Source organism: Sinorhizobium sp. (assembly GCF_059070375.1).
In genome coordinates this window covers 478,698-592,176 of sequence record NZ_JCACWC010000003.1, presented here as the reverse complement: position 1 = coordinate 592,176, position 113,479 = coordinate 478,698, and the positions used below count along the sequence as shown (strand labels likewise).

The following is a 113,479-nucleotide window of genomic DNA, read 5'->3' as shown; positions in this document are numbered from 1 at the left end:
AGCCGGTGATAAGACCGAGGGAGACCACGGCACCGGCACGCAGAAGCAGCCGTCTGCGGGCGACAAAGATCTGGTCGTGCATGCTTACCGTCGATAGCTGAAGAGACGCAGAATGATGAAGAGCGGAATGACGACGACCGCGCCGAGAAGCAGGTAGTCGCCCACCCGTCCGAGAGCCGCGAATCCGGTCCGCCAGAGATCGAGGAGGAAGTTTCGGATACCGTAATAGATATCTGCCGGATACCAGTCGAAGACCGTCATCACGAAGCCGACCAGGATCGACACTACCAGCAGCTTGACGAGCACGCGTAGCGGCGAGTCCCCCAAGAATTTATTTATTCCGTCCGACATCAGCGAGAACTTCTCCTGTTTCCCTTCACATAAGCCGCCATTCCCAAGCGTGCAAGGCATGACGGCCCGAGGTGCCGCTTTCAGAATCCGCTTGTATTTTACCTTTTGCGGCGTCAGAAGCGTCCATCGCAACCAAGCCGCATCTCCATGACCTTCAACCAGCTCTCCTCCGGCGACCTGATCGCCGACCGCCGCGCCGACTACGCGAAGATGCTTGCGGAAGCGGGCGATGCGCCAGGTGCGGCGGAACTCATGGCCCAGGCGCTGGAGCTTGCCCCGGAATGGGCGGCCGGTTGGTTCCGGCTGGCGGACTATGAAGAGAAATCGGGCCGAATAGAGGCAGCCGTCGACGCGCTGCGCAATACGCTTCGGCTCAATCCGGAAGACATATTCGGCGCCAGCCTCAAGCTCGCTTTGCTCGGCGCTACCGAGACGCCCGAACAGCCGCCGAGTGTTTACGTCGAGCGCCTTTTCGACGACTATGCCGAGCGCTTCGACCACGCGCTCGTCGAAAAGCTCGGCTACAGCGTCCCGGAGAAACTTGCGGCCCTGATCGACCGGGTGAACGGCGTCGGGCGTTTTCGCCACGTCACCGATCTCGGCTGCGGCACCGGGCTCTTCGGCGAACGTATCCGCGATCGCGCCGATTTCCTCGAGGGTTTCGATCTTTCCGCCAATATGCTCGCCAAGGCCGAAGCGAAGGGTGTCTATGACCGCCTCGCCCAGGCGGACCTTTCATTGGCTCCGGAGGATTCGGGCGTGTTCGGCGGGCTGGAACAGCGGCGTGCCGACCTTGTCAGCGCGGCGGACGTTCTGATGTATCTCGGCAATCTCGAAGGTGTCTTCGTCATCGCCGACCGCCTGCTCGCACCGGGCGGGCTCTTCGCGTTTTCCGCCGAGGATGCAGGCGGGGCCGACGGCTTCGTGCTGCGTCCGTCGCTGCGCTACGCGCATCCGGAAACCTATATCGCCTCCCTCTGCAAAGAGAGCGGTCTATCCATGATCGCGACCGAGCGCACGATCATCCGCAGGGATGCCGGCGAGCCCGTCGCCGGGATATTATTCCTCGCGCGCAAGCCGTCTTGATGCAGCTCCCCGACGCGTGCGGCGAAAATAGGTCAGCATTGCTTACATATTTTGCTTGAATTTTTTTGTGCGCTGCAGCAATGGTGATGTCGTCGCGATCTGAGGGTCAGCCATGGCACAGGCAAGCAGCGTTTTCGGTCTCTGGAATACAAGTCCCACACGGCACACGCCCGTGGAGGACGTTCAAGGCGTCTTTTCCGGCAGCCTCGTCGCCGCCCTCGGTCTCTACTTCCTGGCGAGCGCCGGACTTCTGACCGGCAGCACCGCCGGGGTCGCCTTTCTTTTGCATTACGCCACGGGCGTGAACTTCGGTCTCACCTTCTTCCTGCTCAATCTGCCGTTCTTCTACCTGTCGCTGAAGCGGCTCGGTCCGGCCTTCACGCTCAAGACCTTCATTGCCATCGCGCTCACCTCGTTCCTGACCGACATGCAATCGCGTCTTTTCGAGATCGGGCAGATTCACCCGGGCTGGGCCGCTCTCATCGGCGGCCTACTCCTCGGATACGGTCTCCTGGCGCTCTACCGCCACCGCGCGAGCCTCGGCGGCGTGGGCATATTGGGCATCTACCTGCAGGAGCGCTTCGGCATTCGCGCCGGTCTCGTGCAACTCGCGATCGACATGATCGTTCTGGCGGCAGCATTCTTCGTGACGACGCCGACGGTCGTCATCTGGTCGGTGCTCGGCGCGGTCGTCCTCAACCTTTTCGTGGCGATCAACCACCGCGCCGACCGCTACATCGCGCTGTAACAGCCCTATCGCTTCCGGGATTGCGTAGTCTCAAGTGGTCAGAGAGCGTGGTGCGGACCGAAACCCGCACACACTTTCCCCATCCCACTCTAAGCCGCCACGGCCGGCTCGTCGATCGGGGGCAAGGCGCGGAAGCCGACGCACAGCCGGTTCCACACGTTGATGGCGCCGATCGCGACGGTGATCTTGGTCATTTCCTCCTCGTTGAAATGTGCCTTGAGCGCCTCATAGGCGTCGTCGGGCGCGCGTGTCTCGGCCACATTGGTCAGCGCCTCGGTCCAGCCGAGGACCGCCCGTTCGCGCTCGTCGAAATGTGGCGATTCGCGCCAGACACAGACGAGGTTGATCCATTGCTGGCTGAGGCCGCTGTGGCGCGCCTCCTTGGTGTGCATGTCCACGCAATAGGCGCAGCCATTGATCTGCGATGCGCGTAGCTTGATCAGGTGGATAAGGCGGGGCTCGATTCCGGAGCCTTTGACATAGCTGTCGAGCGCGGCGACCGCCTTGTAGGCGTCCGGAGCGGCTTTCGCAAAATTCAGACGTGACTGCATGATCTTCTCCTGTTTGGCTGATTGGATGGTGGTTCACATCAGGCGGCGCTGCCCGATTTCCGTTCATGAAGGGCGAGAAAGCCGTTCGTTCGCGCCGCGATCGCCCCGTCGCGGTCGATAGCTTTCAGGTCGGCCATGATACCGGCGATGGTCACGCGCCGGAGTTCGGCGCGATAGGCCTGCTCGGCCCTGAGCATCGCGACATTGATCGTGCACGGCGCGGCCGGCTTGCAGGAATAGGGATTGGGGCCGCGAAGGCGGATTTCGTTGCAGCGAAAGGCGGGCTCCGCCCCCTCCACCGCGAGGACGATATCGAGCAGGGTGATCTTCTCGGGCGCGCGCGCAAGCCGGTAGCCGCCCTTCGGCCCCGGCAAGGCTTCGAGCAGTCCGGCCCCCGACATCGCCTGCAGATGCTTCAGCAGGTAACTGGTCGAGACGCCGTGGAACTCGGCGAGCGCTGCGGCCGACAGGGTACTGCCGGGCTGAAGACAGCTCAGCATCGTGACGCTGTGAATGGCCTGTTCGACGCCGTCGCCGAGTTTCATCTGCATCTCCTATCATAGATAAAATTTATCCATGATTCTCGCTCCGAGTCAATCCTTGCAGCAGCACGAAGATGCCGGCTTCTCTTTTGCCGCGTTTGATCTACCTTTGTTCTGCGTGGACAGGATCGATTCTCCGTCGCCGGAAGGCGACGCCCTGACGTTGCCTTCACCCTTTCTCCGGTGGTTCGCCGAAAAGGGTTGGCGTCCGCGCGCCCATCAGCTCGAACTTCTCTCACGGGCCGAGGCGGGCGAGAGCACGCTTCTGATCGCGCCGACCGGAGCCGGCAAAACGCTTGCCGGCTTTCTGCCCTCCCTCGTCGACATCACCAGGCGCGGCAGGATCCCGCCCGGCGCGGCCTTCACCGGCATTCACACGCTCTACATCTCGCCGCTCAAGGCGCTTGCCGTCGATATCGAGCGCAACCTCATGAAACCGGTCGGCGAGATGGGGCTGCCGGTGAGCATCGAAAACCGCACCGGCGACACGCCGCAGGGCAAGCGGCAGAGGCAGAAGCTCAACCCGCCCGACATACTGCTCACAACGCCGGAGCAGCTCGCGCTGCTTCTGGCCAATGGCGAGGCGGAGCGCTTCTTCAAGGACCTGCGCTATGTGGTGCTGGACGAGTTGCATTCGCTGGTGATGTCGAAGCGCGGCCATCTCCTCTCGCTCGGCCTCGCGCGGCTGCGCCGCCTGGCGCCCCGTCTCCAGACGACGGGTCTTTCGGCTACGGTCGCCGATCCGATGGATCTGCAGCGCTGGCTGGTCGCTCAATCTCTCGCCAAGGAGAACCATGCGGGACTGATCACCGTTTCCGGGGGCGCAAAGCCCGAGATCTCCATCCTGCGGACCGAGAACCAGGTGCCTTGGGCCGGGCATTCGGCGCGCTATGCAATCCCGGATGTCTACGCTGCCATCAAGAAACACCGGACGACGCTGCTCTTCGTCAATACCCGCAGCCAGGCCGAGATGCTGTTCCAGGAACTCTGGAAAATCAACGACGACAATCTGCCGATCGCTCTGCACCACGGCTCTCTCGATGTCGCCCAGCGCCGCAGGGTCGAGGCGGCAATGGCCGAAAACCGCCTGCGCGCCGTCGTCGCCACGTCGACCCTCGATCTCGGCATCGACTGGGGCGACGTCGATCTTGTCGTCCATGTGGGGGCGCCGAAGGGAGCAAGCCGGCTTGCGCAGCGCATCGGCCGCGCCAACCACCGCATGGACGAACCGAGCCGCGCAATTCTGGTTCCGGCCAACCGTTTCGAAGTTATGGAGTGCCAGGCGGCGCTCGACGCCAATTACGTCGGCGCTCAGGACACGCCGTCGATCGGCAGGGGTGCTCTCGACGTGCTGGCGCAGCACATCCTCGGCATGGCCTGCGCGCAGCCTTTCGATGCGCTTGAACTCTATGAAGAGGTGATCAGCGCTGCGCCGTATGCCCGGCTTCCCTGGGAAACCTTCGAGCGCGCCGTCGATCTTGTCGCGACCGGCGGCTACGCGCTTCGCACCTATGAGCGCTATGCCCGCATCCGCAAGACGAAGGACGGGCTCTGGCGGGTCTCCAACCCGATGGTTGCTCAGCAATACCGCCTCAATGTCGGGACGATCGTCGAGTCGCCGATGTTGAACATCCGCATGGTCAAGCGCAATCAGCGCGGTTCGCTTGGCCGCGGCGGCATGTCGCTCGGCAAAGTCGAGGAATTGTTCCTCGAAATGCTTTCCCCGGGCGACACCTTCGTCTTTTCCGGCAAGGTGCTGCGCTTCGAAGGCATCCGCGAGAACGAGTGCCTGGCCTCGCAGGCCTTTTCTTTCGATCCCAAGGTGCCGAGCTATGCCGGCGGCAAGTTTCCGCTCTCCACCTATCTCGCAGCACAGGTGCGAAAGATGCTCGCCGATCCGGCCCGCCGCGCAGGTCTGCCCGACCAGGTCAGGGACTGGCTGGCGCTGCAGGGCGACGTGTCGATGCTTCCGCGCGACGACGAACTCCTGATCGAGACCTTCCCGCGAGGCAGCCGGCACTACATGGTCATCTACGCCTTCGAAGGCAGGCTTGCCCACCAGACGCTCGGCATGCTCCTTACCCGCCGTCTCGACCGTGCCGGCCTGAAGCCGCTCGGCTTCGTGGCGACCGACTATTCGCTCGCCATCTGGGCGCTCGACGACATGGGCGCGGCGTTCCGGGCGCGGGCGCCGTCGCTCGGGCAGCTCTTCGACGAGGATATGCTGGGCGACGATCTGGAGGCGTGGCTGAACGAATCCTTCCTCCTGAAACGTACCTTCCGCAATTGCGCGGTCATTGCCGGGCTCATCGAGCAGCGCCACCCCGGCAGGGAGAAGACCGGGCGGCAGATCACCGTTTCCGCCGATCTCATTTATGACGTATTGCGCGCGCACGAGCCGGATCACATTCTCCTAGAGGCGACGCGCAACGATGCGGCCACGGGACTTTTGGACATCGGCCGCCTCGGCTCCATGCTCAAGCGGATCAAGGGCCATATCACCCATCGCAGGCTCGATCAGATCTCGCCGCTTGCCATCCCGGTAATGCTGGAGATCGGACGGGAATCGGTGCATGGAGAAGCGCAGGACTTCCTGCTCACGGAAGCGGCCGACGACCTGATCAACGAGGCGATGAGCGGCCACGGTACGGATGGATGAGAGAATTATGAGAGAGCGAAAATCCTCCCCAGGCCCCCAACCCCTCCGCGGCGCCCCTCATCCGCCTGCCGGCGCCTTCTCCCCGCAGGCGGGGAGAAGGGACCCGCGGCAAGTGCCGCCGCTACCGTTTTCACCGGTATCGTGGGGCACGTCCCCTCTCCCCGCGTGCGGGGAGAGGGTTAGGGTGAGGGGCAAGCCGGAGGAAAGGAGCCTTTTTCGCCCACACACAAGAACACCGCAATGACCATGCATCGGCTCATCTACGCGACATCACCTGCCGTCAGCCCATCCCTGCACGCGCGCACGTCCATCAATGGAATCGCCGCGATCTGCGATCCGCTCGGCGGCCTCTACTTTCCCGAAAGCCGCACCCTCGTCGTATCCGACCTGCATCTCGAAAAAGGCTCCGCCTTTGCGCGGCGCGGCATGATGCTGCCTCCCTACGATACGCTTGCGACGCTCAGGATATTGGAGGCGGTCATCGCCCGCCACGACCCCGCGACCGTCATCAGTCTTGGCGATAATTTCCACGACCGGAAGGGATCGGCTGCAATGCCGGAAACCTTCCGCCAGATGATCGCGGGCATGGCCTGCGGCCGCGAATGGATCTGGATCAACGGCAATCATGATCCGGACGGCGCACAGGGGCTTCCCGGCGCCTCCATGGACGAGCTCCGCCACGCGGGCCTGGTTTTCCGGCACGAGCCTTCGAGACGCGACGGCATCGGCGAGATCGCCGGCCACCTGCATCCTTCGGCGACCGTGAGGCGACGGGAAAGATCGGTGAGGCGCGCCTGCTTCGCGACCGACGGCAAGCGCCTCGTCATGCCTGCTTTCGGGGTCACGACGGGAGGTCTCGACCTCAGGCACCGTGAGATGAGCGGCCTTTTCGAGCGGCAGCAGCTCGTCGCCCATATGCTTGGCCGCGACCGAATCTATTCGGTGCGCTTCGCCAACCTTCTCGGCTGAGGTTAGAGCACTTCCAGGAAAAGTGTGTAACGGTTTTCCGTCCGGAAGTGCGTAGTTTCACGGCTCTAGAACGCATTGAACGTCAGCGTCGTCAGCGAGCGGGATATGCCCGGAACGCTGGCGATATTGTCGTTGATGAACTTTCCGATATCCTGGCCTTCCTCGACATAGACCTTCAGTAGCAGATCATAGTCGCCGCTGGTCGAATACATCTCCGAGACGATCTCCCTGCGATAGATCTCGTCGGCCACCTCATAGGTCTTGCCGGGGGCGCATTGCAGTTGCACGAAAATCGGTTTCATGGGGCTTCCTCAAGTTTCGCATCGCTTGCCGCCGATGCCCGTGCTTCCTTAAACCGCCATAACGCAAAATGGAACGCCAACTCGGTTTGCCGGCTCCCTCACTCCTTGCGAAAGAGCAGGCTGGCACCCCAGCCGGTGACGACGGCGAGGGTTACGGCCAGAAGGCCGTAGATCAGCGGCTGGTCGTGCGCGGCGCGGGTAATCGCCTGTTCGAGGCCGGTCTTCACCACCCTGAGCGGAAGAGCCTTGGCGGCGACGAAGACGCCGTCGCGGAAGAGATAGGCGCGTACGACATGGATGCCGTTCGGGACATTGGTCGGCAGCCGCACCGAAGCCTTGAACAGGCTCGAACTGATGAACTGCACCCCGCCCGGATCGCGCTGATAGACGCCGCTCGTCTCGCGAATCGTCCGGAAGGCGTTGCGGAACTCGCCGAGCGTGCTGCCGTCGCCGACGAAGCCGAGCGGCACCAGCCGCATATGGTCGACGCCGATGCCCATATTGGCGATGTCGCGCCGCGGCGCGATCGTCTCGATGGCGCGGGTACTCGAAAGCGAGTAGGCCTCCGGCACGAGCTCGAAGGTCATCGACTGGGTATTGACCCAGATACCGAATACCCGCTCCTTCTTTCGCACCGTGGCGTTGTCCTTCGGCCCTTCCAGCACGACGATGATATTGTACTTGCCCTGCGCCAGGAGGCTGGCGTCGAAACCATCGATGGCGCCGAAGATCGTCAGGTCGGCGCCCCGGAAATCGGACGTGATGGCAATCTCTTCCGTCGAAATGCCGATCTCGAGCTTCTCGGTGAAGTTGGTGACCTGGCGCTCCAGAACCTGCGCTGCGGCCGGGGTGGCGACGGCGAGGACCAGGGCGACGATCGGGTGAAGGAGAAGCGAGCGCATCAGAAACCGGCCCCCGCGGATACGACCGAGTAAATGTCCTTCGGCGGGATGACGAGCTCGACGGCCAGGCGGATGCCGACGGCGAGAACGAGCAGCGCCAGCAGTGCCCTGAGCTGCTCGCCGCGCAGCCGCTGGCCGACGCGCACGCCATATTGCGCCCCGATGACGCCCGCGATCATCAGCACGAAGGCCAGCACGATGTCGACGGTGTAGTTGGTCGAGGCCTGGACGATCACCGTATAGGCGGAGACGAAGACGATCTGGAAGAGCGATGTGCCCACGACGACGCTGGTCGGAATGCGCAACAGATAGATCATGGCCGGCACCATGATGAAGCCGCCGCCGACGCCCATCACCGAGGTCAGCACGCCGATGGAAAAGCCGAGCGTCGCCACAGGGATGACACTCAGATAGATCTTCGACTTCTTGAAGCGCATCTTCAGCGGCAGGCCGTGGATCCAATTGTGCTGCCCGGGCCGTCTGAGCTGCGCCGGCTGGTTCTTCGCTGCCTTGCGCATTGCGCCGATGCTCTCCCACAGCATCAGCGCGCCGACCGAGCCGAGAAGCACCACATAAAGCAGCGAGATCACCAGATCGAGCTGGCCGACGCTCCTGAGCAGCGAGAACAGCCAGACGCCGACGGTCGCGCCCACAAGGCCGCCGCACAAGAGCACCGTGCCGAGCTTGATATCGATGGTGCCGCGGCGGAAATGGGCGATCGCCCCTGATATCGACGAGGCGACCACCTGGTTGGCGCCGGTCGCCACCGCCACGACTGGCGGAATATTGTAGAAGATCAGAAGCGGCGTGATCAGAAATCCGCCGCCGACGCCGAACATGCCGGACAGAAAACCGACGGCCGCGCCCATGCCGAGAATGACGAAGATGTTCACCGACAACTCAGCAATGGGCAGATAGACCGTCACGGCCGAACCTCGATATGCCAGCGGCCCGCATTGCGGGCGGAAATTGCTCCTCCACAATTCCTAACCGCAAACAATTGAGGAATTGTGCAATGTTTCACTATTCTCAAGCCTCACGCGCTCGAAGAGGCGCACGGCGCTGTCCTTCGAAGTGGTACATGATTAACCACGGACGGGGGGTATATGGGTGGACCGTTCGCGCCCCCGAGGGAGAAACGGGCGACACTTTCTCTCATGCGCTCCCGGACCAGAGCTGTCAACCTTTTCAGGCACATGCGCGGCCCCGCAGGCACGCCTGCGACCTTGTGGCACCACGTCATGCGCGGTACGGCCGAAACGGTTCAGCTGTTCCGCTTCAGAAGCTCCCGGACCAGCCCATCGGTGATCTCACCCGTCGGCTCCTGGCCGACCGAATTCTGAAAGGCCTTGATGGCGGCAATCGTCTTCTGGCCTACCTGGCCGTCCGGCTTGCCGGCATCGAAGCCGTTATTGTTGAGGATCGCCTGGATGTTGCGAACGGCTCTGGTCATATCGACGGTGGCCGTCTTGGTCGGCGGACCGACCCAGGCATCCGGGACCTCCACCGTGTTTGCTTCGGCGTCGAGAGGCTGAGCCTTCCAGGCGTCGACTTTTGCCTTGGCACTGGAAAGCTCCTCGGGCTTCAGCGCCTTGGCGATCTCGTCGCGCTTTTCTGCCGCGTCCTTGTCGCCGTCACGGGCCGCGATAGCGAACCATTTATAGGATTCTTCCAGATTGCGGGCCACACCGTCGCCCCGCGCATAGAGGACGGCGAGGTTGAACTGACTGTCGCGAACGCCGAGACCGGCGGCTTTCTCGAACCATTTGGCCGCTTCGGCGAGATCCGGCCCGCCGTCCCGGCCGCCGGCGAGCATGACGGCGAGATTGTGGATCGCACTGGCGTTGCCGGCTGCAGCCGCCTTGAGATAGAGCGCCTTGGCCTTTGCTGCGTCGCGCTGAACGCCCGCGCCCTTCTCATAAAGGTTGGCGAGCCGGTACGCGGCCGGTACCACGCCGGCGTCGGCGGCGCGCTGATACCACTTGACGGCTTCCGCCCGATCTTCCTCGACCCCCCGCCCTTCCGTGAAGCGGGCGCCTATTTCATAGAAGGCGAGAGGGTCGCCGCCCTTAGCCGCGGTTACGAGCGCGGGCGGTCCGAAGCCCTCCGGCAGAACGATCTCGCTCATCCTGGCCGGCTCAGCGGCTAAACTTCCTGAAGGCGGCTGCAAGGTCGAGGCGGGTCCAGGCGTTCGTGCCTCCGCCGGCCGCATCAAGGCCGCCTGGCCGTCGCCAGCGCCATCAACGGCCTTGTCAACCTTGCCGGCTTCGGCAGCGGTTGGCTGCTTTGGCGGCTGCTTTGCCGCTATCGGCGGCGCATCCGTCTTCTCCATGCCAGCGGGAGCCCTCGGCTCTTCTCCAGCCTTCGCGGTAGCTGCCGTTTGGGCGAGGCGCTCGACGGCGGCCTTCGGCTCCGCAACCTCTGCCTTGCGCTCGATCGCTGCAACCGGCGGAGCGCTCGGGGCCTCCTTGCCTTTCAGCACCGTGCTGACGAGCGGATAGGACATGATCGCGAGCAGCACGGCACCGACTGCGATCAGGATCGGACGGCGGTGGCGGGCGAGCGCGCCGCCGACGGCGGATGGTGCCTTACTTTCCTTGACGCGATTGAGCGTATCGGATTCCTCGACGGCCAGCTGCGCCGCGCGCCGCGCGGCGGCGATGAAGTCCGCCTTTTCGCCGTCGTTCGCCTCCTGCGCGCCACGGGCCATCTGACCGGCACGGACACGTTCGAGTATCTTCTTGACGTCCGGCACGCCGGAGCCCGGCTCGAGGAGCTGATTGGCGTCCTCGGGAGCGAGCATTTCGGAGGGGTCGATCGAGGGGGTGGGCTCGACCATCTGCCGCGCCTGGATCGGCATTCCCTCGTTCTGCCTCGGCGCGAAGCGCCGAGTCAGACCGGCAAGCAGGCTCGTCTTCGCCACACGGGCCTCCACCTTGATCTCGCCGTCTTCGACCATTGCGACTTCGGCGGCATCATTCGCCTCAGCTGCAGCCGGCACCGGTGCGTGGATGGAGGTTTCGCTTGCGGCCGCGAACGCCTGTGGCGCGCGTTCCACGTCCTTGTCGCTTTCCGCCATCGTCGAAGTGCCCGCGGCTTCGACGGGCGCAGCCTTGGGCATCGGACCATGAGAAGCCAGGGGCTCCCGCTCTTCAAGCCGCTCCAGTTTCTCGGCGATATGGACGAGCGTTTCATGCAGCGCCTCGAAGGTGCGTGCCGTCCGTTCGTCGCTCGAACGGCTGAGCTCCTCCAATGTACGCAGATCCTCGGCGAGCGCCGAGATCGCCGCCATGTCGGTACTCGCCGCCATCTGCGGTGCGGTGTTTCTGGAATATGCCTCCATCACGGCTTCCGCAGCCTGCCGAGCAGCTTCGATGATGTATTCGTCGCTGGTGGCGAGATAGTCTTCCAGCGTGTTCATGCGGCTCTCGAATTCCGCAGGCACGCCTGCCGTCTCACCGTGGGACTGGCTGATCAGAGTCGAGAGATTTCCGATCTGAGCTTCGAGATTGCGCAGCGCCTGCCGGTCGTCGAACGGCGCGGCATGCGTCTCCTCCAGGCGCTGGGCGATACCTGCCAAGCGATCCTCGAGGCGATCGAACCGCGGGTCCGCCGTAGGCTCGACATTTCGCGCGAGCCCATCGATACGGCGGGCGAGATCGTCGAGCCGTTCGGCCAGGGCATCGGTGACGCTGTCGCCCGAGAGGGCTTCGATCTTCCGGGAAATGTCGGCAAGACGATCCGTAAGATCCGGCTCCGCACCTTGCCGATTGTGCTCCAGCACCGCGGAAAGCTGGTCCAGGCGCTCTTCCAATCTGGCCGCCGCCTTCTCGCCGGCAAGGTCCTCTACGCGAGCTGCCAGCGCCTCGATCCGCGCGCCGAGGCCGGAATCGGCGGGATTGGAGAGGGTGCCGATCTGCCGGGACAGATCGCCGAGCCTGTTCTCCAGACGATCGACGAACGAACCGTCGGTGCCGGCCACATTACCGCTGCCTGCGGCGATCGCCCGGCCGATCTCATCGAGCCGCTTGCCGAGGTCGGCGAATTGCGGCGCCAGGCGCCTCTCGTCCGGCTGGATCTGGCGCCCGAGCATCTCGATCGCCTGGGCGACCGCGACGAGCTTGCTTTCCAGCACCTCGATCCCGGTGCCCCTGTCCAGGGAATTGATCTGCGCCTTGATCTCGTCGAGCCGGTAGGCGAGCGCCACCAGCTCATCGTCGCGGTTCTGGTCGAAGGCGTTCAGCCGATCCTCGACGCCGGTCCATCGGTTTTCCATGCGGCGCATGCTGTCTTCGCGCGCGAGGCCTTCGAGCATGGACCTCAGGTCATCGAATTCGATCCTGAGCGCATCGGCCTCGGCGGGCGAAGCCTGCCGGCCAAGTTCCTTGATGCCGGCCGAAAGCCGCTCGATATCGTGTCGCACGTCCTCGGCGAATTGGCGGTCCTGGGCGGCTTCGGCCTTGATGCCGCGGATTTCCGAACGCAGCGCATGCATCTCGCGCGACAGGCCGTCATCGAGATCGCGCTTCAGCTCATGCCGCAGACCGACCAGCGCCTCGGCGATATCCGCTGCAGCCGAAGAGCGTCCCGATGGCGCGGCTGCTGCCTGAGAGGGCTGGTAGCGTGGCTCTGCCGCGAGGCGGGTGGGAGCGAGGCGATCGGGGTCGCTCGGCGCAGCGCGTTCGCGCAGCGGCGACCGCTCGCGCGCCGCATTGAGCGCCCGCTGGCGGTCGATGATTTCGGAGACCGCTTCGCTTGGGGCCGGACGCGGCCGCTCGGGCTGCCGCGTCTCGCGGCTGACGCTGCTCATGAGCCCCTCGATGCGCGCTTCGAGCCCTTCGATGGTGCGGTTCAGGGCATCGAGCGACGGCCGGTCGCCATAGGACGGGCTGCCCATGCGCTGAGAAGTGGATCGCGATCCGTTCATTGCCTCTTCGCCCCTGTGTCGCTTTGGCCCTATAAATTCGACCGTCATCGAAGCCACCGAAGGAGCCCGGGCTTCCCCGGCTTTCGCTCCGATTTCGGCGGCACCGCCGATGTGGGCAAAACCGCAACAATGCAAAGACGGGACCGGTTGCAGCTTTGACCATCTCAAAGCGCACAATTCATTAAACGTGGTAAATAAGCCGTTAACCGATCCGATTTTTAACGATTATTGTCGCCCGCTACGCCGCCGCCCCCCGTCATATGGCATGTGGAGCGGCGCACCGCAGGAGCGAAACTTTCGCCTTGCGGGAACTTTTGACGTTTACGCAAACGTCAAAATTCGATAGCATCCGTCCAAGTCGCACACCGCCACCGGTGCGCGCTCGACACAGTGGGAAGCGGGTCTGCCGTGCGGCGCGGCCCGAAAGGACATCAAGGCGAGGAAAAGCATGCCCATCTACAAGGCTCCGGTCGACGATACCCTGTTCATCCTCAACGACGTGCTCGGCATCGAGCGCTACCACAATCTCCCGGGCTTTGCGGATGCGACGCCGGACATGACGGCCGCGGTCCTCGGCGAGGCCGCAAAGCTCGCGGAAGAGGTCCTCTTCCCGATCAATCTTTCCGGCGACCGGGAGGGCTGCAAGCGGCACGAGGACGGCTCCGTCACCGTGCCCAAGGGCTTCAAGGAAGCCTATGACCTTTATCGCGAAGGCGGCTGGCTTGGTCTTGCCGCCCCGGAGGAATTCGGCGGCCAGGGCCTGCCCTACACGCTCCACACCGCCGTCGGCGAATTCATGTCCGCGGCCAACATGTCGCTTATGATGTATCCGGGCCTGACGCAGGGGGCGATCGCGGCGATCCTGGTGCACGGTTCCGAAGACCAGAAGCGGACCTATCTGCCCAAAATGGTCGACGGCACCTGGACCGGCACGATGAACCTGACGGAGCCCCATTGCGGCACCGACCTCGGCCTGCTGCGCACCAAGGCCGTGCCGAACCGCGACGGCTCCTACAGGATCTCCGGCCAGAAGATCTTCATCTCCGCCGGCGAGCACGACATGGCGGAAAATGTCGTCCACCTGGTGCTGGCGCGCATCGAGGGTGCGCCCGACGGTGTAAAGGGCATCTCGCTCTTTATCGTGCCGAAATTCAAGCTCGACGCCAGCGGCGAGCCGAGCGAACGCAACGGCGTTTCCTGCGGCGCGATCGAACACAAGATGGGCATCCACGGCAACGCGACCTGCGTCATGAATTATGACGGGGCGACCGGCTATCTGATCGGCACGGAGAACAAGGGCCTCAGCGCCATGTTCGTGATGATGAACGAGGCCAGGCTTGCCGTCGGCATGCAGGGGCTTTCGATTGCCGAAGTCGCTTATCAGAATGCTGCGAGCTACGCGCGCGAGCGCATCCAGGGCCGCTCCCTGTCCGGCCCCAAGGCGCCGGACAAGAAGGCCGATCCGATCATCGTCCATCCGGACATCCGCCGCACGCTGATGACGATCAAGGCCTTCAACGAAGGCGGCCGCGCCTTCACGCTCTGGACGGCGCTGAAGTCGGACATCGCCCATCGTTCGGACAGCGAAGAGGAGCGCCAGGCGGCGGACGACATCCTCAGCCTGATGACGCCGATCCTCAAGGGCGTGCTGACGGACAAGGGCTTCGATCACGCGGTGATGGCGCAGCAGGTATTCGGCGGCCACGGCTATATCGAAGAGCACGGCATGAGCCAGTATGTGCGCGATGCCCGCATCGCCATGATCTACGAGGGTGCCAACGGCATCCAGGCGCTCGACCTGGTCGGCCGCAAGCTCGCGATGAACGGCGGCCGCGCCGTCATGGCTCTGTTCAAGGAGATCGGCGACTTCTGCGAGGAGAACCGCGGCGACGAAAAGCTCTCCGGCTACACCAAGGCCCTTAAGAAAGGGCTGAACGACCTGCAGGCCGCGACCATGTGGTTCATGCAGAACGCCATGGCCAAACCCGACAATGCCGGAGCCGGCTCCACCGACTATATGCATCTCTTCGGCCTCGTCGTCCTCGGCTATATGTGGGCGCGGATGGCCAAAACGGCGGAGGAGAAGCTTGCCGCTGGCGAAACGCAGCGCGCGGACTATCTCAAGAATAAGCTGATCACGGCGAGGTTCTTCATGGAGCGCATTCTGCCTGAAACGGCGCTGCGCAAGATCCGCATCGAAACGGGCGCCGACACGATGATGGCGCTGGACGCGGCCGCGTTCTGATTTCAGACTGGAGCCGGATCGAAAGCGAGAAGCGGTGTTCCGCCCGAATCCCGCTCGATTGATAATGGGCGGCCCGAGGAAACGCCGCCGAAAGGGAGATCAAGAGATGACGAAAGTCTTCGTTTACGACCACGTGCGCACACCGCGCGGCCGTGGCAAGAAGGACGGCGCGCTGCACGAGGTGCCCTCCGTCCGGCTCGCCGCCAAGGTGCTTGAGGCCGTGCGCGATCGCAACGGGCTCGACACTTCGACGGTCGACGACGTCATTATGGGTTGCGTCGACCCCGTCATGGATGCGGGTGCGGTCATCCCGAAAGCCGCAGCCTTCGAGGCGGGTTATTCGACGCGTGCGCCCGGCATGCAGATCTCCCGCTTCTGCGCCTCCGGCCTCGACGCGGTCAATTTCGGCGCCGCGAAGATCGCCCAAGGAGCGGACGATATCGTGATCGCCGGCGGCGTGGAGTCGATGTCCCGCGTCGGCCTCGGCATGTCGGGCGGCGCCTGGTTCATGGACCCCTCGGTCAACCTGCCCGCCTACTTCATGCCGCAGGGCGTTTCCGCCGACCTGATCGCCACGAAATACGGTTTCTCGCGCGACGACGTCGACGCCTATGCGGTGGAAAGCCAGAAGCGCGCCGCCAATGCATGGGAGAAGGGCTATTTCAAGAACTCGGTCGTCCCGGTCAAGGACCAGAACGGCCTGGTCATCCTCGACCGCGACGAGCATATGCGCCCCGGCACCGACATGCAGGCACTGGCCTCGCTGAACCCCTCCTTCCAGATGCCCGGCGAGATGGGCGGCTTCGAGGCCGTCGGCATCCAGGCGCATCCGGAGATCGAGCGCATCAACTACGTCCACCACGCCGGCAATTCCTCCGGCATCGTCGATGGCGCCGCGGCCGTGCTCATCGGCTCCAAGGCCGGCGGCGAAGCCATGGGGCTCAAACCCCGCGCCCGCATCCGCGCCTTCGCCAATATCGGCTCCGACCCGGCCCTGATGCTGACCGGGCCGGTCGACGTCACCGAGAAGCTCCTCAAGCGGGCGGACATGAAGCTCTCCGACATCGATCTTTTCGAGCTCAATGAGGCCTTCGCGGCCGTCGTGCTGCGCTACTGCCAGGCTTTCGACATCCCGCACGACAAGATCAACGTCAATGGCGGCGCGATCGCCATGGGCCATCCGCTCGGCGCGACCGGGGCGATGATCCTCGGCACCGTGCTCGACGAGCTGGAGCGCCGCGACCTCAACACGGCGCTGGTGACGCTCTGCATCGGCGCCGGCATGGGCACCGCCACGATCATCGAACGCGTCTGATCCGATCCCGGGAGAGAGAATATGTCTTACACGAACTTCAAGATCGAAACCGACGCCGACGGCATTGCGCTGGTCACCTGGGACATGCCCGACAAGTCGATGAACGTCTTCACCGAAGAGGTGATGAAGGAACTCGACGCCATCATCGATCAGACGACGGCGGATCCTGCCGTCAAGGGCGTCGTCGTCACCTCCGGCAAATCCTCCTTCTCCGGCGGCGCCGACCTTTCGATGATCAAGTCGATGTTCACTTTCCAGGCGGAGGAGAAGAAGAAGGACCCGGACAACGCGGCCCGGAGACTCTTCGACCTCGTCGGCCGGATGACGGGTCTCTTCCGCAAGCTCGAAACCTCGGGCAAGCCCTGGGTCTCGGCCATCAACGGCACCTGCATGGGCGGCGCCTTCGAGATGTCGCTCGCCTGCCACGGCCGTATCGCCTCCAATGCGAAATCGGTGAAGATCGCGCTTCCCGAGGTCAAGGTCGGCATTTTCCCGGGTGCCGGCGGCACCCAGCGCGTTCCACGGCTGACCAATACGCAGGACGCGTTGCAGATGATGACGACCGGCTCCTCGCTGACGCCGGTGCGAGCAAAGGCCATGGGGCTCGTTCACGAGGTGGTCGACCCGGACAAACTGATCGAGGCCGCCAAGGCGATGATCAAGAACGGCCTGAAGCCGGTGCAGCCCTGGGACGAGAAGGGCTTCAAGCTCCCGGGCGGCGGCATCTGGACGCCCGCCTCCGCGCAGCTCTGGCCGGCCGCCTCCGGCATCCTGCGCCGCGAGACCTATGGCAATTACCCCGGCGCGATCGCGATCCTGAAATGCGTCTACGAGGGGCTGCAGGTTCCCTTCGATACGGCCTTGAAGATCGAGCAGCGCTATTTCACCGAAATCCTGCAGACGACCGAAGCTTTTTCGATGATTCGGTCGCTGTTCGTCTCGATGCAGGAACTCGGCAAGGGCGCGCGCCGGCCGGCCGGCGTACCGAAGACCGAGCTCAAGAAAATCGGCGTCGTCGGCGCCGGTTTCATGGGCGCCTCGATCGCCTATGTAACCGCGGCAGGCGGCATCCCCGTCACCCTCATCGACCGCGACATGGAAGCTGCCGAAAAGGGCAGGACGCATTCGGAAGGCTTGGTCAAGGACGCGATCGGCAAGGGACGCTTGACCAAAGAGGAAGGCGAAGCGCTGCTTTCGCGCATCACACCTTCGGCGGACTACGGCGATCTCAAGGATGCCGGCCTCGTCATCGAGGCGGTCTTCGAGGACCGGCAGGTCAAGAAGGACGTGATCGAGAAGGTCGAAGCGGTGATCGCCGAGGACGCGATCTTCGCCTCCAACACCTCGACGCTGCCGATCACCGGCCTCGCCAGGAATTCCAAACGGCCGGACCGGTTCATCGGCATCCATTTCTTCTCGCCGGTCGAGAAAATGATGCTGACGGAGGTGATCCTCGGCAAGGAGACCGGAGACCGCGCGCTCGCGGCCGCGCTCGACTATGTCGCGGCGATCAGGAAGACGCCGATCGTCGTCAACGACACGCGCGGCTTCTATGTCAATCGCTGCGTCTTCCGCTACATCCACGAAGCCTATGACATGCTGATCGAGGGCGTACCGCCGGCGATGATCGAGAACGCCGCCAAGATGGCCGGCATGCCGGTCGGACCGCTGTCGCTCAACGACGAGGTGGCGATAGACCTCAGCCAGAAGATCCTGAAGGCGGCCGTCGCCGATCTCGGCGAGAAGGCCGTCGATCCCCGACACATGGCGCTGATCGACAAGATGGTGGACGAGCTCGACCGGCGCGGCCGAAAGAACGGCAAGGGCTTCTACGAGTATCCGGCAAAGCCGGCCAGGAAATATCTCTGGCCGGGTCTGAAGGAGCTCTATCCGCAGAAGGATGCCGGCGAGATCGAGGTCGGCGTGCTCAAGCAGCGCCTGCTGGTGACGATCGCACTCGAAGCCGCGCGCACGATCGAGGAAGGCATCGTCACAGATCCGCGCGAAGCCGATGTCGGCTCGATCCTCGGCTTCGGCTTTGCACCCTACACCGGCGGCACGATCTCCTACATCGACGGCATGGGCGCGAGAGCCTTCGTCGAGCTCTGCGAAAAGCTCGCCGCAGACCATGGCGACCACTTCCGGCCGACGCCGCTTCTGAAGGAGATGGCCGAAAAGGGCGAGACCTTCTACGGGCGCTTCGATCCTTATGCCGCGGGGCAGAAGGCGGCATAAGCCGCCAGGTCAGCCGCACCGCGCAAGTATTGTCTCTCCGGTCATTCTCGGTAACCGCGAATGACCGGAGAGAAACGTGTTCAGGCTTCAGGCCACTTCAGCCTTCTCACCGAGCTCGGCCGCCAGAAATCCGATCAGCTGCTCCCAGCCTTCGCGGCGATATTCCACCTTGTCGAGCCCATCCAGGAATGCCCCCTGCTCCGTGAAGACGACGCGTGTGCCGGTGCCTTCCGGTATGAGGTCGACGGTGGCGATCGACGCGGAAAGCCGCTGCTCGTTCTTCGCCATGGTATAGGCCGAGACGATCCGCCGGTTCTCGACGATGTCGAGATAGATCGTTTCATTGAAATAAAAAACCTTCCCGTCCTGGCTGAACCGGCCGCTTTCCCGGCCGCCGATGCGGAAGTCGTGGCTATATTCGGCGACCGGCCAGTTGTCGGCCTTGACGAACCAGCGGTCGTGCGCAGCAGGATCGGCGAAGGCCTCGAAGACCTGTTCCGGGGGTGAATTGAAAACGCGTTCGATGGTGAAATCCGCATGGGCGACAGAAGCTTTGGTCATGATCTTTTCCTCCTCGCTGGGAAACTGGTTGCGAAATGAAAGCGGTTGCAGGCTAACTTCACTGGTGCAATAATGCAAGCAGTTTTAGAGCGGATGCTCCGCTCCCGTTTTGCAGAGACCAAAATGACCGATGACCATCGCTCGGGTTGCCCGATCAATCTCTCGCTCGAAGTATTCGGCGACAAATGGAGCCTCCTGATCATTCGCGATATGATTTTCGGCGGCAAACGCCACTTCCGCGAGCTCCTGCGCTCGCAGGAGGGGATTTCCACCAACATCCTCGCCGACCGGCTGAAAACGCTTGTCGAGATCGGCATGCTGACGAAAGCGGACGATCCGAGCCACAAGCAGAAGGCGATCTACAGCCTGACGGAAATGGCGATCGCGCTTGTGCCGATCATGGCCCATCTCGGCGCCTGGGGCCGGCGCTACCTGCCGGTCAGCGAGGAACTCAGCATCCGCGCCCAATTGATGGAGGAGGGCGGCCCCGAGCTCTGGGAGCGTTTCATGCGGGAATTGCGCGCCGAACACCTCGGCGATGCCAAACCGGAGGGACCCTCCGTGCGGCAAACGCTTCAAGCCGCCTATGACCGCGTTGTGGCGCGCAAGGTGGTGGAAGAGCAGCCGGCCTGAGCACTAACCTTTGACCCAACGCACTTCCGGACGGAAAACCGTTACGCACTTTTCCTGGAAGTGCTCTTGATCCAACGCACTTCCGGACGGAAAACCGTTACACACTTTTCCTGGAAGTGCTCTTGATCCAACGCACTTCCGGACGGAAAACCGTTACACACTTTTCCTGGAAGTGCTCTAAAGCCCGAGGGCTGACAGCATGATGAAGGTGGCGAACAGCACGAAATGCGTCATGCCTTCGATGGCATTGGTCTGACCGTCATTGAGATTGATAGCGGCGGCGATAAGCGTTACCGCAACCATTACCGTCTGCACCGGCGACATGGCCATGATGAAGGGCTGGCCCGTATAAAGGGCAATCGCCTCCATGACGGGTACGGTCAGGATCACGGTCGAAAGCGAAGCGCCGAGCGCGATGTTCACCACTGCCTGCATGCGGTTGGCGAGCGCGGCGCGCATTGCCGTCAGGACTTCGGGCGAAGCGGAGATCGCCGCGACGACGATCGCGGCCAGGACCGGCGGCGCCGCCGTGCCCTTGATCCCGGCCGACAGCAGCCCGGACATGATTTCGGCGAGAAAGCCGATCACCACCACGCCCAGGATGAGCACGACGACGGAAGGAAGCACCGGCTCGTCCTCCAGCCGGCTTGCCGCGGTTCCCGCTTTGGCGCGCGGATAGCTGTAACTGAAGAAGTAGCTGTGGACGCCAACCTGCATGCGCAGGAACAACGTATAGAGCACGATCATCGCGCCGATGGTGAAGGCGGAATAGTAATGCCATTTCGACTGCGGCACGAATTCGGGGACGAGCATGGAAATGCCCATGGCCGTGAGAATCATGACGCTGTAAGTGCGCGCGGAATCGTCGTTATAGGGCTGCTCGCCGTGTTTGAGGCCGCCGAGCAGCGCCGCAAGTCCGAGGATCCCGTTGATATCGAGCATCACTGCCGAATAGATCGTATCGCGCACCAGCGTCGGCGAGGTCTCGCCGGTCATCATGATGGCGAGGATGACGACCTCGACCAGCACCGCCGAAAGCGTCAGGATCATCGTGCCGTAGGGATCACCCACCTTCGCAGCAAGCACCTCGGCATGATGAGCGACCCGCATGGAAGCAAGCACGATCGCCGCCACCATAAGGGCCGCACCGATGAGCGATGCGGCCCGACCGGCCTCGAGCAGATGATGCTCGACCGCGACGCCGGCAAGAGCAGCGAGAAAAGCGGCAACGAGATGCCGTTCCGATCTCAGGTTTGCAAGCAAGCACGCCTCTTGGCCCGGAGTGAAGCTGTTTTATTTAGCACAGCTGCTGAAGAGTTCACCCCCGAAGTCCGCTGCATCTGCTGTATGCCGTCCTTTGATCGGATAGGAAGGACTATTTTCCTCGCTGTGCTTTACGGTCGCGGGGCGCTTGGCTAATGTATTCGCAGACCGCGGAACGGCTTGCTGTGCCGCCCGCATCGTCTCTCCTTCCGAAGATGGGTCGACATGCTCTCACATGACAGCATCTGGCGCGCGATCGACGCCTTGGCAGAGCGCCACCGGCTTTCGCCGTCGGGCCTTGCACGGCGGGCCGGCCTGGACCCCACCTCGTTCAACAAGTCGAAGCGCCAGTCCACCGACGGGCGCGACCGATGGCCCTCCACCGAGTCGATCGCGAAGATATTGCATGCTACGGGGGCGAGCGTCGATCAGTTCCTGGCGCTGATGGAGCCCAATGCCGTCGGCCGCGAAAGGGAGGAAGCATCGGCAGCGCCGGGCATTCCGCTGATCGGTTTCGCGCAGGCCGGCGCCGGCGGTTTTTTCGACGACGGCGGCTTTCCGGTCGGCCAGGGCTGGGACACAATAGAATTCCCCACGCCCGAGCGGCGGCAGGGCGGTGCCTACGCTCTGGAGGTTCAGGGCGACAGCATGCTGCCGCTTTACCGCGACGGCGATGTCCTGATCGTCGACCCGAGCGCGCAGGTGCGCCGCAACGACCGCGTCGTGGTCAAGACGCGCGGGGGCGAGGTGATGGCGAAGGTGTTGGCCCGGCAGACGCCCCGCGGCATCGAACTCGTCTCGCTCAACCCCGACCATCCCAACCGCAATTTCGAGATGAACGACGTAGAATGGATTGCCCGGATCATCTGGGCCAGCCAATAGGATTCTTCGATGCGGCCGAGGCTCTTCACCATCGCCGGCGGGCTTGCCGCCCTCGCCCTTTATGCCGGCATTCTGATGGCCGGGGCCGCGATCATCCGCAACCGCGACAGCGTCGCAACGCCTGAGTTCGTGCTCGAAACGCCGGAAGCAGCGGTCGACGAGCCGATTTCGGTGGAGCCTCCCGCCGAGACCGAAGCCGCTCCCCCTCCCCCCGAACCGGATGCCGCCCCAGGCAAGGGCTCGCGCGTGGCGGCCAGGCCGGTCGAGCCGGGTCTCTTCGCCCAGCCGGAAGACGGAATTGCCAAACCGCTGGAACGGATCGCACCGAGACCGCCGCTTTCAAAGCCTGAGGAAAAGGAAAAGCCCGCTTCCGCCGTCTTCCCGCGCCCGGTTGCGCTTGCCGCCGGGCTTGTCCGGTCCGGCGAGACGACTCTGCAGCTCAAGGATATCGAACCCGAAACGCCCGAGAAGGTCTGCGAAGCGAATGGCAGGAGCTGGCCTTGCGGCATGGTCGCGCGTACGGCGTTCCGCAACTTTTTGCGGGGCCGCGCACTCGTCTGCGAAGCGGCGGATGGCTCCTCGGAGACCTTGAACGCGCGGTGCAGCGTCGGCGGCCAGGACGTGGCCGAATGGCTCGTCGGCAACGGCTGGGCGACGCCGCTGCCGGGCACGGCGCTCGAGGCGAAGGCTGAGGCCGCCCGGGGCGCCAGGCTCGGTTTCTTCGGGGACGACCCGCGCGATCTTGCCCGAGCGCCTCTCGCGCTCGACGATCCGGCTGCGAGCATCGCCCCGGAAGACGCCGCGCCGGACTTGTAAGGCTTGGAGCAAGTCCTTAACTGTCACCCACCACTGCAGGTCCGCCCAACCCGCTATGCACCCGTCGTGTATCGCGGCCCCAATGTGGATGATGAAAGGATCAAGAAGCAGGATGTCCGCAAGTCTCAGCCAGCACGAAGCCCTTGTCCACGTCATGGTCATGATGTCCGCCGTCGACCGGAACATGACCGACGACGAGATTGCACGCATCGGCGTGCTCGTGCGGTTCCTCCCGGCCTTCGAGGGTTTCGACGAAGATCACCTGATCCATATCGGCCGCGAATGCGCCGCCCAGCTTGCGGCCCCCGAGGGCCTGGACGTGGCGCTCGAAATGGTTCGGGAGGCGTTGCCGCAGCGGCTCTATGAGACGGCCTATGCCCTTGCGGTCGAGATCGCTGCCGCCGATCAGCGTATCCGCAACGAGGAAATCCGGTTGTTGCAGCTGCTGCGGGACCGTTTGGGCCTCGACAAGCTCGCCTGCGCAGCAATCGAGCGCGGAGCCATCGCGCGCTTCCGCAAGTAGGCTTCTGAAAAGGTCCTTGCCCGTTTCCGGCACGGAACGGGCCGGGGTCGATGCAACGGGGATCGATGCATGCTCTATTTCGGTCTCGCCGAACCGGTCTGGCGGCTCGCCGCCTTTGCCGCCGCCTTCGCCGCGCTGGCAGTGCTCGAGCTTATTCATCCGCGGCTGGAGAGGCCGGAGCTGGTGCGGGCACTGAAGGCACGCCGCTGGGTCACCAACCTGTCTATTCTCGTCCTATCCTCCCTCCTGCTTCGCGTCGCCTTTCCCGCTGCCGCTACCGGCGTTGCTATCTGGGCTCAGGGGCGCGGCTACGGCGTGCTCCCGGCTCTTGGCGTGACCCCGCCGCTTGCGGGCCTGATCGCCTTCATCGCACTGGACTTCGCCATCTGGTTTGAACACGTCGTGTTTCACAAGATACCTGTCCTGTGGCGCATCCACCGCGTCCACCATGCCGATCCCGGTGTCGACGTCACCACGGCCCTTCGCTTTCATCCCCTCGAAATTCTGCTGTCGATGATCTGGAAGAGCGCGGTTATCACCCTGCTCGGCGCGCCCGCACTTGCCGTTCTCCTGTTCGAAATCGTGCTCAATGCCGGGGCGATGTTCAATCACGCCAATTTGCGGCTGCCGAAAGGCGCCGACAGGCTGTTGCGCCAGGTCATCGTCACGCCCGACATGCACCGCATCCACCATTCCGTGGAAAAGCGGGAGACCGATTCAAACTACGGCTTCAATCTTTCGGTCTGGGATCGGTTGTTCTCGACCTACGTCGCCCATCCATCGCGCGGCGACGATGCGATCGAGACCGGGCTGAAGGCCTACGGGCGCGTTGCACCCGTGAAGCTCCTATGGTCGCTGATACTCCCCTTCCGGCGTCGCTAGGGCATAGCCGCGAGTGGAGCCGCCTCAATAAATCCCGTTCGGGAAATAGCGAAGATAGATCTCCTCAAGCCTGCCGCTGCGTGAGAGTGCCAGCAAAGCGTGGTCGATCGCCTGGGTCAGCGCCGGCTCGGCCTTGCGGTTCATGATCGTCAGTCCCTCGCCCAGGAAGCGTTGGGAAAAATAGGAGCCCTCCAGCATGGCGCAGCATCCGCCGGCGAGGTTGCCGGAGACCCAGAAGGACAATTGCATGCCGTCGGAGAACGCGGCCGCGACGGTTCCCCCGCGAAGCGCGGAGAGCAGCGCGTCCCGGTCCGGAAAGCTCTTGGCTTCAAGCTTCGGGAAAAACGCCTTCAGCATTGCCTCATGCGTGGTGTCGGAGACGACGCCGACGGGCTTCCCGGCGAGATCGGCAGGACCGGTGATTGCGCCGGCGGCCTTGGTGTTGACGACGAAGCGGGCGGGCAGTTGCATGAAGGCGCGGGAAAAGGCGAAACGCTGCCTCAGCTCCGAAGTCACGGCAATGCCGGCGGCAATCGCTTCCCCTTGCCCCTGTTCGAGGGCCGGCATGAGCTCCGGATAGGTCACTGCCTGGATCTGGCACTTGGCTTCGATCTCCAGCTCACGGCATATCTCGCGGGCGAGGTCGACATGGAAGCCCGACAGCTTGCCCGACTGGTCGATGAAGTTGAAGGGCGGGAAGTCGACGGTGGTCAGGAAACGAAGCCTGGCAAGGCCGCTGAGGTCCGGCTTGGCAATCCGTTCGCGGGCATCGAACAGCCGGGGCAGTTCCTTCGGCTGTGCCAAAGCCAAACCCGGGGCGAAAACGGCCGACAGTACCAATATCCAGAGAATCCGCAGCGCTATGGCGCCTCTATGAAAGGAGGAATTGGAGCGGGTGATCGGGATCGAACCGACGACATCAAGCTTGGGAAGCTGGCGTTCTACCACTGAACTACACCCGCGACAGAACCGGAAATTTCCTCAACAGCCGCGATCTGTCAAGCACAATGCTCACTCGGCGCGAAAATGCTTGGAGAGCTTGAGCCCCTGCGCCTGATAATTGGAGCCGAGATCGAGGCCGTAAAGTCCCTCCGGACGTTCCAGCATGTGCTCGTAGACGAGACGGCCGACGATCTGCCCGTGCTCCAGAATGAACGGTACCTCGTGACTGCGCACCTCGAGCACCGCCCGGCTGCCGCTGCCGCCGGCCGACGCATGGCCGAAGCCGGGATCGAAAAAGCCGGCATAATGGACGCGGAACTCGCCCACGAGCGGGTCGAAGGGTGTCATTTCGGCGGCATAGCGCGGCGGCACATGGACGGCTTCGCGCGACACGAGGATATAGAACTCGTCCGGATCGAGCACGAGATCGTCGCGGCCGCGGCTGTAGAGCGGCTCCCAGAAGTCGAAAACGGCATGCTGGGCTTTCTTGTCGACATCGACCACCGATGTGTGATGCTTGCCGCGGTAGCCGATAAGGCCGTCCGGCCCGGTGCCCTTGAGATCGATGGAAAGGGCAATGCCGCCGCCGGAAACGTTGGGCCGGTCACTGGCGACGAGCACGTCGCTTTCGTGCAGGGCCAGCAGTTCCTGCTCGGAAAGAACCGAGTGGCCTATGCGGAAGCGTATCTGCGAAAGCCGCGAACCGCGCCTGACGACGATCGGAAAGGTTCGCGGGCTGATTTCGAGATAGAGCGGTCCGCTGTAGCCCGCCGGGATCTTGTCGAACTCCTGCGCCCTATCGGTAATCACGCGTGTGAAAATATCCAGCCGGCCGGTCGAGCTCTTCGGATTGGCGGAGGCCGACATGTCTGGCGGCAGCGACAGGCTTTCCATCAGCGGCACGATGTAGACGCAGCCGGTCTCAAGCACGGCGCCTTCGCTCAGATCGACGACATGCAGCTTGAGCCGATCGAGCTTGTCGGCGACCAGATGCGAAGGGCCGGGCATGAAGCTCGCCCGGACGCGGAACGCCTTGGATCCAAGGCGAAGATCGAGGCTGGCCGGCTGGATCTGGTCATCATCCAGCGCCTTCTCGCTCTTCAGTCGTCCCGAGGCATACAGCGCTGCAATTGCGCGGTCGGCCAAAATCCCTGTGTCGCGCCCCATCCCGATCCTCATTTACAGTTGCCAGACAAAACCAAACTCCGGGAATTGACGCAAGCGCGGCCAGGCAGTATTGGAGCTTTATCCCGTGGTGATTTGGCCGGTCGGCTTGCAGCCACGTTAAACAAGTAGCTAAAAAGGCCGGGTGTCAAACCGGTCGTTTCGCGGCCGGTTTTTTTGTTTTTGAAAGTGACGTTCTCATGAGCAAGAATTGGCGCCCGGCAACCCAACTCGTCCACGGCGGAACGCTCCGCTCCCAGTACGGCGAAACCTCCGAAGCGATCTTTCTGACGCAAGGCTTCGTCTACGACAGCTCCGAAGCGGCGGAGGCCCGGTTCAAGGGCGAGACCGACGGTTTCATCTATGCGCGCTACGGCAGTCCGACCAACGAGATGTTCGAGAAGCGCATGTGCATGCTCGAAGGGGCGGAAGACGCGCGCGCCACCGCCTCCGGCATGGCGGCGGTTTCCGCGGCAATCCTGTGCCAGGTGAAGGCGGGCGACCACATCGTCGCGGCCCGGGCGCTCTTCGGCTCCTGCCGCTGGGTCGTGGAAACGCTGGCGCCGAAATACGGCGTCGAGTGCACCCTGGTCGACGGTCGCGATCTCAAGAACTGGGAAGACGCGGTGCGTCCGAACACCAAGGTCTTCTTCCTCGAAAGCCCTACCAACCCGACGCTCGAAGTGATCGACATCGCCGGCGTCGCCAAGCTCGCCGTTCAGGTCGGCGCCAAGGTGGTGGTCGACAACGTCTTCGCGACGCCGCTGTTCCAGAAACCGCTGGAGCTTGGCGCCCATGTCGTCGTCTATTCCGCGACAAAACACATCGACGGCCAGGGGCGCTGCCTCGGCGGCGTGGTGCTCTCCGACAAGCAGTGGATCGACGAGAACCTGCACGACTATTTCCGTCACACCGGCCCGGCCATGTCGCCCTTCAACGCCTGGACGCTGCTGAAGGGGATCGAGACTCTGCCGCTCCGCGTCAAGCAGCAGACCGAAAGCGCCCGCCGCATCGCCGATTTCCTCGCGGAGCAGCCGCAGGTCGCCCGCGTCATCTATCCGGGCCGCAAGGATCACCCGCAGGCCGACATCATTGCGAAGCAGATGAGCGGCGGCTCGACGCTGGTCGCCTTCGAGCTCAAGGGTGGCAAGGAAGCAGCTTTCGCCCTGCAGAACGCACTTGAAATCATCCGGATCTCCAACAATCTCGGCGATTCCAAGAGCCTGATCACCCATCCGGCGACGACCACCCACAAGAACCTCACCGACGAAGCCCGCGCCGAACTCGGCATTTCCGCCGGAACGGTGCGCTTCTCGGCCGGGATCGAGGACAGCGAAGACCTCATCGAGGATTTCGCAAGGGCGCTGAAGGGCGTAAACGCCTGACCGACACCATGACGAAGCCCGCGTCAGCGGGCTTTGTCGTCAGTCTTGCCGAAATGTCAGTCTTGCGAGAACGATCCGCGACAGCGCCGTATAGAGGCAGACGAGCGCGAAGACCGTTGCGAACAAGGGGAACCACCCGGGCAACAGGCACGACAGCAGAAAAAAGACGATCGTCTCCGTCGCCTCTGCGAGCCCCGTCGTGAAGTAGAGCGACTTCGCACCGCGCACCTCGGTCGTCAGGCCGCGCTTCTCGGCCATCACGGCATAGGCGAGGAAGCTCGCGCCGTTGACATAGAAGGCGAAGAGCAGAAATCCGCCGGCAAGACCGTTCGCGGCCGGATCTGCGATGATGAAACCGAGTGGGACGGCCCCGTAAAAGGTGAAATCGAGAACGATGTCGAGAAAGCCGCCGAAATCCGTTTTCCGGCTCGCGCGGGCGACGGCTCCGTCGAGGCCGTCGCAGAGCCGGCTCACAAGGATCAGAGCGGCGGCGGGCAGGTAAGCGCCGAGACCGATGAGCAGGGCTGCCGCAAGGCCAAGGCAAAGGCCGAGGATGGTGACGGCATCGGCACTGACCCCGCGGCCGGCCAGTGTGGCGCCGAACCTGTCCAGAACCGGATCGAGCCGCCTGCGAAGCGCGCCGTCAAGCATGGCCGTTGCCTCCTGGGAAATTTGATACCACTCGCACAATCTCGCCGTTATTCTTGACGAAACCATATTGCTGTAGAATACGCGTACGGATTTGAAACAGGGTGTTGCACATGTACCGCGCGCTGACACGCGACATCGAAGTGACGGTCGAGCCGTACTACCTGGAAGAACAGTCGGACCCCGACGACAGCCGCTATGTCTGGGGCTATCGCATCATCATAGCGAACCATTCCGGGCGCGCGGTCCGGCTGATGACCCGCTACTGGCACATTACCGACGAGAACGGTCAGGTGGACGAGGTGAGCGGCCCCGGCGTGATCGGCGAGCAGCCGCTGCTCAACCCCGGCGATACCTACGAGTACTCCTCCGGCTGCCCGCTGGATACGCCCTCGGGCGTGATGTTCGGCCATTACAGCATGGAGGCGGAAGGCGGGGAGACTTTCGATGTCGCCATTCCCGCCTTCTCGCTCGATTCACCGGGCCTCGTCCGCACGCTTAATTGATCCAGCGCGCAATTCAGCGCGGCTGCCCTATTGCGGGCGGACTTCGCTCGCCTCGAAGCGGTAGGTCGTCGAGCAGAACTCGCAGGTCACCTTGATCAGGCCGTCCTCGACGCTGGCTTCGATATCCTCGTTGCCGAGCCCCACCAGAACGTCCTTGATCTTCTCGCGCGAGCAGCTGCAGCGATCGTAGACCGCCTGCGGCTCAAAGACGCGCACGCCGCGCTCATGGAACAGACGGTACAGCAATCGCTCGGTACCGACCGTCGGATCGGTGAGTTCATCGGTGTCGATCGTCTCGACCATCACCTTGGCTTCCGCCCAGAGGTCGTCCTCGTCGAAGAAATCCTCGTGGCCTTCGTCACCGTCGCCGCCCGGCAGATCCGCCTGGCGCATCCTGTCCGGCGCGTCGGGCAGGAACTGCGCGACCATGCCGCCGGCGCGCCAGCGGTGCCGCGGCTTGCCGTTCTCGTCCTTGTCGAGAAGCTCGGCAACGGCGAGGCGCACCCTGGTCGGTATCTGCTCCGACTGGCGGAAATAGGCGCCGGCGATGTCCTCGAGCGTTGCCCCGTCAAGGGCCACGATACCCTGATAGCGCTGCGTATGCGCACCCTGGTCGATCGTGAAGGCGAGGACGCCGTTGCCCAGCAATTCATGAGGCTGGACGCGCCCGCTCTTTTCGGCGTCGGCGAGCGCCTCCTCATCATAGCGCGCATAGGCGCGGACGCGGTCCGGCGTCGAGAAATCCGCAACCACGAGATCGACCGGTCCATCGCCCTGTGTCTGAACGATCAGCTTGCCTTCGAATTTCAGAGACGTGCCGAGCAGGACCGTCAGCACCACTGTTTCGGCGACAAGCCGCGCGACAGGAAGCGGGTAACCGTGGCGCTCGAGAATGGCATCGAGCATCGGACCAAGCTGGACGGCGCGGCCGCGCACGTCGAGTCCCTCGACCTGAAAGGGCACGACGTGATCGTCACCGGCAAAATCGAACTCGCCAAGTCCCGGCGCTGTTTCTGTCATCGCTTGCTCCTTGCCTCGACCATGGTCACGCGGATCGATTCAATCCGGGATGTGGCCATGACCCATTCCAAAAACTGCATGCGGGATGCGGATGGAAACCGCTCGTTCCTCTTGATTTCCGACACGGCTTGCATCGAGTGCACCGGCGCGCACCGGTACAACCGCCCGCCATTCCATTTGATCCCGTCATGGACGAATTTCTCCGTCGGCATTTGCTCTGCCTTAAAGCACCCCGCAGGGCGCCAAGCGCAGGATAGCCGGCGTGGGGCGACTGGCCGATTTGACGATCGGAAGGCCCCGCTCACCGCTCTAAATCGTGTTGCACCGTCCAGATTTCAAGAGAACGCCTCGCGCCCGCCTTCAGCCGTCACACCGCGCCCATGCACCAGGCGAGGATCGATTTCTGCGCGTGCAGCCGGTTCTCGGCTTCGTCGAAGACCACCGACTGCGGGCCGTCGATGACCTCATCGGTCACTTCCTCGCCGCGGTGCGCCGGCAAGCAATGCATGAACAGCGCGTCCGGCGCTGCATGCTTCATCAGTGCGCCGTTGACCTGGTAGGGCTGGAAGACGTTGTGACCGCGGGCGCGATGTTCCTGGTTCATCGAGATCCAGGTGTCGGTGACGACGCAGTGTGCGCCGGCAACCGCCTGCTCCGCCTCGTGGCTGAGCAGGATCTCGGCCCCGTTGTTGCGCGCCCAGTTCAGGAACTTGTCATGCGGTTCGGAGCCGAGCGGCACGGCCATGTTCATGCGGTAGCCGAAGCGCGCCGAGCCCTCGATCAGGGAGTGAAGCACGTTGTTGCCGTCGCCGGTCCAGGCGATCGTCTTGCCCTTGACCGGTCCCCGGTGCTCCTCGAAAGTCATGATATCGGCCATGATCTGGCACGGGTGCGTATCGTCGGTGAGCCCGTTGATGACCGGCACGGTCGCATGCTCCGCCATTTCCAGAAGCCGGCGGTGATCGGTCGTGCGGATCATGATCGCGTCGACATAGCGCGACAGGACCTTCGCCGTATCGCCGATCGTCTCCGCCCGGCCGAGCTGCATTTCCGTACCCGACAGAAACAGCGTCTCGCCGCCGAGCTGGCGCATGCCGACATCGAAGGAAACACGCGTGCGGGTGGACGGCTTCTCGAAGATCATCGCGAGCATCTTGCCGGCAAGCGGCTTCTCGGCAGTCCCTGCCTTGGTCGCCGACTTGCGGACGCGGGCATCGTCGATGATGGTCCTGAGGTCGGTGGCCGTCATGGCCGAGAGATCGAGGAAGTGTCTGGTCATACTGCCTTGTTTCCTGTCGTAGAATCCGTTTGTCGGCCCCGCCCGGGCCGGATCGATCCGAAACGTCGGGGCATTCAAGCCGCGGCGTTGCCGCTCTTGCCACTCACCGCCTCCGCGGCGCGTTCGAGCCGTGCCAGTCCTTCGCGCGCCTCGGCCGCGGTGGTGATCAGCGGCGGCAAGAGGCGCAGCACGTTTTCGCCGGCCGGGACGACGAGCAGCTTCTCGGCGCGGATCGCCTTCAAAAGGTCCGCGGAGGGCACCTTGGCCTTGATGCCGAGCATCAGCCCGTCGCCGCGGATTTCCTCGATCACGTCCGGAAAACGATCCTTCAGCGAAGCGAGCCCCTGACGGAAGACGAGAGCAACCTCGCGCACCTGGTCGAGGAAGCCTTCGGCGAGAACGACGTCGAGCACGGCATTTCCGACCGCCATTGCGAGCGGGTTGCCGCCATAGGTCGACCCGTGCGTGCCCGCCACCATGCCGGCGGCCGCCGCTTCCGTCGCAAGGCACGCGCCGAGAGGGAAGCCGCCGCCGATGCCCTTGGCTACGGCCATGATATCCGGTTTGATGCCAGCCCATTCATGGGCGAAGAGCTTGCCGGTCCGGCCGACACCGGACTGGACCTCGTCGAGGATCAGAAGCAGGCCGAACTCGTCGCAAAGTTCGCGCAGCCCCTGCATGAATTCCTTCGATGCCGACCGAATGCCGCCCTCGCCCTGGATCGGCTCGACGAGGATCGCCGCGGTTTCTTCATTGATCGCGTTCTTGACCGCTGCGATATCGCCGAAGGGGACCTGATAGAAGCCCGGCGCCTTCGGCCCGAAGCCCTCGATGTATTTCTGCTGTCCGCCGGCGGCGATCGTTGCGAGCGTGCGGCCGTGGAAAGCACCTTCGAAGGTGATGACGTGGAACTTCTCGACATGCCCCTTGGCGAAGTGATAGCGCCGCGCCGTCTTGATCGCACATTCGAGCGCTTCCGCACCGGAATTGGTGAAGAACACCCGATCGGCGAAGGTCACCTGGGTCAGCCTCCGGGCAAGGCTTTCCTGCCCCGAAATCTCGTAGAGATTGGACAGATGCCAGACCTTGTCGGCCTGCGCCTTCAGCGCCTCGACGAGATGAGGATGGGCATGGCCGAGCGAGTTCACGGCGACACCGGCAGCGAAATCGAGATAGCGCGTGCCGTCTTCGGCGATCAGCCAAACGCCTTCACCTCGCTCGAAACGCAACGGCGCGCGCAGATAGGTGTCGTAAAGCGGCGTGGTTGCGGCCATGTCGAGCTCTCCTTCATTCCGGCGGCGGCACGGACCATTCGGCCCGATAAAAATCAAAAATGCCGCCTTGCGGCGGCGACAGGCACTATTCCCATTTCGCACCGCAATGTCAACAAAACCAAGGTTTGCAGGCGTTTTGCGGATGCCGATTCCGAAGCGCGAAAAAATCGCACTCTGGGACTTGCAAAAATGCAACGCTCCGACAGCAAGTTGGGGAAAACCGCGAAATCGATTCGGCGCGATTCCGGCGACTCTTGCCACGGAGTCACCCTGCCGGTAGGTTAACATTCAATTACTAGACGCATGCGGCGGACCTAGTCACCAAAAGTATTATCGCGTTGAATCTTCGGGTTTTTCCCGGAGAGCGGTGACGGATTCCGCCATCCCAACGCCGAGAACGGGGAGTGCAGAGATGAACTGGACTGACGAGCGGGTCGAGAAACTGAAGAAGCTGTGGTCGGAGGGCCTGAGCGCCAGCCAGATCGCGGCGCAGTTGGGCGGCGTCAGCCGCAACGCGGTCATCGGAAAGGTTCATCGACTGAGCCTGCCCGGGCGCGCCAAGGCCGGCGGAAGCACGACCGCTGCAGCCCGGCCCAAACGGGCGACGTCTGCCCCGCGCGCACCGAACTATGCTGCGCGTTCCGTAACCCGCACCGTGACCCGCACGGCCGGTGCGACCGCGCTCAAGGAAGAGCTCGCAGTCGACCTGGAAATGGACCAGGAGCTGCAGATCGACAGGAACATCGTCCTGCCGATGTCGCGGCGGCTGGAGCTCACGGAGCTTACCGAACGCACCTGCAAGTGGCCGATCGGCGACCCGCTCAAGGAAGAGTTCCACTTCTGCGGCAACGACTCCCCGGAAGCCTCTCCCTATTGCACCTTCCATGCCCGGCTGGCCTACCAGCCCTCTGCCGAGCGCCGGCGCATGCGCTGAGGCGCCTTGCTCATCCCGCTCTGGATGCATGACGAAAATCGGGGCCGGAAAGGCCCCTTTTTCTTTTGCCGTGCCGCAAGCCGGCACGGCGGCAGCGACCTTCGGCCTCAGCTCTCCAGCGAATAGCCAGCGCCGCGCACCGTCCGGATGACGTCCGGCATGTTGGAAAAGTTCAGTGCCTTGCGCAGCCGCCCGACATGAACGTCCACGGTCCGTTCGTCGACATAGATGTCGTGTCCCCAGACACCGTCCAGAAGCTGTGAACGGGAGAAGACGCGCCCCGGCGAGGACATTAGAAATTCCAGCAACCGGAACTCCGTCGGGCCGAGGCGCACTTCGCGACTGCGGCGGTGGACGCGGTGCGTCTCCCGGTCGAGCTCGATATCGCCGCAGCGCAGGAGCGTCGACAGAACCTCGGGCTTGGCGCGCCTGAGCATCGCCTTGACCCTCGCCATCAGTTCCGGCGTCGAGAAGGGCTTGACGACGTAATCGTCGGCGCCGGTGGCAAGGCCCCGCACGCGCTCGCTTTCCTCGCCGCGCGCGGTCAGCATGATGATCGGCAGGCGCTCCGTTTCCGGCCGCTGGCGCAGCCTGCGGCAGAGCTCGATACCGGAAACCCCGGGCAACATCCAATCGAGGATGAGAAGGTCGGGCAGGCGCTCCTGCAGGCGGATCTCCGCCTCGTCGCCGCGAAGGATCGTATCGACCTCGAAGCCTTCCGCCTCGAGATTGTAGCGCAGGAGAACGCTCAGGGCTTCCTCGTCTTCGACTACGGCAATCTTCGGCAACATTCAGTAGGACTCCTTCCTACGCACGACAGCCGTCATGCCGCCGCGCACGGTGGTAGGCCGCGCCGAGGCGGCCGGAACAATTCTGCATAGGCACCGGATGCCGGGCGATCTCAGTCCGTCACGGAACCCAATGTCGACGTCATGTCGTCCTTCGGCCGTTCGCCCTGCGGCTGGGCGCCTGTCGCCATATAGTAGATCGTTTCGGCGATATTGGTCGCGTGATCGCCGATACGCTCGATGTTCTTGGCGCAGAAAAGAAGATGCGTGCACGGCGTGATGTTGCGCGGATCTTCCATCATATAGGTCAGCAGTTCCCGGAACAGAGACGTGTAGATCGCATCGATCTCTTCATCGCGTTCGCGTATGCTGTTCGCCTTTTCCGGCGAACGGGACGCGTAGACGTCCAGGACTTCCTTCAACTGAACGAGCGCGAGCTCGGCCAGGTGTTCGAGGCCGCGCGCAAGCTTGCGCGGTATGCCTGAACCGGCAACGGCAATCACCCGCTTTGCGGTGTTCTTGCCGAGGTCGCCCACGCGCTCCAGGTCCGCGGCGATGCGGATCGAACCCATGATCTCCCGAAGATCCGAGGCCATGGGCTGGCGTTTGGCAATGGTGACGATCGCCTTTTCGCCGATCTGCCGTTCCGCGTCGTCCAGAATGGTGTCGTCGGAGATCACCTTCTGGGCCAGGGCGAGATCGGAATTGACGAGCGCACGGACGGAGTCCGCGACCATCTGCTCGGCGAGACCGCCCATCTCGGAGATGCGGCGCGTGAGATACTTCAACTCTTCGTCGAAGGCGGACATGATGTGTGCGTGAGACATATTCGTTTCCTCGGGGGACGCGCTGTTCTGAATGGGCCTCGTTCGGTTTTACCGGGAGGGACGGAAAAACTCCGCCCCTCTCCGGCCATCAGCCGAAGCGGCCCATGATGTAGTCCTGGGTGCGCTGATCGTCCGGGTTGGTAAACATTTTGTCGGTATCGTTCTCCTCGACGAGATTGCCGAGATGGAACATGGCCGTGCGCTGCGACACGCGCGCCGCCTGCTGCATCGAGTGGGTGACGATCACGATCGTGAAATTCGCCCGCAATTCGTGGATGAGTTCCTCGACTTTCGCGGTGGCGATGGGATCGAGCGCCGAGCAGGGCTCGTCCATCAGAATGACTTCCGGGCTGACGGCAACGGCGCGGGCGATGCAGAGGCGCTGCTGCTGGCCGCCGGAAAGCCCGGTGCCCGGCTCCTGAAGCCGATCCTTCACCTCGTTCCAGAGCCCGGCCTTCTGAAGGCTCGTTTCCACGACCTCGTCGAGCTCGGTCTTGGTGCGTGCCAGGCCATGGATGCGCGGGCCGTAGGAGACATTGTCGTAGATCGACTTCGGGAACGGATTGGGTTTCTGGAACACCATGCCCACGCGGGCACGCAATTCCACCACGTCGATCGACGGATCGTAGATATCGTCCTCGTCGAGCGTGATCTTGCCCGTTACGCGGCAGTTCTCGATCGTGTCGTTCATGCGGTTCAAAGTGCGCAGAAACGTCGATTTTCCGCAACCGGACGGACCGATCAGCGCCGTGACCGTGTTCTCGCGGATATTGAGGTTGACGTCGAAGAGCGCACGCTTTTCGCCGTAATAGACCGACACATCGTTGCCGATCATCTTGTAAGGCACCGTATTCATTTTCTGCTCAAGAGCCTTTTCGACTGCAGCTTCCGACATGATATTCATAGTCCTTACCCCACTACCAGCGACGCTCAAAGCGACGCCGCAAGAGAATTGCGCCGAGATTCATGAAGATGAGAAAGATCAGGAGAATGATGATCGCTCCGGACGTACGCTCGACGAAGGCACGTTCTGCCTCGTTCGCCCACATGTAGATCTGCACCGGCAGCGCCGTGGATGGCTCCAGCGGCGACCCCGGAAAGTCGACCACGAAGGCGACCATGCCGATCAGAAGCAGCGGCGCCGTTTCGCCCAGCGCATGGGCGAGGCCGATGATCGTGCCGGTCAGGATGCCGGGCATGGCAAGCGGCAGCACGTGATGGAAGATGGTCTGCATCTTCGATGCGCCGAGGCCGAGTGCTGCGGAGCGGATCGACGGCGGCACTGCCTTCAGGGCCGCCCGGGTCGCGATGATGATCGTCGGTAGCGTCATCAGCGTCAGCACGAAGGCGCCGACGAGTGCCGCCGAGCGCGGCATGCCCGCGAAGTTGATGAAGACGGCAAGCCCGAGGAGGCCGTAGACGATGGAAGGTACGGCCGCCAGGTTGTTGATGTTCACCTCGATCAGGTCCGTCAGCCGGTTTTTTGGCGCGAACTCCTCGAGATAGATGGAGGCGGCGACGCCGATCGGCAGCGACAGCACGAGCACGATAAGCATCATGTAGAGCGAGCCGAGAAGGGCGACGCCGACACCCGCCGCTTCAGGCCGGCTCGATGCGCCGAAGGTGAAGATGCCGGTGTTGAAGCTCTTCTTGAGCACGCCGGCCTCGGCAAGCTGGTTCATCCATGCGACCTGCTCATCCTTCACCTTGCGTTTGGCTTCGTCGACCGACAGGTCGATCTGGCCCTTGAAGGCGGAGTCGATGTTCGCCTCGGCAAGCAGCGTGACTGGCACCGTCCTGCCGATCACCGACGGATCGGCGACGACGATGTCACGCAGTTGCGTCCGGGCGCTGGCGGAGACCATATCGGTCGCCTGCTTCACCAGCGGCCGCTTCGACGGATCGAGGCCGAGCTGCTTGACCAGAGCCTCCCGCACGAGCAGCGGATAGTTGGCGGTATAGAGCCGCTTCGGATCGGTCGCCCGTTCGTTCTTCGGATCGATCACCTTCTCGGAAAACTCGATCGGCAACGTGATCGTCGTCTGCTGGAAGGCGGTATAGCCCTTCGAAACGACGCTCCAGAGGAGAACCGCGAGGAAGAACAGACCGATGGCGATGGCGCTGATTCCGAAGGCACGGAAGCGGCGCTCCGCGGCATAGCGGCGCTTGATGGCGATATCGCGTCGGCTTGCGGCAGGTCGGGTGGAGACCCTTACCGTCGGGGAGGCAAATTCGGTCATTCGTACTGTTCCCGATATTTGCGCACGATGTAGAGCGCGTAGATGTTGAGGCCGAGCGTGATGACGAAGAGCGTGATGCCGAGCGCAAAGGCGACCAGCGTCTGCGGCGAGGTGAACTCGAGGTCGCCCGTCAGCTGATTCACGATCTTGACCGTCACCGTGGTCATCGGCTCGAGGGGGTTCAATTGCATGCGCGCCGCGACGCCGGCAGCGAGCACGACGATCATCGTCTCGCCCACCGCGCGCGAGGCCGTCAAAAGCAACGCCCCGACGATGCCGGGAAGTGCTGCAGGCAGGATCACCTTCTTCACCGTTTCCGAGCGCGTCGCACCGAGGCCGAGAGAACCGTCACGCAGCGCCCGCGGCACCTGGGTGATGATATCGTCGGACAACGACGAAACGAACGGGATGAGCATGATGCCCATGACGATGCCGGCGGTGATGACGCTCTGGGCCTGAATGAAGTTCTGGTAGTTGCCGGTGACGAGACCGTTCAGTTGCGCGGAGATGTCGCGCAGGAAAGGCCCGACGGTGACCAGCGCGAAGAAGCCGTAGACGATCGTCGGGATGCCGGCGAGCACCTCCAGAAGAGGCTTGGCTGTGGAACGCAGCCGCGGGCTCGCATACTCGGCCATGTAGATGGCGGCGAAAAGCCCGATCGGCACCGCGAAAAGCATCGCCACGAAGGCGATATACAGGGTGCCGGCAAGGAGCGGCAGCAGGCCGAACTGGCCGGAGGCGCCGCCGCTTCCGGCCGCAGCGAAGCGCGGATCCCAGACCGTGCCGAAGAAGAACTCGAAGGGCGATACCATGGTGAAGAAGCGGCCCGCCTCCGAGAGCATCGAGGCGACGATGCCGACCGTCGTCAGAATGGCTATGGAAGAGGCGAAGATGAGCGAGCCGAGCATGACGCGCTCCACCCGATTGCGGGCACGGAAACGGACGTCGATATTGCGGATCGCGTAGAGCCCGCCGGCAACGGAAACGAGCAGCACGACGGCGCTCATCAGCCAGCGGCTATATTGCCGCATCGCATTGAACTGCTGGGCGGACTGGATCATGTAAGGCTCGCCCTCGCCGGCAAGCGCCACGCCCTTGGCGGCCAGGGCTTCCCGCATGTTGGTCGAACCGTTCTCGATTGCAGCGATCTCGCCCGCATTCAGGCGTTCGAAGCCCGCGGCCACGGACTTGACCTGACCGAGCGCGAGCTGAACGGTGGCTGCCCCCTGGTTCTGGACCGGTTCCGGAAGAGAAGAGCGAACGGAGTAATCGACATAGATCGGAGCTGCGACGAGCCATACCGCAAGCAGAAGAAGAGCCGGCAGCATCGCCCAGATAGCGACGTAGCTGCCGTGATATCCGGGCAGCGAATGCAGGCTGGCGAGCTTGCCTCCGGACCGGGCGAACGAGCGCGCACGGCCGGCAAGAAACGCAATGAAACCGATCAAAGCGATGATCAGGAGAAGGAGCGAAGTACTCATCGGCACGTCTCCGCGACAGGCTTGTCGTAAGCCCCGACAAATTCGGAAGAATGCGGCTCCGGCGCTGCGAAGCGCCGGAGCCTGTCATGATCAGAGCAGGTTGCCTGCCTCGAAGGACGTGCGGATTTCCTCGCGCTCGGCGTCCGGAGCGGCAACGAGGCCGTATTCGGCAAGCGGGCTGTCGGGGCCGATCATCTGATCGTCGACGAAGAATTCGACATATTCCTTGAGGCCCGGGATCACGCCGATGTGAGCCTTCTTGACATAGAAGAACAGCGGGCGGGAAACCGGATACTCGCCGGAAGCGATCGTCTCGGTCGAGGGAACGACGCCGTTGACGGTCGCGACCTTCAGCTTGTCGGCGTTGTTTTCGTAGAACGAGAGACCGAAGACGCCGATGCCGTTCTTGTTGGAGTCGATACGGGCCAACGTCTCGGTGTAGTCGCCGTCGATATCGACGGCCATGCCGTCCTTGCGCACCGCGATGCACTTGCTGTGCTGCTGCTTCTCGTCGCTGACGGCGGCCTTGATGACGTCCTGAGCGCCGGTGTCCTTGCAGCCGGCGGCAAGGATCTTCTCTTCAAAGACTTCGCGCGTGCCGTGCTTTTCGCCCGGAATATAGGCGGCGATTTCGGCGTCCGGCAGCGATGCGTCGACTTCCGACCACTTCTTGTAGGGATTGGCGACGAGCTTGCCGTCGACGACGACTTCGGCAGCGAGCGCCTTGTAGATGTGCTCCGGCTTCAGGGCGAGGTCGGCATTGCCGGCGTCGGTGGCGAAGACGATACCGTCATAGCCGATCTTCACTTCCTGGATTTCGGTCACGCCGGCAGCCTTGCAGGCCTCGACTTCGCTGTCCTTGATCTTGCGGGAAGAGTTGGCGATATCGATCGTGTCTTCACCCACGCCCTTGCAGAATTCCTTGAGGCCGGCAGAAGAGCCGCCGGACTCGACCACCGGGGTCTTGAAGTCGGGGAAGGTCTCGCCGAAATTCTCGGCAACGATCTTGGCATAGGGAAGAACGGTCGAGGAGCCGGCGACCTGGATCTGGTCGCGAGCCGCAGCAACGCCCGCGAAGGCGGCGGATGCAACCAGCGCCGCTACAGTGAGTTTAAGAGATTTCATGAATGTTCTCCCGGAATGGGCTTGTGTTGGTGCGCCAGGGTTCAGCGCTCTCTTCGCCGTTTCATCGGCCGCCCCTAGTTAGCCGCCGATGGCTACAGCTTTTATGTCAATTCGGTGAAACATTTATGACAGGCTAACATGCTGAAAATACTTCATAATTTTCGCGTAGGGATATTTCAGCGCGGCGTGGTGTGTCAGAAGCGAACCTTGAAGACCGTGCCCTTCCCCACCTCCGAATGGATGAGCAGGCGGGCGCGGTGACGCGTGAGGATATGCTTGACGATGGCGAGGCCCAGGCCGGTGCCTTTCTTCGACCGGCTCGCCTCGACATTGACCCGGTAGAAGCGCTCGGTGATGCGCGGGACATGCTCGGCAGGTATTCCCGGGCCGTGGTCGGTAACCGTCACCTCCGCCTGATGACCGTTCCCGCCGGTCAGCCGGACATCGACCTGCTTGCCTTCCTGCCCGTATTTGCAGGCGTTCTCTATAAGGTTTTCGAAGACCTCCACCAGTTCGTCCCGATCCCCCTGGACGAAAACCGGCGTCTGCGGAACCTCCAGCGCGATCATCACGTCGAGTTCGCCCGCAAGCGGCGCCAGGCTATCGCGCACGTGTCCGAGCAGCGGCCCGAGATCGACGGCATCGTCCGGCGCGATGTGCGACTTCAACTCGAGCCGCGAAAGCGACAGGAGGTCGTCCACGAGCCGGCTCATGCGCGTGACCTGCTCGTGCATGATGCCGAAGAATTTCTCCTGGGCCTTCCGGTCGTCACGGGCGGGGCCTTGCAGCGTCTCGATGAAGCCGCGCAGCGATGCGAGCGGCGTGCGCAGCTCATGGCTGGCATTGGCGACGAAGTCGGAGCGCATCCGGTCGATACGGCGGGCCTGCGAGATATCGCGATACGTCAGCAGGAAGATGCGCCGGCCGGAACCTTCGGAACCTATGTCCGCGGGCGCGACGCGAACCACGTAGACCGCCTCCGAAGGTAGCCGTTCCGCATGCTCGATCTGGTTGACTTTGCCTGTCGCGATCGTCTCGCGCACCATGTCGAGAATGCCGGGCGAACGGACGCGGGCGGAAAGATAGCTGTCCTGGGGGATGGTTCCGAAAGCCTTCTCTGCGGCAACGTTCTGGAAGACGACGGTCTCGTCGGCCGCCACGACGAGCACCGGCATGTCGAGTGCGTCGAGCAGGGGAGCTAGCGGGTCGGCCTTGGTTTCCACGGCAGCGCCGACGCTTGCCGGCGCTGCCTGGACGGGCGGTGCCCCCCGGTTGAGGATGGCCGCGACGAGCACGATCCAGAAAGGCAGAACGGCCAGCGGATGGATGCCCGCCAGTGCGGCAAGGAAGGCGAGCACGACGGACAGGCCGAGAAGCCCGCGTTCCGCCTTCAACCTCGGCAGCAGGGTGCGCCAGAACACCTTCGCGCCATCCAACACGATACCCTCGTTCCTCAATTCGCTGCCTCCTGCACCTCGACGACTGCTGCTGATCCAGCCAGCGGCCCGGATGCCGCAGAAGTGAGGGTAACCGCCTCAAAGCCTCCTTCCGAATCCGGCCATAAGGGCGCAGAGATAGCGCTGCTTCATGACATGATTTTCACGACATGCTTGAATCCGCAATGTAATTATGGCCTCCTCCGGAGAAATCGAGCGAGCGGGAGGAAACAGATGGCACGCCACGAAGCACCGGCCGAAGCAAGGCCGGGGAACCGGGCGGTCGAACTGGAGATTGACGGCAGAAGCCGCATCTTCGACATCGACGATCCGGACCTGCCGAAATGGATCGACGAGGAAGCCTTCGGCTCCGACGATTATCCCTACAAGAAAAAGCTCGATCGGGAGGAGTACGAAGAAACGCTGACGAAGCTGCAGATCGAACTGGTCAAGGTCCAGTTCTGGATGCAGGCGACCGGCAAGCGCGTAATGGCGGTCTTCGAGGGCCGCGACGCCGCCGGCAAGGGTGGTGCGATCCACGCGACGACGGCCAATATGAATCCCCGCTCCGCGCGCGTCGTCGCACTGACGAAACCGACGGAGACCGAACGGGGTCAGTGGTATTTCCAGCGCTATGTCGCAACCTTCCCGACCGCCGGCGAGTTCGTCCTATTCGACCGCTCCTGGTACAACCGCGCCGGTGTCGAACCGGTGATGGGCTTTTGCACCGCCGACCAGTACGAGCAATTCCTCGAAGAGACGCCGCGTTTCGAGGAGATGATCGCGAACGAGGGCATCCATCTCTTCAAGTTCTGGATCAATATCGGCCGGGAGATGCAACTGAAGCGCTTCCATGACCGGCGCCACGACCCATTGAAGATCTGGAAGCTTTCGCCGATGGACATCGCGGCGCTGAACAAGTGGGACGACTACACCGGAAAACGCGACCGTATGCTGAAGCAAACGCACACGGAGCACGGGCCATGGACCGTCATCCGCGGGAACGACAAGCGCCGCTCCCGCATCAACGTGATCCGCCACATGCTGACGAAGCTCGACTATGACGGCAAGGACGAGACGGCGATCGGCGATGTCGACGAGAAGATCCTCGGCTCCGGCTCCGGTTTTCTCAGGTGATTCCGACGCGCTGACGATCAGCCGCCCGGCTGCACCCGGATCGCAAAGAGATCGAGGCTGTTGCCGCCGCCGCTGAGATCGCTGTTGATCACTAGTTTTCCAGGGCTGCTGGGTGCCGAGCCGCGCTCGAAATTGATCTTCAACAGCATGTCGACCCGCTCGTCGTGTACGGTGAAGCGGTGCCGGCCGCAGTCGCCGAGCGTCGAGAAATCGCATTCAACCGAGAATTCGGTTGCCTTGCCCGGAGCCGCCTGGACCGTCAGGGCGAGTGTCGACGACTTGCCCGACAGCTGGGCAAGGACATCCGCGGGAATTTCGATCGCCACATCGCCCTCCTTGGAGGCCGCTGCCGAAATCAACCGCAGGCTCTCGCCTGCATCACCGCCGGACGGTTCCGCGCTGGCGCGCGGCCCCGGCGTGACCGCCGCAGTTTCTCCGGGAGCAAAGACCTCTATCCAATCGCCGGAGAAGCCCTCCTGGGCGCCGAGGGTCTGCAGGCCGGCCGCTCCGTCGAAATCCTCCGCATCCACGGTCGCGGGCGGATTGGCGACGCCGGTGTCCGTCGGCGGCCGGAGCAGGTCGTTCGTCTGAACCCACCAGACGGCGACACCGGCCGCCGCTGCAAGCGTGGCAGCGATCATCGCATAGGAGAAGAACCGGCTGCGCCTGCGCTTGCGCGGTCGCTGGTCGGCGACGCCCGGATCGGGAGCAGGCTTGCGCGCGGGTTCTATTCTTCCCTCGTCCGCCGCCGCTCTGAAAGCAGCGGGCGAGCCGTCGCGTTCGGGACGCAAAGCGCCAAGCCCGCCATCCGCCTGTGCAGGCGGGCTTCCCTCCGGCTTTAATGCCGGCTCGCTCCGTGGCGCGGCGGGTACTGGCGCTTCGGGAGCGCGCTCTACCCTCTCGCCCCTCGCCTTCACCTCGCCAAGGCTCACCACCGGAGTCTGAGCGCGCTCCTTAAGGGCAGCGCGCTCTTCCATCTCGATCGCGCGGATGACCGCTTCGAGCCGGTGACGTTGCACGGAGATGACCTCCGGATCTTCGATCTGCTGCTTCTGCAGACCATTTTCCAGCGCCTGACGCGCCGACTGATAGATGCGCGCCCGGATCTCCGCATTGCTTCGATCCGCTCTTTCCAGCGCATTCCTGATCGCTGTCTCAAGTCCGCTCACGTCAAATCCTTCTGCGCGAAGTCTTCCGGTTGCCGCAATACGCTGCCGGATGTGCCTTTCTCGCGACGAGCCCCGTCTCTTCCCGTCACACGCCGTTGGTTTTATTAAGGATTGGGTAACCGCTGCATTGCGAATTCGCAAGTGCAGCCGCGACTTCGTCCGGTGTTCCCCAGGTAAAACATGGGCGAGCGTGGCCGAATTGCCGGAGCGCGCACCGCTTTGCGGTGTCGCAGCGTCTTATCGGAGGCGCAAAGGTCGCTATTGCCTTCGCGGTTGCTGCATGTCCTTGCGCACCGGTGGACTTCAGGAACGATGCAGTAGGCAAGCGCGTCCGTTGCTGCTATCAGTTTTGACGTTTACGAGAACGTCAAAGTTGGGATGGAGATTTTTTCGATGTCGTTGCCGCCAATCCTGTCAGGGAAAACGAGGCTGCCGGTCGTAGGGGCGCCGCTTTTCATCGTCTCGCATCCCCGGCTGACGATCGCACAATGCAAGGCCGGCATTATCGGCGCATTTCCGGCGCTCAACGCCCGCCCGCAATCGCAGCTCGACGAATGGCTGGCGGAGATCACCGAGACACTGGCCGACCACGATGCCAGACACCCCGAGCGCCCGGCGGCACCCTTCGCGGTGAACCAGATCGTACACAAATCGAACGTCCGGCTCGAACAGGATCTGATGCTTTGCGTCAAGTACAAGGTTCCGATCGTCATCTCCTCGCTAGGGGCCGTACCGGAGGTGAATGCCGCCATCCATTCCTATGGCGGTGTCGTTCTCCACGACGTCATCAACAACCGCCATGCGAATTCCGCGATCCGCAAGGGCGCAGACGGGCTGATCGCAGTCGCGGCAGGCGCTGGCGGCCACGCGGGAACGCTCTCGCCCTTCGCGCTCGTCCAGGAAATCCGCGCCTGGTTCGACGGGCCGCTTCTGCTCTCGGGCGCGATCGCCACCGGCGGCGCAGTGCTCGCTGCGCAAGCGATGGGGGCCGACATGGCCTATATCGGCTCGCCCTTCATCGCCACGGAAGAGGCCCGCGCGAGCGATGCCTACAAGCAGATGATCGTCGACAGCAACGCCGCCGACATCGTTTATTCCAATTACTTCACCGGCATACACGGCAATTACCTGAAACCGTCGATCCTTGCCGCCGGGATGGACCCGGCCAATCTGCCGGAAGCCGATCCCTCCAAGATGGACTTCGGCACGGCAACGGAAGGCGCGAAGGCATGGAAGGACATCTGGGGCTGCGGCCAGGGGATAGGCGCCGTGCGCGAAGTCGGCACCGTCGCCCGCCTTATCGACCGGCTGGAACAGGAATACGACGCCGCACGCGCACGTCTCGGCTTCGCTTCCAATTCCGAAGGGCCGCCGGCCCAGGAATTTTCAAGTTCTCGAAACTGATGGCTTGAAATCTCGCCGCTTTGCGTTTATCAGCGCCTCACATTCGTTCCGCGACGTTCGCGGAACCGCCCCAAGGGCCGCTTTAGCTCAGTCGGTAGAGCACATCATTCGTAATGATGGGGTCACGTGTTCGAGTCACGTAAGCGGCACCATTTCTTCAGAGATCAGAGTGTTTTTGGGCGGCTCCTGGGTCGCCCGGTTGATAGGCTGACGTATGGGCTCTATCGAAAGCTCTAACAATACCCAGACTGCTGACCTAAGCGTCTTGTAACCGTTGCTGTATGCCTCGCCGACCGCGGTGATCGCAGGATGTGCAAAAAAGGGAAATCTCTTTTCGGGCGTCCGACCGTGCTGAAAGCCGTGAGCGTGGCGGCAGGAAAGATAGCCACGCCCCGGCATTATCGATCACCCCCGCGGACGCCGCTGATCTTTTAAGCGGACGGCCGTCCATCATCACGCCTCGCGACTGGGGGGCCGTGCTGGCACAGCAAATCAGATCAGCGTATCCAGCCTTCGCGGGACATGATCTTCTGCGCTTCATCGGAGATCAGATAGTCCAGAAACGCTTTTGCTTCGGGATCGGCGTCGGGGGCCAGCGCCACGCTCAAGTCGCGCCATATTGCCCGATCGCTCGACAGCATCACCGCTTCCAGGGTGTCGGGGTTCGAAACCGGCCAATTCGGCCAGGTGATCCAGGCGTCTGCATCCAACGCTTTGAACGCCTTGAAGCTCGCGCCGGAACCATGTTCGAAAGCGACAATGTTCCTGCGGAACGCCGCGACATCCTCCAGCCGGCCGAGGCGGCCCGCGATATCCTCCCATACACCCGTCCCCGATGTGTTGGCGACGCCAGCCCCCTCGGTTACGACGATTTTCGTCCCGACCGCCAGAAGGTCCTCGAATTTTGTGATCCCTTTGGGATTACCCGCTTTCACGGCAATCACTGCGGGACGCAGGTAAATCGGCGCGACCTGATCCGACGAAAATCCTTGATACGTCTCGAGAAAAGCAGTCATCGCCTGCTCGGAGGTACCCCAAATGACGTCCGCATCGGCCTGCGCCTTTTTCGACCATGTCTTCTCCGGCCCGGCGGTGATTTCGACCTTGCGGCCGGTCTCCTTCGTCCAGACGTCCGCGACTTTCCGGATGGCGGTGTGCGGACCGCCTGCACCGTAAAGACGGATCACCCCATCCTGGGCATCGCGGCTGATCGAAGGGTCATGGAGTGCGGTGTCCTGCGCCGAAGCAGGCGTGGCAAGAATCGTTGTCAGAACAATCAGAAACGCAATTCGCACGGGCTTCTCCTTTTTATGCGTGTTGGACCGCAGCAGTCTTTCGACGGCGCGGCAGGAGAAACGACTCTTCGACGGGTACAATCCTTCCCTCATGGAGGAACACGAAACCGTGATCCCCCGTCACCCATCACGTGTAAAAATATCGCGTCAGGTGAAAGAACACCGGTGCCGCGAAGCTCAGCGAATCCATTCGGTCGAGTACGCCGCCATGGCCGCTGATCATCGAGCCCCAGTCCTTTACGCCCATCGAGCGCTTGACGGCCGAGAGCGCCAGCCCGCCGAGAAAGCCCATGGCGACGATGGCGAGGGCCATGGCGGCCGCCTGCAACGGCGTGAAGGGCGTTATCCACCACAAGGCCGCGCCGGCAGCCACGGCCGAAAGCCCGCCTCCGGCAAGTCCCTCGACCGTTTTCGACGGGCTGACGACCGGTGCGATCTTCGTCCGGCCGAAAAGCTTGCCGAAGACATACTGCATGACATCGCTGAACTGCGCGATGGTGATGAGGAAGAAGAGCAGCAGAAAGCCTTCGCCCGGCCGGCCGGGGATGTCGAGCGTGAGGAGGGCCGGTGCGTGGCTGATGCAATAGACCGTCAGCATCAGCCCCCACTGGATGCGCGAGACGCGCAGCAGGAACTGCTCCGTGTCGCCCTTCAGCGCGGAAAGGCTCGGCAGGAGGAGGAAGCCGTAGACCGGTATCAGAATGGTGAAAAGCGCATACCAGTCGATCGAGATCAGCCAGTATTGCAGCGGCAGCAGAACGTAAAAGGAAGCGACGAGCGGCAGGTGATCGGCGGCACGCGTCGGCGTCAGCGAAATGAACTCGCGCAGCGTGTAGAAGGAGGTGAGAGCAAAGAGCACGAGCGTGACGCCGCGACCGAGAGCGAAACTCACCGCGAAGATGGCGATCATCACCCACCATGCCCTGATACGGGCATTGAGATTGTCGATCGTCGCCCGCCCCGTTTCGGACGTCGCGCGGCGCGACAGCACGAAGCCGATCAGCGATGCCGCTCCGAGAAGAACGACTATGCCGGCAAAGAGGATAAAGAGTTTGTCGTTCAAGGACATGGCAGCCTCATCCGATGGGTTCGGGCGCAAGTGCGGCGACCGCTGCGCGGGCGCGTTCCAGAAAAGCCTCCTTCTCTTCGCCGGCGTGGCGCGCGACCGGCGGTCCGAAACGCACCGTGCAGCTGATGGGGACGGGCAAAAAGGTTCCCTTGGGAAAGGCGCGCGAGGGATTGTCGAGATAGGTCGGGATCAGTTCCACGTCGGGAAATTCCTGAGACAGCCAGTAGAGCCCGCTCTTGAACGGCCCCGGCAAGCGCTCGCTGCCGCGCGTGCCCTCCGGGAAAAGGATGAGCGACTCACCCTCGCAGAGCACGTTGCGCAAGGGTGCGAGAGCCGCTCCGGGCGGCCCCTGCGTCGAGCGCTCGACGAGCACGCCGTTCAGCACCTTCAGCCCGATATGACGCCTCACGGCCCCCCTGCCCCAATAGTCCGCCGCGGCGATCGGATGCGTCGATGCGCGCAACGCACGCGGCAGCGCCGACCAGATCAGCAGCGTATCGAGATGGCTCGCGTGATTGGCGAAATAGATGCGCTGGCGCATTTCCGGCCGCGAGCCCATCCAGTGCGCCTGCCCGCCGACGATGAACCGCGTGAGACCGATCAATGCCAGGTCGATCACGGCTTCGCGCCTTCCCGAATGCGCGCGACGATGGCCCTGGTGCGGGTCGCGCACGTGACGAGCGCGCCGGCAAGGATGATCCAAGCCGTGGCGTAAAGGACGAGGCGCTCTGTCATCAGAAACGCTTCCGCGAATGCCAGCACGCAGGCGAGACTCATCAACGCCATGCGGTGCTGTTTCGCCATGGGACCGCGGAAGTCCTGGCCCTGGCCGAGCGACCCGCCGAAGACGCGCACATAGGCCGTCAAGGCGGCCGCAAGCGCTCCCGCCCAGCCGAGCCATCCCGCACCGGCGGCATAGCCGAGTGCAACGATGAGCAAGGTGTCGGCGACCCGGTCGGGAAACTCGTTGTAGAGCGCCCCCACCGGCGAACCGCGCCCGCCCTCGACCGCCACCATGCCGTCGAGAAGATTGCACAGGAGGCGCAACTGAATAGCGGCGAGCGCCACAGGATAAAGGAACGGCCAGCGGGCTGCGGAAAGGAGGGCCCCTGCCCCCAGCGCGGCAAAGACGACGCTTGCAAGCGAGATCTGGTTCGGCGTGACCGACGTCTTCAGGAGCAACGCCGTCAAGCGCCGCGCGTAGCCGCTGTCGCGCGCGGCGATGGGGCGACGATCCGCGCCCGGCCTGTCTGCGTCTTCGCCGTCGGGTGCGACACTCATGTTCGAGAGGTACGGCCTACAAATGAAGGATTGCAGTCTGTCTTAAAACAACTTCCATGCAAATGCCATATCGCCGCGTGGCCGGCTTCGGTCTCACTTGGCGGAAATATCCACCCTGGGTATACCGTTGACGGTCGGCTCCGGCTGGCTCGTCACCTCGCGAAGCCATTCGCGCCAGATGGCGACGAGCAGCGCCATCAGGACCGGGCCGACGAAGAGACCGAGAAACCCCATCGTCTTGACGCCACCGATCAGGCCGAAAAACGTCGGCAGGAAGGGCAGCTTGATCGGGCCGCCAACGAGCCTCGGGCGCAATGTCTTGTCTACGATGAAGAGCTCAGTCGTACCCCAGGTGAACAGCGCGACGCCGTGGACGGGCGAGCCGCTTGCAACGAGATAGACCGAGACCAGGGTGAAGCAGAGCGGAGCGCCGCCCGGCACGAGCGCCATGACGCCGGTGATGATGCCGAGCGTCACCGGCGACGGCACGCCGGCCAGCCAATAGGCGACGCCGAGCACGATGCCTTCGCCGATCGCGATGATGCCCATGCCGGTGACCGTCGAGCTGATCGTAAGGGGCACCACGCGCGACAGCCTCTCCCAGCGCATCGGAAAGATCCGTTCGCCAAGATGGTCGAGCTGCTTCGAAAAGGACTGGCCGTCGCGATAGACGAAGAAGAGCGTGATCAGCATGAAAAGGAGCGTCAGGAAGGACTGGAAGGCGGAGGCACCGACCACGAGCACGCCGCGATAGATATTGCCGATATTGGAGCCGCTCACGAGCTGCACCAATTCCCCGAGAGCGCCGGGGTGACCGACATATTTGACCCATTGTTCGCCGAGCCAGGCGCCCACCGCCGGGATCGTCGCCAGCCAGGCAGGCGCCGGGGCGCCGTTCGCATTGGTCGCAACCGCCCAGACGAGCCAATCGCGCACTTCGTCCACGGCATAGATCGCGACGAGCGAGATCGGCACGACGATAAAGGCGACGACGGAAATGATGGCGATCGTCGCAGCAAGTGTGCGGTTGCCGTTCACGCCCTGAAGCAGCCGCCAATAGATGGGCCAGCTCGCGAACCCGATGACCACCGCCGCAAGCACCGGCACGAGGAAACCATGGAAGAAATAGACGCCGCAAAGCAGAATGAGAACGAGCAGCCACCGGGCCGCCGAAATCGGCACGACGAGGGCGGAGCGTGAATGGGCCGGCTGCCCGAAGAGCCGCGGCTCCACAGGTAGATTCTCTCGTTCGCGATTGCCCAATTGCACCAATTCTCCTCCGTCTCTTCGAACCTTACAACAAACCCGCAACCTTGCCAGCCCGTTCCGCTCCGCTGGACGCGGTTTCCGGCGCAATGATGGCGGCCGGCGCCGAATCGGCGCTTTACGCCAGAACGCGCGCATTTTCACCTAGCAAGGGGACGTGACAGGGAGATTAGAGCGGATGAGGAAAGCGCGTGCGGTTTCGCACGCAGTCAGGCTACGCGTCCCCTCTCCGGCGATCCACGAGCACCGAGGCGAGGAATATGGCGAAACCGCCGATGCCGAGCACGGCGCCGACGAGCCCCGGCGAAGTCCAGCCATAGCCGGCGGCGATGGCAATGCCGCCGAGCCAGGCGCCAAGAGCATTGGCGAGATTGAAGGCGGAATGACTGAGGGCTGCCGCGAGCGTCTGCGCCTTTCCGGCGACGTCCATCAGCCGGGTCTGGACGCCCGGAACGACGGCGAAGCCGCCGCCGATGAAAAGCACGTTGACGATCGCCATCCAGGGGCTCGTCATGGTGAAATAGAAGAGGATGTAGGCGAAGACGTTGAAGACGAGCGCGATGCCGATGGCGCGCGTAAGCGACCAATCGGCGAGCCGCGAACCCACGATATTGCCGAGGATCATGCCTGCGCCGAAGACCGACAGCATGACGGGTACATTGGCGACGGAAACGCCCGCGACCTGGGTCAGCGCCGGTGCGATATAGGTGAAGACGGCGAACATCCCGCCGCAGCCGATCGCACAGATGCCCAGCAGCAACCAGACCTGGAGGCTTCCCAGCGCGCTCAATTCCCGCAGCGGCGTCGCCTGCGGATCGCCCCTGTCCCGCGGCACGTGAAGCCAGATCAGGACCATTGTCATCAGGCTGATGCCGCCGACGATCGCGAAGGCGCTGCGCCAGCCGAGCGTCTGGCCGAACCAGGCGACGAGCGGCGTGCCGAAGAGGGTGGCGATCGTCAGGCCCATCATGACCCGCCCGACCGCGCGCGCCCGCTGGTTCGGTGCCGCAAGTCCTGCCGCCACCAGTGCCGCCACGCCGAAATAGGCGCCGTGCGGCAGGCCCGCGAAAAAGCGCGCGGCGACGAGCGGGTGGAAGCTTGGAGCAAATGCGGACGCGAAATTGCCCAACGCAAAGACCGCCATCAGGACCAGCAGCACATGAAAGCGGGCGAACCGCGCCGCAAGCACCGCGATCAACGGCGCCCCGACGACGACCCCGAGCGCATAGGCGCTGATGACGGCGCCGGCCGCCGGCACCGACACCGCGACGTCGTCTGCGACCTGAGGCAACAGACCCATAATGGCGAATTCGCCGGTACCGATACCGAAACCGCCGACAGCCAGCGCGATTTCCGCCGCGGAAACCCTGTTGCGGGACTTGCCTATATGGGTGGGGCCGATATCGGCGGAAAGGACGTCTTCGGACATGCGTTACCTTGGCTCGCGGCCCGTCGGCCGCCGCTTGGGAGGGATCTTGTAAAATATCTTGGGGACGTCGGCGCAGCCGATGTCGTGGCAGGGTATACTGCAGTGCAGTATAGGCGGGCCGGCTGCACCTGCAAGAACTGTGCTGCAGGGCACATCAATATTTCACAAACCGGTGCATGCCTGCCGATTGTTGACGTTTACGTCAAAGTTATATAATCCGGATTACGGCTTGAAGAGGCGAGCTAAAAGCAGCATCTTCGACGGAGAGGAAGATCGGGAGGGATTTTTCTTTGCCGCGATGACGGCCGTTCATTGGCGACCAGAGGGAGGAAGGTCATGGCGGAAGCAAGCACCCAGCAGTCGGGTTCCGGTACGGCGAAGATCTGGCTCGGATCCTACCCGCCGGGCGTGCCCGCCGACATCGGCCCGCTCACCTACCGCTCCATCGGCGAATTCTTCGATCACGCGGTTGCGCAATATTCCTGGCGGCCCGCATTCACCTGCATGGGCAAGGCGCTGACCTTCTCCGATCTCAATGCGCATTCGGCCAAAATCGGCGCCTGGCTCCAGTCGCTGGGGCTCGCGAACGGCGATCGGGTTGCGGTGATGATGCCAAACATCCTTCAAAATCCCGTCATCGTCTACGGAATCCTGCGAGCCGGCTTCACCGTCGTCAACGTCAATCCGCTCTATACGCCGCGCGAACTGGAGCACCAGTTGGTGGATGCCGGCGCCAAGGCGATCTTCGTGCTCGAGAACTTCGCCCATACGGTCGAGCAGGTGCTGCCCCGCACGAAGGTCAAGCATGTCGTGGTCGCCAGCATGGGCGACATGCTTGGTCCGAAGGGAACAATCGTCAATCTGGTGGTGCGCCGCGTCAAGAAGCTGGTCCCCGCCTGGTCGATTCCAGGTCACCTTTCTTTCAAGTCGGTTCTTGCCAAGGGTGCGACGCTCGGCTTCAAGCGGCCGAACGTGGCGCCGGGAGATGTCGCCTTCCTGCAATATACCGGCGGCACCACCGGTGTTTCCAAGGGCGCAACGCTGACGCACGCCAATCTCCTGTCCAACATGGCCCAGATGGAACTGTGGCTGAACACGGCCTTCCTGCGCAAACCGCGCCCGGAGAGTCTCACCTTCATGTGCGCGCTGCCGCTCTATCATATCTTCGCGCTCACGGTGAATTCGCTGATGGGGCTGGCAACCGGCGGCAACAACATCCTGATACCGAACCCGCGCGACATCCCCGCCTTCGTCAAGGAGCTCGGCAGGTACAGGACGAACATTTTTCCGGGGCTGAACACGCTCTTCAACGCGTTGATGAACAATCCCGAATTCCGCAAACTCGACTTCTCGTCCCTGATCCTGACCTTCGGGGGCGGCATGGCGGTGCAGCGGCCCGTCGCCGAGCGCTGGCTTGAGCTCACCGGCTGCCCGATCCATGAAGGCTACGGCCTTTCCGAGACCTCGCCGGTCGCGACCGCCAACCGCCTCGACACCGACGATTTCACCGGCACGATCGGCATGCCGCTGCCCTCGACGGAGATCGAGATCCGCGACGAGGACGGGCGCACGCTTCCCGCTGGCGAAATCGGAGAGATCTGCATTCGCGGGCCGCAGGTGATGGCGGGCTACTGGCAGCGCCCTGAGGAAACGGCCAGGGCCATTTCGCCGGACGGCTTCTTCCGCACCGGCGATGTTGGCTTCATGAACGCCGAGGGGCTGACGAAGATCGTCGACCGGAAGAAGGACATGATCCTCGTCTCGGGGTTCAACGTTTTCCCCAACGAGATCGAGGAGGTGGCGGCGACCCATCCCGGCATCCTCGAATGCGCCGCAATCGGTATTGCCGACCCGCATTCCGGCGAAGCGGTCAAGCTCTTCGTCGTGCGCAAGGACCCGAACCTCACCGAAGAAGAGGTCAAGCGCCACTGCGCCGCCAACCTCACCAACTACAAGCGGCCGCGGCACGTGGAGTTCCGCACCGAATTGCCCAAGTCGAACGTCGGCAAGATCCTGCGCAAGGATCTTCGCGGGTAACGGCTTGGGCGCGAAAACGCCCCTTACCCGGCCCGCCGGCCACCTTCTCCCCGCTGGACGGGAGAAGGGGCTCGTGGCACCGCCTCCGTTCAATTTTCCGCTGCGTGCGCGTCCGAGTCCCCTCTGACCGCCTGCCTGGAGAGGTTGGAGTGAGGAGAAGTTTTCGCCGCCCTGCCGATGGAGCGATGCGGCCACCTTTTTTCGCTGCAGCGCACACCTGCCCTTGATTTGCCGCGGTTAAACCGACTAGCTATCGCAGCCAAATTCCAATGCCCTCATTCCCATGCCCTAGTTGCGATGCAAGGAGCCCTGCGATGAAAGCGCTTGTCGAAAACCTGAAAGCCACTGCACGCGAAACCGATGCGACCGATATCCGTGCCGCCTTCGCGGCCGATCCGAACCGCTTCTCGCGCTTCAGCACGGCGTTCGACGACCTCCTCTTCGACTATTCCAAATGCGCCGTGAACGACCGGGTGATCGACGGCCTCGAAGCGCTCGCCAAGGCGGCGAAGGTCGAGGAAAAGCGCGATGCGATGTTCCGCGGCGATATCATCAACATCACCGAGGAGCGCGCGGTTCTGCACACGGCGCTCAGGAACAGGTCGAACCGGCCGGTTCTCGTGGGTGGCAAGGACGTCATGCCGGACGTCAATGCCGTGCTGGAGGCCATGGGCAAGTTCGCTGACGACGTCCGCTCCGGTGCCCTGAAAGGAGCCACAGGCAAGAAAATCACCGACGTCGTCAATATAGGCATCGGGGGCTCCGACCTCGGCCCTGTCATGGCGACGCTGGCGCTTGCCCCCTTCCATGACGGTCCGCGGCTGCACTTCGTTTCCAACGTCGACGGCGCCCACATCGCCGACACGCTGAAGCTCCTCGATCCCGAAACCTCTCTCTTCATCGTCGCCTCCAAGACTTTCACCACGATCGAGACGATGACCAATGCGGCGACTGCCCGCGCCTTCATCGCCGGCAAGCTCGGCGATGCGGCGGTGGGTCATCACTTCGCGGCCGTCTCCACCGCCCTGGATAAGGTCGGCGCCTTCGGCATCGATGCCGCCCGCGTCTTCGGCTTTTGGGACTGGGTCGGCGGGCGCTATTCCATCTGGTCTGCGATCGGCCTGCCGCTGATGATCGCGATCGGCAAGGAGAATTTCGACCGCTTCCTCGATGGCGGCCACGCCATGGACGAGCATTTCCGCAGCGCGCCGCTTCGCCGGAATGTCCCCATGCTCCTCGGGCTCATCGGCTTCTATCATCGCAACGTTCTCGGCTATCCGTCGCGGGCGATCCTGCCCTACGACCAGCGGCTGACGCGCTTCCCGGCCTATCTGCAGCAGCTCGACATGGAATCGAACGGCAAGGGCGTGACGCTCGACAGCCAGCCGGTCGAATTCGCGACCGGTCCCGTGGTCTGGGGCGAGCCCGGCACCAATGGCCAGCATGCCTTCTATCAGCTCATCCACCAGGGAACCGATATCATTCCCGCCGAGTTCATGATCGCGGCGAACGGCCACGAAAAGGGCCTGCGCCACCAGCACCAGCTCCTGATGGCGAACTGCCTGGCGCAGTCGGAAGCCCTCATGAGAGGACGTACGATGGCGGAAGCCAAGGCGCAGCTGACCTCCAAGGGAATGGACGAGGCAAAGGCCGACAAAATCGCACCCCACCGCGTCTTCACCGGAAACCGGCCGTCGCTGACCATCGTCTACGATCAGCTCGACCCCTTTGCGCTCGGCCGTCTGATCGCGCTTTACGAACATCGCGTCTTTGTCGAAGGCGCGCTCTTCAACATCAATTCCTTCGACCAGTGGGGCGTCGAGCTCGGCAAGGAACTGGCGACCGGCCTGCTGCCTGTCATCGAAGGCAAGGAAAGCGCCGAGGGACACGATTCCTCGACCGCCGGACTCATTGCTGCGCTGTTGAAGGCGGCACGCTGATCGACAACCGATCGGAGTGATCGGTCAGCCGCGCAGATTCTCCCCCCTTGCGGGGGAGATGGAGGAAGCCAGAGCGGGCATAGACGGCCGCGCGTGCTGCTTGGACCCGCCGAGACCCGGCGTGGCCGGCACCGACCTCACAGCCCGAGTTCGTGCCGCCAGGGTGGGTTGGCGCCTGCGCGCGAAACAGTGACGGCCGCCGCCTTCGCTCCGAGCGTCAGGGCCTGACGGATGGCCTCGTCGGTCAGGCTTGCCACCTTCTCCTTGGTCAGGAGGCCGTTGAACTTCAACGCGGCCAGTACACCGGCGTCGAAAGTGTCGCCCGCGCCGACCGTATCGACGACCTCGACCCGTTCGCTCGCGACCTCGACCTTGTGGCCATCCGTATAACCGACCGCGCCGTCCGCGCCGCGGGTGATCAGCACCAGCTTCGGGCCGCGTTTCAGCCATTCGGCTGCGAGCGCGTCGTGACTGCCCTCCATGCCGAACCAGGCGAGGTCCTCGTCGGAGAACTTGACGATATCGGACATGGCGGCCATTCGCTTCATGCGTCCGACATGCGCCCCCCGGTCTTTGATGAAGCCGGGGCGGATATTCGGATCGAAGGAGATCACCCGTTTTTCGTGCTCCCGCGCCATCAGCGCCTCGTAAGTGGAGCCGCAGGGCTCGGGAATGAGGCTGATCGCACCGAAATGCAGCGCCTCGCAGAAATCTCCGAGCGCCGGAAGGTGCTTCGTGGTGATCATCCTCCCGGCCGTGTTCTCGTCGAAGAAGGCGTAGCTCGCATGCCCGTCGACGAGCTTCACGAAGGCGAGCGTCGTGTGCAGCGGCAGTGTGGCGCAGGGAGCGAAATCGACATTCGCGGCCTCGAGCGTCGCGCGCAGAATGTCGCCGAACATATCGTCCGAGAGGCCGGTGAAGAAGCCCGTGGGGACGCCGAGCCGGCCGAGCGCGACGGCCGTGTTGAAGATCGCGCCGCCCGCATAGGGCGCAAAGGCGCTCTCGCCCGCCGCCGTCTCCCGCGGCAGCATGTCGATCAGGGCCTCTCCGCAGCAAACGATCATATCCATTCCTCCCCACACATATTCATCGATCCGGCAATCGCGCCAAGCCCTTCGCTACTGGACCGCGAGCGCGCTGACGCCCCCGTTACGGCCCGACCAGCCGAGCGGAGCGTTGAGGAAGGCTTCGACCTCGTTCAGCGTCTTATCGTCGAACAGCGCCAGTTCGCGCGCGACGGCAAGCACGTTGCGCCAGGTGGCGATGTAGTGCAGGTCGACGCCCTTCGACTTCATGTCGCCGCGGGCTTCCGGAAAGATGTCGTAGTAGAAAAGCGCGATGCCGTGCTCGACGACGCCGCCGGCCGCGCGGATCGCGTCGATGAACTTGAACATCGAGCCGCCGGCGGTCGTCAGATCCTCGATGACCAGGACGCGCGCACCCTCCGGCATATGGCCTTCGATCTGGGCGTTGCGGCCATGTCCCTTCGGCGCCTTGCGCACGTAGATCATCGGCAGGCCGAGACGCTCGGCAAGCATGGCTGCGAAGGGAATGCCGGCAGTCTCGCCGCCGGCCACCACGTCGAACCGCTCGAAGCCGGCTTCGCGCAGGATCGTCGCAGCGGCGAAATCCATCACCGCGGAACGGATTCGCGGATAGGAGATCAGCTTGCGGCAGTCGATATAGACCGGGCTCGCCATGCCGGAAGAGAGCTTGTAGGGCTCGTCGGCGCGAAAATGCACCGCCTTGATTTCCCAGAGCATCTTCGCGACCAGGTCGGCCATCACCGCCTTATCGGTGAACGCATTCGAAAACATGGATTCTCCTTCTGCAATCAGGGCTGGACGACGGCCCAATGAAGCGGAAACATCGGGTCGAAGACCGTGACCGGGCCGGCCTCGGTTTCGATCTTGGCGGGATAGCGGACGGGCTCCTCCTGCTTGTGCAGCGTGATCGTTTCTTCGTTTGCCGGCAGGCCGTACCAGGCCGGCCCGTTCAGCGAGGTGAAGGCTTCCAGCCGGTCGAGCGCGCCCTCTTCCTCGAAGACGTGAGCGAGGCAGCTCAAGGTGTTGATCGATGTGTAGATGCCGGCGCAGCCGCAGGCGCATTCCTTGAGCGGGTCGACATGCGGGGCAGAGTCCGTTCCGAGGAAGAAGCGGACGTCGCCCGAGATCGCCGCCTGGCGAAGCGCCAGCCGATGCGCCTCGCGCTTCGCTACCGGCAGACAGTAGTAATGCGGCTTGATGCCGCCGACGAGGATGGCGTTGCGGTTGATGATCAGGTGATGGGTGGTGATGGAGCCGGCAAGATTGGCCGCATGCTCCCGGATATAGTCGACGCCGTCCTTCGTCGTCACATGCTCCATGGTGATCCGGAGATCGGGCAGTCGCCGGCGGAGCGGGTCGAGAACGGTTTCGATGAAGACTGCCTCACGGTCGAAAATGTCGACCTCGGCCGTCGTCACCTCGCCATGGACGCAGAGCGGCAGGCCGATCTCGGCCATGCGCTCCAGCACCGGCATGGCCTTGTCGATATCGCGAACCCCGCTCGACGAATTGGTGGTGGCGCCGGCCGGGTAGAGCTTGACCGCCTTGACGAGGCCGCTCCTGAACCCGGCTTCGACATCGCCCGGATCGGTGCCCTCGGTAAGATAAAGCGTCATCAGCGGTTCGAACCGGTCCCCTGCGGGAATGGCGGCGAGGATGCGCTCGCGATAGGCGGCCGCATCGGCCGAAGTCACCACCGGCGGCACCAGATTGGGCATGATGATGGCACGCGCGAAATGGCGGCTCGTATCGGCGATCACGCCGCGAAGCATGCCGCCGTCGCGCAGGTGAAGATGCCAATCATCAGGGCGGCGTATAACGAGGTCTTGCATATCAGCGTTCTCCCGATGCTCGCGCCCGATCCGCGCGGCCGGCATCAGGCGTACCGGTGCGCTCGAAGGGCGGCAACTCATGTGGTGAAACCGCGCCTCGATAACACCATTGCGCCGCCGAAGACAATGGCGATTCGAAAGGTCACCGCAGTCCGCGGCCGGAAACTGCGGGACGAATGCCGAGCACTCTAAAAGTCCCTGATCACGACATCCGCCGGCCTGCGGCTGTCGAGGACCCGGCGGGCATTGGGCAGGTCGTTGCCATAGGCCTTGCTGCGCGCCGCGTCTTCGTCATAGCCGTGATCGTACCAGCGCTGCAGGAGCCGCCGCTCGATCACCTCCAGACCCGGATCTATGAAGATCGAATAGTCGAAGGCGCCGTCGAGGCCGTTCCAGGGCGCTTCCTCCAGCAGCAGGTAGTTGCCCTCGGCAAGCACGATACGCGTCTCGGGCGCGATGATCCTCGCCGAGGCGATCGCCAGTTCCCGGGAGCGGTCGAAGACCGGAACGAGAACCTCGCCGTCATCGGCGCGCACGGCAGCAAGCGTTGCGAGAAAGGATCGGACGTCGAAGGTCTCGGGTGCCCCCTTGCGGGCAAGCAGCCCTTTTTCTTCGAGAACGGCATTGTCCATGTGAAACCCGTCCATGGGCAACACCGCCGCCTTTTCGCCCGCCTGCGTGATCGCCTCCGCCAACGTTTCGGAAAGCGTAGACTTGCCGGCGCCGGGCGGACCGGCGATGGCAACGATGAAGCGGCCGGAAACGACCGCCCGCTTCAGGATTTCATCCGCAAGGGATTTGACGCTCATGCCGCAATCGCCTCGCGCGGCGGCTCCTTCGCGCCGGTCATGAAGGCCACCGCATCGGACATGGTGTAATCCTTGGGATTGATGACGCAGAGGCGGCGGCCGAGACGATGGATATGGATCCGGTCCGCGACTTCGAAGACATGCGGCATGTTGTGCGAGATCAGCACGATCGGCAGACCGCGGCGACGCACGTCGAGGATCAGCTCCAGCACGCGGCGGCTCTCCTTCACCCCGAGCGCCGCAGTCGGCTCGTCCATGATGACGACCTTGGAACCGAAGGCGGCGGCGCGTGCCACCGCGACGCCCTGGCGTTGTCCGCCCGAGAGCGTCTCGACCGCCTGGTTGATGTTCTGGATGGTCATCAGACCGAGCTCGGAGAGCTTCGCCCGCGCCTGCTTTTCCATGGCGGCCCGGTCGAGCGAGCGGAACCACTTGCCCATGATTCCCGGCTTGCGGATTTCCCGGCCGAGGAACATGTTGTCGGCGATCGACAATGCCGGCGACAGGGCGAGGTTCTGATAGACCGTTTCGATGCCGGCTTGCCTCGCCTCCATCGGTGAGCGGAACTGGATGGGCTTGCCCTCCAGCCGGATCTCGCCCTCGTCCGGCGTGACGGCGCCCGATATCGCCTTGATCATCGAGGACTTGCCGGCGCCGTTGTCGCCGATAACGGCCAGGATTTCACCGGGATAGAGGTCGAAGTCGGCGCGATCGAGGGCAGTCACGCGGCCATAGCGCTTGACGAGGCCGCGGGCGGTGAGAATGGGTTCCTGTGCCATCAGGCTGCTACCTTTCTGATCCACTGGTCGATTGCAACGGCGATGATGATCAGCAAGCCGATCAGGAGATAGGTCCATTGCGGGTCGGTGCCCATGAGGCGCAGGCCGAGCGAGAAGACGCCGACGATCAGCGCGCCGAAGAGCATGCCCATGATGGAGCCGCGGCCGCCGAAGAGCGAGATGCCGCCGATCACCACGGCGGTGATCGATTCGATATTCGCAAACTGCCCCGCTGTCGGGGAGACGGAGCCGATGCGGCCGATGAGGGTCCAGCCGGCAAGGGCGCAGATGAGACCGGAGAGCGTATAGATGGAGATGAGCATGCGCGTGACGTTGACGCCGGCGAGCTTTGCAGCCTCGGGGTCATCGCCCACGGCATAGACATAGCGCCCCCAGGCCGTGCGGTTCAGGACGTACCAAAGAAGGCAGACGAGGAGCACCATCACCACGACGCCATAGGTGAAGACGGCATTGCCGACGCGGAAGTTCTGGCCGAAGAACTGCAGGATCGGGGCATTCGCGGAAATGTCCTGAGCCCGGATCGTCTCGTTGGCGGAATAGAGGAAGTTGGAGGCGAGCACGATCTGCCACATGCCGAGCGTGACGATAAAGGGCGGCAGCTTCATCCGCGCGACGAGCGTTCCGTTGATGTAGCCGCAGAGCGCCCCCACCCCAAGACCGCAGATGACGGAGAGCACCGGCGGGAAGCCGTAGCGGAAGGTGAACTGCCCCATGATGACGGATGAGAGCACCATGATGGCGCCGACCGAAAGATCTATACCGGCGGTCAGGATCACGAGCGTCTGAGCGGCACCGACGATGCCGACGATTGCCACCTGCTGCAGGATCAGCGTCATGGTGAAGGCGGAAAAGAACTTGCCGCCGAGAATGACCCCGAAGGCGATCAGCGACAGAACCAGCACGATCAGCGGCACCGCGGCCGGGCTCGAATGCAGGAAGTGCTGCAGCTTCTGAAGCAGCGTCTTATCATGCGCGTCGAAAGACGCTACGTCCGTCGAACTGTCGGCCAGGACCTTTTCGAATTCCTGGGATGGCTGTGCGGCCGTGTTTGTTTCGCCCATGGGGACTCCTCCCGTGAACCCCGCTCAAGAGGGGGTGCATTGCTGCAGGATGCGCGGCCCACCGGTCGAAGCGGCGAGCCTCAGAACGCTCGACGACAATCCGGCTTGCGCCGCGATCGGTTCTGAGAAGCCAGAGCGGAACGCGGGCAAGAAGCATCTCGCGCTTTCCTCGCCCCGCCCTGAAAATTGCGCAGGTTTTCGATGCCTTGTCAAAGACCTCGGCACTTGCGGAAAGGGCGGCCGGGGCCGCCCTTCCCCTCACGCCTGTGCGCGTGGCCGATCAGCCCCAGCACTTCTCCATGCCGGTCTTGGTATCGATCGACTCGACGCCGGATACCGGCTTGTCGGTGACAAGCGCGACGCCGGTGTCGACGAAGTCCTTGCCTTCGGTCGGCGTAGGCTTCTCGCCCGTATCGGCGAACTTCTTGATGGCCTCGATGCCGAGCGCCGCCATCATCAGCGGATACTGCTGCGACGTCGCGCCGATCACGCCCTCGGCGACATTCTTGACGCCCGGGCAGCCGCCGTCGACGGAAACGATCAGCACGTCCTTCTCGCGGCCGACGGACTTCAGCGCCTCATAGGCGCCGGCGGCGGCCGGCTCGTTGATCGTGTGGACGACGTTGATGGTCGGATCCTTCTGGAGGAGGTTCTCCATCGCGGTCCGGCCGCCCTCTTCGTTGCCGTTGGTGATGTCGTGGCCGACGATGCGCGGATCATCCTCGTCGCCGATCTTGTTCGGGTCCTTGGGGTCGATGCCGAAACCGATCATGAAGCCCTGGTCGCGCAACACGTCGACGGAGGGCTGCGACGGCGTCAGGTCGAGGAAGGCCACCTTGGCTTCCTTGGCGGCATCGCCGAGCGTTGCAGCCGCCCACTGGCCGATGAGTTTGCCGGCGAGCAGGTTGTCCGTCGCAAAAGTGGCGTCGGCGGCATTGAGGGGTTCGAGCGGCGTGTCGAGCGCGATGACCAAGAGACCCGCATCCCGCGCCTTCTGGACCTGGGGCACGATACCCTGGGTATCGGAGGCGGCAATCAGGATACCCTTGGCGCCATCGGCAATGCAGGTCTCGATCGCAGCGACCTGGCTTTCGGAATCACCGTCGATCTTGCCGGCATAGGACTTGAGGGTGACGCCCAGTTCCTTGGCCTTGGCGGCCGCGCCCTCCTTCATCTTCACGAAGAAAGGATTGGTGTCGGTTTTGGTGATGAGGCATGCCGACACGTCGGCTGCCTGCGAGGGCGATGCGAAAGCAACGCCCATGGCGAGCGCGCCGAATGCGGCAGAAAGAACTGTCTTCTTCATTAAATCCTCCCAAGGATGAAAAATGCCGGCGCGCCGGCTTTCAGGACCCGCTGCAGCATTCTCCTCGGCTGCGGACGGCGCTTCCGAGGGTCAATCAAGCATCAAAAATCCAGCCTGTCAATAAATAAATCAAATTGAATTATTATCTCGTTGTGGCATTCTGCGCGTAATGTCGCTTCCGTCCAATCGGGAGGATCGGGCATTGACAATCGCGGGCCGAATGCGGACAGGGCCCACGCGAACCGAGCGGCGTCAGGGTGCCGCGATCAGGGTGCGGTCGCGGTAAAGCTTTAGGTACTGCATGGCCGTACCCGGATCGGGGAGGAACCGTACGGTACCAATGGGAGGAAACGGTGGCATGTCACTGACAGATGGCCCCTATACGGGGCCGCCCCAGCCGGATGTGGTCGACCCGAGCGGCGGGGCCAATCAAACGCGCGTGCGCGCCTATAACGAACGGCTGGTCATGTCGCTGGTGCGCCGTCACGGCAGCTTGTCCAAGGCCGAGATCGCGCGCCGCTCCGGTCTTTCGGCACAGACCGCCTCCGTCATCATGCGGTCGCTCGAAGCCGACGGGCTGCTTGTCCGCGGCGCGCCGGTGCGCGGCCGCGTCGGACAGCCCTCAATCCCCATGCGACTCAATCCCGATGCGGTCTATTCCTTCGGCGTGAAGATCGGCCGGCGCAGCGCCGATCTGGTGCTGATGGACTTTCTCGGCACCATTCGGCTGCACCTCCATCAGATCCATACCTATCCGCTCCCCGAGGAGATCGTCAGCTTCATCGTCGGGGGTATCGGCAAGCTCGAGGGACAGCTTGACACCGGCGAGCGCGGCCGCATCGCCGGCGTCGGCATCGCTACGCCGTTCGAGTTGTGGAACTGGTCGGAGGAGGTCGGCGCGCCGCGCGAAGAGATGGACCGGTGGCGTGATTTCGACCTGCAGGCGGCGGTTGCCTCGCGCATCCGGCATCCGGTGTTCCTTCAGAACGACGGAACCAGCGCCTGCGGTGCCGAACTCGCCTTCGGTGTCGGCGCCAGTTACCCCGATTTCGTCTATTTCTATATCGGCTCCTTTATCGGCGGCGGCGTCGTGATCAACTCGGCCCTCTTTTCCGGCCGAACCGGCACCGCCGGCGCGGTCGGCCCGCTGCCTGTCGCCGGCAAGGACGGCAAGTCGACGCAGTTGCTGAAAATCGCCTCGGTCTTCGTCCTGGAAAAGCTGCTACGCGAACGCGGCATCGACCCGGAGCCGCTCTGGTACTCGGCCGACGACTGGATCGATTTCGGCGAGCCGCTCGAAATATGGATCCAGGATGCGGCGGCGGCGCTTGCGCAAGCCGTCGTCTCCGCGGTTTCCGTCGTCGATTTTTCGGCGGCCGTGATCGACGGCGGCTTCCCGCCCTGGGTGCGGGCGCGCCTTCTTGCAGCGACGCGCAAGGCCCTCCAGACGCTCGACCTGCAGGGCGTCACGGTTCCGGACCTCGTCGAAGGCACCGTCGGCAGCCACGCCCGCGCGATCGGCGGCGCAAGCCTGCCGCTCTTCTCCCGCTATCTTCTGGACACCAATGTCCTCTTCAAGGAGCTTTAACACTTGCTGAAAGGAATAAGCCCCATTCTGAGCCCGGAGCTTCTCTCCACATTGAGAGCGATGGGGCACGGCGACGAGATTGCACTCGTCGACGGAAATTACCCCGGGCTGGAGCACGCGCGCCGGCTCATCCGGCTGGACGGGCACCCGCTTGTCCCCGTGCTCGACGCCGTCTTGAGCATCCTGCCGATCGACGATTTCGTGCCGGAGGCGATCTTTCGGGCAACGGTCAAACAGGACCGCGATGCGCTCGACCCGGTGCATCGGGACATCATCGCCTGCTGTCGGAAACATGAGCCGACACAGCCGGTCGTTCCTTTGCTCGGAGCGGATTTTTATCAGCGGGTGAAGGCTGCTCATGCGGTGGTGCAGACCAGCGAGCCGCGGCTCTACGGCAACGTCATCCTGCGCAAGGGCGTCATCTATCCTGGAGAACGTGACGCCTAAACAAAGAACCCGCCGGCGAGCCGGCGGGTTCTTCTCGATCAGTGGTGCCTGCGTTAAGCGGCGACCGTGTTTCCGGTGCGGGCATCGAGCGAGAGCGCGCCCGGGCCGAAGCCTGCCAGCACCAGGAAGGCACCGGCGATCGTGATGTTCTTCATCATCATGATCTGGTTGAAGACCGTCAGCAGCCCGTTTGCAGCCGGCGGGAAGTCCGGGACGTTGATTGCGCCGCTATGGAAGACGAAGGCGGTGACCACGCAGAAGGCGGCAAGCAGATAGGATGCGATGCGGGTCTGAAAGCCGACGAGGATCGCAAGACCGGCAACGAGTTCGAAGAGACCGGCGAGATAGGCGAGCGCCGTTGCGGCAGGCCAACCGGCACCGGTGATCATGCCGGCCGTCGCCGACGGGTCGGTGAGCTTGCCGAAACCGGAGGTGATGAAGATGATCGAGAGAAGAATGCGCCCGATGAGCACGATGACATTCTGGGACATGCGCAAGGCTCCTGTTGGAAAACGTGTTGGCAGCAGAGATAACAAGATTTTCGAAATCCTCTAGCCGCCCACCCGGCGACAGATCGTTCACAATCTAGAGACGGAATCGATTCGTCGTCAACTGATGCCTTACCGCTTTGGCTTCGGTCGGCCGATCAAGCGCTTTTCTGTTGCAAGATGAGGCAACAGAGTCAAAACTCCCCGACGCGTAAAGGGGAACGCAGGGGTAACCGCAATGGCTGAAGTCATCCGGAGTTCCGCCTTCTGGCGGTCCTTCCCTATATTCGAAGAATTCGACAGCGAAACCCTGTGCGAGCTCTCGGGCATCGCCAGTTATCGCAAATGGTCCGCGGGCACGGTCATTTTCCAACGCGGCGACCAAGGCGACTACATGATCGTGGTAGTTTCCGGGCGCATCAAGCTTTCGCTGTTCACGCCGCAAGGCCGCGAACTCATGTTGCGGCAGCACGAGGCAGGAGCGCTGTTCGGCGAAATGGCGCTGCTCGACGGACAGCCGCGATCGGCGGATGCGACGGCCGTCACCAACGCCGAAGGCTATGTGATCGGCAAGAAGGATTTCCTCGCCCTCATCACGCAGAGGCCGAGGACCGCCGAGGCGGTGATCCGCTTCCTCTGCGCGCAATTGCGCGACACGACGGACCGGCTGGAAACCATCGCGCTCTACGATCTCAACGCCCGCGTCGCCCGCTTCTTCCTGGCGACGCTCCGCCAGATCCACGGCAGCGAGATGCCGCAAAGCGCCAATCTCCGGCTGACGCTCAGCCAGACGGACATCGCCTCGATTCTCGGAGCGAGCCGGCCGAAGGTGAACCGCGCGATCCTGTCGCTGGAGGAGAGCGGCGCGATCAAGCGAGCGGACGGCATCATCTGCTGCAATGTCGGCCGCCTGCTGAGCATCGCCGATCCGGAGGAGGATTGACGCCGCTCGCCTGAAAGCGGGCGGTTTCAAAAACTTGGAGCGGTTGAGCGTAAGGCCGAGGATGCATCACCGCATAACCCCGCTTTCCGGAGGGATCATCGCCAGCCTTGCCGCGGCGCTGCTGCTCTATCTCTCTGCCGGAACCATCCTCGACACCCAGCGTGAGCTCTTTTTCGATAATCTCACCCAATGGGTCCCCTCGCCGAGGTCGCCCGACATCATCGTCGTCGACGTCGACCGCAAGGCCTATGAAGCGCGTGGCGGCAGCTGGGACAGGGCCGCAACCGCCGATCTGATTACACGCCTGGCCGCGGCCGGGCCGAAGACGATCGCCGTCGATTTCGTTTTCAGTTCCGCCTGCGACCCGGCTTCGCCCGCAAACGCCGCGCTCGCCGCGGCGATCGGCAGGGCACCCGCGGCCCTCGGCTTCCTGGCGGCCGATCGCTTTCTCGAACGGCCGCGCCCAGTGCCGCCTCTGGCCCTCCGGCGCCAGCTGGCCGTCCCCGCGCAGTGGTTTATCGAAGGGGCAGAGACCTCTTGCCCGGCCTTCATGGACCGGGCGAGGGCTGCGACGGCGGCTTTTCTCGTCGGCGACGAAGACGCGCGAGTCCGGCGCGTTCAGGCTTTCGCCATACTTGGCAACGATGCCTACCCGGCGCTCGGCATCGAAGCGGGGCGGCTTGCCGCCGACAGCAGTACGCCCGTTCTCGGCGGAGAACCCGCCTGGCTGAGGCTCGATCACGCGATCATCCCCCTCGACGAGAACGGCAACCTGCGCTTCCCTGCAAGTTCCGAGGAGGCGATCGCCGCCCGCACGGTCTCTGCGGCCGAAATCCTCGCCGGTCGCTTGGAGAAAGGTCGTTTGGCGGGAAGGCTCGTCTTGATCGGCAGCAGCATGCCGAGCCTTGGCGGCCTTCGGCCCACCGCCTCCATGCCGCTCCAGCCGTCGGTTCAGATCCACGCTGATGTTGCCAATGCGATCATGACGGGGTTCGTGCCCTACCGCGGCAGCAATCTGCCATTGATCGAGGCGGTCTTCGCCTTCGCAGCGGGAGTCGCCGCAGCATATGCAGCAACCAGGCTTCGCCCGATGGCATCCCTTATGCTGGGCGCTGCGACGGTGCTCGCCGTCATCGCCTTTGCCGGTGCGATCTATGCCTCCACCGGTTGGCTCTTCGACGCGGTCGGCACATCATTGGCACTGGTTGCGGTGCTCGTCGTCACCAGCGCATTGCAGTTTGCGCGCACGCGGCGCGCAGAGGCGATCGCCCGGCGGAAATTCTCGCAATATCTGCCGCAGTCCGTGGTGGCGCGCTACATAGACGAGCCCGATCGCGGGCGCATGGCCGGCGAGGAACGCCCGGTGACGGCGCTTTTCACCGATATCGAGGGTTTCTCGACACTTTCGCAAAAGCTTGCTCCCCGCGAACTCGTGGCCCTGCTCGACGTCTATTTCGCCGAGGTGAACGCGCTTGTCGCCGGGCATGGCGGCATGGTCGACAAGGTCGTCGGGGATGCCGTCCACGCTCTCTTCAACGCGCCAGAGGACCTGCCCGACCATGTAGACAAGGCGATCGGCTGCGCCGCGGCGATCCATGTACTGACCGAGGAGATGCGCAGACGTGCGCAATTTGCCGAACACGGTTTCGGCAGGACGCGCATCGGCATCGAAACCGGGCCGGCGGTACTGGGAGAGGTGGGCGCCGGAGGGAAGCTCGACTACACCGCCCATGGAGATGCGGTGAACCTCGCCGCTCGCCTTCAGGAGGCGAACAAGTTTCTCGGCACCGCCATCTGCATCGGCCCGGCGGCGGCTGCGCAGTCGAAAGCGGCGCTCAGATCCCTTGGACGCCACGATATCAGAGGCTTCGGGTCGATGGAGCTGTTTACGGTAGCGAGCAATGAGCTGAACAAGCACCTTCGAGCGGAATGAGGACAGCCACCGCAGCGCGGGATGCCGGCCATCGCCCCTACCTCAACCCGACGCTCGCATAGGCCTGACGAATCCGCACCTCTCCCCAGCGCGTCGGTTCGCTGGGAGCGGCGCCCGGGCGGCTGATATCGACGCCCTGGCCGGCCGCAACTGTCCGTGTAACGCCGCCGCCCTGAACGGACACCACGCCATGTTCAACGAAGACCGCGAACGCCGCTCGGCTCGGGCCGCAGAAGAATTTCGTTCCGCGAACGCCGATCATGCCGAAGGCGGTGCGCACCGCGACGTCCGTCTTGGGCAAGCCTTCGGGCCGGTCGAAGACCATCCGGCCCAGTCCCAACTCCAGCGTCCCGCCCTGGCCGGCGATGTAGCTGTCGATCAGGAGTTCCGTTTGCGGCCCCAGCAGGATACGCGTTTCGCTGAGGGCGAGATCGGCGAAGCTGTTGCTGCTCGTCAGGACATAATCCTTGTCGAGAACCGCACCGCCGATCGCCAGCCGTTCCTCGTCCCCGCCCTGCCGACGGCGGACGTTGCCGCGGATCTTTGCGGCCTTGCCCACGACCGGAGCTGCTACCATCGAACGGCCGCCCGATACGGCGGCAAGCAACACCCCGCCAAGAAAGATCCGTCTCCTCACGTCGAACTGCCGCATCGGCTTCTCCGCTGGTTTTCGCAGCGCTCCCTGTTCGGCCTCCGGCTCCTGACGAGGATAGACCGAGGCGTGCCCGATGCAAGGCGCATCTTGGGGTCTGCCTGAACTCACCGTTTCATCGCCTTCGCCGCTGTTTCCCGCGGAACAGATACCGGGTCGGAGCGACCCTAGAATGTACGGGCAAGAGGGAGCGCACCATGACGAAATACGTTGAATCGAGCCTTCGTACCGGCCTGCATCATCTGCTCGCGACGGCCGTGCTCCTGCCCCTCTTCGCGACCATGCCGTCCGCGGCGCGTGCAAGCGATCTCACCGCCGCCGAGCAATGCGACCGCGAGGCCGGTAGCGAATTCGATCTCGAACGCAACAGGGCTTTCCCGGCCGTTGCGACGCAGAACATCCGCATCGGAGTGGCGCTTTCCGCCTGCCGCGAGGCCTATAATCAGAACGGCGGCGCCCGGACGCAGTTCCAGCTCGCACGCGTTCTCGACAGGGCTGGACAGAAGCTGCAGTCGGCACGAATTCTCGCCGAAGCCGCCGCGAACGGCCACGCTCTGGCAATGGCAAGCTATGCCCATCTCCTCGCCGAGCGCGGCATGGCCGGTAAGTCCTCCGGCGATTTGCTGACCGTCCGGCGCTTCGCGCAGGCAACCGCGGACCGGTTGCAGTGATGGGGGCGGCAGTCCGGTCTTCCGCATAGGTCCGACCCGCCCGAAAATGCCGCTTGACGCCTGCGAGCAGGCGCAGGAGCGTGACCCGTGAGACATCAACGCGGGACGCACATGACGAAGCTCATCATTTTCTCCGACCTCCACATGGTGCCCGAAGGCGAGACGATCATCGGGCTGGACCCGTATCGGCGGCTCGCAAACGGCATCGCCCACGTCAACCGCTATCATGCGGATGCCGACCGGGTGATCTTCGCCGGCGATCTGACGCATCGGGCGGACCGCGCTTCCTACGAGCGGCTGAAGGCCCTTCTCGGCGAACTCACCCCACCGGCGGCGCTCATGATCGGCAATCACGACCGGCGCGAAGTGTTTCTCGACGTCTTCGCCGAAACGGCCACCGACGCGAACGGCTTCGTCCAGCAGGTGCTCGATTTCCCCGATTGCCGCGCGATCCTGCTCGATACGCTGTTTGCACCGCCCTACGACTATCCGGTGAGTCACGCCGGTCACCTATGCGACAGGCGGCTTGCCTGGCTCGGCCGGCAACTCGAAGAGACCGGCGGCCGGCCGGCGCTCGTCTTCATGCACCACCCGCCGCATGTCAGCGGCTTTGCCGGTATGGACATGATCCGCCTCATCAACGAAGACGACTTCTACGCCCTGGTGAAGCGGCACGGCAATGTTCGTCATATCTTCGCCGGTCATGTTCACCGCACCATCAGCGGCTCCAGTCGCGGCATTCCCTTCTCGATCTTCAAAAGCCCCGTGCACCAGCAGCCGATGCCCTTCGACACGGCGGACGCATCTCTTTCGGTGGACGAGCCGGCGGCCTACGGCATAGCGCTGGTGACCGGCGACGGCGTGCTCGTGCATACGGAAGACTACGAGATAGCAAGGCGCGACGCGGTGGGGGCGTGACCTTCCGGCGCGAGCGGCAGGCATTCCGGCGCCACCCGCTTCGTGATAGGCTGATGCCATGAGCCATTCCGTTCCCGCCAATCAGAATTTCGACTGCCAGAGCTGCGGCGCCTGCTGCGCCTATTCGGCCGACTGGCCGCGTTTTTCGCTCGAGACGGAGGAAGAGCTCGAGCGCATACCAGCAAACTATGTGGCTGCGGATCTCGGCGGCATGCGTTGCGAGAGCGGCCGCTGCACGGCGCTCGAGGGCAAGCTCGGCCGTTCCGTCGCCTGCAAGGTCTACGATATACGCCCCATCGTCTGTCGCACCTGCATGCCGGGGGATGACGAGTGCCTGATGGCGCGGGAGCAACTTTTCGGGGCTGCATGCTGACTTTCGTCCGGAACATTCGCCTGCACTCCGTATAGTTCTCCCTTTGTCTTGCCTGTCGTGGAGAAACATTCGGCCATAATGCTAATTTGCCGGATGGATGTTCGCCGATGGCACGCGTATTTTCTGCCACGACATCAGGGCGTCGATAGCGCCCGCTACCGTTCCGTGGAGGACAGCGTTCAATGAGCCCGAGCCCGCTTCAAAAAACCCCCGTCGAGGTCGCCCCGGCGCCGTTCGCCGACTTCGCACCGCCGGTCCGGCCACAGAGCACACTGCGCCAGGCGATCACGGCCGCGTACCGCCGCCCGGAAACGGAATGCCTGCCGCCGCTTCTCGAAGCGGCCACGCAATCGAAGGAAACACGGGATGCGGCCGCACGAACAGCCCGCAAGCTGATCGAGGCGCTGCGCGGCAAGCACAGCGGCTCCGGCGTCGAAGGCCTGGTGCAGGAATATTCGCTTTCCAGCCAGGAAGGCGTGGCACTCATGTGCCTTGCGGAAGCGCTGCTGCGCATTCCCGACACGGCGACGCGTGACGCGCTGATCCGCGACAAGATCGCCGACGGCAACTGGAAATCGCATCTCGGCGGCAGCCGTTCGCTCTTCGTCAATGCCGCGACCTGGGGCCTCGTCGTAACCGGCAAGCTGACCTCGACGGTCAACGACCGCAGCTTGTCGGCGGCGCTCACACGTCTCATCTCGCGTTGCGGCGAGCCGGTGATCCGGCGCGGCGTCGACATGGCCATGCGGATGATGGGCGAACAGTTCGTTACCGGCGAGACGATCCAGGAAGCGCTGAAGCGTTCGAAGGAACTCGAGGAAAAGGGCTTCCGCTACTCCTACGACATGCTCGGCGAGGCCGCGACCACGGCCGCCGACGCGGAACGGTATTACAGGGATTACGAGAGCGCCATTCACGCGATCGGCAAAGCCTCCGCCGGCCGCGGCATCTATGAAGGCCCCGGCATCTCGATCAAGCTCTCGGCGCTGCATCCCCGCTATAGCCGCGCGCAGGCCGCGCGCGTGATGGGCGAACTGCTGCCGAAGGTCAAGGCGCTCGCACTCCTCGCCAGGAATTACGATATCGGCCTCAACATCGACGCCGAGGAAGCCGACCGGCTGGAACTGTCGCTCGATCTCCTCGAGGAGCTCTGCCTCGACGGCGAGCTCTCCGGCTGGAACGGCATGGGCTTCGTCGTCCAGGCCTACGGCAAGCGCTGCCCCTTCGTTCTGGACTTCATCATCGATCTCGCCCGGCGCTCCGGGCGGCGCATCATGGTGCGGCTCGTGAAGGGCGCCTATTGGGATGCCGAGATCAAGCGGGCGCAGCTCGACGGGCTCGCGGATTTCCCGGTCTTCACGCGCAAGATCCACACCGACGTCTCCTATATCGCCTGCGCAGCCAAGCTGCTTGCCGCGACCGATGTGGTCTTCCCGCAATTCGCGACACACAATGCCCAGACGCTCGCCGCCATCTATCACATGGCAGGCAGGGACTTTCAGGTGGGCAAATACGAATTCCAGTGCCTGCACGGCATGGGTGAGCCTCTTTACGAAGAGGTCGTCGGCCGCGGCAAGCTCGATCGTCCCTGCCGCATCTATGCGCCTGTCGGCACCCATGAGACGCTGCTTGCCTATCTGGTCCGGCGCCTGCTCGAAAACGGCGCCAACTCCTCCTTCGTGCATCGCATCAACGACCCGAAGGTTTCGATCGACGAACTGATCGCCGATCCCGTCGAAGTCGTCCGCGCCATGCCGGTCGTCGGCGCCAAGCACGACAGGATCGCCTTGCCCGCCGAGCTCTTCGGCGATGCGCGGACCAATTCCGCCGGGCTCGACCTTTCCAACGAGGAAACGCTTGCGTCGCTTACGGAAGCGCTGAGGCAAAGCGCGGCCATGACGTGGAGCGCCGTGCCGCGGCTGGCAACCGGTCCCGCTGCCGGCGAGACGCGAGCGGTTCTAAATCCTGGAGATCATCGCGACGTCGTAGGCTCGGTGACCGAGACCTCGGAAGAGGACTCACGGCGCGCCGTGCGCCTTGCCGCCGAAGCGGCGCCGGATTGGGCGGCCGTCCCGCCGTCCGAACGGGCCGCCTGCCTCGACCGCGCCGCCGAGCTGATGCAGGCCCGCATGCCCACGCTTCTCGGGCTGATCATCCGCGAGGCAGGCAAATCGGCGCTGAACGCCATTGCCGAGGTGCGCGAGGCGATCGATTTCCTGCGCTACTATGCCGAACAGACGCGGCGCACGCTCGGCCCCGGCCACGGGCCGCTCGGGCCGATCGTCTGCATCAGCCCGTGGAACTTCCCGCTGGCGATCTTCACCGGGCAGATCGCCGCCGCACTCGTGGCCGGCAATCCCGTGCTCGCCAAACCCGCGGAAGAGACGCCGCTGATCGCCGCCGAGGGTGTGCGCATCCTGCATGAGGCCGGCATCCCGGCAAGCGCGCTGCAGCTTCTTCCGGGCGACGGACGCGTGGGTGCGGCGCTGGTCGCCGCAGCCGAGACTGCGGGTGTGATGTTCACCGGGTCGACGGAAGTCGCGCGTCTGATCCAGGCACAGCTTGCCGACCGCCTTTCGCCTGCCGGCCGGCCGATCCCGCTGATCGCCGAAACCGGAGGCCAGAATGCGATGATCGTCGACTCCTCGGCGCTTGCCGAGCAGGTGGTCGGCGACGTGATCACATCCGCCTTCGACAGTGCCGGCCAGCGCTGCTCGGCGCTGCGTGTGCTGTGCCTGCAGGAGGATGTGGCCGACCGCATCCTGACGATGCTGAAGGGCGCGCTGCACGAATTGCATATCGGCCGCACCGATCGTCTTTCCGTGGATGTCGGGCCGGTCATCACGTCAGAGGCGAAGGACAACATCGAGAAGCACATAGAGCGGATGCGCGGGCTCAGCCGCAAGGTCGAGCAGATCGGGCTTGCCTCGAAGACCGGAGTGGGCACCTTCGTGCCGCCGACGATCATCGAACTCGAGAAGCTTTCCGACCTTCAACGCGAGGTCTTCGGGCCGGTGCTGCACGTCATCCGCTACCGGCGCGACGATCTCGACCGGCTGGTGGACGACATCAACGCCACCGGCTATGGCCTCACCTTCGGGCTCCACACGCGCCTCGACGAGACGATCGCGCATGTGACGAGCCGTATCAAGGCCGGCAACCTCTACATCAACCGCAACATCATCGGCGCGGTGGTGGGCGTTCAGCCCTTCGGCGGGCGCGGTCTTTCCGGTACCGGTCCCAAGGCCGGCGGTCCGCTTTATCTCGGCCGCCTGGTTACCACCCCACCGGTTCCGCCGCAGCACAGCTCGGTGCACACGGATCCGGTCCTTCTCGACTTCGCCAAGTGGCTCGACGGCAAAGGCGCGCGCGCGGAGGCCGAAGCGGCCCGCAACGCCGGCAGCAGCTCGGCCCTTGGCCTGGACCTGGAACTGCCCGGCCCAGTAGGCGAACGCAACCTCTATACCCTCCATGCGCGCGGCCGCATCCTCCTCGTGCCGGCGACGGAGTGCGGGCTTTACCACCAGCTCGCCGCTGCGCTCGCGACCGGCAACAGCGTCGCGATCGATGCCGCCTCCGGTCTGCAGGCTTCGCTGAAGAACGTGCCGCAAACGGTTGGCCTGCGCGTCTCCTGGTCAAAGGACTGGGCCGCCGACGGCCCCTTCGCCGGTGCGCTGGTCGAAGGTGACGCCGAGCGCGTCCGCGCCGTCAACAAGGCCATCGCCGCCCTGCCCGGCCCGCTCCTGCTCGTCCAGGCCGCATCGAGCGAGGAAATAGCCCGCAACCCGGACGCCTATTGCCTGAACTGGCTCGTGGAAGAGGTTTCCGCCTCGATCAACACGGCGGCAGCCGGCGGCAATGCCAGCCTGATGGCGATCGGCTGAACGCTCCGATTTGCCCCTCCCCAGCCCCTCCCCCTTGTGGAGAGGGGTTGGGGAGGGGTGACCTTGACGGTGACGGTGCGCCATCCGTCCGCTATGACCGCTGGAAGAATCGGGACAAAGCGGATGTTCACGCTCGAACGCATCGAGACCTCGACACAGGAAATCAAGAAGAGCCGCTTCCTCGCGATTGCCGGGCCGATCGAGGACGAACCGTCGGCCAAGACCTTCATTGCCGCCCACTCGGACACTGCGGCCAATCACAATTGCTGGGCCTGGCGCGTCGGCCAGAGCTATCGCTTCAGCGACGACGGCGAGCCGAGCGGGACGGCGGGCAAGCCGATCCTTGCGGCGATCGACGGTCAGTCGCTGGATCGCGTCGCCGTCGTCGTGACGCGCTGGTTCGGCGGCATTCTGCTCGGCAGCGGCGGACTGGTCCGTGCCTATGGTGGCACGGCGGCGCTCTGCCTGCGGGCGGCGGAGAAGATCGAGCTGATCGAGCGTCAGCGCGCCGAGGTCGCCTGCGACTTCGCCGATCTCGCGCTCATCAAGGCACGGCTGGCAGCGCGCGGCGTGTCGATCGCCTCCGAGAGTTTCACCGGCACCGGTGCGGTGCTGTCGGTCGAGATACGGCAAGACGCATTAGACGACGTGCTCGCTCTGGTGAGCGATCTCAGTCGCGGCAAGGCGCTCGTGACACTCTGCGACTGAGCCTTCATCTGCGCCACTCTCGTCATAGTTATGCCAACCACCCGGAGCTGAAGTTCCGGCAGCAAGATGGAGAGGATACATTCGATGAAAACAAGGATCTTGGGCCGAACGGGCGCCACGATTTCGGAGATCGGTTTCGGCGCCTGGCAAATCGGCGGCTCCTGGGGCGACGTCAGCGAGGATGATGGCAAGCGCGCGCTCAATGCCGCCCTCGACAGCGGCGTCACCTTCATCGACACGGCGGACGTCTATGGCGACGGGCGTTCCGAAAAAATCATCGCCGCGGTGCTGCGGGAACGGGGCGGGGAGAAACCATTCGTCGCCACGAAGGCGGGGCGCCGGCTCAATCCGCACGTGGTGGAGGGCTATACAGGCGGCAATATCGAGGCCTTCATCGACCGCAGCCTCGCAAATCTCGGCGTCGAAACGCTCGATCTCGTCCAGCTCCACTGCCCACCGCCGGAGGTCTACTACCGGCCCGAGGTCTTCGGCGCGCTCGATGGGCTGGTGACCAAGGGCAAGATCCGCCATTACGGAGTCTCGGTCGAGAAAGTCGAAGAGGCCCTGAAGGCTATCGAATATCCGGGAATCGCCACGGTCCAGATCATCTACAACATCTTTCGCCAGCGGCCACAGGACCTATTCTTCGCCGAGGCGAAAAAAAAGAATGTCGGCGTCATCGTGCGCGTGCCGCTGGCGTCCGGCTTGCTTTCGGGCAAGATCGGCAAAGATACGGTCTTTGCTCCAGACGACCACCGCAACTTCAATCGTGACGGCGAAGCCTTCGACGTCGGGGAGACCTTTGCCGGCGTGCCCTTCGACGTGGCGCTGCAGGCGGTCGACGAGCTTCGTACGCTGGTGCCCGCCAATGTGCCGATGGCGCAATTCGCCTTGCGCTGGATCCTCGCGCAGGACGCCGTTTCCGTCGTTATCCCCGGAGCCCGCAATGCCGCGCAGGCGCAGTCGAACGCCGCCGCCAGCGCCCTTGCGCCGATCGACGGCGCGACGCTCGCGGCAATCGAGGCGCTTTACGAGCGGCTCGTCAAGGTTCATGTTCATCAGCGCTGGTGATGGATGAACCGGTGAGAGGGTGATGACGAGGGAGGCATTCGATCTCGAACGCTTCGTCGCGGCGCAGGAAAGCACCTATCCGGCTGCTCTTGCGGAGCTTCGTGCCGGGGCCAAGCGGACCCACTGGATGTGGTTCATCTTTCCGCAGATCGCGGGCCTCGGCCATTCGCCGACGGCCCGATTTTATGCGCTGTCGGGCCTCGGCGAGGCGCGCGCCTATGTCGGACATCCGCTTCTCGGCCGACGTATTCTCGAATGCACGGAAGCGGTCAATGGGGTCAGGGGGCGCACCGCTCTTGAGATCTTCGGCCGGCCGGACGATCTGAAGTTTTGCTCATCGATGACGCTCTTCGAAGCGGCGGCGCCTGATGTCGACGCCTTCACCCGGGCGCTCGACCTTTACTTCGACGGCGTCCGGGACAAGAGGACGATTGAGATTCTCGGGAAGAGCTGAACCGCGCTCAAAACGATGCGGCCGCTCCCTGCGACAGGACGAGCAGGAACAGCACCGCACAGACCGTCAGGCCGGCGATGATGAGCATCAGTTCCTTCATCATATAGCGATACATCGCGTCCCTCCTTTGCGGACGGCGAGTGCTGCTCCAGCACCGCACGTCCTGTTCGACGTGCAAGGGGCTGTAGTGCTTCGCATTGCCGCATGCCTTGATCCTGAACCGGTCGAGGCCCAAGTGAAGGTGCAGCGGATCTAATATGGGAATCCGTTATGCGGCTTTAAGTTCCGCGCGAAGCACAAGTGTGTGAACGCTGGCGAGCGCCCGATGGAACGTCGCGCGCGCCCCGTTCAATCCCACTTCACCCGCCTGAGATGAGAGTTGCGAGCGCTGGCCGGAACACTATCTCCAGGAGTCCATCGCTCTAAAGCGCCCTTCATCGCACAAACTATGCAGGAGCTTGCTCATGCTTGTTAGGCTGACCGTACAGACGATCGTCTGGTTCGGGTTCATCGGAGCCGTCCTCTTTCTTTCCGCCGGAACGCTCGCCTGGCCCGCGGCGTGGAGCTACCTGTTCCTCATGCTTGCGCTTTCGTTCCTCGTCGGGCTGCTCCTTGCCCGGCACGATCCCGCGCTGCTCAAGGAAAGGCTGGCTGCCCCAATCCAGGAAGGCCAGCCCCTGGCCGACAAAGTGCTCCTTTCGGTGATCCTCCTGTTCCTTGTCGCCGGCTTCGCCTTCATGGCGCTCGATGCAGCGAGATTCAAATGGTCTTCCATGCCGGTCTGGGTGCAGGCTCTGGGTGCGCTGCTCCTCGTCCTCTCCATCGGATTCAGCTATCGGACATTGCGCGAAAACAGCTTCGCATCGCCGGTCGTCAAGGTGCAGACCGAGCGTGCGCAAAGCGTGATCACCACGGGACCCTATCGTTACGTCCGTCATCCCTTCTATACGGGCAGTCTTCTCTTCGTCGCCGCAACCTCTTTGTTCCTGGGCTCCTGGTGGGGGCTGCTCGTGGCACTCGGACTGGCGGTATTGCTCGCGATCCGGATCGGCATAGAGGAAAGGGCGCTGCGTACCGGGCTGGCCGGCTACGATGCCTATGCGGAACGCGTGCGCTACCGGCTCGTGCCCTACGTGTGGTAGCCGACCCGGCCGTTCGCCGTTGACTCCTCCGATGATGAGAGGAGAATGTCATCTTCCGCGTCACTACAGTGCCCCGCGTCCCGCCGGACGCCCGAAAGCTGCTGTAGCACTTTGAAGCGCTGCATTTTTCTCTTGAGTCTGAACGGCTTGGGGAGACTGCAGCAGGATAGGAGAGGCGCCTACGATGACGATCGCCAGGAGACTTCAGGACTATATCGACAGCGAAGGGATCACCTACGACACCCTCGCGCATCACCGTACCGCAACCACCAGTCAGACTGCCGAAGCCGCCCATGTGCCGGGCAACAGGCTCGCCAAATCCGTGGTCGTTCACCACGAGATGGGCTACGCGCTCGCCGTCGTTCCGGCCACGCATCGGGTCGAGCTCTCCACGCTGCAGGACGTCATGAACCGCCGTCTCGGCCTCGCCTCGGAGGAGGAGGTCAGCGAGCTCTTCAACGATTGCGAGACCGGAGCCGTCCCGCCCATCGGCGAAGCCTATGGCGTGCCGGTCATTCTCGACGAGAGCCTCGACAGGGCAAACGACGTCTATTTCGAGGGCGGCGACCACAGGACGCTCGTGCATATGAGCGGCACCAATTTTCGCAACCTGACGAAGGATGCGCGGGTCGCCCGGTTCAGCCACCCGTCATGATCCGTGCAGCGGCACAGGCAGACCCGATGCCGCTCAGCCTTCTTTGCTACTGCCCGACCTGCACGCGGTAGACGGTGACCAGGGTTGCGCCCGGCGCGAGAGCTTCCGCAAGCCGCCAGCGGATCTGGCGGTAATCCGATGCCTCGGCGACGACGCGGCTCTTCGTCCCGTCTGCCAGAACGACCGTCTTATAAGCCGGGACACTCTGCCAGGATTCACCCTCGATCAGCACCTCGAAGGCGGCCTTCTGCGAAACCGCCAGACCCGCATCGATGAACGAGGTGTTGGCCGGGATCGGCCCATTGATGATCAAGCCGGAAAGCGGTTCCTTCGACACGTTGCTGTAACGTCCCGTATATTGCAGGAGATCACCCGGAGCAGCCGCATCGGCCGACGAAAAGGTCTCCTTGCCGTCCTCCCCGGTCTCGACGCTTTGCGCTGCAAGGCTGGCCGACAGCGGCGCCGCCTGTTCCTGCGCGAGCACGTTCCACGAGGCCAAGGAAAGCCCGGCCGCCAAGAGCGATGATATGATCCAGTGCCTCACAGTGCCTCCGTCCGAAACGCCGTCCATCTGCCGGCTGCAGAATGGCAATACGACGCACGATCTGCCGCATGGTCTGGGCGCCGATCGCTCCCGGCCAGCGTGAATTTCACACCCGCTTAGGCCACGAAAGGCCGCTTATGAGCAAATAAGACTGTCCCCCGCGCCGCCACTTGTTTGCTTTCCTCATTCCTGTGCTTGTCACAGGAATCCAGGCAGACCAAGTCCTTGGGCTGGAAAGGCACTTCCGCGCCGCAGACGCGGCGCTGCTCTCATCCCCGTGACGAGCACAGAGATAAGGGCGGAGAGGGTGCGGTGCCTCGGCGCGTTTCATAAAAGACGTAACCTTTCATTGCGTGACAGGTTGAGCATTCCCTCGCACATCGGCAAGCGAAAGTTGTCGTGGCCGCACATCTCAATCCCTCATTCCTGTGCTCGTCACAGGAATCCAGCCAGACCAAGTCCTTGGTCTGAAAGAACGCTTCCCGCGCCGCAGACGCGGCGCTGCTCTCATCCCTGGGACGAGCACAGGGATGAGGTGAGGAGAGATTGCAGTCCTCCGAAAGCACTTTGAGCTGCTGCATGTTTTTGTCCTTTGATCGGCTACGATCAAGGGACACATGCAGTGGCGCACCGTCGGTACTCAAGGAATTCAAACGCATCGCCATGCGTGCCGACAAAACCGCTCAACAGCCCTTAATTCGCGATCCTGACCTGGAATGCGACGTTGCCCGTGGCGCCGGGGCTCATGGTTCCGGTGCAGTCCCAGCGTAGCGGGCCGGCATAGCCGATCACACCTCCGCCGGCCGGAACGGTCAGGGCGCAGCTCATGCCCGATGGCGCGACGGCGGCACCGGGCGGACCGGAGAGCCTGGTATAGGCCGGCGTCTCGTCGTGGATCGAGAGGTCGAACACCACCTCTGCCGACGGGTTGGTGAAGGCGATCCGGTATTCGAGGATGTCGCCGGGCGCGCCGGCCGAGGAGACCGCGAAGCCGCTGCCGGACGTGACGTTGCGCACCCGCTTGACCAGGCTGATCGTGCCGCCTGCCGGAACCGTGAGCACGTCGTGATCGGTGAGCGGGGCCAGCAACGCCAGCGTGCCCGAAAGCGCCGTGTCGGCGGTCACGTCGTATTCGAGGGCGGCGCCCCCGGCCGTACCGGCCGACGCCTGCACCCGCACGATCAGGCACACCTCCTCGCCCGCGGCGACGCTGACCGCTCCGGCCGCCGCGGTTTCGCCGCTGTCGAGCGTTCCCGAGCAGTCGGCATCCCGCAAGAGCGTGTAGGTGAAGGCGGACAGGGCGGGCCGGCCGATGGCATTGGCGATGGAGAAGCTGGCCGTCGCCGCGGTCGTCGCCGTATAGCGATGCGCCAGAAACACCGTGCCCCCCGGCGCCACGGTCGCCGCGCCGTCATCAGCAAGTCTCGGCTTTTCGATGACGCCGAAAAGGACGGAATGATAGTCGGTCGTGGTATTGTGGGTGAAGGCGACGGCATCGTATCCGGGCGTCGCGACCGTGCCGCCGGTATTGCCGGGCCCGCCACTGACCCCGGCAAGCTCGGCCACCGGAGCGCGCACGACGCAGACGCTGGCCCCGCCGGCAGGGCCGGCAAGCGGCAGCGAGAACGTGCCGTCGCCGGCCGTAACCGTGCCGGCATAGGTGGTGGCGCCGCAATCGGTGAAGCGGACAGGAATGTCGCCGAGGCCTGCCTCGCCAACGTCCAGTGCGGCGTTGTGGGCGGTGCCGCCGCCGGTGCCGTCGTCGCGGATGACCTGGCCGGAGAGAGTGAAGCCGACAAAGCGGTTGGTGAAGCTGCAGACGAGCCTGGCGCCGGCCCTGGCGTTGGCCGCCGGGATCACCAGCGTTCTGCCGTCGGCAACCGAGCCTATCACTTCTCCCCGGGGATTGCCGGTTTGCTGCCAGTTCTGATCCTCGCAGCGCGCCGAGCTCAGCCGCCACCCGGGCGGCAGGGCCTCCTCGATCGCGGTCGGCACGTCCGGCGCGGCGAGCGTGACCGGATTTCCGGTCACCGCGGTCCCCGGCGCCGACGTCGCAAGGCTGTAGCTTCCGTCGGTCGGAAAGCCGTTGTGGTTCGCCGCCGTGCCTTTGAAGGTGAACGTCCCCGTACCGCCCTCGGAGATCTTCGCGATCGTCACGACCGGCGTGACGGGCGTGACGCCGAGGCACTGGTCGGTCACCGTGTTTGCGAGATTGGCCGAGATCGCGGTGATATTGCCCGCACCATTGGTCGTGATTGAATTGGCGCAGGAGGCCGGGCCCTGCGACGCAGCCGTCGTGACCTGCGCCGTCACCGTGCAGCTGCTCGGCCCCGCCGTCAGGCTGCCGCCGCTCAAGGTGACCGTTTTGCCGTCGGCGCTGCCGGTGACCGTGCCGCCGCATTGCGAGGCAGCCGGTGCACTGGCGAGCGTCAATCCATTCGGCAGCGTGTCGGTGAAGGAGAGCCCGGTCTGCGCGCCCGAACCGCTCGGGTTGGTCAGCGTGAAGGTCAGCGTCGTCGCCTCGCCTTTCTTGATCGAAGCGGCGCCGAACGCTTTGGTCAGGGAGGGTGTCAGCCGGATGCTGACACACTGATCGGTTACGCCGTTCGCCAGGTTGGACGAAAGCCCGGAAAGGTTGCCCGGACCGTTGGTGGTGCTCTGATTGGGGCACGATGCCGAGCCCTGCGACGCCGCCGCCTTGACGGTAGCGGTAATTGTACAGCTGCTCGGCCCCGCTGGCAGGCTGCCACCGCTGAGGCCGATCGTGCTGCCGTCGGCGCTGCCCGAGACACCGCCCCCGCACTGGGATGCCGCCGGCGCGCCGGCCAGTACGAGACCGCTCGGCAAGGTATCTGTGAACGAGAGCCCGTTCTGCGCGGCCGCACCTGTCGGATTGGTGATGGTGAAGGTCAACGCAACGTTTTCGCCTCTCTTCACCGAACTTGCCGCGAAATTCTTGGAAAGGGACGGTTTGAGTTCGAGGATTTCGACATAGCCGTCGGCGCCCTTGCGGCCATTAGAGGAATTGGCCGCGGTCGACGAGGTGGAAGGACCCGTCGCGAACAGACTGCTTTGATTGCTTCTGCATGAGCTTCCGCCCGTCGAGGGGGTTCCGTTATCGGAGGCATTGAACGCATATCCCGAACCGGCTACGCCTCCAGCATACCCACCTCCACCGCCGCCACCGCTGCCGCCGCTGGCAGCATAACTAGCTGACGCGCCATTGCCTGAGGTGTTGCAGTTGGATTTCGATACGAACCCGCTGGCGTTTCCGCCGTTTTCGGGAGAGCGGTAGACATAGTTCGAATCTCCAGCGCCGCCGCCACCGCCGCCGCCGCCGGCCGCCTTCAGTATGTCTGTCCCATTTAGCGCGAGCGAGGTGCCGCCGCCGCCGCCGCCGCCATAGGTGCCCCCGCTTATGATCGCTCTCCCGCCGCCATCGCCGCCGCGGCCCACGCCGGTGCCTCCCTTTGCGTAATTGTCCGGCAGAAAGCCGCCGTCGCCGCCGCGCGCAACAGTACCGCTGATCTTGTCGCCGGGGACAACGTTCACGATGGCATCGATGATATGGGCGGCGCCGCCCCTGCTGTAGCCGGTATCGATAAACTCGTTACCCGCGCCGCCGACACCGCCGACCACCCGTACCTTCACGCGGGTCACGCCGGGCGGGACCGTGTAGGTGTACGATCCGGGGCCGAAGGTCTCTGCCTGCGCCAACGTCACGAGTGCCAAAAAGTCGACGGAGGCGAGTGCCGCGATCGCACATGCAGAGACCACCCGCGCCGCGCCCCACAACCAGGAGCCCGGCGCACGGCCCTCCCTTGCGGCAAAGCGCGCCAACCGGGGGACAGCTGCGAACCCCGCGATCATATCAGAACCCGCCCGCTGCCCGGCAACGTCTCACGGAAGCAGGCGAAATATACCCGGGAGCCGTCATTGACGAGAAAGACCGTTGCACTTTTGGCAAAACGGGGCAGAGAGATCATCAAGAATTGCTTTCCTTCCGCATGGTTCATCCGGTTCGCGATCCTGACCTCAATTCCGACGTCGCCGGTGCCGAACTGCTCGGCGCGCGCCGGTCCGCCGGGCGCAAGAAGCTGCGCCGAGGCGGCAATCGCCCACATCGTTGCCCCCGTATGGTATCCGTCTGCAGCGGGACGGGCGGAGGCTCTCGCCCGGAAGCCGGTTTCCGAGTGCCCGGAGCATCACCTGCTCTCCCCTTCGACCGGCACCGTCAAACCCGCACGGTCGAAAAAGCCCCAGAGCGAATCGTCGAGCTTGATCGAGAGCCGGATATAGGGGCCAGCCGTATAAATTTCGGAGACGCTCGAGGCATTCACCTTCGTAAGGTTATAGCCTGCGGCGAGGATCACGTTCTTCGCCGGCACGAAGCCGATCTCCGCTCCGACGCCGCTGTGGCTCTGACCGGTGAGGGGATCGTAGAAGAGCGTGCCGTTGAAGCCCAGCCGCAGGCGCAGCTCATCCTCCAGTTCGAAGTCCCGCTCGACACCCGTTTGCGCGAGGAGGACGAAGGTGTCACCGGTCACGTCGCCGACCGACTTCGCCTGGAACTGCCCGGCCTGCTTGGCTGTGATGCGCATATCCGTGCCGAGCGCCCAGGAACCGGCGGCCGACCAGTAGGCCGTGTCGGCATCGATATCGGTGGCGAAGTCGCGCTCCACCCTGATGCCGCCGAGGAACAGGGCGTCGATGCTCTCCTCATCTGGCCTGAGCGCGGCGCCGATGCGCAGGTGATCGCGCAGGCGCTGTTGCGTGTCGGTGTCCGCCGTGGCCAGGCGGTTTTCGACGGCCCAGGTCCACTCGCCGGCCCGCTGGCTCCAATATTGCTGGCCATAGGCCGTATAGCCACCGTCCTTGAAGGACAGTTCGGCACCGAGGGCAAGCCGGGCGTTTCCGTCGCGGAGCGTTGCGAGGTAGCCGGCCGCAAGCGTGGTCTGCGGCGTGTCCTCGTCGTCGTCCACGCCGAAAGGCAGCCCGATCAGTTCGTCGAGATCGTAGGGCTGGAAGCGCTCGATGCTCGCATAGACGCGCGTGTCCTCGCCAGCGATCCAGCCCGGCAGATCCCAATGGCCGATCTCCCAGTCGCCGGCGACACCGCCCGCGAAGCCGGTCTGCGAACCGCCGCGCATCTCCCCAAAAGTCTTCACGTCGTCGTTGAGACGGTATTCGACGCCGGTCTTCATCGTTCCGGTCGCACCGTCGGCGCTGGAGAAATCGAGAAATTCCGATCCGCTCGTAGCCCAATCGACGCCCGTATAGATCTTCACGCGCTCGTTCACCTGATAGGATGCCTCCAGGAGAGCACGCAGGTGCGAGAAGTCGGTGAGGTCTGCCTCGACCTCGCCTTTGAGGGCCAGGCTGGGCAGGGCAGCCGGGCTCCACTCGGCTCCGAGAACGCCCGAGGGAACGGACCGCGGCTCCTCGCCGTCGCCCGGTTCGAGGCGGACGATGCGCATGCCGGCAGAGACGGTAAGCTCGGGATTGATCATCCAGCTCGGCAGCACCTCGACACCGAAGCGTTCGTTGCCCGAAGGCATCTGCTGGTCGTAGAGCGCCGACGTCGTGATCTTGAGGCGGGGCGAGACGTTCCAGTCGGCCGACACGTTCACCTCGGCACTGCCGGGGGAGAGAGACGAGCCCTCGGCGAAATCCTCGTCGGCCCGGGCGGCGCCTACGCGGAGCGTGACACGCTCTCTCTTGACCTCGTAGCCGAGGCGCGAAGCAAGGCCGTTCTCGCCATCCTTGTCGACGGTTTGCGCTACTTCGACCTCGGCTTTTCCGTAGGTGCCGAGATCGGCCGAGACATATCCCGCGCGCACGGTGCGGCGATCGTCGAAGCTGCGCTCCGCTTCGGAGCGTATTTCGCGGTAACCGACGGCGATGCGGTCGTTCACCCTGTAGCGGGCCTCTCCGGCATAGACCCAGTAGGGGTCGCCGTCCGTCTCGAGTTCGTAGGTGACGCGGATGAAGTTCGGGTTGCCGTCGCCGTCGAAAGCCGGGACCGGCGCATTGAAGATGATCGAGTTGCCGAAATAGTCCAGCCGATAGTCGTCGAAGCGCTTGAGGAGCACGGTATCGACGACCACCGAGGGCTGGCGCCGGTCGCGCGTGATCACCTCGACCTGTTCCGAGCCTTCCGCATAGCCCGTCAGATCCAGATCGTAGGGACCCGACAACCCCTCGGCGCGGAACTCGCGTATGACCTGGCTCTGATCCGTTCGCCCGGCGAAGAGATCGATGGTGACGGGACCGGCTTCGACATGGGCCCGGGCACCGGTCAGCAGCCTGCTATGGGAGCCGAGCTGAAACTCGCTCGCCTGCGGAGAGATGTCTATGTCGCCGTAGAGAACGTAGTTGAGACCCTTCTCGACTTTCACGTAGAGCCGGGAGCGGGACTGGGCGTCATAGCCGCGCTCCGACGCGTCGCCGTAAACGGGATAGTATCGCTCGGGATCGATGTCGCGGAACAGCCGCTCCTCGGTGTCGAGATCACCGTCGTAACGCAGCGTCAGCAGAGCATCGCCCTTGATCTTGCCCTGCAGATAGAGCTCGCCGTCCACGCCGGTCGTGACGCCGTCGAAGCCCTCCAGTCCCGTGGCGGGCTCGACGCTGCCGGGCAGCCGGACCACGCCCTCCACGACACCGGCGATGATCCTCCTGCTGTCGTCGGCCAGAAGCTTGACCTCGGACTCGAAGCGGCCGAGGCCGTTGCGCACGGCGATCCTGTGCGTGCCGGAGAGCGCCGGCGGATAGTAGTCGACAAGTGCCTCCCCCTTGTCGACGAATATCTGAACCCCCGGCTCGGTCGTGCGGATGTCGTCGGCTCCCCACCGGCCCTGACCGGACGCCTCCAGCGTCACGTCCATGGAGGCCTCGGTGGCCACGCCCTCGGCATCGACGAAGCGGATCAGGACCGGGATGGGCGAGGCCGGATCGGCGAAGGCGGCGGGCGGCGCGACGAGTTCGATCCTCGCCGGGCGGCCCGCCGCAAGGACCGTGATTTCCCTGCGCCCGCGGACATTGCCGAAAGGATCCGAGAACGTGGCCTCGAGCGTGTTGCGGCCGCCTTCGAGACGGACCGCGACATATTCGGCCGCCTGAACGCCTCCTGCCGAATAGACGACGCGCTGACCGACCTGTCCTTCGGAAACCGGCTTGCCGTTGAGGTTGAGCCCGAGCTTGCCCTCAGCCGGCCCCTTCACGCGGATGGAAACGATATCGCTGTTGAGCAGGCTGTCGGACTCCAGGTCGAGAAAGCCGAGCTCGGCGGACAGTCCTTTGATCTCGGCCTCCAAATCGCGCGTGCGTTCGAGAGCCAACGCTTTCGGCGTGCCGGTGTCCACGGCCGCGGGCGGCCTGCCGTTCTCGGACCGGTCCCGCGCGACGATCTGCGTTTCGGTGTTCTTCGTCGCTTCGCCGCGGGACGACGAAAGGCGCCCGAAGTAGTCGACCCACTCCTCGCCCCCGAGTTCCAGCCGTTCCGGAACCGGAGCATTCCCGTCCGGATCCACATTTTCGGCATAGGCCTGCCTGCGGGCTTCGAGTTCGGCGAGAACCTCGTCGCGGCTGACCCCCTTTCGGGGCGTGACCGCGAAATATTCGCTCGCCACCTGCCCCGGCAGCATGCGCAGATAGCGGCTGCGGGGGCTCAGCGCGTCGCGCGCCGACGTCGAGCGGGATTCGACCGTCGCCGGCAGCGTGGCCGTCGAAATGGCGACGACATGCGCCCCGGGGAGCAATCCCGGCATCGAATATTTCCCTTCGATGTCGGTCACCACGCTCGCCCCGGTCGAGAATTGAAGCTTGACGCCCGGAATTCCGGGCTCCGCATGCTCGAGAGCGCCTTTCGCCGAATCCCCCCCGGCCGGCAGATAACGGTCCTGCCGCCCGTTTTCGTTGAAATCGATGTAGACTTTGCCGAGGACGACACCCTCGTCGCTGAAGACGCCGCCGTCGCGTTCGATGCGCACTACGGCGCGCGCATCATTGGAACGCACGGCCCCCCTGCCGGCCAGATGACCTGACGCATGGGCGATATTGACGAGTTGACCGCTGGCAGTCGGGTCGACGACCGCCATGTAGGTCAGCGTCACCGCACCGTTGGGTCCGACGAATCCGACGTCGAAAACGAGGTTCCGGCCCGGAAATCCCGAGACCTTGACGGGTTTGCCGTCGAGGCGGAGCGTGCCTTCCAGGTAGGTGATGCCCTTCGGCAAACCGGCGTGGATGAAGGCGTCCAAAAGTCCAATGCCGGTGGTGTTGGTCAGGGTGAGCGTATAGACCAGAATGTCGCCGGGCGCTGCGATGGCCTGGTCGACCGACTGTTCCAGCCGCAGCGCCGCGGAGCCGTCGGGATCGACCGGAATATCGACACCGGTGAAGGGGCCCGTCGTCTTGAACGGCCGCCCGTAGGAGGCATCCGGGTCCAGGTTGCGGCCCCAGGCGGGAAAGGTCGTTCGCGTCGAGGGGAAGGCCAGTCCCTCGGGCGGCAGCACCTCGATCCGGTACGTTCCTGCAGTGTCGGCAGCGCTCACGACGTAAAAGCCGCTCACATCGGACACGGTACGCTCTATCTCGGCGCCGGAGGCATTGCGGATTATGACGGTTGCGCCGGAGACCGCCGCGTTGCTGGCGGAGTGAAAGACAAAACCGCCGGGATTGACGGTAAGTACGGCGGATAGGTTTTGGCCGCCGCAGGTGGCGCTTGCGGACGCCTTCGTGCTCCGGTCCCCGGACAGGATGTTATCGCCCTCCACCGCCGGCAGCACCCGCTGGATTGGAATGAGCGTGGTGGTGAAAAGGCCGGTATTCGACCCCGTTTCCGTCGCCAGCACCGTCTCGAGATCGGCCTCCGGATCGGTGGCAATTCTGATCGGAATCCGGTCCACACCGTCCGTGATGTTGCACGCGGCCGCATCCAGCTTCAGCCGCACGTTGCTGTCGAGCGCCGCGCTCGTAATCGGCGTTCCGTCGGGTGCCGTGTAGGTCAGCGTGGCGCTGCCGCCCTCGACGGGTGTCTTGACGAGATTGGAACTTATTTTGACCCAGTCGCCACCGACCTTCTGCCAGGTGGAAGCCGTATTGAGGATCGCGCCCGGCTGGATGTTCCCGGCGACGGCGACCTCGAATTCGAGGTTGGCGGAGAAACCGGCCGGATAATCGCCCGCCCTGAAGAAGGCGACCGCGTCCACCTTCGACCTATCCCCGGGGGGCGCCTTCACGTAGCTGTGCTGCGGCTGTCCTTCGATATGATAGAGTCCGATGAAGCCGCCCGTCGCCGTCACCGCGGTGACGCGGGTGTTGAGCGGCCGCGGATCACGCACCAGAACGCCGGACGCGGGCGACCCGTCCACCCGGATGGCGTTTCCCTCTATCTCCGAGTAGCCTGGGGTGGCAATGACGCCGTTGTTTCGCAGCCGCAGGCTATAGCGAAGCGTACCGCCCGCCGGGACTTCGTCGCGGTTGGCCAATTTTTCGAGAACGAGGCCCGCGGAGGAAATGACCGCCATGCCGGTGGCCGCGCCGGCAGCGTCGCCGTCTCTTGCGCTCAGCCGCACGCCTGCCGTGTCGCCCGCCTCCCCGGCAGCCGGCGTTTCGAACTGCACGATCACGGGTAGCTCGGTGCCGGCTGCGAGCTCGATCGCCATGTCGGGCGTGAGTTCCCACTCGCCCGGGTCGGCGGCGCCGTTGCGATTCTGGTCTATGATGGCGGCGACCTCGGCGAGGTCGGCATCGTCGCCGGAAAGCTGCTCTGCAACTGCCGACGGACTGACCGCCACGTTTCCGACATTGCGGATGTAGAATGCGAACTGACCGATCGAACCGGGTGCCAGATAGACGGTCTGATCGAAGACCGTTTCGATGCTCTTCACCTCTTTGACGCGGGTGACCACGATATTGGTCGATACGGACTCCTGAATGCCCAGCTGGGCGTTGAAATACGTAACGGTCGCCCGCGCCTCGATCCGGGCCGCGGCGGGCGGAGGGGCGGAGATAGCGGCAGCCGGGAACATCGAGGCAAGCGCCGCCAGGACGACGATAAATCTGCCAAGTGCCCGATACGTTACCGGCATTGTCTTTCCGATTGTCCTCATGCAGCGACCTTCGAGCGGACGGGACCCGGCCCGCCCGCTCGATCTTCGACGAACGCTATTGATCGATCCGGACTCGGAACGTGAGCGTCGCCTTCTGGCCGGGGCTTAAGGTGTCGTGCTTGGATTGAATGGCGCCGGTCGCGCGGTTGTCCGGCTGCTGGGATACGGACGCCGAGGAGCCGCCCTCCGCGACGGCCGACGAGCCGACATAGGTGGTGTATGCGGGAACCGCGTCGTCGATCTTCAATCCATCGGCGTTTGCGGTCCCCACATTGACTGCCGTGACCCGGTAGACGATGCATTCGCCGGGAGCGGCAGCCTGCGGGTGTGGGCTGAAGTCGACGTCCGCCTCGCCGTTGCAATCGGCATCGAGCGCCTGGCTCTTGGTAACGGTGACATTGCCGGACACCACAGTGACGGTTTCAGTGACCGCGTTGTTGCCCGTGTTCTGGTCGGTTACCGATGCGCCGCCGGGCCCGGTAAGATTGGTGCCGACGACGATCTTCGCACTCTCGGAAAGTCCGCTCGCCCCGGTGGAAGGCACCTGAACCCGCGAGAACAGAAGCGCGGTATCGTCCGGAGCGAAGCTCCCCTCGCCGACGATATCGGCGAGGCTGTTTACGAGCGTATCGCTCGAATCCCATACACCGTTCCCGTTAATGTCATGCCAAAGGGACTCGGCGAAACTCGGAAATGCCGGGTCATAGCCGATCGCGCCGTTTTTGATCGACACGTTACCGCGGTTCTCCAGCAGGTGGGTGATCACCACGACCCCGCCCGGCGCCGCCTGTGCGGTCTGGTCGGTGCTGATCGCGAGATCGACCCGCTGCCTGACCGTGACCCGGTCCAGCTTCGTATCGACAACCGAAGGGTTGCTCGTCGAAGCGGCACGGAAGTAGACATTCGTTTCGCCGAGTGAACTGGGCGAAGCAGAAGCCGGAGGCGTTACCCGCGCGGTGAGCTTCGCCGAGGCGCCGGGACTGATCACACCGGTGTTCGTCACCGTTTCGCCGTCGGCGTTTCTGAACACGACCTGCCACCCGGCGGGCATGGCGCCGGGCGCGAAGTTCGTTTCGCTGAAGGACAGGTTGAAGCTGTCGGGTACCGAACGCTTGTTGACCACGACGAGGGTGAATTCCGCAGCCTCCCCCGGGTTGGTGTCGACGGTCGTCCAGGGCTCGCCCCCATTGTCAACGGCGGCTCCGATTGCCTTATCGCCGCCGTTCTGCAGATCGACGGTGCCGCCGCCGACGGCGGCCTCGATCCGCAGCCTTGTCCGGTTCGACACGGCCGGGTTGGCGATCGCGGTGGCCGTCACCGTGGCCTCCCAAACCTCTTGGCCCGCCGACCGGGCGGAGCCGGAAGGAAGGTTTGCGCGCACGGAGAGTTTCGACACGGTGTTGGCAGCCACCTGTATGTCCGGCTGGCCGTCACCGTTCGTATCCAGGATCGGCGCACCGTCCGTGGCGAAAGTGAAGGTCGTCCCCTCGGGATAATTGCCCGGCGCGGCGGAAAAGTTGAAACGCTGCGCCGTATTCGAGTGGTTCGTGATGATCACTTCGAAGGGCACCGGCGTGCTCGAAGACAGATAGCCCGCGACATGGGCGATGGTGTCGTTTGCCTCCCCGTCCCCGTCCGTAGCGGAAATCACGCTGCCGCCGAGATTGTCGTCCGGCAGGTCGCTCTTCGAGCGGCCGGCATAGGCCGGGTCGGCTGCCGAACGATCGCCAGGGTCACGGCGATTGCGTCGCCATTGTCGACCGTAAGCCGTGCCTCGTTCGAGCTTTGCTGACCGGTTTGGTCCGAATCGATCGTACCGGTGTTCGCAATCGTGCCGGCCGCACCATCCGCGACGCTCGCTTCGAATTCGATGTAGCTCGTTTTGCCGACCGGGAGGGTGGAGATAACAGCCTTGAGGCCCAGGGTCTCGTCATAGGAATAGAATATCGTGTGGCCCTGGCCGTTCGTGTGGTCTGGCGTAGCGCCGCCCCCTTCGTTCATCGTGCCGCCGTCCGACCATTTGCCCGTTCCCGCCACGTAGACGAGCTCGTCAGGCAGGACGTCCGAGATTTCCACCTGCGTGGCATCGGCTCCGCCGGTATTGGAGTAGTTGAAACGGACACGCACCCTGTCGCCGGGTGTGAGAGAGCCCGAGTCGTCCCTATCTCCATCTGCGGCGAGGCTCATGTTCTTGGTGAACTGCAGAACGGCGCCGTCCACGACGTTTACGGTGTCCGTATCGGAGTCGTTCGGCTGGTTCGGCGTGCCGGAAACGAAATTGCCAGCCGTTTCGAGCGTGCTGGCGGCGGTGATCTTGAGCGTGGGACTGCCGGTCGCCCCCGGCGCGACATTGACCTCGACGACCACGCAGGCGCTTTCGCCCGGGTTGAGCGACCCCGTCCGGGTGATCGCCGTCAGCGTATTCGGTACGCCGTCACAGTCGTCGTCGGCATAGATGCCGGCCACGGAAAGACCGGAGCCGAGTTCGGAGGTGGTCAGATCGTATCTGTCGGCGGCATTACCGACGTTGGTGACGGTATGCGGGAAGAACGCATTGCCGCCGGCAATGACGTCCTTGCTCGTATCGTTCTCGATCTGGACTCCGGCGATCGTTTTGATCGTCGTTTCGACACGGTTCGAGGTGACCGAAAAGGTCTGTCCGGCCGACTGGTATGTCGCAACCGCCTGGTTGCCGATGACCGTACCGGCCGCGGGCGGCGCGGCGGATGCCGACGGCGCAATCGCCAGCAGACCTGCAGCCGCAACCAAAAGATGCGTCGATAATATCCTGCCCGACCGGTTCGCGCGCCGGTCGACCATTTCCAAATCTCTAGAATTTGCTGGCATGCACTCGCCTTCCCCTGACCGATTTCGAACAGGAATTGCGGAACCGGCCGCTTATATGCAAATAACCGAAAAATTTTAGGGGATTTGATTGCGGGATAGTTCGTCGCCGTCATCAGAACTCAGCGCCGCTGCCGGCTCCGCCGAAGCGCAAATCAGCGAACCGTCATTCAACCCATGGAAGAATATGCGCACGGTCACGAGCCGTCTTCGTGCGTCGGGACAACCCTCGAAACGCTCTCGAAAATGACGGAGGAACCGCTTCCTCCTGAAGGTCTCGTGATCCGCAAGATATCGAGCCGCGTTCCGCGGGCCTGGTCACAGGCCGACATATGGAGCGCGCCCGAAAAAGCCGCTTGCCCTTGAAAGTCTGAGATGATTCGGAAAATTTTTACGAGGCAGGCTTCAGTCTGCTTGCGCCATCGGATGCGCCGCGGCAATGCGCGGTGCATTCTCACCGGAAACGCAGGTTTTCCTTTGTAAGCTCGTCGACCGACGAGCAGCCCATCAGCTTCATGCCGCGTTCGATCTCTATGCGCATCAGTTCCAGCGCCCGTTCGACGCCGGCCTGTCCTGCCGCAGCGAGCGGGAAGAGATAGTAGCGGCCAAGACCGACCGCCTTCGCTCCCAGCGAGAGCGCCTTGAGCACATGGGTGCCGCGCTGCACGCCGCCGTCCATCATCACGTCTATCCTGTCTCCGACGGCCTGAACGATCTCGTCAAGCTGGTCGAATGCGGTGCGTGAACCGTCAAGCTGGCGCCCGCCGTGATTGGAGAGCACGATTCCGGTGCAGCCGATCTCGACCGCGCGCTTGGCATCCTCGACCGAAATCACGCCTTTCAGACAAAACTGGCCGCCCCAGTGCTGCACCATCTCGGCGACGTCGTCCCAGGACATCGACGGATCGAGCATCTCGGTGAAGTAGCGGCTTATCGACATCGCGCCGCGGCCCATATCGACATGGTTTTCCAACTGCGGCAGCCTGAAAGGCTCATGGCGAACGTAATTGACCGCCCAAGAGGGCTTGATCGCAAATTGTGTGATGCCGGCGAGATTGAGCTTGAAAGGAATGGCAAACCCCGTGCGCTTGTCGCGCTCGCGATTGCCCCCGGTGATGCTGTCCACCGTCAGCATCATCACCTCGATGCCGGCCTGCTTGGCGCGCCCCATCATCTCGCGGTTCAACCCACGATCCTTGTGGAAGTAGAACTGGTAGACCTGCGGGCCGTCGCAGATCCGCCGGGCCTCTTCCAGACTGACGGTGCCGAGCGAAGAGACGCCGAACATCGTGCCGAACTTCGCCGCCGCTGCCGCCACCGCACGTTCGCCCTGATGGTGGAACAGACGCTGAAGCGCGGTCGGCGAGCAATAGACGGGCATCGCCAGCCTTTGGCCCATCACCGTCACCGACATGTCGATATCGCCGACGCCGCGCAGGACATTCGGAACCAGATCGCAGCCCTCGAACGCGGTCGTATTGCGCCGGTAGGTGACCTCGTCATCGGCCGCGCCATCGATGTAGTTGAAGATCGGCGACGGCAGGCGCTGCTTTGCCATCCGACGGAAATCGTGGAAATTATAACAATCTTTCAGACGCATCTGCCCCTCGGACCCGAACGGCGGAATCAATAGCACTTTTTCGATAGAGCGGAATGAAGAATTCAAACGAGCCCCGGCGGGAATCCGGCGCTCAGTCCGTCGTCGAGCCGGCAATGATGGTGAGGCGCCGCATGGATGGTATGTGGACACTGAACAGGAAGACGCCCCACCATTCGGCGCCGTCATCGAAATAGTCCGAAACCTCCGGCAGCCGCATGTCGGACCAGTCGAGAATTTCGCTCGCGCGGTGCGGCGGCAATATGAAGTCCCTGATCTCCTCGAACACCGCCTGAACCTCGCCGGGCCTGGCGTCGAGCGGATAGGGCGGACTGGAGAAAGCGTAGGCGAACTGCCCGCCGGTTTCGGGGCAGGCGCTTCCACCCGACATGATCTTCACACCGTCGAGCGAGCTCAAGACCGGATCCGTCAACTGCCACCCGTCGGCGGTCTTATAGCGGCCGAGCCTCAGCAGGTTGCCGCTGTCCGGGTCGTACCAGTCGCCGAAGAATGCCTTTTCGGTGATGCGCCGGCTTCCCAGAGCGCGCAGCTTCCCGGCATCGAACCTATGGAAGTGGCGCAACGCCTGCGGGATTGCCGAAAGCACCTCCTCCTCCGTACCGCCTACGTTCTCGAAGACCGCGAAATCGAGCACGCCCAGCATCTTGTCGAAGCGTTCAAAGGCAGGCGGCAGCTTCTCGATCCGGTTCATTTCAGTTTTTGGTCCGTCCAGTCGTCCGTCTTCAGGGGCTCCGCAGCCCCAGTAAAAGCTCTGTCGCGGGTCACAAGGACCGCATCGAACGCGACCGCATGAGCAGCAATCATCATAGCGAGGGGCGCGAGAGCCGCGCCCTTGGCTTCACAGGCAGCGCGTAGGTCGCCATAGCTTCGGGCGGCAGCGCGATTCCAGGGCAACACGTCTACCCGAAGAAGGAATTGCCTGACCCGTTCAGATAGCGTCCTCGGATAGCCTCGCTTGGCGAGACCGTAGAGCAACTCCCCCTCGGTGACGGATGATACGACAATATCCGTGATGGGAAGCGAAACCAACCGATCGATGATCTCGGGGCGGTCACCCTTGATGACATGACCGGCAATGTTGGTATCGAGCATCCACAGGCTCATTCCTTCCAGCCCTCGAACGGATCTCTATCCTGCGAAGGCTGCTTGCGGTCGGCCGGCCCCAGGAAGTCGTCCCCGACCTGATCCTTGCCATAGAGTTCAAAAAGACCGTCCCATGAATCCGGCTTGCGTGACAGAATGACATCACCGGTCTTCGGATCACGACGAACGAACACCTCGCTGCCCTCGAAGCGGAACTCTGCAGGGAGCCTGACGGCCTGGCTGCGGCCGCTGGCAAATATCTTGGCTGTTTTGGTTGCCACGGTAACCTCCGCTTTCGATATCTATCATGATATATACCAGCAGAAGATGCCTATCAAGCGGAGGACATCGACGGGGACTTTCGAGACGCTGCCGATCCGTGCAGGCCGGCGGCGTTCGCCATTTCTACCCATGGCACCCGCCCCCGTTGGCATGCGCGCCTGATATCTCGTCGCGACTATTTCAGAACGACAACGGCTTCGACTTCGAAGAGCATGGTGTCGATTGCAAGCTTGGGAACGGGAACCAAAGTCTGCGCCGGCAGCGCGGCGCCGAACATTTTCTTGACGTTGCTGGTCAGCACCTCAAGCTTGGACATGTCGTGATCGACGACGAAGACCGTGAGCTTGGCGACCTGATCCGGCCTGGCACCGAGGGCATCGAGGGCCGTGCGCAGATTTGCATAGGCCTGCTCGACCTGGACAGCGAAGTCCGGCGACAATGCTCCGCTGCTGTCCTGGCCGCCCTGCCCGGAGATATAGGCCACCCGGCCCTCGCGGGGCACGATCGCTGCCGTGCTGTAGCCGTTCGGCGTCGGGTCGTAGAGGTTTTGCGGGTTGACGATGGTCAGCTTGAGATCATTCTCATTCGCTGTCGTGGCAGTGGGAACGCCGGTGGTGATGATGATCAGCCCTCCGATAAGCAGATGCGTGATTGCGCGTGACATGTTTTTCTCTCGGGTCCGGGGCTGCGCGCAATGTGCCTCGCCGCCTTCGGGATTGAACTTTTACTGCCGCATGATTTGATGACTCGTACGGTGTACTATTCACTCGCATCGTACATAGTACGAGTCAACCGTTCAGGATCGACTTTCGTCGCCTTGTCGGCTTAAATCGGCATTCTGATCAGCAAGGAAGACGGATGACGGCCAAACGCAGCGGCGCCCGGAGCAAACGGCCTCAGCGGACAGGTGTATCGCCACCGTCCGCGCAGGAGGCACGCAGTGAACCGTCTCTATCCCGGCAGCGTATCGTGGCGACCGCGGTAGAGCTGCTGGACGCCCACGGGATAGACGGATTGACGATGCGTCGGCTGGCCGATCGCCTCGGCTCGGGCGTGATGAGCCTGTACTGGCACGTCGACAACAAGGAGGATGTCTTCGATCTGGCACTGGACTCGGTGCTCGAATACCGTAGACCGCCACGAACGGTTGAGTCTCAGGACTGGCGCGGAGAAGTCGTTCACGTGCTCGAGGACTGGCGCGCCAGCATGCTGCGCCATCCCTGGTCGGCATCTCTGCTGCCGCGCCGGGCGCTCGGCCCGAACATCCTCAGCCGCCTGGAACTGCTGGGCAGAACCTTGTCCGGAGCCGGTGTAGCCGACGCAGATCTGAACGTCGCGATATGGTCGCTGTGGAACTATGTGATGGGCGCCACCGTCACCCGGGCGAGCTTCGACGTCTCGGACGATGACAGGGCCGCGGCACAGCAGCGCCTTACATGCCTCGACGAACACTACGCGACGATCGGACGCTCCCGTCTGCTGCTGGACAACGATTGGGACGGCGCCTTCCGGAAGGGCCTCGACTTCCTGCTAGACGGCCTTGCTCCGAGACAATGAGCGTTCGGGTTTTCCGAGGCCGTTGCGACATGATCATGTGAATGAATGCCGCTCAGCCAACGCAGAGCCGTTCGACATTTCGAGGACTTGCAGATGACAACGAACCTTCCCGAACTGCGAAGTGCCCGTCTCATCCTCCGCAGTCCTATCCGCGAAGACGTAGACGTGCGCCTCGCGCTCGGACGCCACAAGGAAATCATCGAGGCCTATGGTGGCGCCTTCGATCCTGACGCGCCCTTTACCAGGCGGCACGCGGAAGCCGCCATGCGCCACATCGAAGAGCAGGAATATGCGTGGGTAATCGATGCTGGTCGCTTCATCGGTCATGTCCGCTTTCACAGCATGGACAGGCGCGACAAGCGCGCCGCCCTCGCGATCGGCATCGATGACCCTGCCTATCTCGGCCGAGGATACGGCACAGAAGCGATCATGCTCGCTCTGGCCTATGCCTTCTCGACCGGCCTCCACCGCATCTCCCTGAGGGTGCTGGCAAGCAATACCCGCGCGATCGCCTGCTATCGCAAGTGCGGATTCCTTGAGGAAGGGCGTGAGCGGGAGTCGGCATTCATCAACGGCCGATGGGAAGACGACATAATCATGGGGGTGCTGGACAGAGAATTCCGCGGGCGGCCGAAGTGACCGTTTCGGGTGGAAAGTCCGCGTCGACGCCCTTGAACGTGAACGGGCAAGAAGCGGACGGTCCCCACAGACCTATTCGGAGGCAAAGAGGACGGAGACAATTGGAAAGAAATGGCGCACCCGAAGAGATTCGAACTCCTGACCCCCAGATTCGTAGTCTGGTGCTCTATCCAGCTGAGCTACGGGTGCGTGCCTGGAAGCGGTGACCACCGCTTGCGTGGCGATCCTCTAAAGCGTCCTTTCGGCGATTGCAAGCGCCTTCGGGAAAAAATTTCATTTTTACGACGATGCCGTGAGGGGACGGAATCTCAGGAACGTCCCTTGGCGCGGAAGGCATCGAGCCGCACCGGGCGGTCCGGCAGTTCTATGCGAAACAGCGTGCCGGGAGTGGGCTTTTCGACGAGTGCGATCGTTCCGCCATGGGCAAGCACCAGTTCGCGGGCGATTGCCAGACCCAGGCCCGTTCCGCCGGAGCGCGCCGAGCCGCGGAAGGCGGCGAAGAGATTTTCGCGTGCCTTGGCAGGCATGCCGGGCCCTGTGTCGTCGATCGAAATCGTCACCACGCTGCCGGTACGCAACGCCGAAACCGAGATCCGCCGCTCGGAACCATCCTCCGGCTTGTAATTGGCCAGCGCCTCGACCGCGTTGCGACAGATATTGTGGACGATGCGGAACAGCTGCTCGCTGTCCGCGTCCACCTCGATGTCGTCGCGGATCTGTATCTCGAAATCGATACCGTCCTGGCGATCGACGGCGAGCAGTTCGGCTACGTCCTCGACCAGCGGCCGCAGCGCCAGGAAACGCCGATGCGGCTCGGCCTCCGTCGTGCGGCCGTAGGAGAGCACTTCGCGCGTATAGCCGACAGCGCGGTCGATGGTCCGAAGCAATGTCGGCGCGAAGCGCTTGACCACGGGATCGTCCACGTCGGCCAGGCGATCGGAAATGAGTTGCGCGGAGGACAGGATGTTGCGCATGTCGTGGTTGATCTTGGAAACGGCGAGGCCGAGCTCCGCAAGGCTCTTCTGCTGCTTCAGGGTTCTCTGCAATTCGCGCTGCATGCTCGCCAGGTGCTGACCGGCGACCGCCAGTTCGTCCTTGCCTTTCGGCGGCACCAGCACGCGCTCGGGGCTCGACGGCTCGTCCGAAAACTCCTGCATGCTCTTGGTCAGCCGCCTGATCGGGAGAATCAGCATGCGATTGATGGCCAGGAAGATCAGCGCCGCGGTGATCAGCGAGATGACGATCGACAGGAGGAAGACGTTGCGCGAATAGACGAGCATGGCCGTGCGCAGCTTGGCGTCCTTCATCACCAGCTCGATCGTCGCCTCGCCTTCGCCCAGCGGGCCATAGACGCGCACCACCCGGTTGCCGCCGAAGATGAGCGTGTCGAAGGCGTCCCGGATCGCGCCCAGAGCCGTGAAGTTGGCTATGTCGTATTCGCCGTCGATCGCGGGGGGCATGTCGACGCTGGCGATCATCCGGGAGGCGTCCTTGCGGCGGATGACGATGGCCTTGGTCCCGGTCGCCATCAGGGTCTCGCGCTGCACGGCGCGGGGCAGCTCGACATTCTGAAGCCCGTCGACCACGACGGCGGCCGCCGCCACGGTGTTCAGGCGGTCCTGAAGCCAGCGAATGCGCATATTGGCGACGGAAGGCACGAAGATCAGTACCTCGGCCAGCATCACGAAGGCGACCGTCAGCAGCAGCAATTTGCCGGAAAGCCCGCCAAGAAAGCCGACCGCCGCTCGAGGTGCCGCACTCGCATTGGCCGGACGCGCGTCTTCTACCATAAGCCCAAAAGATTCCCTGGATCAGCCGAAATTCCGCAGAAACCGGATCGCGGTCCGCAGAAGGCGATTTCGCGCCATGGGGGAATAATAGGAGATAGCCGCCTGTTTTCCAATCTCCGAGAGAGTCGGATAGGGTGCGACATAAGTCTGGAAATGCCTGAGGGTCAGGCGGTTGGCGACGGCGAAGGCCCAGAGACCGATCATCTCCCCCGCTCCAGGGCCTGCAATGGCGGCGCCGAGAACCCGCCCGCGCCTGCCGACGACGATCTTTATCAACCCTCGATCCAATCCGTCGGTGCGGGCGCGATCATTCGCGGAAAAGTCCAGGCGAACGGTTCTGCCCCCCGGGGCGGTCTCCCGCGCGCGCTCCTCCGTCAAACCCACCTGCGCCAGTTCGGGCGCGGTGAAGATCACCTGCGGAACGATGGCCGTCCTCTCGCGTCCCGGCAGGCGGAAAAGGATCTGCTGCAGCACGAGCCGGGCGTGATAGCTCGCCTGATGCGTGAAGAGGCCGCCCGCCGCATCTCCGACCGCATAGACGCGGCGGTTGCTCGTCCGCAGGTCCGCCCCGACCTCTATGTGCTTCGGCCCGTGGCGGATGCCGGCCGCATCGAGATCGAGCGGTCCGTGATTGGAGGCACGACCGGCAGCCACCAGCAGGTCGCTCCCTCCGATCTCGAAAGGGCCGCTCTCGTTCTCGCAGAAAAGCCGGACGCCCGTCTCCGTTTGCTCCGCCGAGCGGATCTCCGTGCGCTCGTGCAGGACCATGCCTTCCGCACGCAGACCGTCGAGCACGATAGCCGCCAGCTCGGGATCCTGGCCGGATAGAGCCGCGGCCCTGTCCACGACCGTCACATCGGCGCCCAACCGGCGGTGAGCCGCGGCCATCTCCAGGCCGACCGCGCCCGCGCCGATGACGACGAGATGTCGCGGCAGGCGTTTCAGGCCGAAGAGCGTTTCGTTGGTGAGAAACGGCGTCTCCGCAAGTCCGGGGATCGGGGGAATGGCGGGGGAGGAGCCGGCGGCGATCACAAAGCGGCGGGCGCGGATCAGATGGTCGCCGGCAGCGACCGTGCGGTCGTCTACGAAGCGGGCCGTTTCCTTGATCACCTCGACGCCGAGGCTGGTGAAGCGCTCTACGGAATCATGCGGCGCGATGCCTTCGATGACGGACTGTATGCGCGCCGTCAGCCGCTCATGGTCGACGACCGGTTCCGCCGAGGCAATGCCGAATTCCGCAGCCTTGCGGATCGCTTCCGCATGTTTGGCCGCTGCGATAAGAGCCTTTGACGGCACGCAGCCGTAATTCAGGCAATCGCCGCCCATCCGGCCGTGCTCGACCAGAACGACGGGCACGCCGAAAGCGGCCGCCCCGGCGGCCACGGAGAGCCCGGCGGCACCGCCGCCGATCACGCAGATGTCGGGTGTCAGTATATTCGCCACGCGGCTAGACCCTCCGCCTCCGTCACGCACCTTTGCGGCGCGACTGTATTAGCCTGAATGCCAGAGGCAATGCAGCAATCGATGCGAGGGCGACGAGGGCCAGCGAAATATCTCTGGTGGCGAAATCGGCAAGGACGAGTTCACGGCCGCTTGCAGCAGCAAAAGCGATCACGTCGCCGAGACCGCGGCCGAGCCAGGTATAGGCGAGAGTGCCCGGCACGATGCCGATCAGCGTCGCGAGCGCATAGGTGCGCAGCTTCACCTCGAAGAAGGCGGGCGCGATATTGATCAGGAAGAAAGGAAAGATCGGCGCGAGGCGCAGGATCAGGAGGTAAAGGAAGGCGTTGTCCCGGAATCCATCGGCAAGGCGCTCCAGGACGCCGCCGGCACGGCGCCTCAGGATGTCGCTGAAGGCGCCGCGCGCGGCGATGAATAGCAGGCAAGCCCCGAGTGTGGCGGCAAGAACCGTAATGGCTGCGCCGGCAAGGCAGCCGAAAAGGAAGCCCGCGGAGATCGTCAGCACCGATGCCGCCGGAATGGAGAAGACCACCACCGCGACATAAATCGCGAAGAAGACGAGAACCGAACTGACCGGATGGGCGGCGACATGGGCGGCGAGCGTCTCGCGCTGGTCGGCGAGCGCAGACAGCGAAACATAGTCCTGCAGGCCGTAGGCATAGCTCAGGACGCCGCCCGCAAGCAGAAGCGAAATCGGCAGGAAGCGCCAGGGAGAGCGATGCGGAACAGGCTGAAGGTCTCGCCGGCTCGACGAGGGTTCGAGAGCCGGTCCTTCTTCCGCCCCGTTGCTGATACCATGGCTCATGCGATTTGCCTTCGGTGAGATTCTGCCCCTGAATTAGAAGGAATTCACCCCCGGAACCAATAACGAATCGTCGCGTCGACAAACGACGGCGTGACCGGGTCGCCGCGGCAAGTCACGCCGGCGTGAAAGTGCCGGCGGCGCCTTCCGGAGGGCAGGCTCATCTCGGAAATGCCGCTCGCGGCGACCGACAGGTCACCGCGAACGAAGCTGGTCACTGGGCGACTGCAGTGCTGCAGCAGGCCCTCAGAACTCTTCCCAGTCGTCGCGAGCGACCGCAGCGGAGCCGTTGCCGAATGCGCGCGCGACCGTGCCCATCATGCGGCGGGCGGGCGAGGCCACCGGGCGGCTCGCTTCCCTTGCCGGCGCGACCGTACGCACCGCCTCGCGCTCGACCTTGAAGTAGGCGATGAGGTTGGCGAGATTGTCGGCCTCGGCGGACAGCTTATGCGTGGCGGCGTTCGCCTCCTCCACCATGGCGGCGTTGCGCTGGGTGACCTGATCCATCTGGTTGACGGCGGTGCTGACCTCGCCGAGACCCGTGGCCTGCTCGCGTGCGGCCGTCGCGATCGAATGGATGTGATCGTTGATCTTGAGGACGCGCGTCTCGATCTGACCGAGTGCGGCTCCCGTCGCCTGGACGAGCTTGACGCCGGTGGCCACTTCGCCGCCCGATTTAGAAATCAGCGACTTGATATCCTTGGCGGCGCTGGCTGCACGCTGGGCGAGTTCGCGGACCTCCTGGGCAACGACGGCGAAACCCTTGCCGGCATCCCCCGCGCGCGCCGCCTCGACGCCGGCATTGAGGGCCAGCAGGTTCGTCTGGAAGGCGATCTCGTCGATGACGTTGGTGATCTGCCCGATCTCGCTCGAGGCCTGTTCGATCCGGCCCATGGCATCGATGGCGTTGCGGACGACCGATGCCGACTCCGCTGCGCTGTCCTTCGCCTCCGTGACCATGACGGTCGCTTCCTGGGCCCGCTCCGTAGAATTGCGAACCGCGGCGGTTATCTCATCGAGCGCCGCCGAAGTTTCCTCCAGGGCGGCGGCCTGCTGTTCAGTCCGCTTGGACAGGTCGTCGGCGGCACTGCGCAACTCCGTAGAGTTCCCGTTGATCGAGTCGGTCGTCATACGGACCTCGCGCAGGGTCTTCTGCAGGGTCTGCAAGGTATCGTTGACGTTCGTCTGCAACTCGGCGAAGGCGCCCTGGAACTGGCCCTTCATGCTTTGCGTGAGGTCGCCCGTCGCCAGGCTCGCAATGACCCTCCGGGTCTCGGCGATGCCCGTATCGACGCTGTTGACCAGTTCGTTGACGCTCGCCGCAAAACGGTTGAGGTCGTCGTTGTCGTAGTCCTTGCCGATGCGCCTGGTGAAGTCCCCTGCCGCAGCCGCCGCAACGACCGTGGCGATGCTCGACTGCAGGTCCGCGCTCTTTTCGCGCAGGACCTCTTCCTGGGCGTTGAGCTCTCGAACGGCGAGGCTGTTCTGCTTGAAGACTTCGACCGCCGCCGCCATGTCGCCGATCTCGTCCTTGCGCCCGGCGAAGGGCACATCAACCGAGAGATCGCCGCCGGCGAGCAGCTTCATCTTGCCCGTCAGATCGAGAATCGGGCGGCTGAGGTGATTGGTCGCAATATAGAAGGCGGCGCCGATCCCGGCCAGCATGCCGAGCGCTGCCGTTGCAAGGACGATCAGCACGATCGAGCGCTTGTAGTCGGCAAGATCCGCGGTGATCGTCTGAAGCGAGGCAAGATTCTCGTCGACGACCACGTCGATTTCGGCCTGGAACGCCTTGCGGTTGGCCCGGTTCGCCTCGTTGTTGCCCTGCTCGTTGGCCGCTTGCGGCGCGACCTGCGTGCCGAGGCGAGCCGTCTCGCTTCGGAACGTCTTGAATTCCTCCGCGCGCTGGACGAGGGTATCGAAGGCGGGCAGGACGTCGGCGGGCACCAGCGGCCGCCACTCGGTGAGCAGCGCGTCGATCTTGTCGAGGTTCTTGAGAATTCCCTCGGCAAAAGGCTTTGCCTTCTCGACCGTCGGCGCCGCATAAATGCCCCGCGCCTCCATCACCACCGCCGTTACCAGGCGATTGAGCCTCTCGCCCTTGAAGGCCCGGTCGGATGCGTTCTGGTATTCACCGAGCCGTTGGTTGTACTCGCTCACGATCAGCAACGACATGCCGGTGATCGCTATCGCCAGCAGACTCATGATGCCGACGATGAGGTTTATCTTTCCACGAATTTTCATGTCCTGTCCCTGTCCCCAGCCGCATACTCGCCTAAAACGGGAAAGTAACTCACGGCTTACACGCTACTGAGTAAATGCTAAAATGCGCGTGGTTAACAAAGCACCCATCGGGCCCACTCATTTTAGGGTGTCATGCGGCTAATCATGAGCACGCCGCCGGCGTCTGGGAATTGACTCTATCGGGTTTTTGTCCCTATAAGCCGCGCACGTCCGGTGGAGCCGCCCGTTGGCGGAGCCATGCCCGGCGCGTAAACGCTCTTGCATCATGCAAACCCAAGAAGGACCGCACACCGCGGTATTTAAATAAATGAAGCGTACCTACCAACCGTCCAAGCTTGTTCGCAAGCGCCGTCACGGCTTCCGTGCACGTATGTCCACCAAGGGTGGGCGCAAGGTCCTCACAGCCCGCCGGGCTCGTGGCCGCAAGCGTCTTTCGGCGTAAGCCGAATCTGCCCGAAACCTTATGTCCGGGCAAATGACGACAGATAAAGACAAGACGGCTGTCGGGCGGCTGAAAAGCCGTCCGCAGTTTTTGGCGGTCCGGGCTGGAGAAAGCCGCAGAGGCCCGCTATTTCTCCTCGAAGTTCTCGACCGGAACGATCCGGAGGGAGAAGCCCGCGTCGGCTTCACCGTTACCAAGAAACACGGCAATGCCGTCGAGCGAAACCGAATGCGCCGACGCCTCAAGGAAGCCGTGCGGCTTTCGGCCGGGTTTGCAATGAAACCCGGACACGACTATGTGATTGTCGCCCGGCGCGATCTCCTGAATGCCCCTTTCGACGCATTGACTCGGGCGCTTCGGGATCGCATCGAAAACAAGCCGAAACAGAAGCGGCCACCGGCCGGTTCCAGGAAATCATGATGGAAAACAACCGCAATTATTTCGTGGCGATCGCCCTTTCCGTGCTGATCCTTATCGCCTGGCAGTTCTTCTATGTCAGCCCGAAGATGGAAAAGGACCGCATTGCCGCGGAACAGGCGCAGCAGGCGCAACAGACCCAGCAACAGCCAGGCGCTCAGCCGGCTGCACCTGGACAGGCGCTGCCCGGCGGTGCGATCCCGAGCGCAGGCGAGAGCCGCGATCAGGCAATCGGCAAATCGGCCCGCGTGGCGATCGACACGCCGGCGCTTTCCGGCTCCATCAACCTGACCGGCGCACGCTTCGATGACCTGAAACTCAAGGGCTACCACGAAACCGTCGACCCGAAGAGCCCGGTCATCACGCTCTTCAGCCCGGCGGAGACCGCCGACGGCTATTTCACGGAAATCGGCTATATCGGATCGGACGCGACCGGATCGGTTCCGGGGCCGCAGACCACATGGACGCTTTCGGGCGGCGACAAGCTCACCCCCTCGACGCCGGTGACGCTGAGCTACACGAACGACAAGGGCATCACCTTTGTCCGGACCATCTCGGTCGACGACCGCTACATGTTCCAGGTGGTCGACAGCATCAAGAACGAGACCGCCGCGCCGGTCTCCCTGTCTTCCTACGGCCGCGTCACGCGCTTCAACAAGCCGACGACTCCGAGCATCTACGTGCTCCACGAGGGCTTCGTCGGCGTTGCGGGAGAGCATGGCCTCCAGGAAGTCGGCTATTCCAAGGTCGAAGACGACGAGCCCGTCGAACCGGGTAAGTCGACCGGCGGATGGCTGGGCATCACCGATAAATACTGGGCCGCGACGATCGTGCCGCCGCAGGCGACGCCCTTCGACATCCGGTTCTCGCATTTCGCCGACGGGCGCCCCCGTTACCAGAGCGACTACAAGAGCGATGCGGTGACGGTTGCCCCCGGCCAGTCCGTGGAGCTGAAGAACCTCGTCTTCGCCGGTGCCAAGGAAGTCCCGGTCGTCGACAATTACGAAGTGGCCTATTCCATCCCCAACTTCGACAAGCTGATCGACTGGGGCTGGTTCTACTTCATCACCAAGCCGATGTTCAAAATGATGGATTTCTTCTTCCGTCTCTTCGGCAATTTCGGCATCGCGATCCTGATCACCACCATCGTCGTCAAGCTCATCTTCTTCCCGCTCGCCAACAAGCAATACGCATCGATGGCGAACATGAAGAAGGTTCAGCCGAAGATGGAGGAGCTGAAGAAGAAATTCGGCGACGACAGGATGGGGCTGCAGCAGGCGATGATGCAGCTCTACAAGGAAGAGAAGATCAACCCGCTGGCGGGCTGCTGGCCGATCCTCATCCAGATCCCGGTGTTCTTCGCGCTGTACAAGGTGATCTACGTCACCATCGAGATGCGGCATGCGCCGTTCTTCGGCTGGATCCAGGATCTCTCCGCGCCCGATCCGACGACGATCGTCAATCTCTTCGGCCTCCTGCCCTTCGATGCTCCGTCCTTCCTGCATCTCGGCGTCTGGCCGATCATCATGGGCATCACCATGTTCCTGCAGATGCGCATGAACCCGACGCCGCCGGACCCGACCCAGGCGATGCTCTTCACATGGATGCCGGTGGTCTTCACCTTCATGCTGGCATCGTTCCCGGCCGGTCTCGTGATCTACTGGGCCTGGAACAACACGCTGTCGATCCTGCAGCAAGGCATCATTATGAAGCGTCAGGGCGTCAAGGTCGAACTCTTCGACAATCTGAAGTCGCTCTTCTCGAAGAAACCGAAACCGGCGGAATAGAGCACTTCCAGGAAGCGCAGTGAAAGAGTTGGAAGCCCCGGTGCGACGCGTTCCGGGGCTTTTCTTTTCGATTTCCCGAGCGCCACCGGCGCCGCCCGGGCGCTCTCAAGCTTGACAAGCCTCTGCAAAAGCCTGATGCCGAGGCCAAAGAGGAAACGCCAGAACATGTCCGGGACGAACAAGCAGAATGCCGCAAGCGTCTTCGGCCGGCCGTGGATCTTCATCCGCGGCGTGCCGTCGATGAAGTTCCTGCCGCCGGAGGGACCGACGGAGATCGCCTTTGCCGGCCGCTCCAATGTCGGCAAGTCGTCGCTGATCAACGCACTCGTGGGCCATAAGGGCCTTGCGCGCACATCGAACACGCCCGGCCGCACCCAGGAACTCAACTATTTCGTGCCGGACGGCTATTCCGGCGAGGCCGACGACCTGCCGCCGATGGCGCTCGTCGACATGCCGGGCTACGGCTACGCGCAGGCTCCCAAGGAACAGGTCGACGCCTGGACGAAGCTGGTGTTCGACTATCTGCGCGGCCGCTCGACGCTGAAGCGCGTCTACGTGCTGATCGACGCGCGCCACGGCATCAAGAAGAATGACGAGGACGTGCTGGCACTCCTCGACAAGGCTGCGGTTTCCTATCAGATCGTGCTGACCAAGACGGACAAGATCAAGGCCGCCGGCGTGCCGCGCCTCGTCGGGGAAACCCTCGAAAAGATCAAGAAGCGGCCGGCGGCCTTTCCGGAAGTGCTGTCGACATCGTCGGAAAAGGGCGAAGGCATCGAGGACCTCCGCGCGGCGATCGAGCTTGCCGTGACGCGCTGAGGCGCGAAACGGCGCCGCTGAAGGGCGATCCCCTTGTCTTCGACCTCCGTCACTACCCTGACATGAAAAGCGCTCTATCTCTGCTTCGCGGCGGCAGATTGTCTGCCCGAAGGATCAGGAGAGAGACATGTCCGATTTGATTGTCGTTGGATTCGATTCGACGGATGAGGCCGACAAGGTCCTCTTGAAGCTCAACAGCCTGAGGAAGGAGTATCTGATCGATCTGGAAGATGCGGTCGTCGTCGTTCGCGACGCCGACGGCAAGGTGCATCTGAAGCAGAGCATGAACCTGACCACCGTCGGAGCCACGTCGGGCCTCCTTTCCGGCTCCCTCTGGGGCGGGCTCGTCGGGCTGCTCTTCCTCAATCCGCTCGCGGGTTTCGCCCTCGGCGGCGCTATCGGCGCCGGTGCCGGTGCGCTTTCCGGCTCGCTTGTCGATTACGGGATCGACGACGACTTCATCAAGTCGCTCGGCAACACCATCCCGAACAATTCCTCGGCGCTCTTCGTTCTGGTGCGCAAGGTGCAGCCGGAAAAGGTGCTGGCCGAATTCTCCGGCCTGCGCGGCCGCGTGCTGAAGACATCGCTCTCGCCGGAGCAGGAACAGAAGCTTCAGGCAGCCCTTTCCGAGGCGCAGACGCCGTCGCCGCAGGCGGGGACATTCTGATCGGTTGCCGAAGGCGATCGGCCCTCGTCGCACAACGATCTTCTCGCCGGAGCCGGCGGGAAGATCGCCCCGCTCAGGCAGTTTCCGGTACGAATGACAGGGCGAGACCGTTGATGCAGTGCCGCTTGCCGGTCGGCGGCGGACCGTCGTCGAAGATGTGGCCGAGATGGCCGCCGCAGCGGCGGCAGTGGCATTCGGTCCTCATCATGAACAGGGTATCGTCCTCGCGTGTGCCGATCGCGCCGGGAAGCGCCTGCCAGAAGCTCGGCCAGCCGGTACCGCTGTCATATTTCGCCTCGGAGGAATAGACGGGCAAGGCGCATCCCGCGCAGTGAAAGAGGCCGTTTCGCTTTTCATCGTCGAGCGGGCTGCTGAACGGCGGCTCCGTGCCCTCCTCCCGCAGAATGCGATAGCGGTCCTCGCCGAGCAGCGCCCGCCACTCCGCGTCGGTCCTGGTGATTTCGAAGGTGTCGCCGGCGACGGCGCGCATGGGCCATAACAGACCGCGCAGGGTGACCACCGCGGCCAGGGCCGCGCCCGCCATCAGCAAGTCGCGCCGGCTGATCATCGGAACCTCCATCGGGCGATGCAACTGGCATTGGCCGAATCTGGAGCGAGAGGCGGAAGTGCTTCTTCCTCCCGCAGCCGGTCCGGCCTGATATCGTAATTTACCGCATCGGCCCGAAAATCGGTATCGATTTCCGGAAAGGACGATGCAACGATACGACAAATTGAATAAAGGCCTGTTCAGATTGGGGCCACCCGCCGCGGCCGGTTTGATTTCCTCATTCCTGTGCTCGTCACAGAGATGAAAGCAGCGCCGCGTCTGCGGCGCGGAAGAGCCTTTCCAGCCCAAGGACTTGGTCTGGCTGGATTCCTGTGACAAGCACAGGAATGAGGAAGAGGAGAGATTGCAGTCCTCCGAAGGTCCCACAGCGCCGCTGTGCCGACAAACCGACCAGAGTTGCAGCAGCCGTCATGAACTCAAACTTTGTGCGCCCACTCGGGCGCACGGCGCTCAAAGCGGCCGCGGCATTCCTGCCGTGACTGCGTGGCCCGCGTGGAACGAGACTTAGAAAGCGCGCGCGGTGCCTTGCGCGATGACCGCACCGGTGGGCGAGCCGGTCGCCGAGCCGCCCAGGGGCTCGACACTGACGGAGAGCCTGGAGCCGGTGGCAATCCGGCTTCGCATTCCCGGCTCGAGCACGATTTCCCCCTCGCCGGACGGCGGCAGCACGCCGAGCGAGACCGGCGGATCGTCACCTTTGATCAGCCAGAGCTCGAGCGATTTCTCCTCCATCTGTCCGGCGGCGGCCGGCGACAGTCTGAGGCGCCCCGTAGCCGGTTCGAAGTGCGTGACGAGGTTGATGGCGCTGCCTTGCGCTTCGAGGCTCGCAACGAGTTGCGTACCGCCCCGGCGATCGCTGAAAAGTCCGGCCACCGCGCCTGCCATTACGACGACAGCCGAAAGCGATACCAGCGCGACGCTGCGCCAAAGGGGAAGCGAGCCCCAGATACCGCGGGGGTCGTCTGCGCCCCGGCCCGCTTCGAAGACCGCGTGCTCGGAGGAGCGAAACCTGCGGCGCGGCGCGACCGATTCATAGGCGTCGCCGAAGGCCGCAAGATTGTTCTGCCAGCGGATGACCATGGCGGCGAAGTTTCGGTCCATTGCCATGCGCGCCTCGGCCTTGCGACGGTCCTCGGCAGACAGCGCGCCGAGCACGTACTCTCCCGCGATCACCTCGTCGCGGCGGGAATCTCCGCTTTCGGGCTTCTGCGTCGTCATGGCTTCCTGCACTCTCTCAGCTTTAGAAGGCCGGCACGATTCCCTTCGATCTCTTCCAGGCAAGCGTCGATGCGCCTATTCTCGGGACTGCGGCGGTCCTTTCCGGATCAAAGCAGGATCAGTCAAATCGCCAGCGCCGTCAATCGGCTTCTCGGCCATGCCGCGCACGCGGCGAGCACTTCGGCTCAGCCAGGCGACCGCCGTCACAATGGCTTTATGTTGCGCCCGGATCATTCCATCCTCCAGAGAGTTGCGCTAAACAGCAGCCGGTATTTTTCGAGGATCCGCCATGTCCGCATCAGAAAGTGAAATTCAGGCCCGCCTGCTAGCCCAGGCTCTGCCCTACATGCAGCGCTACGAGAACAAGACGATCGTCGTCAAATACGGCGGTCACGCCATGGGCAATGCCGACCTCGGGCGCGCCTTTGCCAGCGATATCGCGCTTCTGAAGCAGTCCGGCGTCAATCCGATCGTCGTTCACGGCGGCGGCCCTCAGATCGGCGCCATGCTCAACCGGATGGGCATCGAGTCCAAATTCGAGGGCGGGCTCCGCGTCACAGACGAAAAGACCGTCGAAATCGTCGAAATGGTGCTTGCCGGGTCGATCAACAAAGAGATCGTCGCGCTCATAAACCAGACGGGCGAATGGGCGATCGGCCTTTGCGGCAAGGACGGCAACATGGTCTTTGCGGAAAAGGCGAAGAAGACCTTCCGCGACCCGGATTCCAACATCGAGCGCGTGCTCGACCTCGGCTTCGTTGGCGATGTCGTCGAAGTCGACCGCACCCTTCTCGATCTGCTCGCCCGCTCCGAGATGATACCGGTGATCGCGCCTGTGGCGCCGGGACGGGACGGCCACACCTATAACATCAACGCGGACACTTTTGCCGGCGCCATCGCCGGCGCGCTCAATGCGACGCGCCTTCTCTTCCTGACCGACGTTCCGGGCGTTCTCAACAAGAAGGGCGAACTCATCAAGCAGCTCTCGGTCGCCGAGGCGCGGGCGCTGATCGCCGACGGCACCATCTCGGGCGGCATGATCCCGAAGGTGGAGACCTGCATCGAGGCGATCAAGGCCGGCGTCCAGGGAGTCGTCATCCTCAACGGCAAAACGGCACATTCGGTGCTGCTCGAAATCTTCACCGAGCACGGCGCAGGCACGCTGATCGTGCCGTGAGGCGCGCCTTGTTTGCGTGATTTGCCCCTTACCCTAACCTTCTCCCCGTCTTGACGCGTCATGACGGGGAAAGGGTCACGGCAGCGGGATGAGGGACCAATCTCTTACCTCGTCCCGTAAACATTCTCCGCCTCGCCGCGCAGCCGGGCGATCATCTCCCGGTATGGGAATGGCCCATAGCTCACCCGCCCGACGCCGGCGGCCGCCAGCGTGGCAATGTCCGGCGCCCCCGGCATCATCATCACGTTGACCGGCAAAGGTGATGCCGCACAGAGCCTGGCGATGAGGTCCCGATCGGCGAGACCCGGTGCGAAGAAGCCGCTCGCGCCCGCATCCGCATAGGCCTCGGCGCGGGCGATCGCATCCTCCATCAGGGCCGCGTGGCGCGCCGCATCGCTTTCCTGCAGGAAGAGGTCGGTGCGGGCGTTGACGAACAGTGCGATGCCCTGTCGCTCCGCCATCTCGCGGATCGCGCGGATGCGAGCCGCCTGCTTGTCGATCGGATGGACGCCGCCCCTGCCAACCATCTGGTCCTCGAAATTGATGCCGATCCCGCCCGCATCGATGACTTGCGCGACATTGGCCGCGGCCTGGGCCGGGTCCTCCGAATAGGCGCCCTCGAAGTCCACCGAGAGCGGCAGGTCCGTTGCCGCGACGATCTCGCGCACGGTCTCGAGCAGCAGAGGCAGCGGCAGCTTCTGCCCGTCCCCGTATCCATGTGCCGCCGCGACCGACCAGCTCCCGGTGGCGAGCGCCTTGGCGCCGGCCTCGGCCACGCACCGGGCGCTGCCTGCATCCCAGATGTTGTACAGAACCACCGGATCGCCTTTCCGGTGCAGTGCCCCGAAGGCGAGCGCTCTTTCTTCCTGGCTCATCGTATCTTCTCCCAGTCCGTCAGGTTGATCGTATCCGTTACATCGTTGGAGCGGCGGCCCGCGCAGGCATCTCCCGGTCCCATTCTCCGAAAAGCCCCACAGGACGCATTCTGCCCTCGTGGCGAAGCAGCCATTGCTTGCGCCGGAGCCCGCCCCCATAGCCCGTCAGCGATCCGTCAGCGCCGATGCAACGGTGGCAGGGCACCACGATTGCGAGGCAGTTGGAGCCGTTGGCCCTGGCCACGGCACGCACCGCCTGCGGGGTGGCGACCTTCCGCGCGATGTCGCTGTAGGAGCGTGTCTCGCCCACGGGTATCGCAACGAGTTCTGCCCATACCTGACGCTCGAAGGCACTGCCGTCGAGGGCGAGCGGTGTTCGAAAATCGGCTGAGCGCCCGGCAAAATAGTCGTTGAGCTCGCGCTCCACCTGATCGATGGGCGGCGTTCTGCCGGGCACCACCGCAGAGTGCGTCTTTCGCTTGAGACTCTCCATTTCGGCCGGGAGGGCCTTGCGATCATGGAACTCGATGAGGTGAAGATGCGTCTGGTCGGCAACCGCCACCATGGGGCCTAGCGGCGTCTCTATCCAGTCGGCAAAGAGCAGCACGCGCCCCTGCGATTTCGCGGGAGCCTGACCGATCAGCCGCCCGAAGGCGGCGCGAAAACCGCTCGGCGATTCATAGCCTGCGTCGATCTGCGCCTCGATGACACTGGCGCCGCCGGAGAGCTGGCGTGCGGCCTCGCCCATTCGCCGCTGGCGGGCGAGATCGAGAAAGGTGACGCCGAGGGATCGCTTGAAGGCGCGCCGCACTGTCGACGGATCGAAGCCGCGCCGCACGAGATCGCCCTCCGTCCAGCGGTGCTCCGGCCGGCGGTCGAGCAGCTCGACAAGCTCCTTGACGAGCGGATCTTTCCCGGATGCATCTTCCAGCGGGCGGCAACGTTGGCACGGCCGGAAGCCGGAATTGATGCAGGCGGAAATGCTGTCAAAGAACAAAGTGTTCTCCCGCTTCGGCTTGCGGGCGGGACATGAGAGCCGGCAGAAGATGCCGGTGCTCTTGACGCAAACGAAGGCCTGGCCCTCATAATCGGAACTGCGGGCCAGCAGCGCATCGTAAAGGATATCGTCGTTCGGCAGATCGAAAAGCATATTGCTTTGTAGCATCAGCCACACGCGCCGTCCGCCGAAATTCGGGCATCTATTCGTGCCGCTTGCCGAGCCCTCACAAGACGAGCAGCATGACCACGCCGAGCACGATGAGCAGGCAGCCGACCAGTTCGAGCCGGTTGATCCACTCCCGGAAGATGAAGAAGGAAGAGGCGAAGGTGAACAGCATCTCCACCTGAGCGACCACCTTGACGATCGCCGCCTGCTGCAGCGTCATCGCCGCGAACCAGCCGAAGGAGGCCGAGGCGCCGACGAAGCCCACGACGAAAGCGGGCTTCCAGGCGGCGCCTATGCGTTTCAGTTCGTCGCGTTCACGCGCGACGATCCACAAAAGCATGACGATCGTCTGAAGCAGGATGACGAAGCCGAGCGTGAAGCTCGCCTGGATCACATAGTCCGGCTGAGGCAGACTCGGCTCCAGCGCCAGCGAGGCCGAGCGGTAGGACACCGCCGAGAGACCGAAGAAGGTACCGGAAAGCAGCCCCATGCCCGCCGTGCGGCTGAAGACCGATGCAAGCAGCGAGCGCGCGCTGAGCGTCGTTCGGGCGACGGAGATCAGCATGACGCCCACCACCGAAATGGCGATCGCGACCAACGCTCCCTGGCTCGCCTTTTCGCCGAGGAAGATCAGCCCGAAGAGCGCCGCCTGTGCGGGCTCGGTGCGGGAATAGGCCGTGCCGACCGCGAAATTGCGGAAGGAGAAGAGATGGACGAGCAGGAAGGTCGCGGCGATCTGCGCCATTCCGCCGACCACCGCCCAGAGATAGAAAGTGCCGTTGGGCACCGGCAGCTGATGCCCGCCGGCGCGCCAAAGCAGGACGAGGTAGAGGAGCGCGAAAGGCAGTCCGAAGCCGAAGCGCACGAAGGTCGCGCCGGTGGTGCCCATGACGCCCTTCAGGTGCTTCTGCATGGCGGAGCGGACATTCTGAAGGAAGGCCGCGGCGACGGTGATGAGAACCCAGGTTTCCATATTTGCCCGCTAGCACGCAGGCCGAAAACAATCCATGGCCAATCGGGGCACAGGTGAACAAACCGTTTTGCTTCGCAAGGCCGCCCGTGTCATAAACCCGCCATGAAGAAGCTCGACCGCCTGCCGACCCACGCCGAATTCGC

At 63.7% G+C, this 113,479-nt stretch carries 100 protein-coding genes, 3 tRNA genes, 1 pseudogene and 1 riboswitch (2 of these 105 only partly in view); of the genes and pseudogenes, 42 read left to right on the top strand and 62 right to left on the bottom strand.

Going from position 1 to position 113,479, the window contains the following annotated elements; genetic code table 11:
- A protein-coding gene (locus AC5J09_RS14845; RefSeq protein ID WP_018094134.1) for a CAP domain-containing protein crosses the window boundary here: on the bottom strand, positions 1–82 show its 5' portion. It extends 422 nt beyond the left edge of the window; 82 of the gene's 504 nt are visible here — the first part of the coding sequence; the start codon lies at positions 80–82; its stop codon lies beyond the left edge, outside the window.
- 2 nt (positions 83–84) lie between these two features.
- Positions 85–351, bottom strand: coding sequence for a DUF6460 domain-containing protein (locus AC5J09_RS14840; RefSeq protein ID WP_003530117.1), 267 nt, complete (start codon positions 349–351; stop codon positions 85–87).
- A gap of 147 nt (positions 352–498) precedes the next feature.
- Here AC5J09_RS14840 and AC5J09_RS14835 point away from each other — a divergent pair, with 147 nt between their 5' ends.
- Positions 499–1,437: a class I SAM-dependent methyltransferase gene (locus tag AC5J09_RS14835; protein WP_494297906.1), complete on the top strand. Its 939-nt coding sequence runs from the start codon at positions 499–501 to the stop codon at positions 1,435–1,437.
- A gap of 112 nt (positions 1,438–1,549) precedes the next feature.
- On the top strand, positions 1,550–2,185 hold the full coding sequence (locus AC5J09_RS14830) for a YitT family protein (protein ID WP_324762855.1): 636 nt from the start codon (positions 1,550–1,552) through the stop codon (positions 2,183–2,185).
- A gap of 89 nt (positions 2,186–2,274) precedes the next feature.
- Here AC5J09_RS14830 and AC5J09_RS14825 read toward each other — a convergent pair whose 3' ends face one another.
- Both AC5J09_RS14825 and AC5J09_RS14820 read right to left on the bottom strand, forming a co-directional pair.
- The gene (locus AC5J09_RS14825) at positions 2,275–2,736 is read right to left on the bottom strand and encodes a carboxymuconolactone decarboxylase family protein (protein ID WP_100669660.1); all 462 of its coding nucleotides are present in this window, start codon (positions 2,734–2,736) and stop codon (positions 2,275–2,277) included.
- Positions 2,737–2,774: 38 nt separating this feature from the next.
- Positions 2,775–3,281, bottom strand: a complete 507-nt coding sequence (locus AC5J09_RS14820; protein ID WP_494297905.1) for an Rrf2 family transcriptional regulator — start codon at positions 3,279–3,281, stop codon at positions 2,775–2,777.
- 106 nt (positions 3,282–3,387) lie between these two features.
- Between AC5J09_RS14820 and AC5J09_RS14815 the strand changes: the two genes are divergently transcribed.
- Complete coding sequence (locus tag AC5J09_RS14815; RefSeq protein WP_494298910.1) at positions 3,388–5,937, top strand: ligase-associated DNA damage response DEXH box helicase; 2,550 nt, start codon at positions 3,388–3,390, stop codon at positions 5,935–5,937.
- Between the two features lie 240 nt (positions 5,938–6,177).
- Positions 6,178–6,906, top strand: a complete 729-nt coding sequence (gene pdeM / locus AC5J09_RS14810) for a ligase-associated DNA damage response endonuclease PdeM (protein WP_494297904.1) — start codon at positions 6,178–6,180, stop codon at positions 6,904–6,906.
- 65 nt (positions 6,907–6,971) lie between these two features.
- On the opposite strand, the gene AC5J09_RS14805 is transcribed toward pdeM, so the two are convergent.
- The 4 genes from AC5J09_RS14805 to AC5J09_RS14790 all read right to left on the bottom strand — a co-directional run bounded on the left by AC5J09_RS14805 (position 6,972) and on the right by AC5J09_RS14790 (position 13,037).
- Positions 6,972–7,208, bottom strand: coding sequence for an Lrp/AsnC ligand binding domain-containing protein (locus AC5J09_RS14805; RefSeq protein ID WP_018094127.1), 237 nt, complete (start codon positions 7,206–7,208; stop codon positions 6,972–6,974).
- A gap of 98 nt (positions 7,209–7,306) precedes the next feature.
- Positions 7,307–8,110: a TIGR02186 family protein gene (locus tag AC5J09_RS14800; protein ID WP_100669663.1), complete on the bottom strand. Its 804-nt coding sequence runs from the start codon at positions 8,108–8,110 to the stop codon at positions 7,307–7,309.
- Entirely contained in the window at positions 8,110–9,036 is a 927-nt protein-coding gene (locus AC5J09_RS14795) for a sulfite exporter TauE/SafE family protein (RefSeq protein ID WP_018094125.1), read from the bottom strand. The genes AC5J09_RS14800 and AC5J09_RS14795 overlap by 1 nt, the downstream gene beginning before the upstream one ends.
- Before the next feature lie 338 nt (positions 9,037–9,374).
- Positions 9,375–13,037: a peptidoglycan-binding protein gene (locus AC5J09_RS14790; protein ID WP_494297903.1), complete on the bottom strand. Its 3,663-nt coding sequence runs from the start codon at positions 13,035–13,037 to the stop codon at positions 9,375–9,377.
- 448 nt (positions 13,038–13,485) lie between these two features.
- On the opposite strand from AC5J09_RS14790, the gene AC5J09_RS14785 reads away from it, so the two are divergent.
- The 3 genes from AC5J09_RS14785 (at position 13,486) to AC5J09_RS14775 (ending at position 18,832) form a co-directional block, all read left to right on the top strand.
- Positions 13,486–15,282 carry an acyl-CoA dehydrogenase C-terminal domain-containing protein gene (locus AC5J09_RS14785; RefSeq protein WP_494297902.1) on the top strand — a complete coding sequence of 599 codons (1,797 nt, stop codon included), beginning with the start codon at positions 13,486–13,488 and terminating at the stop codon, positions 15,280–15,282.
- Positions 15,283–15,388: 106 nt separating this feature from the next.
- Positions 15,389–16,597, top strand: coding sequence for an acetyl-CoA C-acetyltransferase (locus AC5J09_RS14780; RefSeq protein WP_003530141.1), 1,209 nt, complete (start codon positions 15,389–15,391; stop codon positions 16,595–16,597).
- A gap of 21 nt (positions 16,598–16,618) precedes the next feature.
- The gene (locus tag AC5J09_RS14775; protein ID WP_494297901.1) at positions 16,619–18,832 is read left to right on the top strand and encodes a 3-hydroxyacyl-CoA dehydrogenase NAD-binding domain-containing protein; all 2,214 of its coding nucleotides are present in this window, start codon (positions 16,619–16,621) and stop codon (positions 18,830–18,832) included.
- Between the two features lie 87 nt (positions 18,833–18,919).
- Here the strand turns inward: AC5J09_RS14775 and AC5J09_RS14770 are convergent, their stop codons facing one another.
- Positions 18,920–19,393 (bottom strand): SRPBCC family protein, encoded by a 474-nt coding sequence (locus AC5J09_RS14770; RefSeq protein WP_494297900.1) that lies wholly within the window; start codon positions 19,391–19,393, stop codon positions 18,920–18,922.
- A 123-nt stretch (positions 19,394–19,516) separates the two neighbouring features.
- Here AC5J09_RS14770 and AC5J09_RS14765 point away from each other — a divergent pair, with 123 nt between their 5' ends.
- Positions 19,517–20,026, top strand: coding sequence for a winged helix-turn-helix transcriptional regulator (locus AC5J09_RS14765; RefSeq protein ID WP_494297899.1), 510 nt, complete (start codon positions 19,517–19,519; stop codon positions 20,024–20,026).
- Between the two features lie 177 nt (positions 20,027–20,203).
- Here AC5J09_RS14765 and AC5J09_RS14760 read toward each other — a convergent pair whose 3' ends face one another.
- Positions 20,204–21,289 carry a calcium:cation antiporter gene (locus tag AC5J09_RS14760; RefSeq protein ID WP_494297898.1) on the bottom strand — a complete coding sequence of 362 codons (1,086 nt, stop codon included), beginning with the start codon at positions 21,287–21,289 and terminating at the stop codon, positions 20,204–20,206.
- 225 nt (positions 21,290–21,514) lie between these two features.
- Here AC5J09_RS14760 and AC5J09_RS14755 point away from each other — a divergent pair, with 225 nt between their 5' ends.
- From AC5J09_RS14755 to AC5J09_RS14740, 4 genes are all read left to right on the top strand, one after another.
- A complete protein-coding gene (locus AC5J09_RS14755) occupies positions 21,515–22,171 on the top strand; it encodes a S24 family peptidase (protein WP_100669669.1) in 657 nt (218 codons plus the stop codon).
- Between the two features lie 9 nt (positions 22,172–22,180).
- Complete coding sequence (locus tag AC5J09_RS14750; RefSeq protein ID WP_275596829.1) at positions 22,181–22,987, top strand: thermonuclease family protein; 807 nt, start codon at positions 22,181–22,183, stop codon at positions 22,985–22,987.
- Between the two features lie 112 nt (positions 22,988–23,099).
- On the top strand, positions 23,100–23,510 hold the full coding sequence (locus tag AC5J09_RS14745) for a tellurite resistance TerB family protein (protein WP_494297897.1): 411 nt from the start codon (positions 23,100–23,102) through the stop codon (positions 23,508–23,510).
- Between the two features lie 69 nt (positions 23,511–23,579).
- A complete protein-coding gene (locus AC5J09_RS14740; protein WP_494297896.1) occupies positions 23,580–24,392 on the top strand; it encodes a sterol desaturase family protein in 813 nt (270 codons plus the stop codon).
- A gap of 24 nt (positions 24,393–24,416) precedes the next feature.
- On the opposite strand, the gene AC5J09_RS14735 is transcribed toward AC5J09_RS14740, so the two are convergent.
- From AC5J09_RS14735 to AC5J09_RS14725, 3 genes are all read right to left on the bottom strand, one after another.
- Positions 24,417–25,202: a transporter substrate-binding domain-containing protein gene (locus AC5J09_RS14735; protein ID WP_234819185.1), complete on the bottom strand. Its 786-nt coding sequence runs from the start codon at positions 25,200–25,202 to the stop codon at positions 24,417–24,419.
- A 77-nt stretch (positions 25,203–25,279) separates the two neighbouring features.
- Positions 25,280–25,354, bottom strand: a tRNA-Gly gene (locus tag AC5J09_RS14730).
- Positions 25,355–25,403: 49 nt separating this feature from the next.
- The gene (locus AC5J09_RS14725) at positions 25,404–26,501 is read right to left on the bottom strand and encodes a 2'-deoxycytidine 5'-triphosphate deaminase (RefSeq protein ID WP_100669675.1); all 1,098 of its coding nucleotides are present in this window, start codon (positions 26,499–26,501) and stop codon (positions 25,404–25,406) included.
- Positions 26,502–26,576: 75 nt separating this feature from the next.
- A riboswitch (SAM riboswitch) is annotated at positions 26,577–26,655 on the top strand.
- A 43-nt stretch (positions 26,656–26,698) separates the two neighbouring features.
- Here AC5J09_RS14725 and AC5J09_RS14720 point away from each other — a divergent pair.
- The gene (locus AC5J09_RS14720; RefSeq protein WP_494297895.1) at positions 26,699–27,883 is read left to right on the top strand and encodes an O-succinylhomoserine sulfhydrylase; all 1,185 of its coding nucleotides are present in this window, start codon (positions 26,699–26,701) and stop codon (positions 27,881–27,883) included.
- A gap of 39 nt (positions 27,884–27,922) precedes the next feature.
- On the opposite strand, the gene AC5J09_RS14715 is transcribed toward AC5J09_RS14720, so the two are convergent.
- The gene (locus AC5J09_RS14715; protein WP_494297894.1) at positions 27,923–28,534 is read right to left on the bottom strand and encodes a CDP-alcohol phosphatidyltransferase family protein; all 612 of its coding nucleotides are present in this window, start codon (positions 28,532–28,534) and stop codon (positions 27,923–27,925) included.
- Between the two features lie 110 nt (positions 28,535–28,644).
- Here AC5J09_RS14715 and apaG point away from each other — a divergent pair, with 110 nt between their 5' ends.
- Positions 28,645–29,037, top strand: a complete 393-nt coding sequence (gene apaG, locus AC5J09_RS14710) for a Co2+/Mg2+ efflux facilitator ApaG/CorD (RefSeq protein ID WP_018094110.1) — start codon at positions 28,645–28,647, stop codon at positions 29,035–29,037.
- A gap of 27 nt (positions 29,038–29,064) precedes the next feature.
- Here the strand turns inward: apaG and AC5J09_RS14705 are convergent, their stop codons facing one another.
- The 4 genes from AC5J09_RS14705 to AC5J09_RS14690 form a co-directional block, all read right to left on the bottom strand.
- A complete protein-coding gene (locus tag AC5J09_RS14705) occupies positions 29,065–30,057 on the bottom strand; it encodes an Hsp33 family molecular chaperone (RefSeq protein ID WP_494297893.1) in 993 nt (330 codons plus the stop codon).
- Positions 30,054–30,269, bottom strand: coding sequence for a hypothetical protein (locus tag AC5J09_RS14700; protein WP_494297892.1), 216 nt, complete (start codon positions 30,267–30,269; stop codon positions 30,054–30,056). The genes AC5J09_RS14705 and AC5J09_RS14700 overlap by 4 nt, the downstream gene beginning before the upstream one ends.
- 155 nt (positions 30,270–30,424) lie before the next feature.
- Positions 30,425–31,336: an ornithine carbamoyltransferase gene (argF, locus tag AC5J09_RS14695; protein ID WP_018094107.1), complete on the bottom strand. Its 912-nt coding sequence runs from the start codon at positions 31,334–31,336 to the stop codon at positions 30,425–30,427.
- A gap of 74 nt (positions 31,337–31,410) precedes the next feature.
- A complete protein-coding gene (locus tag AC5J09_RS14690; RefSeq protein WP_324762844.1) occupies positions 31,411–32,610 on the bottom strand; it encodes an aspartate aminotransferase family protein in 1,200 nt (399 codons plus the stop codon).
- Between the two features lie 412 nt (positions 32,611–33,022).
- On the opposite strand from AC5J09_RS14690, the gene AC5J09_RS14685 reads away from it, so the two are divergent.
- On the top strand, positions 33,023–33,544 hold the full coding sequence (locus AC5J09_RS14685; protein WP_018094105.1) for a GcrA family cell cycle regulator: 522 nt from the start codon (positions 33,023–33,025) through the stop codon (positions 33,542–33,544).
- 107 nt (positions 33,545–33,651) lie between these two features.
- On the opposite strand, the gene phoB is transcribed toward AC5J09_RS14685, so the two are convergent.
- The 7 genes from phoB to phoR all read right to left on the bottom strand — a co-directional run bounded on the left by phoB (position 33,652) and on the right by phoR (position 41,462).
- Positions 33,652–34,335, bottom strand: coding sequence for a phosphate regulon transcriptional regulator PhoB (gene phoB, locus AC5J09_RS14680; RefSeq protein ID WP_003530178.1), 684 nt, complete (start codon positions 34,333–34,335; stop codon positions 33,652–33,654).
- 110 nt (positions 34,336–34,445) lie between these two features.
- Positions 34,446–35,159: a phosphate signaling complex protein PhoU gene (gene phoU / locus AC5J09_RS14675; protein ID WP_003530180.1), complete on the bottom strand. Its 714-nt coding sequence runs from the start codon at positions 35,157–35,159 to the stop codon at positions 34,446–34,448.
- Between the two features lie 88 nt (positions 35,160–35,247).
- A complete protein-coding gene (gene pstB, locus AC5J09_RS14670; protein WP_100669683.1) occupies positions 35,248–36,063 on the bottom strand; it encodes a phosphate ABC transporter ATP-binding protein PstB in 816 nt (271 codons plus the stop codon).
- Between the two features lie 13 nt (positions 36,064–36,076).
- On the bottom strand, positions 36,077–37,399 hold the full coding sequence (pstA, locus tag AC5J09_RS14665) for a phosphate ABC transporter permease PstA (protein ID WP_494297891.1): 1,323 nt from the start codon (positions 37,397–37,399) through the stop codon (positions 36,077–36,079).
- Positions 37,396–38,880, bottom strand: a complete 1,485-nt coding sequence (gene pstC / locus AC5J09_RS14660; RefSeq protein WP_411923401.1) for a phosphate ABC transporter permease subunit PstC — start codon at positions 38,878–38,880, stop codon at positions 37,396–37,398. The genes pstA and pstC overlap by 4 nt, the downstream gene beginning before the upstream one ends.
- A 90-nt stretch (positions 38,881–38,970) precedes the next feature.
- The gene (locus tag AC5J09_RS14655) at positions 38,971–40,005 is read right to left on the bottom strand and encodes a substrate-binding domain-containing protein (RefSeq protein ID WP_100669686.1); all 1,035 of its coding nucleotides are present in this window, start codon (positions 40,003–40,005) and stop codon (positions 38,971–38,973) included.
- Between the two features lie 194 nt (positions 40,006–40,199).
- Positions 40,200–41,462 (bottom strand): phosphate regulon sensor histidine kinase PhoR, encoded by a 1,263-nt coding sequence (phoR, locus tag AC5J09_RS14650; protein WP_494297890.1) that lies wholly within the window; start codon positions 41,460–41,462, stop codon positions 40,200–40,202.
- A 213-nt stretch (positions 41,463–41,675) separates the two neighbouring features.
- Between phoR and ppk2 the strand changes: the two genes are divergently transcribed.
- Positions 41,676–42,578, top strand: a complete 903-nt coding sequence (gene ppk2, locus AC5J09_RS14645; RefSeq protein WP_494297889.1) for a polyphosphate kinase 2 — start codon at positions 41,676–41,678, stop codon at positions 42,576–42,578.
- A 17-nt stretch (positions 42,579–42,595) separates the two neighbouring features.
- Here ppk2 and AC5J09_RS14640 read toward each other — a convergent pair whose 3' ends face one another.
- Complete coding sequence (locus AC5J09_RS14640; RefSeq protein WP_100669689.1) at positions 42,596–43,747, bottom strand: biotin transporter BioY; 1,152 nt, start codon at positions 43,745–43,747, stop codon at positions 42,596–42,598.
- A gap of 393 nt (positions 43,748–44,140) precedes the next feature.
- Here AC5J09_RS14640 and AC5J09_RS14635 point away from each other — a divergent pair, with 393 nt between their 5' ends.
- Positions 44,141–45,151, top strand: coding sequence for an NAD(P)H-dependent flavin oxidoreductase (locus AC5J09_RS14635; RefSeq protein ID WP_324762840.1), 1,011 nt, complete (start codon positions 44,141–44,143; stop codon positions 45,149–45,151).
- 76 nt (positions 45,152–45,227) lie between these two features.
- A tRNA-Thr gene (locus AC5J09_RS14630) sits at positions 45,228–45,303 on the top strand.
- A gap of 345 nt (positions 45,304–45,648) precedes the next feature.
- Here the strand turns inward: AC5J09_RS14630 and AC5J09_RS14625 are convergent.
- The 6 genes from AC5J09_RS14625 to AC5J09_RS14600 form a co-directional block, all read right to left on the bottom strand.
- Positions 45,649–46,446 (bottom strand): extracellular solute-binding protein, encoded by a 798-nt coding sequence (locus AC5J09_RS14625; protein ID WP_379941562.1) that lies wholly within the window; start codon positions 46,444–46,446, stop codon positions 45,649–45,651.
- A 127-nt stretch (positions 46,447–46,573) separates the two neighbouring features.
- A complete protein-coding gene (locus tag AC5J09_RS14620) occupies positions 46,574–47,515 on the bottom strand; it encodes a phosphatidate cytidylyltransferase (protein ID WP_494297888.1) in 942 nt (313 codons plus the stop codon).
- A 7-nt stretch (positions 47,516–47,522) separates the two neighbouring features.
- Positions 47,523–48,134: a lysophospholipid acyltransferase family protein gene (locus AC5J09_RS14615; protein WP_411922608.1), complete on the bottom strand. Its 612-nt coding sequence runs from the start codon at positions 48,132–48,134 to the stop codon at positions 47,523–47,525.
- Positions 48,131–48,796, bottom strand: a complete 666-nt coding sequence (locus tag AC5J09_RS14610; protein ID WP_494297887.1) for a CDP-alcohol phosphatidyltransferase family protein — start codon at positions 48,794–48,796, stop codon at positions 48,131–48,133. Before AC5J09_RS14610 ends, AC5J09_RS14615 begins: the two co-directional genes overlap by 4 nt.
- A 93-nt stretch (positions 48,797–48,889) precedes the next feature.
- Positions 48,890–50,065 carry an AI-2E family transporter gene (locus AC5J09_RS14605; RefSeq protein WP_100670022.1) on the bottom strand — a complete coding sequence of 392 codons (1,176 nt, stop codon included), beginning with the start codon at positions 50,063–50,065 and terminating at the stop codon, positions 48,890–48,892.
- A 211-nt stretch (positions 50,066–50,276) separates the two neighbouring features.
- Positions 50,277–51,491 (bottom strand): MFS transporter, encoded by a 1,215-nt coding sequence (locus tag AC5J09_RS14600; protein ID WP_494297886.1) that lies wholly within the window; start codon positions 51,489–51,491, stop codon positions 50,277–50,279.
- A 336-nt stretch (positions 51,492–51,827) separates the two neighbouring features.
- On the opposite strand from AC5J09_RS14600, the gene AC5J09_RS14595 reads away from it, so the two are divergent.
- Both AC5J09_RS14595 and pgi read left to right on the top strand, forming a co-directional pair.
- Entirely contained in the window at positions 51,828–53,528 is a 1,701-nt protein-coding gene (locus tag AC5J09_RS14595; RefSeq protein ID WP_494297885.1) for a long-chain fatty acid--CoA ligase, read from the top strand.
- Between the two features lie 314 nt (positions 53,529–53,842).
- The gene (gene pgi / locus AC5J09_RS14590) at positions 53,843–55,468 is read left to right on the top strand and encodes a glucose-6-phosphate isomerase (RefSeq protein ID WP_494297884.1); all 1,626 of its coding nucleotides are present in this window, start codon (positions 53,843–53,845) and stop codon (positions 55,466–55,468) included.
- A gap of 137 nt (positions 55,469–55,605) precedes the next feature.
- Here the strand turns inward: pgi and AC5J09_RS14585 are convergent, their stop codons facing one another.
- From AC5J09_RS14585 to AC5J09_RS14555, 7 genes are all read right to left on the bottom strand, one after another.
- Positions 55,606–56,532 (bottom strand): carbohydrate kinase family protein, encoded by a 927-nt coding sequence (locus AC5J09_RS14585; protein ID WP_494298909.1) that lies wholly within the window; start codon positions 56,530–56,532, stop codon positions 55,606–55,608.
- Positions 56,533–56,586: 54 nt separating this feature from the next.
- On the bottom strand, positions 56,587–57,285 hold the full coding sequence (locus AC5J09_RS14580; protein WP_494297883.1) for an orotate phosphoribosyltransferase: 699 nt from the start codon (positions 57,283–57,285) through the stop codon (positions 56,587–56,589).
- Positions 57,286–57,302: 17 nt separating this feature from the next.
- Complete coding sequence (gene pyrC, locus AC5J09_RS14575) at positions 57,303–58,346, bottom strand: dihydroorotase (RefSeq protein WP_275596849.1); 1,044 nt, start codon at positions 58,344–58,346, stop codon at positions 57,303–57,305.
- A gap of 188 nt (positions 58,347–58,534) precedes the next feature.
- A complete protein-coding gene (locus AC5J09_RS14570; RefSeq protein WP_275596850.1) occupies positions 58,535–59,155 on the bottom strand; it encodes a nucleoside triphosphate hydrolase in 621 nt (206 codons plus the stop codon).
- On the bottom strand, positions 59,152–59,934 hold the full coding sequence (locus AC5J09_RS14565; protein ID WP_003531508.1) for an ATP-binding cassette domain-containing protein: 783 nt from the start codon (positions 59,932–59,934) through the stop codon (positions 59,152–59,154). Before AC5J09_RS14565 ends, AC5J09_RS14570 begins: the two co-directional genes overlap by 4 nt.
- Positions 59,934–61,016, bottom strand: a complete 1,083-nt coding sequence (locus AC5J09_RS14560) for an ABC transporter permease (protein ID WP_275596851.1) — start codon at positions 61,014–61,016, stop codon at positions 59,934–59,936. The genes AC5J09_RS14565 and AC5J09_RS14560 overlap by 1 nt, the downstream gene beginning before the upstream one ends.
- A gap of 280 nt (positions 61,017–61,296) precedes the next feature.
- Positions 61,297–62,322 (bottom strand): sugar ABC transporter substrate-binding protein, encoded by a 1,026-nt coding sequence (locus AC5J09_RS14555; protein ID WP_018094081.1) that lies wholly within the window; start codon positions 62,320–62,322, stop codon positions 61,297–61,299.
- Positions 62,323–62,680: 358 nt separating this feature from the next.
- On the opposite strand from AC5J09_RS14555, the gene AC5J09_RS14550 reads away from it, so the two are divergent.
- Both AC5J09_RS14550 and AC5J09_RS14545 read left to right on the top strand, forming a co-directional pair.
- Entirely contained in the window at positions 62,681–63,910 is a 1,230-nt protein-coding gene (locus tag AC5J09_RS14550) for an ROK family transcriptional regulator (protein ID WP_100669701.1), read from the top strand.
- Positions 63,911–63,913: 3 nt separating this feature from the next.
- Positions 63,914–64,357, top strand: coding sequence for an RbsD/FucU family protein (locus tag AC5J09_RS14545; RefSeq protein ID WP_275596852.1), 444 nt, complete (start codon positions 63,914–63,916; stop codon positions 64,355–64,357).
- Between the two features lie 53 nt (positions 64,358–64,410).
- Here the strand turns inward: AC5J09_RS14545 and AC5J09_RS14540 are convergent, their stop codons facing one another.
- Positions 64,411–64,848: a DoxX family protein gene (locus AC5J09_RS14540; protein WP_018094077.1), complete on the bottom strand. Its 438-nt coding sequence runs from the start codon at positions 64,846–64,848 to the stop codon at positions 64,411–64,413.
- Between the two features lie 235 nt (positions 64,849–65,083).
- On the opposite strand from AC5J09_RS14540, the gene AC5J09_RS14535 reads away from it, so the two are divergent.
- Both AC5J09_RS14535 and cyaD1 read left to right on the top strand, forming a co-directional pair.
- Complete coding sequence (locus AC5J09_RS14535; protein WP_018094076.1) at positions 65,084–65,788, top strand: Crp/Fnr family transcriptional regulator; 705 nt, start codon at positions 65,084–65,086, stop codon at positions 65,786–65,788.
- A 61-nt stretch (positions 65,789–65,849) separates the two neighbouring features.
- Positions 65,850–67,721, top strand: a complete 1,872-nt coding sequence (gene cyaD1, locus AC5J09_RS14530; protein ID WP_494297882.1) for an adenylate cyclase CyaD1 — start codon at positions 65,850–65,852, stop codon at positions 67,719–67,721.
- Positions 67,722–67,758: 37 nt separating this feature from the next.
- Here cyaD1 and AC5J09_RS14525 read toward each other — a convergent pair whose 3' ends face one another.
- Positions 67,759–68,373, bottom strand: coding sequence for a FecR domain-containing protein (locus tag AC5J09_RS14525; RefSeq protein WP_494297881.1), 615 nt, complete (start codon positions 68,371–68,373; stop codon positions 67,759–67,761).
- A gap of 197 nt (positions 68,374–68,570) precedes the next feature.
- Here AC5J09_RS14525 and AC5J09_RS14520 point away from each other — a divergent pair, with 197 nt between their 5' ends.
- The 9 genes from AC5J09_RS14520 (at position 68,571) to AC5J09_RS14480 (ending at position 78,249) form a co-directional block, all read left to right on the top strand.
- The gene (locus AC5J09_RS14520; protein WP_379941536.1) at positions 68,571–69,044 is read left to right on the top strand and encodes a sel1 repeat family protein; all 474 of its coding nucleotides are present in this window, start codon (positions 68,571–68,573) and stop codon (positions 69,042–69,044) included.
- Between the two features lie 111 nt (positions 69,045–69,155).
- Positions 69,156–69,962 carry a 2', 3'cyclic nucleotide phosphodiesterase SpdA gene (spdA, locus tag AC5J09_RS14515; protein ID WP_338277916.1) on the top strand — a complete coding sequence of 269 codons (807 nt, stop codon included), beginning with the start codon at positions 69,156–69,158 and terminating at the stop codon, positions 69,960–69,962.
- A 58-nt stretch (positions 69,963–70,020) separates the two neighbouring features.
- A complete protein-coding gene (locus AC5J09_RS14510) occupies positions 70,021–70,335 on the top strand; it encodes a YkgJ family cysteine cluster protein (protein WP_100669707.1) in 315 nt (104 codons plus the stop codon).
- Positions 70,336–70,517: 182 nt separating this feature from the next.
- The gene (gene putA / locus AC5J09_RS14505; protein WP_494297880.1) at positions 70,518–74,219 is read left to right on the top strand and encodes a trifunctional transcriptional regulator/proline dehydrogenase/L-glutamate gamma-semialdehyde dehydrogenase; all 3,702 of its coding nucleotides are present in this window, start codon (positions 70,518–70,520) and stop codon (positions 74,217–74,219) included.
- 123 nt (positions 74,220–74,342) lie between these two features.
- Positions 74,343–74,927 (top strand): IMPACT family protein, encoded by a 585-nt coding sequence (locus AC5J09_RS14500; RefSeq protein WP_494297879.1) that lies wholly within the window; start codon positions 74,343–74,345, stop codon positions 74,925–74,927.
- 84 nt (positions 74,928–75,011) lie between these two features.
- A complete protein-coding gene (locus AC5J09_RS14495; RefSeq protein WP_494297878.1) occupies positions 75,012–75,998 on the top strand; it encodes an aldo/keto reductase in 987 nt (328 codons plus the stop codon).
- Positions 75,999–76,020: 22 nt separating this feature from the next.
- Positions 76,021–76,452, top strand: a complete 432-nt coding sequence (locus AC5J09_RS14490) for a DUF1810 domain-containing protein (RefSeq protein WP_324762822.1) — start codon at positions 76,021–76,023, stop codon at positions 76,450–76,452.
- Between the two features lie 464 nt (positions 76,453–76,916).
- On the top strand, positions 76,917–77,594 hold the full coding sequence (locus AC5J09_RS14485; RefSeq protein WP_494297877.1) for a methyltransferase family protein: 678 nt from the start codon (positions 76,917–76,919) through the stop codon (positions 77,592–77,594).
- A gap of 184 nt (positions 77,595–77,778) precedes the next feature.
- Positions 77,779–78,249: an aminoacyl-tRNA deacylase gene (locus tag AC5J09_RS14480; protein WP_018094065.1), complete on the top strand. Its 471-nt coding sequence runs from the start codon at positions 77,779–77,781 to the stop codon at positions 78,247–78,249.
- 46 nt (positions 78,250–78,295) lie between these two features.
- Here AC5J09_RS14480 and AC5J09_RS14475 read toward each other — a convergent pair whose 3' ends face one another.
- From AC5J09_RS14475 to AC5J09_RS14430, 10 genes and pseudogenes are all read right to left on the bottom strand, one after another.
- Entirely contained in the window at positions 78,296–78,793 is a 498-nt protein-coding gene (locus tag AC5J09_RS14475) for a hypothetical protein (protein WP_338277899.1), read from the bottom strand.
- Positions 78,794–79,486: 693 nt separating this feature from the next.
- Positions 79,487–82,663, bottom strand: a complete 3,177-nt coding sequence (locus AC5J09_RS14470) for a DUF7933 domain-containing protein (RefSeq protein ID WP_494297876.1) — start codon at positions 82,661–82,663, stop codon at positions 79,487–79,489.
- Positions 82,660–82,917 carry a hypothetical protein gene (locus AC5J09_RS14465; RefSeq protein ID WP_494297875.1) on the bottom strand — a complete coding sequence of 86 codons (258 nt, stop codon included), beginning with the start codon at positions 82,915–82,917 and terminating at the stop codon, positions 82,660–82,662. The genes AC5J09_RS14470 and AC5J09_RS14465 overlap by 4 nt, the downstream gene beginning before the upstream one ends.
- 81 nt (positions 82,918–82,998) lie before the next feature.
- Entirely contained in the window at positions 82,999–88,887 is a 5,889-nt protein-coding gene (locus tag AC5J09_RS14460; protein WP_494297874.1) for a hypothetical protein, read from the bottom strand.
- 76 nt (positions 88,888–88,963) lie between these two features.
- A pseudogene (locus tag AC5J09_RS14455) lies at positions 88,964–91,656 on the bottom strand (hypothetical protein).
- Positions 91,657–92,206: 550 nt separating this feature from the next.
- Positions 92,207–93,352, bottom strand: coding sequence for an alpha-hydroxy acid oxidase (locus tag AC5J09_RS14450; protein WP_026168519.1), 1,146 nt, complete (start codon positions 93,350–93,352; stop codon positions 92,207–92,209).
- 91 nt (positions 93,353–93,443) lie between these two features.
- Positions 93,444–94,061, bottom strand: a complete 618-nt coding sequence (locus AC5J09_RS14445) for a hypothetical protein (protein ID WP_494297873.1) — start codon at positions 94,059–94,061, stop codon at positions 93,444–93,446.
- The gene (locus AC5J09_RS14440; protein ID WP_494297872.1) at positions 94,058–94,474 is read right to left on the bottom strand and encodes a type II toxin-antitoxin system VapC family toxin; all 417 of its coding nucleotides are present in this window, start codon (positions 94,472–94,474) and stop codon (positions 94,058–94,060) included. The genes AC5J09_RS14445 and AC5J09_RS14440 overlap by 4 nt, the downstream gene beginning before the upstream one ends.
- Positions 94,471–94,734 (bottom strand): antitoxin, encoded by a 264-nt coding sequence (locus tag AC5J09_RS14435; RefSeq protein WP_018094055.1) that lies wholly within the window; start codon positions 94,732–94,734, stop codon positions 94,471–94,473. Before AC5J09_RS14435 ends, AC5J09_RS14440 begins: the two co-directional genes overlap by 4 nt.
- Before the next feature lie 176 nt (positions 94,735–94,910).
- A complete protein-coding gene (locus tag AC5J09_RS14430) occupies positions 94,911–95,399 on the bottom strand; it encodes a RidA family protein (RefSeq protein WP_494297871.1) in 489 nt (162 codons plus the stop codon).
- Between the two features lie 194 nt (positions 95,400–95,593).
- Between AC5J09_RS14430 and AC5J09_RS14425 the strand changes: the two genes are divergently transcribed.
- Both AC5J09_RS14425 and AC5J09_RS14420 read left to right on the top strand, forming a co-directional pair.
- Entirely contained in the window at positions 95,594–96,292 is a 699-nt protein-coding gene (locus tag AC5J09_RS14425; RefSeq protein WP_494297870.1) for a TetR/AcrR family transcriptional regulator, read from the top strand.
- Positions 96,293–96,385: 93 nt separating this feature from the next.
- Positions 96,386–96,931, top strand: coding sequence for a GNAT family N-acetyltransferase (locus AC5J09_RS14420; protein ID WP_494297869.1), 546 nt, complete (start codon positions 96,386–96,388; stop codon positions 96,929–96,931).
- 112 nt (positions 96,932–97,043) lie between these two features.
- On the opposite strand, the gene AC5J09_RS14415 is transcribed toward AC5J09_RS14420, so the two are convergent.
- From AC5J09_RS14415 to AC5J09_RS14390, 6 genes are all read right to left on the bottom strand, one after another.
- Positions 97,044–97,120: transfer RNA gene (locus tag AC5J09_RS14415), tRNA-Arg, on the bottom strand.
- 119 nt (positions 97,121–97,239) lie between these two features.
- Entirely contained in the window at positions 97,240–98,721 is a 1,482-nt protein-coding gene (locus AC5J09_RS14410; RefSeq protein ID WP_411922631.1) for an ATP-binding protein, read from the bottom strand.
- Between the two features lie 21 nt (positions 98,722–98,742).
- Positions 98,743–100,164 carry a dihydrolipoyl dehydrogenase family protein gene (locus AC5J09_RS14405; RefSeq protein WP_411922632.1) on the bottom strand — a complete coding sequence of 474 codons (1,422 nt, stop codon included), beginning with the start codon at positions 100,162–100,164 and terminating at the stop codon, positions 98,743–98,745.
- Positions 100,165–100,186: 22 nt separating this feature from the next.
- Positions 100,187–100,987, bottom strand: coding sequence for a TVP38/TMEM64 family protein (locus AC5J09_RS14400; RefSeq protein ID WP_275596871.1), 801 nt, complete (start codon positions 100,985–100,987; stop codon positions 100,187–100,189).
- Positions 100,988–101,031: 44 nt separating this feature from the next.
- On the bottom strand, positions 101,032–101,202 hold the full coding sequence (locus AC5J09_RS14395) for a hypothetical protein (protein ID WP_411922634.1): 171 nt from the start codon (positions 101,200–101,202) through the stop codon (positions 101,032–101,034).
- A gap of 28 nt (positions 101,203–101,230) precedes the next feature.
- Complete coding sequence (locus AC5J09_RS14390; protein WP_100669729.1) at positions 101,231–103,228, bottom strand: methyl-accepting chemotaxis protein; 1,998 nt, start codon at positions 103,226–103,228, stop codon at positions 101,231–101,233.
- A gap of 307 nt (positions 103,229–103,535) precedes the next feature.
- On the opposite strand from AC5J09_RS14390, the gene rpmH reads away from it, so the two are divergent.
- From rpmH to AC5J09_RS14365, 5 genes are all read left to right on the top strand, one after another.
- Complete coding sequence (gene rpmH / locus AC5J09_RS14385; protein ID WP_003531576.1) at positions 103,536–103,670, top strand: 50S ribosomal protein L34; 135 nt, start codon at positions 103,536–103,538, stop codon at positions 103,668–103,670.
- A gap of 21 nt (positions 103,671–103,691) precedes the next feature.
- A complete protein-coding gene (gene rnpA / locus AC5J09_RS14380; protein ID WP_018094046.1) occupies positions 103,692–104,090 on the top strand; it encodes a ribonuclease P protein component in 399 nt (132 codons plus the stop codon).
- Positions 104,090–105,874: a membrane protein insertase YidC gene (gene yidC, locus AC5J09_RS14375; RefSeq protein ID WP_198516586.1), complete on the top strand. Its 1,785-nt coding sequence runs from the start codon at positions 104,090–104,092 to the stop codon at positions 105,872–105,874. The genes rnpA and yidC overlap by 1 nt, the downstream gene beginning before the upstream one ends.
- Before the next feature lie 165 nt (positions 105,875–106,039).
- A complete protein-coding gene (yihA, locus tag AC5J09_RS14370; protein WP_018094044.1) occupies positions 106,040–106,693 on the top strand; it encodes a ribosome biogenesis GTP-binding protein YihA/YsxC in 654 nt (217 codons plus the stop codon).
- A 127-nt stretch (positions 106,694–106,820) separates the two neighbouring features.
- Positions 106,821–107,360: a DUF1269 domain-containing protein gene (locus AC5J09_RS14365; RefSeq protein WP_100669731.1), complete on the top strand. Its 540-nt coding sequence runs from the start codon at positions 106,821–106,823 to the stop codon at positions 107,358–107,360.
- Between the two features lie 73 nt (positions 107,361–107,433).
- Here the strand turns inward: AC5J09_RS14365 and msrB are convergent, their stop codons facing one another.
- Together msrB and AC5J09_RS14355 are read right to left on the bottom strand one after the other, a co-directional pair.
- Entirely contained in the window at positions 107,434–107,928 is a 495-nt protein-coding gene (msrB, locus tag AC5J09_RS14360) for a peptide-methionine (R)-S-oxide reductase MsrB (RefSeq protein WP_494297868.1), read from the bottom strand.
- Between the two features lie 504 nt (positions 107,929–108,432).
- A complete protein-coding gene (locus tag AC5J09_RS14355; RefSeq protein WP_494297867.1) occupies positions 108,433–109,146 on the bottom strand; it encodes an anti-sigma factor in 714 nt (237 codons plus the stop codon).
- A gap of 289 nt (positions 109,147–109,435) precedes the next feature.
- Here AC5J09_RS14355 and argB point away from each other — a divergent pair, with 289 nt between their 5' ends.
- Positions 109,436–110,323 (top strand): acetylglutamate kinase, encoded by an 888-nt coding sequence (gene argB / locus AC5J09_RS14350; protein WP_018094040.1) that lies wholly within the window; start codon positions 109,436–109,438, stop codon positions 110,321–110,323.
- Between the two features lie 104 nt (positions 110,324–110,427).
- Here the strand turns inward: argB and AC5J09_RS14345 are convergent, their stop codons facing one another.
- The 3 genes from AC5J09_RS14345 to AC5J09_RS14335 are packed head-to-tail and all read right to left on the bottom strand — an operon-like array spanning position 110,428 to position 113,336.
- The gene (locus tag AC5J09_RS14345; RefSeq protein ID WP_324762805.1) at positions 110,428–111,198 is read right to left on the bottom strand and encodes an isocitrate lyase/PEP mutase family protein; all 771 of its coding nucleotides are present in this window, start codon (positions 111,196–111,198) and stop codon (positions 110,428–110,430) included.
- 37 nt (positions 111,199–111,235) lie between these two features.
- Complete coding sequence (locus tag AC5J09_RS14340; RefSeq protein ID WP_324762804.1) at positions 111,236–112,363, bottom strand: bifunctional transcriptional activator/DNA repair enzyme AdaA; 1,128 nt, start codon at positions 112,361–112,363, stop codon at positions 111,236–111,238.
- Between the two features lie 58 nt (positions 112,364–112,421).
- Positions 112,422–113,336, bottom strand: coding sequence for an EamA family transporter (locus tag AC5J09_RS14335; RefSeq protein WP_338277843.1), 915 nt, complete (start codon positions 113,334–113,336; stop codon positions 112,422–112,424).
- A gap of 102 nt (positions 113,337–113,438) precedes the next feature.
- Here AC5J09_RS14335 and AC5J09_RS14330 point away from each other — a divergent pair, with 102 nt between their 5' ends.
- A protein-coding gene (locus tag AC5J09_RS14330; RefSeq protein ID WP_100669737.1) for a pyrimidine 5'-nucleotidase crosses the window boundary here: on the top strand, positions 113,439–113,479 show its start. The gene runs 673 nt beyond the window's last position; only the first 41 of its 714 coding nucleotides appear in the window; the start codon lies at positions 113,439–113,441; the stop codon falls past the right edge of the window.

Excerpts from the sequence above, each read along its gene's own strand:
- AC5J09_RS14450 (WP_026168519.1), bottom strand. The coding sequence starts at position 93,352 with ATGCGTCTGAAAGATTGTTATAATTTCCACGATTTCCGTCGGATGGCA.
- AC5J09_RS14750 (WP_275596829.1), top strand. The coding sequence starts at position 22,181 with ATGCGGCCGAGGCTCTTCACCATCGCCGGCGGGCTTGCCGCCCTCGCC.
- AC5J09_RS14485 (WP_494297877.1), top strand. The coding sequence starts at position 76,917 with ATGCTTGTTAGGCTGACCGTACAGACGATCGTCTGGTTCGGGTTCATC.
- AC5J09_RS14550 (WP_100669701.1), top strand. The coding sequence starts at position 62,681 with ATGTCACTGACAGATGGCCCCTATACGGGGCCGCCCCAGCCGGATGTG.
- AC5J09_RS14825 (WP_100669660.1), bottom strand. The coding sequence starts at position 2,736 with ATGCAGTCACGTCTGAATTTTGCGAAAGCCGCTCCGGACGCCTACAAG.
- AC5J09_RS14345 (WP_324762805.1), bottom strand. The coding sequence starts at position 111,198 with ATGAGCCAGGAAGAAAGAGCGCTCGCCTTCGGGGCACTGCACCGGAAA.
- AC5J09_RS14390 (WP_100669729.1), bottom strand. The coding sequence starts at position 103,228 with ATGAAAATTCGTGGAAAGATAAACCTCATCGTCGGCATCATGAGTCTG.
- AC5J09_RS14580 (WP_494297883.1), bottom strand. The coding sequence starts at position 57,285 with ATGTTTTCGAATGCGTTCACCGATAAGGCGGTGATGGCCGACCTGGTC.
- pstB (WP_100669683.1), bottom strand. The coding sequence starts at position 36,063 with ATGAATATCATGTCGGAAGCTGCAGTCGAAAAGGCTCTTGAGCAGAAA.
- AC5J09_RS14635 (WP_324762840.1), top strand. The coding sequence starts at position 44,141 with ATGTCGTTGCCGCCAATCCTGTCAGGGAAAACGAGGCTGCCGGTCGTA.
- AC5J09_RS14685 (WP_018094105.1), top strand. The coding sequence starts at position 33,023 with ATGAACTGGACTGACGAGCGGGTCGAGAAACTGAAGAAGCTGTGGTCG.
- AC5J09_RS14840 (WP_003530117.1), bottom strand. The coding sequence starts at position 351 with ATGTCGGACGGAATAAATAAATTCTTGGGGGACTCGCCGCTACGCGTG.
- pyrC (WP_275596849.1), bottom strand. The coding sequence starts at position 58,346 with ATGCAAGACCTCGTTATACGCCGCCCTGATGATTGGCATCTTCACCTG.
- AC5J09_RS14440 (WP_494297872.1), bottom strand. The coding sequence starts at position 94,474 with ATGAGCCTGTGGATGCTCGATACCAACATTGCCGGTCATGTCATCAAG.
- AC5J09_RS14780 (WP_003530141.1), top strand. The coding sequence starts at position 15,389 with ATGACGAAAGTCTTCGTTTACGACCACGTGCGCACACCGCGCGGCCGT.
- argB (WP_018094040.1), top strand. The coding sequence starts at position 109,436 with ATGTCCGCATCAGAAAGTGAAATTCAGGCCCGCCTGCTAGCCCAGGCT.
- AC5J09_RS14715 (WP_494297894.1), bottom strand. The coding sequence starts at position 28,534 with ATGCTTGACGGCGCGCTTCGCAGGCGGCTCGATCCGGTTCTGGACAGG.
- AC5J09_RS14490 (WP_324762822.1), top strand. The coding sequence starts at position 76,021 with ATGACGAGGGAGGCATTCGATCTCGAACGCTTCGTCGCGGCGCAGGAA.
- AC5J09_RS14835 (WP_494297906.1), top strand. The coding sequence starts at position 499 with ATGACCTTCAACCAGCTCTCCTCCGGCGACCTGATCGCCGACCGCCGC.
- AC5J09_RS14800 (WP_100669663.1), bottom strand. The coding sequence starts at position 8,110 with ATGCGCTCGCTTCTCCTTCACCCGATCGTCGCCCTGGTCCTCGCCGTC.
- AC5J09_RS14790 (WP_494297903.1), bottom strand. The coding sequence starts at position 13,037 with ATGAACGGATCGCGATCCACTTCTCAGCGCATGGGCAGCCCGTCCTAT.
- AC5J09_RS14785 (WP_494297902.1), top strand. The coding sequence starts at position 13,486 with ATGCCCATCTACAAGGCTCCGGTCGACGATACCCTGTTCATCCTCAAC.
- phoU (WP_003530180.1), bottom strand. The coding sequence starts at position 35,159 with ATGTCTCACGCACACATCATGTCCGCCTTCGACGAAGAGTTGAAGTAT.
- AC5J09_RS14555 (WP_018094081.1), bottom strand. The coding sequence starts at position 62,322 with ATGAAGAAGACAGTTCTTTCTGCCGCATTCGGCGCGCTCGCCATGGGC.
- AC5J09_RS14335 (WP_338277843.1), bottom strand. The coding sequence starts at position 113,336 with ATGGAAACCTGGGTTCTCATCACCGTCGCCGCGGCCTTCCTTCAGAAT.
- AC5J09_RS14510 (WP_100669707.1), top strand. The coding sequence starts at position 70,021 with ATGAGCCATTCCGTTCCCGCCAATCAGAATTTCGACTGCCAGAGCTGC.
- AC5J09_RS14460 (WP_494297874.1), bottom strand. The coding sequence starts at position 88,887 with ATGCCGGTAACGTATCGGGCACTTGGCAGATTTATCGTCGTCCTGGCG.
- AC5J09_RS14430 (WP_494297871.1), bottom strand. The coding sequence starts at position 95,399 with ATGTCACGCGCAATCACGCATCTGCTTATCGGAGGGCTGATCATCATC.
- AC5J09_RS14570 (WP_275596850.1), bottom strand. The coding sequence starts at position 59,155 with ATGAGCGTCAAATCCCTTGCGGATGAAATCCTGAAGCGGGCGGTCGTT.
- rnpA (WP_018094046.1), top strand. The coding sequence starts at position 103,692 with ATGTCCGGGCAAATGACGACAGATAAAGACAAGACGGCTGTCGGGCGG.
- putA (WP_494297880.1), top strand. The coding sequence starts at position 70,518 with ATGAGCCCGAGCCCGCTTCAAAAAACCCCCGTCGAGGTCGCCCCGGCG.
- spdA (WP_338277916.1), top strand. The coding sequence starts at position 69,156 with ATGACGAAGCTCATCATTTTCTCCGACCTCCACATGGTGCCCGAAGGC.
- argF (WP_018094107.1), bottom strand. The coding sequence starts at position 31,336 with ATGACCAGACACTTCCTCGATCTCTCGGCCATGACGGCCACCGACCTC.
- AC5J09_RS14355 (WP_494297867.1), bottom strand. The coding sequence starts at position 109,146 with ATGACGACGCAGAAGCCCGAAAGCGGAGATTCCCGCCGCGACGAGGTG.
- msrB (WP_494297868.1), bottom strand. The coding sequence starts at position 107,928 with ATGATCAGCCGGCGCGACTTGCTGATGGCGGGCGCGGCCCTGGCCGCG.
- AC5J09_RS14445 (WP_494297873.1), bottom strand. The coding sequence starts at position 94,061 with ATGAACCGGATCGAGAAGCTGCCGCCTGCCTTTGAACGCTTCGACAAG.
- AC5J09_RS14420 (WP_494297869.1), top strand. The coding sequence starts at position 96,386 with ATGACAACGAACCTTCCCGAACTGCGAAGTGCCCGTCTCATCCTCCGC.
- ppk2 (WP_494297889.1), top strand. The coding sequence starts at position 41,676 with ATGGCACGCCACGAAGCACCGGCCGAAGCAAGGCCGGGGAACCGGGCG.
- AC5J09_RS14700 (WP_494297892.1), bottom strand. The coding sequence starts at position 30,269 with ATGCCGACGGAGAAATTCGTCCATGACGGGATCAAATGGAATGGCGGG.
- apaG (WP_018094110.1), top strand. The coding sequence starts at position 28,645 with ATGTACCGCGCGCTGACACGCGACATCGAAGTGACGGTCGAGCCGTAC.
- AC5J09_RS14465 (WP_494297875.1), bottom strand. The coding sequence starts at position 82,917 with ATGTGGGCGATTGCCGCCTCGGCGCAGCTTCTTGCGCCCGGCGGACCG.
- AC5J09_RS14595 (WP_494297885.1), top strand. The coding sequence starts at position 51,828 with ATGGCGGAAGCAAGCACCCAGCAGTCGGGTTCCGGTACGGCGAAGATC.
- AC5J09_RS14725 (WP_100669675.1), bottom strand. The coding sequence starts at position 26,501 with ATGGGGCGCGACACAGGGATTTTGGCCGACCGCGCAATTGCAGCGCTG.
- AC5J09_RS14740 (WP_494297896.1), top strand. The coding sequence starts at position 23,580 with ATGCTCTATTTCGGTCTCGCCGAACCGGTCTGGCGGCTCGCCGCCTTT.
- AC5J09_RS14540 (WP_018094077.1), bottom strand. The coding sequence starts at position 64,848 with ATGTCCCAGAATGTCATCGTGCTCATCGGGCGCATTCTTCTCTCGATC.
- cyaD1 (WP_494297882.1), top strand. The coding sequence starts at position 65,850 with ATGCATCACCGCATAACCCCGCTTTCCGGAGGGATCATCGCCAGCCTT.
- AC5J09_RS14480 (WP_018094065.1), top strand. The coding sequence starts at position 77,779 with ATGACGATCGCCAGGAGACTTCAGGACTATATCGACAGCGAAGGGATC.
- AC5J09_RS14525 (WP_494297881.1), bottom strand. The coding sequence starts at position 68,373 with ATGCGGCAGTTCGACGTGAGGAGACGGATCTTTCTTGGCGGGGTGTTG.
- phoB (WP_003530178.1), bottom strand. The coding sequence starts at position 34,335 with ATGTTGCCGAAGATTGCCGTAGTCGAAGACGAGGAAGCCCTGAGCGTT.
- AC5J09_RS14425 (WP_494297870.1), top strand. The coding sequence starts at position 95,594 with ATGACGGCCAAACGCAGCGGCGCCCGGAGCAAACGGCCTCAGCGGACA.
- AC5J09_RS14745 (WP_494297897.1), top strand. The coding sequence starts at position 23,100 with ATGTCCGCAAGTCTCAGCCAGCACGAAGCCCTTGTCCACGTCATGGTC.
- AC5J09_RS14500 (WP_494297879.1), top strand. The coding sequence starts at position 74,343 with ATGTTCACGCTCGAACGCATCGAGACCTCGACACAGGAAATCAAGAAG.
- AC5J09_RS14495 (WP_494297878.1), top strand. The coding sequence starts at position 75,012 with ATGAAAACAAGGATCTTGGGCCGAACGGGCGCCACGATTTCGGAGATC.
- AC5J09_RS14340 (WP_324762804.1), bottom strand. The coding sequence starts at position 112,363 with ATGCTACAAAGCAATATGCTTTTCGATCTGCCGAACGACGATATCCTT.
- rpmH (WP_003531576.1), top strand. The coding sequence starts at position 103,536 with ATGAAGCGTACCTACCAACCGTCCAAGCTTGTTCGCAAGCGCCGTCAC.
- AC5J09_RS14720 (WP_494297895.1), top strand. The coding sequence starts at position 26,699 with ATGAGCAAGAATTGGCGCCCGGCAACCCAACTCGTCCACGGCGGAACG.
- AC5J09_RS14820 (WP_494297905.1), bottom strand. The coding sequence starts at position 3,281 with ATGAAACTCGGCGACGGCGTCGAACAGGCCATTCACAGCGTCACGATG.
- pdeM (WP_494297904.1), top strand. The coding sequence starts at position 6,178 with ATGACCATGCATCGGCTCATCTACGCGACATCACCTGCCGTCAGCCCA.
- pstC (WP_411923401.1), bottom strand. The coding sequence starts at position 38,880 with ATGAGTACTTCGCTCCTTCTCCTGATCATCGCTTTGATCGGTTTCATT.
- AC5J09_RS14585 (WP_494298909.1), bottom strand. The coding sequence starts at position 56,532 with ATGATCGTTTGCTGCGGAGAGGCCCTGATCGACATGCTGCCGCGGGAG.
- pgi (WP_494297884.1), top strand. The coding sequence starts at position 53,843 with ATGAAAGCGCTTGTCGAAAACCTGAAAGCCACTGCACGCGAAACCGAT.
- AC5J09_RS14770 (WP_494297900.1), bottom strand. The coding sequence starts at position 19,393 with ATGACCAAAGCTTCTGTCGCCCATGCGGATTTCACCATCGAACGCGTT.
- AC5J09_RS14400 (WP_275596871.1), bottom strand. The coding sequence starts at position 100,987 with ATGAGCCATGGTATCAGCAACGGGGCGGAAGAAGGACCGGCTCTCGAA.
- AC5J09_RS14410 (WP_411922631.1), bottom strand. The coding sequence starts at position 98,721 with ATGGTAGAAGACGCGCGTCCGGCCAATGCGAGTGCGGCACCTCGAGCG.
- AC5J09_RS14755 (WP_100669669.1), top strand. The coding sequence starts at position 21,515 with ATGCTCTCACATGACAGCATCTGGCGCGCGATCGACGCCTTGGCAGAG.
- AC5J09_RS14520 (WP_379941536.1), top strand. The coding sequence starts at position 68,571 with ATGACGAAATACGTTGAATCGAGCCTTCGTACCGGCCTGCATCATCTG.
- AC5J09_RS14365 (WP_100669731.1), top strand. The coding sequence starts at position 106,821 with ATGTCCGATTTGATTGTCGTTGGATTCGATTCGACGGATGAGGCCGAC.
- yidC (WP_198516586.1), top strand. The coding sequence starts at position 104,090 with ATGGAAAACAACCGCAATTATTTCGTGGCGATCGCCCTTTCCGTGCTG.
- AC5J09_RS14535 (WP_018094076.1), top strand. The coding sequence starts at position 65,084 with ATGGCTGAAGTCATCCGGAGTTCCGCCTTCTGGCGGTCCTTCCCTATA.
- AC5J09_RS14655 (WP_100669686.1), bottom strand. The coding sequence starts at position 40,005 with ATGAAATCTCTTAAACTCACTGTAGCGGCGCTGGTTGCATCCGCCGCC.
- AC5J09_RS14705 (WP_494297893.1), bottom strand. The coding sequence starts at position 30,057 with ATGACAGAAACAGCGCCGGGACTTGGCGAGTTCGATTTTGCCGGTGAC.
- AC5J09_RS14805 (WP_018094127.1), bottom strand. The coding sequence starts at position 7,208 with ATGAAACCGATTTTCGTGCAACTGCAATGCGCCCCCGGCAAGACCTAT.
- AC5J09_RS14470 (WP_494297876.1), bottom strand. The coding sequence starts at position 82,663 with ATGATCGCGGGGTTCGCAGCTGTCCCCCGGTTGGCGCGCTTTGCCGCA.
- AC5J09_RS14765 (WP_494297899.1), top strand. The coding sequence starts at position 19,517 with ATGACCGATGACCATCGCTCGGGTTGCCCGATCAATCTCTCGCTCGAA.
- AC5J09_RS14690 (WP_324762844.1), bottom strand. The coding sequence starts at position 32,610 with ATGGCCGCAACCACGCCGCTTTACGACACCTATCTGCGCGCGCCGTTG.
- AC5J09_RS14565 (WP_003531508.1), bottom strand. The coding sequence starts at position 59,934 with ATGGCACAGGAACCCATTCTCACCGCCCGCGGCCTCGTCAAGCGCTAT.
- AC5J09_RS14830 (WP_324762855.1), top strand. The coding sequence starts at position 1,550 with ATGGCACAGGCAAGCAGCGTTTTCGGTCTCTGGAATACAAGTCCCACA.
- pstA (WP_494297891.1), bottom strand. The coding sequence starts at position 37,399 with ATGACCGAATTTGCCTCCCCGACGGTAAGGGTCTCCACCCGACCTGCC.
- AC5J09_RS14560 (WP_275596851.1), bottom strand. The coding sequence starts at position 61,016 with ATGGGCGAAACAAACACGGCCGCACAGCCATCCCAGGAATTCGAAAAG.
- yihA (WP_018094044.1), top strand. The coding sequence starts at position 106,040 with ATGTCCGGGACGAACAAGCAGAATGCCGCAAGCGTCTTCGGCCGGCCG.
- AC5J09_RS14600 (WP_494297886.1), bottom strand. The coding sequence starts at position 51,491 with ATGTCCGAAGACGTCCTTTCCGCCGATATCGGCCCCACCCATATAGGC.
- AC5J09_RS14610 (WP_494297887.1), bottom strand. The coding sequence starts at position 48,796 with ATGAGTGTCGCACCCGACGGCGAAGACGCAGACAGGCCGGGCGCGGAT.
- AC5J09_RS14775 (WP_494297901.1), top strand. The coding sequence starts at position 16,619 with ATGTCTTACACGAACTTCAAGATCGAAACCGACGCCGACGGCATTGCG.
- AC5J09_RS14620 (WP_494297888.1), bottom strand. The coding sequence starts at position 47,515 with ATGTCCTTGAACGACAAACTCTTTATCCTCTTTGCCGGCATAGTCGTT.